At 49.2% G+C, this 115,343-nt stretch carries 104 protein-coding genes, 2 tRNA genes and 1 pseudogene (2 of these 107 cut by a window edge); 37 read left to right on the top strand and 70 right to left on the bottom strand.

Annotated features, from left to right (window positions below; all coding sequences use genetic code 11):
* The 4 genes in view from lptF to IE181_RS09970 are tightly spaced (each overlapping or abutting the next) and all read left to right on the top strand, a layout consistent with a single transcriptional unit that may run on beyond the window.
* Positions 1-512: the 3' end of an LPS export ABC transporter permease LptF gene (gene lptF, locus IE181_RS09985; RefSeq protein ID WP_191252522.1), read on the top strand. It extends 679 nt beyond the left edge of the window; 512 of the gene's 1,191 nt are visible here — the last part of the coding sequence; its start codon lies beyond the left edge, outside the window; its stop codon occupies positions 510-512.
* Entirely contained in the window at positions 509-1,669 is a 1,161-nt protein-coding gene (gene lptG / locus IE181_RS09980) for an LPS export ABC transporter permease LptG (protein WP_191252519.1), read from the top strand. The genes lptF and lptG overlap by 4 nt, the downstream gene beginning before the upstream one ends.
* Positions 1,662-3,179, top strand: a complete 1,518-nt coding sequence (locus IE181_RS09975) for a lipopolysaccharide biosynthesis protein (RefSeq protein WP_191252517.1) — start codon at positions 1,662-1,664, stop codon at positions 3,177-3,179. Before lptG ends, IE181_RS09975 begins: the two co-directional genes overlap by 8 nt.
* A complete protein-coding gene (locus IE181_RS09970) occupies positions 3,176-4,315 on the top strand; it encodes a GNAT family N-acetyltransferase (RefSeq protein ID WP_191252515.1) in 1,140 nt (379 codons plus the stop codon). Before IE181_RS09975 ends, IE181_RS09970 begins: the two co-directional genes overlap by 4 nt.
* 79 nt (positions 4,316-4,394) lie before the next feature.
* On the opposite strand, the gene IE181_RS09965 is transcribed toward IE181_RS09970, so the two are convergent.
* Together IE181_RS09965 and recG are read right to left on the bottom strand one after the other, a co-directional pair.
* Entirely contained in the window at positions 4,395-5,927 is a 1,533-nt protein-coding gene (locus tag IE181_RS09965; RefSeq protein WP_191252513.1) for an acyl-CoA carboxylase subunit beta, read from the bottom strand.
* 6 nt (positions 5,928-5,933) lie between these two features.
* Entirely contained in the window at positions 5,934-8,033 is a 2,100-nt protein-coding gene (gene recG, locus IE181_RS09960; protein WP_191252511.1) for an ATP-dependent DNA helicase RecG, read from the bottom strand.
* Positions 8,034-8,136: 103 nt separating this feature from the next.
* Here recG and IE181_RS09955 point away from each other — a divergent pair, with 103 nt between their 5' ends.
* Positions 8,137-8,439, top strand: a complete 303-nt coding sequence (locus tag IE181_RS09955; protein ID WP_191252509.1) for a succinate dehydrogenase assembly factor 2 — start codon at positions 8,137-8,139, stop codon at positions 8,437-8,439.
* Positions 8,440-8,454: 15 nt separating this feature from the next.
* Positions 8,455-11,964, top strand: a complete 3,510-nt coding sequence (gene mfd / locus IE181_RS09950; RefSeq protein WP_191252507.1) for a transcription-repair coupling factor — start codon at positions 8,455-8,457, stop codon at positions 11,962-11,964.
* A 24-nt stretch (positions 11,965-11,988) separates the two neighbouring features.
* On the opposite strand, the gene IE181_RS09945 is transcribed toward mfd, so the two are convergent.
* Positions 11,989-13,137 carry an acyltransferase family protein gene (locus IE181_RS09945; RefSeq protein WP_191252504.1) on the bottom strand — a complete coding sequence of 383 codons (1,149 nt, stop codon included), beginning with the start codon at positions 13,135-13,137 and terminating at the stop codon, positions 11,989-11,991.
* A gap of 251 nt (positions 13,138-13,388) precedes the next feature.
* Between IE181_RS09945 and IE181_RS09940 the strand changes: the two genes are divergently transcribed.
* Positions 13,389-13,946, top strand: a complete 558-nt coding sequence (locus IE181_RS09940; RefSeq protein WP_191252502.1) for an outer membrane protein — start codon at positions 13,389-13,391, stop codon at positions 13,944-13,946.
* Positions 13,947-14,065: 119 nt separating this feature from the next.
* Here the strand turns inward: IE181_RS09940 and IE181_RS09935 are convergent, their stop codons facing one another.
* Entirely contained in the window at positions 14,066-14,698 is a 633-nt protein-coding gene (locus tag IE181_RS09935) for a DsbA family oxidoreductase (RefSeq protein ID WP_191252500.1), read from the bottom strand.
* 217 nt (positions 14,699-14,915) lie between these two features.
* Between IE181_RS09935 and IE181_RS09930 the strand changes: the two genes are divergently transcribed.
* The 4 genes from IE181_RS09930 to IE181_RS09915 all read left to right on the top strand — a co-directional run bounded on the left by IE181_RS09930 (position 14,916) and on the right by IE181_RS09915 (position 18,671).
* Positions 14,916-15,188 carry a hypothetical protein gene (locus tag IE181_RS09930; protein ID WP_191252498.1) on the top strand — a complete coding sequence of 91 codons (273 nt, stop codon included), beginning with the start codon at positions 14,916-14,918 and terminating at the stop codon, positions 15,186-15,188.
* An 80-nt stretch (positions 15,189-15,268) separates the two neighbouring features.
* On the top strand, positions 15,269-16,297 hold the full coding sequence (moaA, locus tag IE181_RS09925; RefSeq protein WP_191252496.1) for a GTP 3',8-cyclase MoaA: 1,029 nt from the start codon (positions 15,269-15,271) through the stop codon (positions 16,295-16,297).
* 78 nt (positions 16,298-16,375) lie between these two features.
* Complete coding sequence (locus tag IE181_RS09920; protein WP_191252494.1) at positions 16,376-17,134, top strand: NAD kinase; 759 nt, start codon at positions 16,376-16,378, stop codon at positions 17,132-17,134.
* A gap of 28 nt (positions 17,135-17,162) precedes the next feature.
* Positions 17,163-18,671, top strand: coding sequence for a S10 family peptidase (locus IE181_RS09915; RefSeq protein WP_191252492.1), 1,509 nt, complete (start codon positions 17,163-17,165; stop codon positions 18,669-18,671).
* 247 nt (positions 18,672-18,918) lie between these two features.
* Here IE181_RS09915 and IE181_RS09910 read toward each other — a convergent pair whose 3' ends face one another.
* The 7 genes from IE181_RS09910 to flgK form a co-directional block, all read right to left on the bottom strand.
* A complete protein-coding gene (locus IE181_RS09910; RefSeq protein WP_191252489.1) occupies positions 18,919-20,631 on the bottom strand; it encodes a sensor histidine kinase in 1,713 nt (570 codons plus the stop codon).
* 42 nt (positions 20,632-20,673) lie between these two features.
* Complete coding sequence (locus tag IE181_RS09905) at positions 20,674-21,792, bottom strand: DUF2336 domain-containing protein (protein ID WP_191252480.1); 1,119 nt, start codon at positions 21,790-21,792, stop codon at positions 20,674-20,676.
* Positions 21,793-22,159: 367 nt separating this feature from the next.
* Positions 22,160-22,657, bottom strand: a complete 498-nt coding sequence (locus IE181_RS09900; RefSeq protein WP_191252478.1) for a flavin reductase family protein — start codon at positions 22,655-22,657, stop codon at positions 22,160-22,162.
* A 141-nt stretch (positions 22,658-22,798) separates the two neighbouring features.
* Entirely contained in the window at positions 22,799-23,929 is a 1,131-nt protein-coding gene (locus IE181_RS09895) for an alkaline phosphatase D family protein (RefSeq protein ID WP_191252476.1), read from the bottom strand.
* Positions 23,930-23,997: 68 nt separating this feature from the next.
* Positions 23,998-26,340, bottom strand: a complete 2,343-nt coding sequence (locus tag IE181_RS09890; RefSeq protein WP_191252474.1) for a TonB-dependent receptor domain-containing protein — start codon at positions 26,338-26,340, stop codon at positions 23,998-24,000.
* A 264-nt stretch (positions 26,341-26,604) separates the two neighbouring features.
* Complete coding sequence (locus IE181_RS09885; protein ID WP_191252472.1) at positions 26,605-27,528, bottom strand: flagellin N-terminal helical domain-containing protein; 924 nt, start codon at positions 27,526-27,528, stop codon at positions 26,605-26,607.
* A gap of 11 nt (positions 27,529-27,539) precedes the next feature.
* Positions 27,540-29,657 carry a flagellar hook-associated protein FlgK gene (flgK, locus tag IE181_RS09880; protein WP_191252470.1) on the bottom strand — a complete coding sequence of 706 codons (2,118 nt, stop codon included), beginning with the start codon at positions 29,655-29,657 and terminating at the stop codon, positions 27,540-27,542.
* 372 nt (positions 29,658-30,029) lie between these two features.
* Between flgK and IE181_RS09875 the strand changes: the two genes are divergently transcribed.
* Together IE181_RS09875 and IE181_RS09870 are read left to right on the top strand one after the other, a co-directional pair.
* Positions 30,030-30,506 carry a S24 family peptidase gene (locus IE181_RS09875; RefSeq protein WP_191252468.1) on the top strand — a complete coding sequence of 159 codons (477 nt, stop codon included), beginning with the start codon at positions 30,030-30,032 and terminating at the stop codon, positions 30,504-30,506.
* 61 nt (positions 30,507-30,567) lie between these two features.
* Complete coding sequence (locus IE181_RS09870; RefSeq protein WP_191252466.1) at positions 30,568-31,605, top strand: hypothetical protein; 1,038 nt, start codon at positions 30,568-30,570, stop codon at positions 31,603-31,605.
* 1 nt (position 31,606) lies between these two features.
* On the opposite strand, the gene IE181_RS09865 is transcribed toward IE181_RS09870, so the two are convergent.
* Both IE181_RS09865 and IE181_RS09860 read right to left on the bottom strand, forming a co-directional pair.
* Positions 31,607-32,386, bottom strand: a complete 780-nt coding sequence (locus IE181_RS09865; RefSeq protein WP_191252464.1) for a substrate-binding periplasmic protein — start codon at positions 32,384-32,386, stop codon at positions 31,607-31,609.
* Positions 32,387-32,441: 55 nt separating this feature from the next.
* Complete coding sequence (locus tag IE181_RS09860) at positions 32,442-32,783, bottom strand: helix-turn-helix domain-containing protein (RefSeq protein ID WP_191252462.1); 342 nt, start codon at positions 32,781-32,783, stop codon at positions 32,442-32,444.
* Between the two features lie 281 nt (positions 32,784-33,064).
* On the opposite strand from IE181_RS09860, the gene IE181_RS09855 reads away from it, so the two are divergent.
* Positions 33,065-34,168: a c-type cytochrome gene (locus tag IE181_RS09855; protein ID WP_191252461.1), complete on the top strand. Its 1,104-nt coding sequence runs from the start codon at positions 33,065-33,067 to the stop codon at positions 34,166-34,168.
* A 97-nt stretch (positions 34,169-34,265) separates the two neighbouring features.
* Here IE181_RS09855 and IE181_RS09850 read toward each other — a convergent pair whose 3' ends face one another.
* Positions 34,266-35,969 carry a monovalent cation:proton antiporter-2 (CPA2) family protein gene (locus IE181_RS09850; protein WP_191252458.1) on the bottom strand — a complete coding sequence of 568 codons (1,704 nt, stop codon included), beginning with the start codon at positions 35,967-35,969 and terminating at the stop codon, positions 34,266-34,268.
* A 291-nt stretch (positions 35,970-36,260) separates the two neighbouring features.
* Between IE181_RS09850 and IE181_RS09845 the strand changes: the two genes are divergently transcribed.
* A complete protein-coding gene (locus IE181_RS09845; protein ID WP_191252456.1) occupies positions 36,261-36,869 on the top strand; it encodes a lipocalin family protein in 609 nt (202 codons plus the stop codon).
* A 20-nt stretch (positions 36,870-36,889) separates the two neighbouring features.
* On the opposite strand, the gene IE181_RS09840 is transcribed toward IE181_RS09845, so the two are convergent.
* The 4 genes from IE181_RS09840 to IE181_RS09825 form a co-directional block, all read right to left on the bottom strand.
* Positions 36,890-37,438, bottom strand: a complete 549-nt coding sequence (locus IE181_RS09840; protein ID WP_191252454.1) for a hypothetical protein — start codon at positions 37,436-37,438, stop codon at positions 36,890-36,892.
* Between the two features lie 112 nt (positions 37,439-37,550).
* On the bottom strand, positions 37,551-38,846 hold the full coding sequence (locus IE181_RS09835; protein ID WP_191252452.1) for a M1 family aminopeptidase: 1,296 nt from the start codon (positions 38,844-38,846) through the stop codon (positions 37,551-37,553).
* 28 nt (positions 38,847-38,874) lie between these two features.
* Positions 38,875-40,299, bottom strand: coding sequence for a winged helix-turn-helix domain-containing protein (locus tag IE181_RS09830; protein ID WP_191252450.1), 1,425 nt, complete (start codon positions 40,297-40,299; stop codon positions 38,875-38,877).
* Positions 40,300-40,578: 279 nt separating this feature from the next.
* Positions 40,579-41,928 carry an alpha/beta fold hydrolase gene (locus IE181_RS09825; RefSeq protein ID WP_191252448.1) on the bottom strand — a complete coding sequence of 450 codons (1,350 nt, stop codon included), beginning with the start codon at positions 41,926-41,928 and terminating at the stop codon, positions 40,579-40,581.
* A gap of 125 nt (positions 41,929-42,053) precedes the next feature.
* Between IE181_RS09825 and IE181_RS09820 the strand changes: the two genes are divergently transcribed.
* On the top strand, positions 42,054-42,866 hold the full coding sequence (locus tag IE181_RS09820) for a LytR/AlgR family response regulator transcription factor (protein WP_191252446.1): 813 nt from the start codon (positions 42,054-42,056) through the stop codon (positions 42,864-42,866).
* A 165-nt stretch (positions 42,867-43,031) separates the two neighbouring features.
* Complete coding sequence (locus IE181_RS14795) at positions 43,032-43,529, top strand: PEPxxWA-CTERM sorting domain-containing protein (RefSeq protein ID WP_191252444.1); 498 nt, start codon at positions 43,032-43,034, stop codon at positions 43,527-43,529.
* A gap of 69 nt (positions 43,530-43,598) precedes the next feature.
* Here the strand turns inward: IE181_RS14795 and IE181_RS09810 are convergent, their stop codons facing one another.
* Entirely contained in the window at positions 43,599-44,612 is a 1,014-nt protein-coding gene (locus tag IE181_RS09810) for an AraC family transcriptional regulator (RefSeq protein ID WP_191252441.1), read from the bottom strand.
* Positions 44,613-44,881: 269 nt separating this feature from the next.
* Between IE181_RS09810 and IE181_RS09805 the strand changes: the two genes are divergently transcribed.
* Together IE181_RS09805 and IE181_RS09800 are read left to right on the top strand one after the other, a co-directional pair.
* Entirely contained in the window at positions 44,882-47,200 is a 2,319-nt protein-coding gene (locus IE181_RS09805; RefSeq protein ID WP_191252439.1) for a TonB-dependent receptor, read from the top strand.
* A 254-nt stretch (positions 47,201-47,454) separates the two neighbouring features.
* Positions 47,455-48,210 carry an ankyrin repeat domain-containing protein gene (locus IE181_RS09800; protein WP_191252437.1) on the top strand — a complete coding sequence of 252 codons (756 nt, stop codon included), beginning with the start codon at positions 47,455-47,457 and terminating at the stop codon, positions 48,208-48,210.
* A 123-nt stretch (positions 48,211-48,333) separates the two neighbouring features.
* Here IE181_RS09800 and IE181_RS09795 read toward each other — a convergent pair whose 3' ends face one another.
* The 8 genes from IE181_RS09795 to IE181_RS09765 all read right to left on the bottom strand — a co-directional run bounded on the left by IE181_RS09795 (position 48,334) and on the right by IE181_RS09765 (position 54,779).
* Positions 48,334-48,576, bottom strand: a complete 243-nt coding sequence (locus IE181_RS09795; protein WP_191252435.1) for a hypothetical protein — start codon at positions 48,574-48,576, stop codon at positions 48,334-48,336.
* Entirely contained in the window at positions 48,576-49,823 is a 1,248-nt protein-coding gene (locus IE181_RS09790) for a Y-family DNA polymerase (RefSeq protein ID WP_191252433.1), read from the bottom strand. The genes IE181_RS09795 and IE181_RS09790 overlap by 1 nt, the downstream gene beginning before the upstream one ends.
* 202 nt (positions 49,824-50,025) lie before the next feature.
* On the bottom strand, positions 50,026-50,538 hold the full coding sequence (locus IE181_RS09785; protein ID WP_191252431.1) for a YybH family protein: 513 nt from the start codon (positions 50,536-50,538) through the stop codon (positions 50,026-50,028).
* A 398-nt stretch (positions 50,539-50,936) separates the two neighbouring features.
* On the bottom strand, positions 50,937-51,062 hold the full coding sequence (locus IE181_RS14690; protein WP_268245738.1) for a hypothetical protein: 126 nt from the start codon (positions 51,060-51,062) through the stop codon (positions 50,937-50,939).
* A gap of 141 nt (positions 51,063-51,203) precedes the next feature.
* Complete coding sequence (locus tag IE181_RS09780) at positions 51,204-51,890, bottom strand: RT0821/Lpp0805 family surface protein (RefSeq protein ID WP_229819512.1); 687 nt, start codon at positions 51,888-51,890, stop codon at positions 51,204-51,206.
* A gap of 85 nt (positions 51,891-51,975) precedes the next feature.
* Positions 51,976-53,322 carry an anti-phage deoxyguanosine triphosphatase gene (locus IE181_RS09775; RefSeq protein WP_191252427.1) on the bottom strand — a complete coding sequence of 449 codons (1,347 nt, stop codon included), beginning with the start codon at positions 53,320-53,322 and terminating at the stop codon, positions 51,976-51,978.
* 559 nt (positions 53,323-53,881) lie between these two features.
* A tRNA-Leu gene (locus tag IE181_RS09770) sits at positions 53,882-53,969 on the bottom strand.
* Between the two features lie 69 nt (positions 53,970-54,038).
* Positions 54,039-54,779: a competence/damage-inducible protein A gene (locus IE181_RS09765; RefSeq protein ID WP_191252425.1), complete on the bottom strand. Its 741-nt coding sequence runs from the start codon at positions 54,777-54,779 to the stop codon at positions 54,039-54,041.
* Between the two features lie 81 nt (positions 54,780-54,860).
* On the opposite strand from IE181_RS09765, the gene IE181_RS09760 reads away from it, so the two are divergent.
* Genes IE181_RS09760 through IE181_RS09750 form a run of 3 tightly spaced genes read left to right on the top strand, consistent with a single transcriptional unit; the run spans position 54,861 to position 57,786 of the window.
* Positions 54,861-55,964 (top strand): S-(hydroxymethyl)glutathione dehydrogenase/class III alcohol dehydrogenase, encoded by a 1,104-nt coding sequence (locus tag IE181_RS09760; RefSeq protein ID WP_191252423.1) that lies wholly within the window; start codon positions 54,861-54,863, stop codon positions 55,962-55,964.
* A gap of 2 nt (positions 55,965-55,966) precedes the next feature.
* Positions 55,967-56,812: an S-formylglutathione hydrolase gene (fghA, locus tag IE181_RS09755; protein ID WP_191252421.1), complete on the top strand. Its 846-nt coding sequence runs from the start codon at positions 55,967-55,969 to the stop codon at positions 56,810-56,812.
* A complete protein-coding gene (locus IE181_RS09750) occupies positions 56,809-57,786 on the top strand; it encodes a proline iminopeptidase-family hydrolase (protein ID WP_191252419.1) in 978 nt (325 codons plus the stop codon). Before fghA ends, IE181_RS09750 begins: the two co-directional genes overlap by 4 nt.
* A 7-nt stretch (positions 57,787-57,793) precedes the next feature.
* Here IE181_RS09750 and IE181_RS09745 read toward each other — a convergent pair whose 3' ends face one another.
* A complete protein-coding gene (locus IE181_RS09745) occupies positions 57,794-58,330 on the bottom strand; it encodes a PAS domain-containing protein (RefSeq protein WP_191252417.1) in 537 nt (178 codons plus the stop codon).
* 4 nt (positions 58,331-58,334) lie between these two features.
* Complete coding sequence (gene purB / locus IE181_RS09740) at positions 58,335-59,636, bottom strand: adenylosuccinate lyase (RefSeq protein ID WP_191252415.1); 1,302 nt, start codon at positions 59,634-59,636, stop codon at positions 58,335-58,337.
* 132 nt (positions 59,637-59,768) lie between these two features.
* Between purB and IE181_RS09735 the strand changes: the two genes are divergently transcribed.
* Positions 59,769-61,058, top strand: coding sequence for an amidohydrolase family protein (locus IE181_RS09735; protein ID WP_191252413.1), 1,290 nt, complete (start codon positions 59,769-59,771; stop codon positions 61,056-61,058).
* Positions 61,059-61,167: 109 nt separating this feature from the next.
* Here the strand turns inward: IE181_RS09735 and IE181_RS09730 are convergent, their stop codons facing one another.
* The 4 genes from IE181_RS09730 to IE181_RS09715 all read right to left on the bottom strand — a co-directional run bounded on the left by IE181_RS09730 (position 61,168) and on the right by IE181_RS09715 (position 66,957).
* On the bottom strand, positions 61,168-64,641 hold the full coding sequence (locus IE181_RS09730) for a chromosome segregation SMC family protein (protein ID WP_191252406.1): 3,474 nt from the start codon (positions 64,639-64,641) through the stop codon (positions 61,168-61,170).
* Between the two features lie 65 nt (positions 64,642-64,706).
* Positions 64,707-65,369 carry a thioredoxin domain-containing protein gene (locus IE181_RS09725; protein WP_229819508.1) on the bottom strand — a complete coding sequence of 221 codons (663 nt, stop codon included), beginning with the start codon at positions 65,367-65,369 and terminating at the stop codon, positions 64,707-64,709.
* Between the two features lie 300 nt (positions 65,370-65,669).
* Positions 65,670-66,344 (bottom strand): thioredoxin domain-containing protein, encoded by a 675-nt coding sequence (locus IE181_RS09720; RefSeq protein WP_229819505.1) that lies wholly within the window; start codon positions 66,342-66,344, stop codon positions 65,670-65,672.
* 109 nt (positions 66,345-66,453) lie between these two features.
* Positions 66,454-66,957 carry a DUF721 domain-containing protein gene (locus IE181_RS09715; RefSeq protein ID WP_191252403.1) on the bottom strand — a complete coding sequence of 168 codons (504 nt, stop codon included), beginning with the start codon at positions 66,955-66,957 and terminating at the stop codon, positions 66,454-66,456.
* A gap of 79 nt (positions 66,958-67,036) precedes the next feature.
* Between IE181_RS09715 and mutY the strand changes: the two genes are divergently transcribed.
* Positions 67,037-68,071: an A/G-specific adenine glycosylase gene (gene mutY, locus IE181_RS09710; protein ID WP_191252402.1), complete on the top strand. Its 1,035-nt coding sequence runs from the start codon at positions 67,037-67,039 to the stop codon at positions 68,069-68,071.
* Between the two features lie 27 nt (positions 68,072-68,098).
* Here mutY and IE181_RS09705 read toward each other — a convergent pair whose 3' ends face one another.
* Together IE181_RS09705 and IE181_RS09700 are read right to left on the bottom strand one after the other, a co-directional pair.
* Complete coding sequence (locus IE181_RS09705) at positions 68,099-69,409, bottom strand: M20/M25/M40 family metallo-hydrolase (RefSeq protein ID WP_191252401.1); 1,311 nt, start codon at positions 69,407-69,409, stop codon at positions 68,099-68,101.
* Positions 69,410-69,526: 117 nt separating this feature from the next.
* Positions 69,527-69,712 (bottom strand): hypothetical protein, encoded by a 186-nt coding sequence (locus IE181_RS09700; protein ID WP_191252400.1) that lies wholly within the window; start codon positions 69,710-69,712, stop codon positions 69,527-69,529.
* A 287-nt stretch (positions 69,713-69,999) separates the two neighbouring features.
* Between IE181_RS09700 and IE181_RS09695 the strand changes: the two genes are divergently transcribed.
* Positions 70,000-71,193, top strand: a complete 1,194-nt coding sequence (locus IE181_RS09695) for an MFS transporter (protein ID WP_229819308.1) — start codon at positions 70,000-70,002, stop codon at positions 71,191-71,193.
* Positions 71,194-71,588: 395 nt separating this feature from the next.
* A complete protein-coding gene (locus IE181_RS09690; RefSeq protein ID WP_191252397.1) occupies positions 71,589-72,302 on the top strand; it encodes a methyltransferase family protein in 714 nt (237 codons plus the stop codon).
* A 274-nt stretch (positions 72,303-72,576) separates the two neighbouring features.
* Here IE181_RS09690 and IE181_RS09685 read toward each other — a convergent pair whose 3' ends face one another.
* Positions 72,577-73,707 (bottom strand): site-specific DNA-methyltransferase, encoded by a 1,131-nt coding sequence (locus IE181_RS09685; RefSeq protein WP_191252395.1) that lies wholly within the window; start codon positions 73,705-73,707, stop codon positions 72,577-72,579.
* Positions 73,708-73,819: 112 nt separating this feature from the next.
* Positions 73,820-74,461 carry a ribonuclease HII gene (gene rnhB / locus IE181_RS09680; RefSeq protein WP_373308374.1) on the bottom strand — a complete coding sequence of 214 codons (642 nt, stop codon included), beginning with the start codon at positions 74,459-74,461 and terminating at the stop codon, positions 73,820-73,822.
* 825 nt (positions 74,462-75,286) lie between these two features.
* On the opposite strand from rnhB, the gene IE181_RS09675 reads away from it, so the two are divergent.
* The 4 genes from IE181_RS09675 (at position 75,287) to IE181_RS09660 (ending at position 81,292) form a co-directional block, all read left to right on the top strand.
* Entirely contained in the window at positions 75,287-78,517 is a 3,231-nt protein-coding gene (locus IE181_RS09675; RefSeq protein WP_191252393.1) for an amidohydrolase family protein, read from the top strand.
* Positions 78,518-78,703: 186 nt separating this feature from the next.
* Positions 78,704-79,486 carry a helix-turn-helix transcriptional regulator gene (locus IE181_RS09670; RefSeq protein ID WP_191252391.1) on the top strand — a complete coding sequence of 261 codons (783 nt, stop codon included), beginning with the start codon at positions 78,704-78,706 and terminating at the stop codon, positions 79,484-79,486.
* Between the two features lie 82 nt (positions 79,487-79,568).
* Positions 79,569-80,195, top strand: a complete 627-nt coding sequence (locus IE181_RS09665) for an acyl-homoserine-lactone synthase (RefSeq protein ID WP_191252389.1) — start codon at positions 79,569-79,571, stop codon at positions 80,193-80,195.
* A gap of 56 nt (positions 80,196-80,251) precedes the next feature.
* Entirely contained in the window at positions 80,252-81,292 is a 1,041-nt protein-coding gene (locus IE181_RS09660) for a phytanoyl-CoA dioxygenase family protein (protein WP_191252387.1), read from the top strand.
* A 69-nt stretch (positions 81,293-81,361) separates the two neighbouring features.
* Here IE181_RS09660 and clpA read toward each other — a convergent pair whose 3' ends face one another.
* From clpA to IE181_RS09635, 5 genes are all read right to left on the bottom strand, one after another.
* Positions 81,362-83,776, bottom strand: coding sequence for an ATP-dependent Clp protease ATP-binding subunit ClpA (clpA, locus tag IE181_RS09655; protein WP_191252385.1), 2,415 nt, complete (start codon positions 83,774-83,776; stop codon positions 81,362-81,364).
* A gap of 67 nt (positions 83,777-83,843) precedes the next feature.
* On the bottom strand, positions 83,844-84,185 hold the full coding sequence (gene clpS, locus IE181_RS09650; protein ID WP_191252383.1) for an ATP-dependent Clp protease adapter ClpS: 342 nt from the start codon (positions 84,183-84,185) through the stop codon (positions 83,844-83,846).
* A 94-nt stretch (positions 84,186-84,279) separates the two neighbouring features.
* On the bottom strand, positions 84,280-85,659 hold the full coding sequence (pgmG, locus tag IE181_RS09645; protein ID WP_191252380.1) for a phosphoglucomutase/phosphomannomutase PgmG: 1,380 nt from the start codon (positions 85,657-85,659) through the stop codon (positions 84,280-84,282).
* Positions 85,660-85,819: 160 nt separating this feature from the next.
* Positions 85,820-86,278, bottom strand: a complete 459-nt coding sequence (locus tag IE181_RS09640) for a J domain-containing protein (RefSeq protein WP_191252378.1) — start codon at positions 86,276-86,278, stop codon at positions 85,820-85,822.
* Between the two features lie 4 nt (positions 86,279-86,282).
* Positions 86,283-87,158 (bottom strand): division plane positioning ATPase MipZ, encoded by an 876-nt coding sequence (locus IE181_RS09635; protein ID WP_229819304.1) that lies wholly within the window; start codon positions 87,156-87,158, stop codon positions 86,283-86,285.
* 168 nt (positions 87,159-87,326) lie between these two features.
* On the opposite strand from IE181_RS09635, the gene IE181_RS09630 reads away from it, so the two are divergent.
* A complete protein-coding gene (locus IE181_RS09630; protein WP_191252376.1) occupies positions 87,327-88,259 on the top strand; it encodes a glucosaminidase domain-containing protein in 933 nt (310 codons plus the stop codon).
* A gap of 12 nt (positions 88,260-88,271) precedes the next feature.
* The gene (gene panC / locus IE181_RS09625; protein ID WP_191252374.1) at positions 88,272-89,120 is read left to right on the top strand and encodes a pantoate--beta-alanine ligase; all 849 of its coding nucleotides are present in this window, start codon (positions 88,272-88,274) and stop codon (positions 89,118-89,120) included.
* Positions 89,121-89,131: 11 nt separating this feature from the next.
* Here the strand turns inward: panC and IE181_RS09620 are convergent, their stop codons facing one another.
* The 4 genes from IE181_RS09620 to IE181_RS09605 form a co-directional block, all read right to left on the bottom strand.
* Complete coding sequence (locus IE181_RS09620) at positions 89,132-89,941, bottom strand: response regulator (RefSeq protein ID WP_191252373.1); 810 nt, start codon at positions 89,939-89,941, stop codon at positions 89,132-89,134.
* Between the two features lie 10 nt (positions 89,942-89,951).
* Positions 89,952-91,376, bottom strand: coding sequence for a magnesium transporter (mgtE, locus tag IE181_RS09615; protein WP_191252371.1), 1,425 nt, complete (start codon positions 91,374-91,376; stop codon positions 89,952-89,954).
* 220 nt (positions 91,377-91,596) lie between these two features.
* Positions 91,597-91,685, bottom strand: a tRNA-Leu gene (locus IE181_RS09610).
* Positions 91,686-91,771: 86 nt separating this feature from the next.
* Positions 91,772-92,014 carry a FliM/FliN family flagellar motor switch protein gene (locus tag IE181_RS09605; RefSeq protein WP_191252369.1) on the bottom strand — a complete coding sequence of 81 codons (243 nt, stop codon included), beginning with the start codon at positions 92,012-92,014 and terminating at the stop codon, positions 91,772-91,774.
* Positions 92,015-92,172: 158 nt separating this feature from the next.
* Here IE181_RS09605 and lipB point away from each other — a divergent pair.
* Both lipB and IE181_RS09595 read left to right on the top strand, forming a co-directional pair.
* Positions 92,173-92,799: pseudogene (gene lipB, locus IE181_RS09600) on the top strand (lipoyl(octanoyl) transferase LipB); the annotation flags it as partial.
* A gap of 179 nt (positions 92,800-92,978) precedes the next feature.
* A complete protein-coding gene (locus IE181_RS09595) occupies positions 92,979-93,431 on the top strand; it encodes a hypothetical protein (protein WP_191252362.1) in 453 nt (150 codons plus the stop codon).
* A gap of 15 nt (positions 93,432-93,446) precedes the next feature.
* Here IE181_RS09595 and IE181_RS09590 read toward each other — a convergent pair whose 3' ends face one another.
* The 13 genes from IE181_RS09590 to IE181_RS09530 form a co-directional block, all read right to left on the bottom strand.
* Positions 93,447-93,728 carry an acylphosphatase gene (locus IE181_RS09590; protein ID WP_229819303.1) on the bottom strand — a complete coding sequence of 94 codons (282 nt, stop codon included), beginning with the start codon at positions 93,726-93,728 and terminating at the stop codon, positions 93,447-93,449.
* Positions 93,729-93,816: 88 nt separating this feature from the next.
* On the bottom strand, positions 93,817-95,802 hold the full coding sequence (locus IE181_RS09585; protein ID WP_191252360.1) for an acetyl-CoA carboxylase biotin carboxylase subunit: 1,986 nt from the start codon (positions 95,800-95,802) through the stop codon (positions 93,817-93,819).
* Between the two features lie 26 nt (positions 95,803-95,828).
* A complete protein-coding gene (locus IE181_RS09580) occupies positions 95,829-96,050 on the bottom strand; it encodes a hypothetical protein (RefSeq protein WP_191252359.1) in 222 nt (73 codons plus the stop codon).
* A gap of 12 nt (positions 96,051-96,062) precedes the next feature.
* Positions 96,063-97,595, bottom strand: a complete 1,533-nt coding sequence (locus IE181_RS09575; protein WP_191252357.1) for an acyl-CoA carboxylase subunit beta — start codon at positions 97,593-97,595, stop codon at positions 96,063-96,065.
* Between the two features lie 55 nt (positions 97,596-97,650).
* Complete coding sequence (locus IE181_RS09570; RefSeq protein ID WP_191252356.1) at positions 97,651-98,349, bottom strand: ATP12 family chaperone protein; 699 nt, start codon at positions 98,347-98,349, stop codon at positions 97,651-97,653.
* Complete coding sequence (locus tag IE181_RS09565; RefSeq protein WP_191252355.1) at positions 98,346-98,834, bottom strand: hypothetical protein; 489 nt, start codon at positions 98,832-98,834, stop codon at positions 98,346-98,348. The genes IE181_RS09570 and IE181_RS09565 overlap by 4 nt, the downstream gene beginning before the upstream one ends.
* 9 nt (positions 98,835-98,843) lie before the next feature.
* On the bottom strand, positions 98,844-99,524 hold the full coding sequence (locus IE181_RS09560) for an HAD-IA family hydrolase (protein ID WP_191252354.1): 681 nt from the start codon (positions 99,522-99,524) through the stop codon (positions 98,844-98,846).
* Positions 99,525-99,526: 2 nt separating this feature from the next.
* Positions 99,527-100,513 carry an RluA family pseudouridine synthase gene (locus IE181_RS09555; RefSeq protein ID WP_191252353.1) on the bottom strand — a complete coding sequence of 329 codons (987 nt, stop codon included), beginning with the start codon at positions 100,511-100,513 and terminating at the stop codon, positions 99,527-99,529.
* The gene (crcB, locus tag IE181_RS09550) at positions 100,510-100,887 is read right to left on the bottom strand and encodes a fluoride efflux transporter CrcB (protein WP_191252352.1); all 378 of its coding nucleotides are present in this window, start codon (positions 100,885-100,887) and stop codon (positions 100,510-100,512) included. Before crcB ends, IE181_RS09555 begins: the two co-directional genes overlap by 4 nt.
* A gap of 9 nt (positions 100,888-100,896) precedes the next feature.
* The gene (locus IE181_RS09545) at positions 100,897-101,766 is read right to left on the bottom strand and encodes a hypothetical protein (protein WP_191252351.1); all 870 of its coding nucleotides are present in this window, start codon (positions 101,764-101,766) and stop codon (positions 100,897-100,899) included.
* 15 nt (positions 101,767-101,781) lie between these two features.
* Positions 101,782-103,098, bottom strand: coding sequence for a replication-associated recombination protein A (locus IE181_RS09540; protein ID WP_191252350.1), 1,317 nt, complete (start codon positions 103,096-103,098; stop codon positions 101,782-101,784).
* A gap of 9 nt (positions 103,099-103,107) precedes the next feature.
* Complete coding sequence (locus IE181_RS09535; protein ID WP_191252348.1) at positions 103,108-104,553, bottom strand: Do family serine endopeptidase; 1,446 nt, start codon at positions 104,551-104,553, stop codon at positions 103,108-103,110.
* Positions 104,554-104,729: 176 nt separating this feature from the next.
* A complete protein-coding gene (locus tag IE181_RS09530; RefSeq protein ID WP_191252346.1) occupies positions 104,730-105,920 on the bottom strand; it encodes a sensor histidine kinase in 1,191 nt (396 codons plus the stop codon).
* Positions 105,921-106,198: 278 nt separating this feature from the next.
* On the opposite strand from IE181_RS09530, the gene IE181_RS09525 reads away from it, so the two are divergent.
* The 3 genes from IE181_RS09525 (at position 106,199) to IE181_RS09515 (ending at position 108,958) form a co-directional block, all read left to right on the top strand.
* Positions 106,199-106,918, top strand: a complete 720-nt coding sequence (locus IE181_RS09525; protein ID WP_191252344.1) for an ABC transporter ATP-binding protein — start codon at positions 106,199-106,201, stop codon at positions 106,916-106,918.
* The gene (locus tag IE181_RS09520) at positions 106,915-108,063 is read left to right on the top strand and encodes an ABC transporter permease (RefSeq protein ID WP_191252341.1); all 1,149 of its coding nucleotides are present in this window, start codon (positions 106,915-106,917) and stop codon (positions 108,061-108,063) included. The genes IE181_RS09525 and IE181_RS09520 overlap by 4 nt, the downstream gene beginning before the upstream one ends.
* A gap of 91 nt (positions 108,064-108,154) precedes the next feature.
* A complete protein-coding gene (locus IE181_RS09515; RefSeq protein ID WP_191252340.1) occupies positions 108,155-108,958 on the top strand; it encodes a MipA/OmpV family protein in 804 nt (267 codons plus the stop codon).
* Between the two features lie 72 nt (positions 108,959-109,030).
* On the opposite strand, the gene rplQ is transcribed toward IE181_RS09515, so the two are convergent.
* The 11 genes from rplQ to rplF form a co-directional block, all read right to left on the bottom strand.
* A complete protein-coding gene (gene rplQ / locus IE181_RS09510) occupies positions 109,031-109,453 on the bottom strand; it encodes a 50S ribosomal protein L17 (protein ID WP_191252338.1) in 423 nt (140 codons plus the stop codon).
* A gap of 90 nt (positions 109,454-109,543) precedes the next feature.
* Positions 109,544-110,560 (bottom strand): DNA-directed RNA polymerase subunit alpha, encoded by a 1,017-nt coding sequence (locus IE181_RS09505; protein ID WP_191252336.1) that lies wholly within the window; start codon positions 110,558-110,560, stop codon positions 109,544-109,546.
* A gap of 78 nt (positions 110,561-110,638) precedes the next feature.
* Positions 110,639-111,028, bottom strand: a complete 390-nt coding sequence (gene rpsK / locus IE181_RS09500) for a 30S ribosomal protein S11 (RefSeq protein WP_191252334.1) — start codon at positions 111,026-111,028, stop codon at positions 110,639-110,641.
* Positions 111,029-111,099: 71 nt separating this feature from the next.
* The gene (rpsM, locus tag IE181_RS09495; RefSeq protein WP_191252326.1) at positions 111,100-111,468 is read right to left on the bottom strand and encodes a 30S ribosomal protein S13; all 369 of its coding nucleotides are present in this window, start codon (positions 111,466-111,468) and stop codon (positions 111,100-111,102) included.
* Positions 111,469-111,606: 138 nt separating this feature from the next.
* Positions 111,607-112,254, bottom strand: coding sequence for an adenylate kinase (locus IE181_RS09490; RefSeq protein ID WP_191252323.1), 648 nt, complete (start codon positions 112,252-112,254; stop codon positions 111,607-111,609).
* Entirely contained in the window at positions 112,251-113,588 is a 1,338-nt protein-coding gene (secY, locus tag IE181_RS09485) for a preprotein translocase subunit SecY (protein WP_191252321.1), read from the bottom strand. The genes IE181_RS09490 and secY overlap by 4 nt, the downstream gene beginning before the upstream one ends.
* 104 nt (positions 113,589-113,692) lie before the next feature.
* The gene (rplO, locus tag IE181_RS09480) at positions 113,693-114,151 is read right to left on the bottom strand and encodes a 50S ribosomal protein L15 (protein WP_191252320.1); all 459 of its coding nucleotides are present in this window, start codon (positions 114,149-114,151) and stop codon (positions 113,693-113,695) included.
* A gap of 20 nt (positions 114,152-114,171) precedes the next feature.
* Positions 114,172-114,360 carry a 50S ribosomal protein L30 gene (gene rpmD / locus IE181_RS09475; protein WP_191252318.1) on the bottom strand — a complete coding sequence of 63 codons (189 nt, stop codon included), beginning with the start codon at positions 114,358-114,360 and terminating at the stop codon, positions 114,172-114,174.
* A gap of 5 nt (positions 114,361-114,365) precedes the next feature.
* Complete coding sequence (rpsE, locus tag IE181_RS09470) at positions 114,366-114,947, bottom strand: 30S ribosomal protein S5 (protein WP_191252316.1); 582 nt, start codon at positions 114,945-114,947, stop codon at positions 114,366-114,368.
* Positions 114,948-114,966: 19 nt separating this feature from the next.
* Complete coding sequence (rplR, locus tag IE181_RS09465; protein WP_191252314.1) at positions 114,967-115,320, bottom strand: 50S ribosomal protein L18; 354 nt, start codon at positions 115,318-115,320, stop codon at positions 114,967-114,969.
* Positions 115,321-115,332: 12 nt separating this feature from the next.
* Positions 115,333-115,343, bottom strand: partial view of a 50S ribosomal protein L6 gene (gene rplF / locus IE181_RS09460; RefSeq protein WP_191252312.1) — the end only. 523 nt of this gene lie beyond the right edge of the window; only the last 11 of its 534 coding nucleotides appear in the window; the start codon falls outside the window, past its right edge; the stop codon is at positions 115,333-115,335.

Raw genomic sequence — 115,343 nt, 5'->3', positions numbered from 1 at the left:
CATTTGATGAACAGGTCCTGTCCATCAAGCTGCCCGAAGTTGCTGTATTCCGGGAACGTGGCGGAGAAAAACTTGAAATGACGCTCCCCGAGCTATGGGAAAGTCTGGACGACCCAGAGAGAACTCTTGAAGAAAGACAGGATTTCCGAGGCAACTTCCACTGGCGTATAATGCACAGTGCAACTTTCCTGATCCTGCCGTTCCTTGCTATCCCGCTTGGAATTGCCAACAAACGTACTGGACGCGGAGCCGGCATCCCGATCGGCGTTACCTTGGTCATCGTTTACAACGAATTGATGGAAGGTATGGAAACAGCTATCACGAACGGCATATCACCGTATCTGTCTACATGGCTGCTTTTCACCTTGTTTGGGTTATTCAATATTTGGCTATTCCGCAGTGTGGCCTTCAAGGCGGGTGGAGACCCTCTTTCATGGTTTGATAAAACCTTTGGCAAAGTCGGCGATTATCTGGGCGGCTGGTCCAAAAAATTAATGGGGATTAAATCATGAATATCCTCACAAAGTTGACGCGTGCTTATTTACCGTCCCGGACACTTGCCAGCTATCTGGTCAAAATGCATCTGACCAGATTTCTCGGTGTTCTGCTGGGTATGACTGCTGTGTTGCAGCTTCTTGACCTCTTGGCTGTCGCTGATGACATCATGGCCGCTGACGGGGCGACACTGGGATCCATTTTTTCTTACCTGAGCATGCGTATTCCGCAACTGATCGCCCAGTTCATTCCTTTCATTGCCCTGATCGCGACCTTGCTGACGCTTGCCACCCTTAATCAGCATTCAGAAATTATTGTCATGAAATCTGTCGGGTTGTCGGCACACCGTATCCTCTTACCTATTGGCCTGGCGTCGTTTTTGATTGCAGTCGGTCATTTTACTTTCAATGAAACCGTTGTTGTGAACGCAACCAAGGACTTGAAGTATTGGGAAGATAATAACTATGCCATTGACCTCCCACCAAGCCCTTCACAGACAGGCCGCGTTTGGCTGACCGAAGGTTCGACCCTAATCCTTGTAGAAGCTGTCAGCCAGGTCCGTAACCGGGTTATTCTGGACAAAGTATCCCTTTTCGAGCGTGACCAGGACGGCAAACTTCAGGCGATGGTGCGGGCTGATTTCGCGTGGCACCAAGACGGTGCCTGGACCCTGCATGACGTGTATAGATTTGATGCAATGTCCCATGCGTTGACCGTAACACCACAACAAGACTGGGATTTGCCGACAAGACCGCAGCGTTTTCTGGCACTGACAGTGCGCCCTGAACATGTATCCTTCTTTGATTTGGGTAACTCCATCGATCAACTGGAACATGAAGGCCTACCTACCGACAGAGTGATGACAAGCTATTTGCACAAAATCATATGGCCTGCTTCCACTCTCCTGATGCCACTACTTGGGGCGCTTGCCGCATTTGGTGTCCACCGTGCGGGCAACCTATTTTTACGTCTGGTCAGTGGTATGGCCCTTGGGTTCGGTTTCTTCGTGGCTGACAACTTTATGCTGGCAATGGGACAGTTTGGTGTTGCGCCGCCATTCCTGGCGTCTGCCGCACCTTTCCTCTTGTTCCTACTGGTTGGCTATTCAGTCATATTCAATACCGAGGAAGGTCGCATGCCGCTGAAACGTAAAGAAGTCCAGCCTCATGGCTAACACCCACAAGGGGCGTGTCGCAGGTGGCGCAGGCATGGCTTTTCTTGGCCGGCTTGGTGCACTCATAGAAGCCGTCAGCGTCATTGCCTTTGTCTGGGCATACGGTAGCACAACATTTGGCCTGTTTGCGGTATTGTGGAGTTACGTAAAAGTCACTACCGCCGTTGCGGAAATGGCCATGACCACTGCCTTGCAGCGGTATGTTCCGCAAAACAGTGAAGAAAATGCAAATGCCGCCGTTGGTATTGCTCTGAAACTCAGCACCGGACTGGCTTTGTTGCTTGCGGCCTGCACGACCGCCTTCGCAGAGGTTCTTGCAGGGTTTATCAACGCAGCCGATAATGACGCGGAAAAACTGACCACGGTGATCCGGCTCTATGCATGGGTGCTACCCTTCTGGACGTTTGTAGAAGTCGGTACCGCGGCGATCCGTGCACGCAGAACCTTCGGCCCCGAAATTCGCGTACGCATATTCTATGAACAGGGACTGCGCCTTATTGCAGCTATGGCATTTGCTGCACTTGGCTGGATGACATACGGTCTTTTTCTTGCTCATTTAATCAGCGTGATACTAGCGGCCCTGCTTGCTCTCAGGCTTATCACTAAAAGCTACAGTATTTCTGCAGTTCTATCCGCCTCGGTAATGTCTGATCATGCAAAAGAAATACGCCAGTTTGGCCTGTCTGTCATGCCGGCCAATATCACCAAGAAGCTGTTTAGCGAATTGCCCGTGATGTATTTGAACTTTCTACTACCCGGAGCAGCAGGTGCGGCCGCAGGTGGCTACTATGCGGTTGCCCGAAAAATTGCCAGTGCCCTGCAAATTGTGCGGCTGACATTCGACTATGTGATGGCGCCGCTTGTTGCCGAGAAAAATGGCACGGGCGATCATGCAGCCCTGATAGATATGGTGACATTTGCAACCCGGATGTCTGTGGTTATTGCCTTACCATTCTTTGCTGCGCTTGTGATCGCACGCCATGATGTTCTGGCAGCCCTGCGCCCGGAATTTGCAGCTGCCAGCACTGCTATTGTCATACTTTGTTTTGGCAGGCTGCTTGAAGCCTGTGCAGGCCCTTCCTCAGCTATTATCGATGTTCTGGGTCACCGCCTTTTGCCTGCGCTAAACCATTTGATAGGACTGGTGGGTTTGCTCCTTCTGGGGTTTTATCTGATACCTGATTACGGGGTTACCGGGGCCGCGATTGCAGCGGCATTCGGTCTAAACCTGACCGCCTGGATTGCCCTGGTTCAAGCAAAGGTACTATATCAACTACAATTTTACAGTGGTGAGGTCATATACCCGGCTGCATTATCCGTAGCATGCTCCTGCTTTATCCTTGGATTTGAATGGCTTGCATCTTCTTCTTCACCCCCCTTTCCACTGATTTTCAGCATTATTAGCCTATTGTTCGCCCTTGCGATTATCATACGATATGGTCTATCAAATGAGGATGCTGCTGCCTTGGGGCCGCTGCCAGCAAAACTCAGAAAAGGGCGATCACAATGAAGCAAATTCGTGTTGAACAGGTTCAGGATAAAAAAGGCCTGCTAGACTTCATTAATGTTACACGAACAGTTTACAAAGATGACCCTAACTTTGTTCAGCCCCTTACCCTTGAACGCTTAGACTCGCTCAGCGCGGCTAAAAACCCATACTTTGAACATACAGAAGTAGCCTTCTTCGTTGCATATCAAAACGACATCCCTGTCGGCAGTATTTCCGCACAAATCGATAGCCTGGCGCAGGAAAAATGGGGGCCAAACCTTGGCCATTTTGGTTTGTTTGAAGCCGTATCACAGGAAGTCGCCACCGCTTTATTCGACCAAGCAGAAACATGGCTAAAAGAACGCGGCATGAAACGAATGCAAGGGCCATGGTCATTATCTGCCAATGAACAATGTGGTATGTTGATAGACGGTTTTGACACACCAAACATGATTATGATGCCCCACGGTCTGCCCGCCTATCAGGACTGGACGGCTGCATACGGCTTCGAAAAGGCAAAAGACTTGTATGCGCTGCAGATTGGCGTTGATAAGGAGCCACCTGCCCGTATTAAACGCATTTGGGAAAACGCCAAAAAGAACGAACATATCAATCTGCGTAAGATTAATATGAAAGATTTCGACAATGAACTTGCCATTATTTTCGATATCTTTAATGACGCCTGGCAAAACAATTGGGGGTATGTGCCTTTCACAGCGGCTGAACTGGAACATACGGCCAAAACCCTAAAGCCACTGATTAAGGACTACCGAACCTTCATCGTTGAATATGATGGGGAGCCAGCCGGCTTTATGGTATCTATCCCGGACGTTAATTACAAAATACGCGATCTGGACGGAAACCTGTTTCCCTTTGGAATATTCAAGTTAATCTGGCGTATGTTCCTATCGAAACGGGAGGACCGTTTCAGGGTTCCTTTGATGGGCATTCGCCAAAAGTTCCAGAAAAAGCCTGTGGGCGCTATGTTGCCCTTCATGATGACAGAAGAAACCCGTATCGAAATGCACAAAAGAGGTGGATACTTCTGCGAAATGGGATGGATTCTGGAAGATAATGGAGGCATGATTTCCATCATCGAAAAAACTGGTGGTTCCATCTACAAAACCATGCGTATCTGGGAAAAAGAAATAGCCTGATCAGACTGGCTTTACTCTCCCTCGCGCATAGTGGTAGCGCCTGTCGAAACAGGCCCTACCCATCTTTATTCAGTTTACTCTATGCCAATTTACTCTGTGCCAATTTACTCTGTGCCAGTGAGGCAAATTCGCAAAGTAGCGGGCGCGTATCGCGTGGGTCGATAATATCTTCGACCATAAATGCCTCCGCCGTTCGGTACGGACTGCGCACTTTATCAAGTCGTGCTTTGATCGCTTCCAGATGTGCAGCTGCATCGTCAGCAGCTTCAAGTTCTGCCTTATAGGCAACCTCAATCCCCCCTTCGAGAGGCAAACTACCCCAGTCACCGGATGGCCATGCAAAGCGATATTGAAATTTAGTGTGATCGCTCATCGCGGCACCTGCAACACCGTATGCCTTGCGGATGATGACCGTCGCCCAGGGAACCGTTGCTTTATAGATGGCGGTCAGCGCATCAACACCGTACCGAATAGTGGCATCTTTTTCTGCCTGCAGACCAATCATAAAACCGGGATTATCGACCAAATTCACAACCGGAAGCCTGAACTGTTCCGCAAGCGCAATAAAACGTTGCATCTTGCGTGCTGCGTCTGCCCCGACAGAGCCGCCCATAAAACTGGGATCATTTGCAAGAACAGCAACAGGATAGCCATCTAATCGTGCAAAGGCTGTGATCAACGACTGCCCCCAGCGGCGCCCCATCTCAAACACAGATTTATGATCAAAAACAGCCTCCAATATACGGCGCATACTGTATGCGGCACGCCTGTCTTCGGGAACTGCTGTGACCAGACTTTCCTCCCGCCGCAACACCCGATCAGTTGGGTCAGAACGTTCGGCCATCTGTCCAGCAAATGACGGCAGATAGCTCAAAAACCTGCGCGCGCGGTCAAATGCCTCTTCTTCTGTATCCACGACATCATCGACCGTACCGTTGCGGCCATGAATATCTGCCCCGCCCAGCGCATCTTTGTCATGATTTTCTCCGATTGCGGCAACAACGGCTGGCCCGGCCGTAAACATATGAGACATACCGCGCACCATAACACTGTAATGACTGGCGACAACACGCGCCGCACCAAGCCCGGCGACGGAACCAAGGGCAAGCGATACAACAGGCACCGTGTCCAGATTTTTCACAACATGCTCCCATCCGGGCAGATACGGCACATATGTAAGTCCCATATCTTCCAGCATTTTAACGGAACCGCCACCGCCTGTGCCGTCTATCAACCGGATCAGAGGTATGCCGTATTCATGCGCCATCTGTTCGCACATAACCGCTTTGCGCCAGATGGCTGCGTCTGCTGCACCACCCCGCACTGTAAAATCATCCCCACCTAAGACGGCAGGACGACGGTTAATCTCTGCCTTGCCAAAGAGAAAGTTCGCGGGTATCGCATCCACCAGCTCGCCCTGATCATCATAGATCCCCTTACCGGCAAGTTTACCTATTTCCCGGAATGAACCGGGATCTGCCATTCTGATTAGTCGCTGTCTGACATCCAGTTTGCCCCGAGCATACTGACGCGCAAGCTTGTCCTCACCGCCCATCTTTTCAGCAAGTAATTCCCGTTTTTGTTTTTCGTCCAGTGATTTTTCCCAACTCATCGCACTTTACCCTGACTTCATCATGCGGACACCCTCGTCCCGTTCAAACAAATACAGCAAATGTCGCAAAGCCTCGCGTCTGCGTTCATCCCGTTCCCCTTCCTTGCCGAACCAGACAGTTGACGTCGCATGTCTTGCATCATCACGGGCAATTTCGATCAGATCACTATGGGCAACAAAATCAACAAGCCTGAACTCTGGCAGTCCGCTTTGCCGCGTGCCCAAAATCTCGCCAGACCCTCTAAGACGCAAATCCTCCTCGGCAATTAAAAATCCATCTTCGGTTTCACGCATGATCTGCAATCTGGAACGTGCCACCTCTGAAACAGTATTGGACCGAAGCAGGATGCAAGTGGATTTGTCTCCGCCCCGCCCTACACGGCCACGCAGCTGGTGCAACTGTGCCAGTCCAAACCGCTCTGCATGTTCAATGACCATGACTGTTGCCTCAGGCACGTCCACGCCCACTTCGATGACTGTCGTCGCAACAAGAACATCCAGATCACCAGTAGCAAACGCCTGCATGACGCTATCCTTATCCGGGCCTTTCATTCTACCGTGGACCAAGCCAACCCGTTCTGGAAACAGGGTTTTCAGGCTTTCAAAACGTTCCTCAGCCGCGGCCAGGTCTGTAACCTGGCTTTCCTCGACTAGTGGGCAAACCCAGTACACCCGTGCGCCACTGGTCACGGCCCTTTTTGCGCCTGCTGCCACATCTGCAATCCGTTCAAGGGAAACAACACGCGTATCAATTGGTTTCCTGCCCGGTGGTTTTTCAACAATTCGCGACACATCCATATCGCCGTATGCCGTAAGGGTCAGCGTTCTGGGAATTGGTGTTGCGGTCATACCAACAACATCTACCCCCACCTTACCCTTATCTGACAAAGCCATACGCTGCTGCACCCCAAAACGGTGTTGTTCGTCGATGACAGCCAACCCCAGATCGGCAAACTCAATATCTGCCTGGATGATTGCGTGTGTTCCGACAAGAATATCAATGGTTCCCTCTTTTAGGCCCTGGAGTATCTCGGCTCGTTCCCTGCCTTTAATACGGCCCGTCAAAAGCCGGACGGAAATCCCCGCTTGTTCCGCTACAGACGCAATTGAGGCAAGGTGCTGCCGCGCCAATATTTCCGTTGGTGCCAGCATTGCAGCCTGTACCCCCGCATCTTTTGCGTATGCCATCGCCAACAGGGCCACCACCGTCTTGCCGCTGCCGACGTCCCCCTGTACCAACCTGAACATGGACCGGGCAGACTGCATATCAGCGACTATCTCGGAGAACGCTTTTTCCTGATCCCCTGTTAACTGGTAAGGAAGTAACGCACGAACAGCATCAACATAGTGACCCTGTCCCGTTAAAGAGCGCCCCTTCTTACGCCGCGATTCTTCACGGACGATTGCCAGCGCAAGCTGTGTTGCCACCAGTTCATCATAGGCAAGTCGCCGCCGTGCGGCATGTTCAGGCGCTACATCTGCTGCACTTTCAGGCTGGTGAACCGACTTGAGTGCGTCAAGGAATGTTGGCCAGTTTTCTTTCTCGATTAAATCAGGTCGGTTCCATTCTGGCAGTGACGGCACCTCGGACAGTGCTTGCAACAACGCTTTTCTCAGGACTTTAAGCGATACTCCTGCACTAAGAGGATACAGTGTCTCAAGAAGCGGAAGATCATCCGGGGTTGCAGGATCTACCATATAGTCAGGATGGGTAATCTGGACTTTACCCTGATATTTTTCAATCTTTCCGCTGACTAGACGGCGACTACCCTCTGGCAACTGACGCAGCAACCAGTCCTTCCGCGCATGGAAGAACACAAGCGTTAGGTCTCCACTGTCATCACGGCAAACCACCTTATATGGTGCGCGTTTGTTCGGGGCTGGATAATGCTGGACCACATCCACTTCCAGTGTGGCGATACTGTTTTCTGCAGCCTCCATAACAGTTGGCCGGTAACGACGATCAATAACACCTGACGGCAAATGAAATAACAAATCGACATACCGTCCGCCCGCAGCACGTTCAAAGCCTGCACGCGTACGTTTGCCTATTCCAGGCAAAGCCTCGATATCTGCAAAATATGGATATAATAATTCTGGTCGCATAAGCGCCCTGTCCCCCGGAACATTTCTTTCCTAACCTACTAACTTTTCCTTTATCTGCAAGAGGGCATATTCTATGGTGCGCGCGAACCCGGAGAGTAGCCCCATGACTGACCTTACCTATAATCCACATCGTGAACTTGACCTAGAGAACCGGAAGCGCAGACTGTTGTTCAGAGCCTGGCATCGCGGCATCAAGGAACTAGATTTGATTTTTGGCAACTTCATAGAAGCCAATGTCAAAGATTTCGATCATGCTGAGTGTGAATGGTTTGAAGCGCTGTTTGAAGAACAGGACCAGGAAATCCTAGGCTGGGTAACATCAGGAGAAGGTGTGCCTGAAAAGTTTCAGGGTGACATGATGCAGCGTTTGCAAAAGCTCGACTTCATGACCCTAAAAGCCAAATAAACGGTTCGCCTGACCATGCAGGACAGCTTAGTAACCAAAATTCTAGACAGTGAACTGCCACTGAATATTGGCGGTGTAACAGCTGGGTTTGACAGCATGCTACTGGGCACGCTGGCTTCAAGGGCCTTTGCTACCCGTAAAAAACCGCTTCTGCATATTGCCCGCGATGATGCAAGACTGGCCGAGTTGAAGGCCGCTATTCGCTTTTTCTCTCCTGATCTGGAGATCATCGAATTCCCGGCGTGGGACTGCTTGCCCTATGACAGGGTTAGCCCACACGCTGATATCATTGCACACCGGATGCATACTCTTTCAAGGCTCTGTACCTCAGCCTTCAAAGCACCTGCAATCATACTAACAACCGTCAATGCCGCTTTGCAGCGCGTTCCGCCGAAAACCAGTGTGAAACGCGCTACTTTTAGTGCAAAACCCGGTGATCTGGTCGACATGACGTCCCTGACCGAGTTTTTGGCCCAGAATGGCTATAACAGGTCCAGTCAGGTTATGGACGCCGGTGAATTTGCCGTCCGTGGCGGTCTGGTTGATCTGTTTCCGCCAGGTGCAGAGGAACCACTGCGACTGGACTTCTTTGGCGACGAACTTGATAGTATCCGCGCGTTTGATCCATTGACACAGCTGACAACGCAGCGTGTGAACAGCATTCACCTGAAACCTGCTTCTGAATATTCCCTTACACCTGAAACGGTTACTTTGTTTCGGCAGCGATATGTTGCAGCTTTTGGCCCTACCAAAGGGGAAGATGCCCTTTACGCCGCCATCAGCGAAGCACGCAAACATCAGGGGGCAGAACACTGGCTCCCCTACTTCCATGAAAGTCTGTCGACACTTTTTGAGTATGTTGATGATCCTATGGTCACACTGGACCCGCAGTGTGAGGAAGCGGTTGCAGAACGGGAAAAAGCGATCGCTGATTACTTCAGCGCCCGGGATGAAGCACTTCAACTATCCAAAGCATCGAAAGATGCACGAATGCCGGTATATAAACCAGTACCCGTTGCAAGTCTCTTTATGCCGGCACAGGAATGGCATCATCAGATTGAAGAGCTGAATGCCCATCATTTCAGTCCGTTTCAACTGCCTGATAGCCTGAACAGTCTCTCTTTTGACTCACGTGTCGGCCGGGATTTTGCGCCGGAAAGAAATTCCAGAGACATTAATATCTACGACAGTGTCAAAGACCATGTGGATGCGCTGCAGGACCTGAAAAAACGTGTCGTTTTCGCCTCTTATTCGGAAGGGGCGGCGGAGCGCCTCAAAGGTGTTTTGGAAGATCACGACGTCTCCCCCGTGGGGATTGCACCTGATTGGTCCAGCATCCGACGGGAAACCGGCAAAGGGGTGGTCGTTACCGTCCTTCCGCTGGAGAAGGGTTTCGAGACCGCCGATCTTGCTGTCATTTCTGAGCAAGATATTCTGGGCGACCGATTGGTCAGAAAATCCAGACGCAGCAAGAAGGCAGACAATTTCCTGACTGAAGCCAGCGCGCTGACACCCGGTGATCTGGTTGTGCACGCCAGTCACGGTATCGGACGTTTTGAAGGGCTGGAAACCATTCAAGTCTCAGGGGCAGCGCATGATTGCCTGCTTCTCATCTATCATGGGGGCGATAAGCTCTATGTCCCGGTTGAGAACATCGAAATTCTAAGCCGGTACGGCTCGGAAGATGCCGGCGCACAGCTAGATAAGCTAGGCGGTGTTGCATGGCAGGCCCGTAAGGCAAAAATGAAAGAACGCATTCGCGTTATGGCTGGCCAGTTAATGAAGCTGGCTGCTGAACGTGAACTCCGCGAAGGCCACCGTATCATAACACCAGAAGGCATGTATGACGAATTCTGTGCCCGCTTCCCCTACACAGAGACGGATGATCAACTACGGTCAATCGGCGACGTTATGCAGGATTTATCTAGCGGAAAACCCATGGACCGTCTTGTCTGTGGTGATGTAGGTTTTGGGAAAACAGAAGTGGCACTAAGGGCAGCTTTCCTAGCCGTTATGGCAGGGTTTCAGGTGGTTCTGGTTGCTCCGACAACCCTTCTTGCCCGTCAGCACTATTTGACTTTTTCTGAACGCTTCAGAGGCCTCCCCGTCAGAGTTGCACAGCTATCACGCCTTGTCAGCAGCGGAGACGTTAAAGCCACAAAAGAAGAGATGCGCAAAGGCACCGTGGATATTGTGGTGGGAACACACGCGCTTCTGGGCAAGGGAATTGAGTTCAAACATCTGGGTTTGTTGATCGTCGACGAAGAACAACATTTCGGTGTGGCTCACAAAGAAAAGCTGAAAGAGCTGAAAAGCAACGTCCATGTATTGACACTTACCGCTACCCCTATACCGCGCACCTTGCAAATGGCCATGAGCGGTATTCGCGATTTGTCAATTATTGCTACACCGCCGGTTGACCGTCTGGCTGTCAGAACCTTTGTCCTGCCGTTTGATCCCATTGTTGTGCGGGAAGCCCTTCTGCGGGAACATTATAGAGGGGGGCAAAGCTTTTATGTTTGTCCGCGCATTGCCGATCTAGATGACGCAGCTGAGTTCCTGAAAGAACAGGTTCCGGAAGTGAAATTCATCGTCGCGCACGGACAGATGACCCCGACACAGATTGAAGACGTCATGACGGCATTTTATGAAGGCCAGTATGATGTTCTGTTGTCGACCACTATTGTCGAAAGTGGCATCGACATCCCGACAGCCAACACCATGGTTATTCACCGCGCTGACATGTTTGGCCTGGCACAGTTATATCAGTTGCGCGGCCGTGTCGGACGGTCCAAAACCCGTGCCTATGCATACCTGACAACACCGCACGGCAAAATGTTAACGGACAATGCCGACAAACGGCTTCAGGTCTTGCAGTCACTGGATACGTTGGGAGCAGGATTTACCATCGCCAGTCATGATATGGACATTCGGGGTGCTGGTAACCTCCTTGGGGATGAACAATCAGGCCACGTAAAAGAAGTTGGTGTGGAACTGTACCAAAAAATGCTTGAGGAAGCTGTTGCAGAGGCCAAAAGCGGTGCATCCGACTTTGACGACTATGACACAGACTGGTCGCCTACCATCAATATTGGCGCCACGGTCATGATCCCGGAACGGTATGTGCCTGACCTGACCCAGCGAATGGCACTGTATCGCCGTTTAGCAGATCTGGACACCCGTGAAGATGTGGACGCTTACTGTGCTGAACTGATTGACCGCTTTGGTGCCCTGCCGCCAGAAGTCAAACAGCTGGCTGCTATTATGATCATAAAAGGCCACTGTAAACGTGCTGGCATTGAGAAAATTGAAGCGGGCCCCAAGGGCATCATAATCAGCTTTAAAGATGACAAATATTCTAATCCGGCCGGCCTGGTAGAGTTTATATCGTCCACTGGAAAGTCTGCAAAATTACGCCCTGACCACAAGCTGGTTTATTTCGCCCGGATGGAAAAAGTCAGCGCCAAAATTAAAACCGTGGCAGCGATAGCCAGAAATCTGGCAAATCTCGCCACCACTCTTTAAGGCTCAAACTATATCGCGTCTGCTTTAGCTAGTGGCGGATGCGGCAGCTTTTCTGCCTTGATCTATGAAACTTCTGGACCTTTGCCCCATTACAAATGCCCAAAGATTAGGGCAGATATTTTCTGCAATCTTTGCCGTGGTTATACACACAGCAACAGCCAAAGGCACATTCAGAAGCAAATACACCATATAGGAAGAAGGTGACCCATCGGAGAATAAGCTATACAGCTTCCAAAATACGAGCAAAATGGGCAAATGCATGCAAAAGATTGGAAAACTGAACGGGCGTACTTTTTCAAATATCCGCCCTGCTAATCCCGAAGCAAAGTATCTTGAAAGCCACCATATAGCCACCACGGAGAAATATCTGTCTGCACCATCAAGATAAGGAAGTATTCCTCTTGTGGACGCATCGGACACGAAAACAGTGACGTAACATAAAGTTCCGCCAAGTATTAACCAGATAGCCAGCGCATATGGTCCATATTTTTCTGCCCCAAACAACAAGGCCGGCCTGGTCGCAAGATACGCACCCAGAATAAGGCCGGAAGGTATGTTCCAGCTATCATAAAAAAGAGGAAGCGGAGCGCCAGAAGCATCCAGGATAAACACCAGCCCCACAATCCATATACCCATTTTACGCACAAGCTGCCCGATAACCGGATAAAATAACAACAAGATGAACATATTTCGCATGAAGTAGATTGGTTGATTCAGTGGCAGTCCTTCAATGCCCAACACTGCGTCAGCAAAATTATACAGGCTAAACTCATAAAACCGCATATTTGCATTGTGTGGTGTCCCAAGTTCAAGAACTATAAAGAAACCTGCAGCAGCTATTAGCCCCCAGGTTAAATACGGCAGCAATAGAGAACGAGACCAGGTTTTAACATTATCAAAATAAGAGCGGCTGATTGGTCGGGAAAATATCAATATTCCGGTAATCGTTGGCAGAATGACCATACTGCTTGAGGCAAATACTTCCTTGAAAACTATCTTGAGAAAATACACAAGTTTGCTCTCAAACATTGGGTATGGCTCTACATATGCACCGTCAACCATTGGCGCTATATGAAAACCAACAATAGTAAGAATTGCGAATACTCTTAAATAGTCAATGCGCTGTGAAAGTTCAGGATTCCCTCGAACGTCAACAAATTCTTGGCCAGACACAACTACCCCCAGTCTCTCTAAACCCAAGTTATGCCCCTACTACATAAAAACGAATAAAACAACCAAAGAGAGGAAATAAATGATCGGTTCATATAGGGTTCATCGCAGGACCGCAATTCGCCTTAAAGATTCTTGAAAAGGACGTAATGCCCACACTTTCCCGCCCCTATTAGCCTCCATCTTCTGATCATCGACGGTGGAAATCATCCCTATCGATCAACAATCTGATTTTCAGCATTTGGAGTTAAAAAATGAAAACAGTATCTACTCTTGCGATAGCGATTTTTGCAACTGCGGGCCTTGCATCAGGTGCGATGGCAGCAGAAGAAAAGAATTTTGACGGTGCGTATGCGGGTCTGGAGCTTGGCTTCGATAAGATGAAAGTAACAGGTGCCGGCGACGCGAACATAAACGACAAAAGCCTCTACTATGGCGGCATTCTTGGATACCGGACACAGATGGACAACGGTCTTGTTGTCGGCGTTGAAGGTACACTGGGCGATAATAGTGCAAATCTATTTGAAAATGCTCGTACCAAGCATGAGTGGAGCACCAGCCTGACACTTGGCACAACAATTACAGACAGCACCCTTCTCTACGGCAAGGTCGGCTATGCAGAAGTAAAAAACAAATTCACTCCTGCTGATGAAGATAGCTTCTCTGTAACAGACGGTGGCTGGCGTGCTGGCGTCGGAGCGGAGTTTGCTCTGGCTAACAATATTAGCCTGCGTACCGGAGTTGATTACACAAGGTACGATTCAAACTTGAAGCAGTGGCAGGGTAAAGCCGCGGTCGTCTTCAACTTCTAAATTTTGATATTCCCTTTGGGGCAGGCACGGGCATTTTCCTCGTTTTCGCCCACTATGGCATGGTCTGCCCCATTCCCTCCTATACCTTTCCCGGGTGGTCAGTTTGATCACCCTTTTTTTTATACTTGTCCGGCGGCAACGCGGTCCATCGCCTGGGCCAGAACAGGCGTATCCTGTGCCCCACTAATTGCTGCCCTTCCGTCAAAAAGATAGAATGGCACCCCCTGCACCCCCATCTGGCGCGCGTTGTCAGCCTCCATGGTAATCAATTCTTTGTCCTGATCGGATGCTAATAAATCCCGCACCAGTGCACCGTCCATGCCGGCACGCTGTGCCACATCCACCAACAGATCGTGGTCTCCAATAAATTCGCAGTGTTCGAAATAACGGCTCATAATATTGTCGGCGACCTGTGCCTGTACGCCGTCCGAGACGGCCCAGCGGATCACTCTGTGCGCATCAAGTGAATTTGCTATCCGGCACGGGCTTTCAAAATCAAACGCAATACCCAGCGCCTGACCACGTTCTCTGAGAGCCTGACGCATAGTATGAGTTTCAGGCCCATCCCCAAACTTTTTACGGTAGTACTCTTCCCGGTCCACACCTTCAGCGGGCGTTGCAGAAGACAACTGGTAAGGCCTGAACATAATCTCGGGCTTCTCTGCCGTCATTAACCCAAGTGCCTCATCCAAAGCGCGTTTACCGACGAAACACCAAGGGCAAACAACATCAATTATAAAGTCCAGTTTCATTACTAAGTCCCGTTTTATATCATGCAAGAATGTGCACCTTGAATTGAAATAAGGACTGTGTAAAGGCCCAGTCTTGTAAACCATGTGGCAAGGCAGACCCTGCAAACACTGATAAAACTGTATATATCCATTAAGATGTTTTTTAGTGAATCTATGCTAAAAGGGGATATGAATGACACTACTGCCATGCAAATGCAGGTAGACAGGAGACAGCACTATGATCAATGCACTGAATACGTCGGCACAGGGAATGCTGCAGGCTGAACAACGTGCAAACAAGGCTGCCCAAAACATTCTTGATGCCACGACCAAGTCGTCTACCACCAGCAAAACTGACAATTCACAGGCAGACGTATCAACTGCTGATTTTGGCGGGCTCGTAGAAAGCATTGTTGACCTGAAGCAGTCTGAGCTAAGTTTCAAAGCAAATGCCAAGACATTCTCCCGCATTGACGATACTCTTGGAACCTTGCTTGATGAGCTGGCCTAGCGGTTAACTTTAGTAGTAAATCACAGTAGTTTTATCCATTTTATCTTGACGGCAGCCTGCGCACAGACAAACTAAGCGCTATGCCAGACGAAATACGAAAAACGCATCTCAAAAAACAGCTTACGGACCCCTTCGGTAGGCACATCAGCTATTTGCGCCTGTCGGTAACTGACAGGTGTGACCTTCGCTGTACATACTGTATGGCGGAGAATATGACATTTCTGCCGAAAAAAGATATCCTCAGTCTCGAAGAGATGGTCACACTATGTGATGCTTTTATTCAACGCGGCGTTAAACGTATCCGACTTACTGGTGGCGAACCTTTGGTGCGCAAAGGTATAGACTGGCTCCTTCCCCAGCTGGGAGACAGGCTACAAGCAGGATTACTCGAAGAATTAACCTTAACGACCAATGGCACACAGTTAACAAAGTTTGCCCCGCTTCTTTACCAGTCAGGTGTGCGCCGAATTAATGTTTCACTGGATAGTCTCAATCCTGATCTGTTTGCACGCATTACCCGCCGCAACCAACTGGAAGATGTCCTGAAAGGTATTCAGGCGGCAAAAGATGCGGGACTGCAGGTTAAAATCAATACCGTCGCCCAAAAAGGTGTCAATGATCAGGAGCTTTCTGACATTTTCAACTGGTGCATGCGCGAAGGACTTGATCTGACCCTGATCGAAACAATGCCGATGGGCGATGTTAGCGGCAGCAGGGAAGACACATATTTCCCGTTATCTGATGTGGTCGATACATTAAAAACGAACTTTACCATAGAACCAACAACATACAGAACAGGTGGCCCTGCCCGGTATTATTCTGTGGCCGGCACAGAACAAAAGCTTGGGTTGATTACCCCACTATCTCGTAACTTTTGTGATGGTTGTAACCGGGTTCGCATAACCTGCACGGGACGCATCTATATGTGCCTTGGTCAGGATGACCATGTCGATCTGATGCAGGCGATGCGCAGCGATTCATCGGGGGAAAGCCTGGACAACTTGCTGGATACTGCGATGGGATTAAAGCCCAAAGGCCACGATTTTTCTATGAAAAATGGAAAAATGACCGGCAAAGTCTCCCGACACATGAGCCATACCGGCGGATAATACCCACCAGTCAAATTTCTCTAGTGGTTTTACATATTTTCCTTATACTGCCTGTTCATTTGAACACGTGGGCTTTTTATGAAGATTGCAATTATTTCCAGTGAATTCGGCAATGCAGCCAAAGCTGCAACGAAACTGCGCAACAGATATAGAACTGTTGGCGCGACCGAAGCTGACGTCATCGTCGCACTGGGAGGTGATGGCTTCATGTTGCAAACGTTGCATGCCTATATTGACCGGGACGTTCCCATATACGGCATGAACAGAGGCACCATCGGTTTTCTAATGAACGACTATCGGGAAGATGACCTGATTGAACGGATCAAAGCGGCTGAACACGTCAGAGTGAAGCCCCTGCGGATGCTGGCAACTACCTGTGACGGCGAAACAATTGAACACCTGGCAATTAATGAAGTTTCCTTACTGCGTGAAACCAGACAGGCAGCTAAACTGCGTGTATCCGTGGACGGTAAAGTCAGACTGGCCGAATTATCGGGTGACGGCTTACTGGTCTCAACACCTGCAGGCAGCACCGCCTATAATCTCTCAGCTGGCGGCCCCATCATCCCAATGAATGCAGGTCTTCTGGCGCTGACACCACTCGCAGCCTTCAGACCCCGTAATTGGCACGGCGCGCTGTTACCGCATAGCGTCACCGTAGAATTGACTATTCAGGAACCGCAAAAACGGCCTGTTTCAGCAGTTGCGGACATGCATGAAGTGCGGGATGTGCGAAAAGTAATCATCGAAGAAGCCAAAGACAGATCACTAACCATTCTGTTTGATCCTGAACATAATCTGGACGAACGAATTTTTACCGAGCAATTCGCTCACTAACATAACCAAACAAACTAAGGGGGACGACATGAAGTTTTTCAGTTCACTCGCGGCTGCGTCAATTGCAGTTCTTATCGCTGTTGCACCGCTTTCTGCCAAGGATGGTCAGGCACAAGCCTCTGGGCCAGTACCTGACGCCAAAGTCTTTGAAACCGAACATACAGGCACCTACGGCGGTGTTAAAGTTCGCTACAAGGCAATTGCCGGGGAAACATACCTGAAGGATGAGAAAGACCAGCCAGTCGCCTCAATCTTCTCAACAAGCTACATTCGCACAGACATTAAAGATAACAACAAACGTCCTGTCTTCTTTATCTTTAACGGCGGACCAGGTTCCGCAAGTTTGTGGCTACACATGGGTGTATATGGACCCAAGCGCATCGCCGTTCCGTCTGATGCTCGTGATGACGGGGCAGCTCCATTTGACCTTGTCGAAAACCCACTATCCATTCTGGACGTTGCCGACATGGTTTTCATTGACCCTGTGGGAACAGGCTATAGCCGCGTAGTTGGCAAAGGTGACGGCAAAGACTATTGGGGCGTAGACAAAGACGCCAAATCAATCGCAGAATTTATCCGTGTCTGGTTGGTGAAAAACAAGCGCTGGAACAGCCCTAAGTACCTGTCTGGTGAAAGCTACGGTACAACACGTTCCGCTGCACTCCTGCACGAACTTTCCGGTGGCTGGACCGATATTGCTATAAACGGCGTTGTATTCATTTCCAGCATTCTGGATTTCCAAACCGTTGCAACTGATCCCGGCAATGATACACACTACCTCAGTTACCTGCCGACCATGGCAGCGACAGGATGGTACCACGGCAAAGTCGAGAAAGCAGGTCGCACGCTCGAACAGTTCCTGGATGAAGTACGTGACTTTACGCTTGGGGAATATGCCTCTGCCCTCTTGCAAGGTAACCGCCTAAGTGCCGACGACTTTGATGCAGTAGCCAGCAAAGTTGCCGCCTATACTGGCCTAAAAAAACAGTATGTTGTGAATTCAAATCTGCGCATTACCAACATGCGCTTTATGAAAGAACTGCGCCGCGACGAAGGTCTCAGCGTTGGTCGCCTTGATAGCCGGTATGTCGGTAAAGAGTATGATGGTGCTGCAGAATACATGGAAGCTGACCCATCTGCGTACGGTATTGATGCTTCTTACACTGCTGCGATGATGCATCACTATCAGACAAACCTGGGAGTTGATCTGGAACGCCGCTATGACGTTATCTCCAGCGTTGGCCGTCACTGGACAAGTACACCGCGCCGCTTCAACAGCTTCATGGGCGGATATGAAAATGTTGCACCGTATGTGGGTACTGCACAGCGTCAGAACAGTGACCTGAAATTGATGGTTGCCAATGGTTACTATGATTTCGCAACACCTTTCTTTGCGTCTGAAAATTCATTCAACCACAATGGTATCGACACAAGCCGCGTGACTTTCACATATTATGAAAGCGGTCACATGATGTATGTGCATGAACCATCTTTGGAAAAGCTGGTAAAAGACATTCGGGATTTTATCGCAGAATAACCCGCAAAACCCTTTGGGGCAGGTCACTTCCCTGCCCTGATCTTCAAAAAAATAGGTCGGCCTGATGGCCGGCCTTTTCTTCTCAGTCTCGTAAAATTATCAAATAAACGTGCTAAGATATCCATCCCGCAACAGGTAAAAAACGAAAAGCCCTGACATATAATGCCAGAGCTTTCCTTCCCGTCCCTATCTGTATTCAGATTAGGGGTATTTGTACGACCATTTTGATAGAGAAACGCAAATTATCCTAGATGAAATCCATATCATCTTCATCAAGAGAAGCCTTGTCTGCGAGTGGCATCGTTAACGTGAAACGGCTGCCTTCGCCCTCAATACTTTCAAGAGTAATATCGCCACCCATTTTACGTGCCAATTGCTGTGAAATATGCATCCCAAGACCAGTGCCTTCCTGCTTGCGGGAATAGACATGGTCAGTAACCTGCTGGAATTTTTCGAATACTTTATGCTGGTTCTCTTCTGCGATACCAACACCTGTATCCCAAACGGTGATTGAAGCCAGCCCCTTCGTCGTATTCTTGGTAATCTCTATACCAATAGCGCCGCCCTCCTGCGTAAACTTAATCGCATTGGATAGGAGGTTAACAAAAATCTGAGTTGTCCGCCGATCATCCGCATTGATCATGATATCAGTATCAGTTTCCAACCGACTGGTATCAAGGCCCTTATTTCTGGCGGCATCGATATTCATATGCACCGCTTTCTCCAGTACAGAAGACAAATACAGATTGTCTAACTGCAATGTCAGCCCGCCGCTTTCTACAACGGCAACATCAAGAATGTCATTGATAAGAGCCAGCAAATGCTGCCCGGAATTTCGAATATCCTTGGCATAATTCATATAGACAGTGTCCAGTGGCCCAAACGCCTGCCCTTCAAAGGATTCTGCAAATCCAATAATCGCATTAAGCGGTGTTCGCAATTCATGGCTCATCGCGGCCAGGAACTCATTCTTCGCTTTCAAGGCAGTTGTAGCCTGTTCAGTCGCGTCATCAAGCGCCATATTTTTAAGCGTAAGCTCTTTCAAAAGCGTCTCAAGATTTTCACGAATTTTCTCGGCCTCTGCCGCCTGAACATATCTGTCGGTTACGTCCATGCCTACACCGCGATAACCGGTAAAATCACCAGTTTTGCGGTCAAATACCGGCACACCAGACAAATGAAACTTCAGTTTTTTACCGTCTGGACCACTGATAATAAACAACTGATCCCTAAACGGCTTCCGGTTGCCGATGGAAGTACTGCCCTCATTTTTACCGGACAGATTTTTCTCAAACTTTCCAAACTGTTCAAACTTCGAACCGATAAACAAAGATGATGGTTGCCCTACAATCGCAGTAAATCTGTCTGACAGAGTTCTGATTTTCAGGTCATCACCACATTCGAAGAACCAGTCAGAACTAGCCCGGGCAAAATCCTGAAACATTGCCTGGGTACGCTGTGCTTCTTCAACGCCGCGCACCTGACGGGTTACATCTTCATATGTTCCCGCAACTGCGACAATCGAACCCTGCTCGTTCCGGATCGGAATATGACGCCCTAAGAAAACACGCTCTGCGCTACCGACATTGACGACTTCTTCTGCACGAACCGTGCTGTCGTTCGCTAGCACATCTTCGATCACAGGCTGCAGGGACGGAATTCTTTTCCCGGTTGCTTCATTAGCAGGCCCCGCAACGAGGTTGACATTCCCAAGAAGTGAATCCAGCGTGAAATAGTGATCGTTCATATGAATGACCGTACCGTCCAGCGCTGCTACATATAGCGGCAGACTGTCATCAACAACAAGCTTGTCCAGTATGCCCAGCGCCTGTTCGTTGGCGGGTAATGCACGCTCAGTCCCCCGACTGATACTGGCACCAAAAGCCGCATCTGCGTTGCCTGAACGTCTTTTCGACAGATCAACAACCTTATTTTCACCATGTACTGTTTTCACGCTCATGTGCGATCCCTACTGCGAGGATAGTTCCTCGCCTCCCTGCCTTTAACCGGTTTTTTCCAGTTCTTCTATAGCTGCCTGATACGCCATATCCCGTTGCCAGACCTGCAACGCCCCCTTGGCATTATCCTCTGTGATACTATCGAACAACGCCAGAATATCCTTCAGGAACCCTGGCGACTTTACTGTACCGCCCTCTCTTGCCTGCGAAACAAGCAGGAAGATGCTGGTAAATTGGCTTCTGTCAATTCCCACAGCCTTGGCCAAAATCGCAAAACTTTCACCACCGCGGTCTGCAAACACGCGCCACGCTGTTTGAAATTCAACGTTTGCAAGCTCTGCCAGCCCTGCCACAAACACGGCAATTCGCTGTTGCCGCAGCGCATTAATCAGGAACTGAATACTTAGTTCTCCATTTTCATGCATACGGCGTACGAGCTTCTGAGCCTTTACATAAGCACTGTCTTCGGATGTTTTATCAACCATCACAGCCTTGGCTGCACGCTTCACGGCCTGTTCCAGCACGACCGGGTCAATATCAAATTCTGATATAATCTGTTTTCTAAGCGCCGCGGAAACCCACCAATACATGCGGTATGCCAAATCACCTGGCAAATCAGAACGGCGGATCAAAGGCTCCTGAAAACGGTCAACACGCCGGGATTCAGACACCAGATATTCCATCGCACGGCTTGAAATAGCTGCATCATGATTATTCAGCAGCGATTCAATAACGTCATCCCCACCGTATTCGATAAGGGCATTGGTAACGCTTTCTGATAATTCTTCCCGCATCGTGATGGACATACGGTGTTCATCTGTACGCATGCGAATGACCTCAATCAGATCAGGATCAGTCAACAGCTTGCTGCGCTCCAGAAGCGGGCGTGCGATTTCAATCTCGTCATTAGACAGCATCTTGGCAACATCGGGAAAGTCCACGCCGGACTTGACTAAGGCTTCGGCTAACTCGCGCCGTATATCGGCTTCTACCTGCCCTATCAGCTTGCTCAGGATATCGGACATCAGCGCACGTTCGTGTTCGCTTAACCGTCCCTGATCGCTCAGGAACAAATCCGTGATATTCTCAACAAGCCTTGAACGGGACTCAGAGGATTTACTCTGCGCCAATATCAAAAGCTCTTTTAGCTGCGATCCGTTCACCGTTTTCTCCTGCCCTGCCTTCTGCGGAAATGCTCAAAACGATTCTCTTCGGGTAATCAAAAAAACATTTCTATTAACAGAATACGGATTTTTATCGACGATTCAACATTTTACCGACAAACCCTTAAAAGAAAGGTAAAGAAATAGTTACAAAACACTAGATATCGAATCTAAATGATTCGCAGAGTCTATATTTAGTGATTCTGCCTTAACACTTTTTTTGTATTTTTTTGCTAATTTCTTCGACCAAATTCATTCCAAGTACCCTTTCAAAAGAAAACATCAGAAGAATTCAGACAATATCTTCAGTTGATTTCAGGAAAGTACATGTATGAATACTTGCTATTTATCGCCTTATTGTAAGGTTTTACACTTGGGTCATTGTCGCCCAGGCACCATCCAGATAACACAAAGGGTCATTAATCTCCTCGCCCGAGGTATCCAGCCCCTCGATACTACCAATAACAATACCATGACTGCCAGAATCGAGAATACTCTCCACCGTGCATTCAAAACTCGCCATCGCACCCACTAAGCGCGGTGCACCGGTTGACCCAGCGGCCCACGTACCCTTGGTAAAACGCTCGGTTTCAGATTCACCCGACATCCCGGCAAAAATCATCGCCAGATCCTTATGTTCTGTACTTAGAACATTCACACACAGATTTCTGGATTTAGAGATAGCGCCATATGTAGCCCCCTGCCGGTTAACACAGCAAAGCAACCGCGGCGGCTCAGCGGTAAGGGACGTCACTGCCGTTGCAGTCAAACCGTACCAGACACCATCGCATGATGTTGTGACAATATTAACAGCACCACCGAGGCGGCGCATACCCTGTTTAAAATCCTCTGCCGAAATTGGCATTCAGTTTCTCCCTGAATATTTGTGGCAGAATGTACAGAATTTCCCTTCAAGGTCAACAACAGCTGCCTGTCATTCAAGGCATATCAATGCAGCCTTCCACCTGAACCAGCATTCCTTTCAAGGTTGCCCAACCAGGCGATCTTATCTTTGAGCTGCCAACTGGCTCAGGAGAATTGACTTTTCAAATATCGGCCTGCCGTTTACATCTCGCGCCTGAAGAACAATGTGCGGATCAGGAACAGTCCAGTCGATCTCTATTACTCCAAAATTCGCTTCAGTATATAAACAGCCCGGCAGGCGATATACATTTGGGCTCATATTATGCCAAGTCTCGGTCAAACCGCTCGATGTAAAATCATACAAGGGATAAGGGCATTTCTCTGTCTGACAGGATATTTCCGCCCAGTGTGTATCCCCACTGATAAAGACAACACCGTCAGCCTGCGTCTGATCAATTAAAGAGATTAAGCGTTGCCTTTCCCGCGGAAACAGGCTCCAAGCTTCCCATCCTGGAAATGTCGAGATGAACTGAAGGCTTGATCCAATCACTCTGAGGCGTGCTGGCTTTTGCAGTTCTGCTTCAAGCCACTGCCACTGCTTTTCCCCAAGAATGGTTGACGAAGGATCAAGTAAAGGCACATAGGGCCCAAACCCCATTTGATCTCGCCGTTTGGCTTCCTTGGCTGATACATGAGAAATGGGTGTTCGGTTCCACCGCAGATCAAGGAGAATAACCTGGACCGCGGTATCCCCTTCCCCATACATATAGGAGGTATAGATACCGTCATCTTTTCTACGCCTTGGACTATCTTCAGGCTCCTCAAAGAAATCCAGAAACAATTCTTTAGACTGTTCTTTCATAGGATAGTCATAGCCAGCATCATTTTCGCCGTAATCATGATCATCCCACGTAGCAATCAACGGTGTGCGGCCGCGTAGCTCCTTAAAACCGGGTTTATCAGCCAGCTTTTGGTACTTTGACGATAAAAGTTTCATATCCCGGGTATCCCCATAGATATTATCGCCCAGCATAATGAACAAATCTGGCTCCAGCGCATTGATTGGGCCCCAGATTGGTTGCTCTTTGTCCTGATGCGCGCAAGAACCAAATAGTATGCGGGAGACAGTATTCCCAGAGGCACTGGCTTGTAGCTTCGCACTGCTATCGCCCGCGACTGCAGGCGAAGCAGCGTCACTTGCCAAGCCAGAAGCAGCGGCACTTGCAAGCCCTGTCACACCCAGCAATTTTAATGTTTCACGTCTATTCAGCATTCCAACTCTCCAACATACAAAAAGAAAGGCGAACAGCCGCAGCCATTCGCCCGATCTTTAAAACGACCCTAAAACTTCATCGTCAGGTTTGCAGTCGCCTGACGCTCCGCTCCCAGGAAGTAGGAACCCGGTGTTCCACCACCAAGATACCTTTTGTCCGTCAGGTTTGTGATGTTCAGACTGATATCTATGGAAGAAATGCCAGGAATTGCATCTTCTGCAAGGGTATAACCAATCCACGCATCAAGCAGAGTGTATGCACCAAGCTCCTGCTCATTAGCAAAGTCACCATAACGGCTACCAACGTGTTTTGCTGAGACACCCGCACGGACACCGTCCTTGAAATAACTAAGCGTGCCAACAAGCTGAAACTCAGGTGCCAGAGCCACTTTATTGCCTTCGACAACATTACCGATTGTCTCGGTATATTCCGACGAATTAAGCGTCAAAGAGCTGTAGAAGTTAAAGTAGTCAGCAAAATCAGCAGAAAGACTGGCCTCCAGACCCTTGGATTCAATGCCGCCCACGTTCAGGTACGCACCTTCGCCCTCTTCCAGATAATCAACACCGCTAACACCGTCGCCTGAGGACACGAAGGTAATGCGGTTATCAAACTTGATATAATAAGCCGTTACCGTTGCCCGCAGCCACTCGTTAGAGAAGCGAATGCCTAAGTCGTAGTTATCTGCTGTTTCACCTTCCAGGTCAGGTACTTGTGGGTTAACCACATTTGCTCCACCCTCGATGATACCATCCTTGATTGCTGCAAAGTTCTGAGAGAAGCCTGCAAAAAATTCAAGATTTTCATTCACTTCATAGAGCGCGCCCGCTGTGAAAAGAAGATCAGAATCTGAGCTCAGCTCAAGTTCATTACTTGTATCGAAATTATCGACACGCGTCAGGTCGACCAGAAACTTTTTGATCCCGCCACGCAGAGTGAAGTCACCAACTTTCATCGTGTCCTCTGCATACAGCATCAAAGTATCTGTTTCAAAATCACGGTCGTACTGACGCCAGTAGGCGATATTATCAAATGTGATCCCGATGCGAGAGTCAGTTACCTTGTGCCAATCACGGTATTCATTACGGTCTGTCTGCTCCCACCATGCACCTACACGCAGGGTATTATTCTCTGACAAACGGTATGCAGCATCCGCAGTGACCCCTAACCGCTGTTTGCCGTAGTGTGTGTGACGGTAAGAACCAACCGGTGTGGCGCCAGTCACATAACAGGCAGGGTTATTCACCGGCGCCCCGCCACCATATGGGAATGTCAGCGTGGACGTGCAGCCGTCAATCATATCAAGTGGTGCACCACTGCTGTCCGTAAAGAAAGTCTGGCCAATAAAAGAACCACCATAAATAGTTCCATTTGACTGAACATCACCACCCGCAACCTGTACAAGGTACGGCGGGGTCCAGTCACCGCGACCTTTATTGTCGTGATAATAGGGCGCAATTGTGAAATCGAGTTTCTCACCAGAATATTCCGCTTTCACATATGCGAACCAGTTTTCACGCAGCGTGCCCCAGCCCGGCCGGTAAGCCTGGTCTATATACGGGATACCTGTGATCTCATCCGTTAGACGGTCCCAGTCCGGGTCTTCTTCAAACTGGTCGAGGGAAATCCGCTGATAGTTATTTTCCCACGTATCATCCCATGACAAACGGCCTGTGAATAACCAGTCATCTTGTTCTGATACGATCTTCGCAGTGAAGTGATCCCGGTCTGCGCCGCCCGCATCACCGATCCACGCATCTGTATGCTGATTTGAATAACTTAGATAGGCACGCGTACCTTCTGCAAACTCACCGGTGTCATACCGTACAAAATAGCGTTCGGCATTATTTTCCCCCATGGTTAAACCAGCCCAGAAACGCTGATCTTCATGCGGATTGTTGGTCACGAAATTGATCGTGCCACCCAGTGCTTCGTGCGAGGGAGATGCAATATCGGCCGTACCCTGCGAAACCTCAGCACGGGCAAGGTTTTCAGTATCAATATAACGGTTCGCCTTCGCACCACCACCATAGTTTGAATTGCCGTTTGGTAATCCATCAATGGTCATGCCAACCTGTTGTTCCGACAAACTGACAGTAAAACCACGAACCGACAGTGTAGTTGACCAGTCATCCCCGCCAAATGTCGCCCCTTCTGCTACGAACAGACCTGGCAGATTATTCACCACTGCCAGTACACTTGCTGCATCAGGCTGCTGATCTTTCATAACCGTGTCTGTGCCGTTATTAGCAAAAGTTGTAGCCCGTGCAGACACCACAATCTCTTCCACATCAGCCATGGATTCATAACTTTCCATTTCCGCTGTTGGTTCCTCTGCCAAAACTGCGTTTGACATGGCAAGCACACTACAGGCGCTCATCATCATTATTTTAAGTGTGTTCGAAGACATTTCCGTTTCCCATAAATAAATAATTTCAAAACCCACACTGCTTATTCATGGTTGCAGTGCTTGGTCGCGCGCATGCTGTTGAAATTACATTTCAGCGGGATAACAAAATTGTTAGCGTTCAGTTACATAGCCATTACCGAATTAAGTCGTGCTAAAAATGCCACGGAGGAAAGTCACAAGGAAAGGTACGTAGATTAGGCATAGAAACGGCGCCAAAGCACTGCTTTGACGCCGGTACAATGAACTTTATATTGCCTATCGTTTCTATAAAAAGCGCAGAAGCGTCAACTGAGACAAAGAGCCCACCGCTTGATAAGACGCTTCCAGTGCCACCTGATCATTATTCAGGCGTGTAACCACTTCGGCCATATCAACATCTTCAATCTCTGCAATGAATGTTTCCAGAAATACATTTGTATCGGCGTGTTGTTCATTCACCACGTCAATTCTTTCGTAAATCAGACCATTATTCATCTGTATCTGACGCATGCCGTCGATAGCATTGGTTAAATTCCCCAGCTCTGTCTGCAAAAAAGAAAACTGGGTGCTGTCCATTTCGCCCTGCAGGGGACCAGAAGGGCCTTGATCAAAGTCATACAGGTCCTTGATGATCGTAAAAAGTTCAGTTGCTACGTCAGATGCCAAAATTCCAAATTCCAGATCAACGCCGTCCGCAACCCGCGCCTCAAACGCCAGAGTACCGTTGTCAAACCCGTCTGAAATTGCAGGCAACGCTGACAGATCAGCCAGTTCCGAGACATTAACCGGGCGTGTTCCGGTTTTAACGCCACCAAATAGATACCCACTGTCAAAATTTGTATTAAGTGAATTCACAACAAACTTAAACGTCTGGTTTAGAACCTCGGAAAAACCTTCCGCCTGATTAGACGATAAAGCCGACAGGATATTATCCTTTAGCGACTCTACTGAATCAATCATACCGCCCAACTGAACATCATTCGCATCCAGCTTCCCGCGTACTTTTGTAATTGTTGACTGATAGGCTTCGATACGACTTTTAAAGGCCCGCGATCCAAGGACAGTACCTGTGTCACTGCCCAGACCTGCATACTCATCCGTTTTTTTGCCGGTCGCAATTTTGCGCTGCCCGTCAAAAACACGCTCCTGATTATTCATCAGGCTCTGGACCATGGTTTGCTGTTGGCCAAAGCTGGATATACGTCCCATCTTACTTCTCCCTATACAGCCTGCAGCAGAGCATCATAGAGCTCCTGCACACTTGAAAGCATTCTGGCAGCGGCATTGTAAGCATTCTGATACACGATCAGATTTGCCAGTTCTTCATCCATATTCACGCCGGACACATCTGCGTTTTTCTGACTTAATTCAGTTCGAAGCGCACCATTATCTGCCTGCTGGTTTGCTGCTCTGGTCGCCATCTGCCCTGCGTTACCAAGGAACCGGGCCACATACTGACTTAATGTCGCATTGGTGTTTTTCAGCTCTCCTGCTGACGCGAAATCAACAAACTTTGTTTCAATATCCTGGAAAGCAAGAGCGCCTCGCTGATCTCCTGGCGTCAGAACCTGGGATCCAACAGCTGCTGTATGGTCAAATTTACCAATAGACATCAAACCGGGGTTCTCAAAGACATCACGCCGGATTGTCAAATTCTGAGCCGCGCGTGCATGTGCGGATGGGTCCATCCCAAATATTTGTGTGAAGCCCATGCCTGTGGACCCGGCATTGGTAGAGTCAGACCGGACATCAAGGCGCAGCCCGTCATAGTTCGCAGTTTCGTTCCACTGCAGCGCACCCTTTGAATCCAAACTAAAACTGAAATATGCGCCAAGACCCGCGACATTATTCAGTTCCGCGATCATGTCATTGTAGGTCGTGCCGGTCACATTAACGGTGATGTTCGTAAGCTCGCGACCAGTGTTGTCATAAACGCTGAAGTTCATTGTCTCCCCAGCGGTCATATTATGAGCCTCAGTCCCTGTCAGGCCCGTTTCATAAATCCCCTCGCTATCTGATAAAATCAGATCGTTCATGCCAAAGAAATGACTGAAACCACGCCCCCCACGGTCCGTAGGCGCGGTATCACTATCGGCAATGACGGCCCCATGTGATGGGTCAGTTGCGGTAAAAGACAAGACCCCATTTGTAAACGACACTGTCCCTGCCCCGCCAAGGCCCGCATTAATCTGCGTGACCAGTGCGTTCATATCGGCAGGAGGGGCTGTATCAAAGTCTACTATAGTTTTGGCAACCAGATCACCATTCGCATCAGCAACCGCAAATGTTGCAATGCCGGTAAACCCAGGTGCATCTGTCCCGTTCAGGAATGTCTGCTTACCGGTTAAAGTATTAAGCGGCGGCGTAGATGAGAATTGGTTATGGACTGCATTAAACTGATCTTTAACGCGGGCCGCCATCTCCCCCAATGAAAGAGACAAGTCAACAAGTTGGTCGTCGCGCAGGTCCATCAGTCCACGAATACGACCGGACCGTATATGCGTTGTCATATCAATTTCGTTAGAGAGCGGCTCAAGAGTGTTTTTATCCACCTTAAAAGACGTAATTGACGGAAATGATGTCTCGGAACTGACGATACCGGGGGACGAATACTTTAATTGCGACAACCCTGTATCCACCAGCGTAATACCCGAGGCACTACTTACCCAGACGGTACCGTTAGACTGGCGATTGATCGTAATGTCCATATAATTCGATAGTTCAGACAGCGCCTGATCCATCAGGCCTTCAAGGCCGCCTGTCTCGTCACCGGTCGCATAAGCACGCGCCAGAAGCGGGTTCAACTCGCTGATACGCACCAGCGCATCATTGGCAAAATCAACACTTTCCGAGATTTTATCACTAGCCTCCGCGCGGAGATCCTGTATCTGTCCAGCAAGCTGGTCCATATGCTGCAAGAAGCTGGTCATCTCCGACATCATTTGCTGCCGGCGCAGTGCGTCAGACGGGTTAAGTGTGAGTTCCGCAATCGCAGCATAGACTTGCTCTAACTGTGCAGAAAAAGAACTCTCTGATTCCGGCTTCCCTAAAATGCCTTGAATACGGTCATGGAACTCTGCCTGAATCTCAAATTCACCCGTGGCAGAATTTGCATTCCTGAGGGCTGTCATCAGAAATTCATCTACGATACGGGTGATCTCTGTTACCTGAACACCAACAGATTCTCCCTGTAGAACGGTCGCAGCCTGACTAACTTTCAGGCGGGCATAATCAGGCGTATTAACATTCGCAATGTTATTCGATGTGACACGCAGTGATTCCTGGCTGGTGAAAAGACCCGTTAGTGACGTATTCAGAATGGCGTTCAGAGATGACATGGTTGCCCCCCGATAATTTCAAACTGTACTCTTGCTCCGTCGTTTCCAGAGCCAAAACCACGTAGGCAACGCGCGGCAAAAACTACCGGCAAACAGAAAAGCCCTGCAATAGATGCCCGGCAGGTTCGTATGAAGACATACACGCCAGCCCGCTCAAGAATTTCTTTTTTATCTATATTAATCAGCATGTTGCCTTCACTATTTACCGTAAACAGCACCCACAAACGACGTGAGCGCCTACTAATTCCCTTCCATACACTGCAAGCCACATGCCACTTCGCGCCAAACCATCTGCAAGACCCAAAAATATAAACATTGAATCCAGCGTCACGCACGTTAAAATAGAACATAACATGAACATTGGAGAAAACAGTGCAGCAGCAATCCCACATGAACAGCAGCCTATTAAAGAATTCAGGGCATGATTATAGTGTCCTATCACGGGAAAGCTTTTCCCTTGGCTTTTCAAAAGATAAATCCCTGCCCATACTGGGCCGCGCAGCTGGCGGTATCGGCAATGCCATCGTGGAAGAAACACCAATTGACTGGACATACCGCCCACCCAGTCTCGCAACCGCCAGGGATGCTTTTGCGGTTTATGTCACTGGCTCATCAATGGAACCCAAATACCGCCCTGGTGACCTTGTCTATATTGACCCAAGGAAGAAGCTGATCCCAGGGCGCTACGTACTGGTGGAAACCAGTGACCATGCTGGCCTTATCAAGGAATATGTCGGCTGGCATAATAACATGCTGATACTGAAACAGCTTAATCCAGCGTCGGAACTAAGCTTCCCTAGGCAAAATGTCCGTAACATAATGCTGATCATTGGCAGTATGGATAGTTGATCTATGCCATAACGCCTGATATGCACAACGATAGATACGCATAATATACTGGCACATTGGCATGAAGACATTTTTCCTACATATCGGCCCCTACAAAACCGGCACGACTGCTTTGCAGGTGTTTTTTGCACAAAACATGCACGCTCTGCAGGCCCGTGGTATCACTTACCTGCCGCTAGGATTAATTGATCAGGCGAGGCAAGGTAAAATCACGGCTGGCAATGGCGCTTTCGTTGCTCGTTCCTTGCTGCCGTCCGGCCATGAAATGTCCCTTGCGAACAAACGAAAAGCAATCTTCAGTGACCTGCAGCACAAGCTTCAATCACTTGATACAAAGGCGGCTTTGCTATCCAGTGAGTTTTTCTGTGATGTAAACCGCACAGACATGACCCGTTTCAAAGACTTTTTATCAAAGGCAGGGTTTCAACTTCACATCCTTATGTGCGTACGGGAACAGGCGTCGTATCTGGAATCCTATTATATTCAGCGCGTTAAACGCCACCACCAAACCCAGAAGCCTGTCCAGTATTTTGCCGATGCCCCTTATAAAACCATTGAGCATCTGCACTATGGATCTTATGCCGAAAATCTGGGAAAAATCGTTGGACAGTCGAACATTTCAGTCTGCCGGTATCCACAAGAGAATATTTTCGACACTTTTTGCAACATGATGGGTACATCACTTGACGGCCTCTCTATTCCGGACAGACAGGTCAATGTAAGTCTCTCCCCTGAAAATCTCGCCATTATGATTGAACTAAACAAGTTCAAGCCAAGACAGTCTATTTCGGATCAGATTGTTGCTAGTGAAGTTGTTGCGCAAGGCGGCAAAAAATCCGAGAAACGCACCATCTTGTCCCCTGAAATCAGAGACCAAATCCGAACCTACTTTCAGGCAGAAAACGATAAACTGTCCGACCTTGCTTTTGGTGGCGCCCCATGCTTCACAGATAAAGACAAAGAATATGCCGATCTGGACATGATCCGGGATGCACTTGATATTCAATCAATCATTGACCTGTTTGGGGGGCTGGTTATTGCGCAGGAAGACAGGCTGTCCCGACTGGAAAATACGGTCAGAAAATTGATAAAGCCCTAAACTAGTTGGGTTGGTCTGAAACTTTTACAGCGTCAACATACTCTTTCAGAACGGCTGCGCGGTAAGCAGTGAGCGGTGTATTCGCAGTGTTCAGGGCGTCAATTAAAGCCTTGTCAGTTGTCAGCGAACACCCCAAACTTAATTGTGAAACTTTCCAGTGATAGGCCAGCTCCATCTGCGGGTACCCATGCTCTTTCAATCGTACGGGAATATCGACCACTCCGCCTAATATCAAATCTGCACGCCCCGCAGCGATTAATTTCAGCGCGTCCGCGTTGGTCGGACGATCCAGTACATCGATCCCTTCATTCTGAAGGGCAACAATCGGTGCTGTGAACTGAAGCCCCGTAATGACATATTTTTTCAGATCTTCAAAAGAAGCAACCTGTACATCAGATCCTGGTCTTTTATAAAAAGCCCATCCGCCTGAGACCAGAGGACCAACCCACTGATAACGGTCTTCTCTGCTTTTAGTTCTGTTCAAGACAAAAAAGCAGGTGTTGTCCGAGGTTTCTATTTTGCGTAATAGCCTCTTGAAAGGCAAATCGCTGATAGCAACCGAATAGGTGATACCCGTTTCCTTAAGAAGACGCATCAACACATCATGCCCTGCCCCTGTAAAAGAACCTGTCTGTTCATCAATATAAGAAAAGGGAGAGTTTTCGACGGTATATAAAGTTAATTGAGGGCTTGCCTTATCTTCTGCTTGAGCGGCAAAACCGCTCAACAGAAGACCTAAAAGAATTCTAGCTATAGTAGGCACTCGAAGACGCTTCTTCATAAACCAGTCAACCTCGAATAATCGGCACACACCTCTGGGTATGTAAACGAGGCGATTATTCGTTAGCAAGGGCTTTTACAAAGCGCGTCATCTCTTTCTGCATTTTCGGACTAAGCATCATATAGTAGTTAGCCAACTCTTTCGCTTCCTGGCGGCTAATTTCTTTTTCTTCCTCTGGTGTATTCACAGTCGCAAAAAATACTTCAACACGCACACCAAACAGATTTGCTAAACGCATCAACTTACCTGCCGAAATGCGATTGACGCCTTTTTCATATTTTTGAATTTGCTGGAAAGTGAGACCAAGAAAGTCTCCAATCTGCGCTTGTGTGTAACCACTGCGTTTGCGATGTTTGGCTACTTCTCTGCCTACGGCGGCATCTATTGGGTCTGGCATTACTTGAACCTCTGTAATAGACCCCCAAGGCCCTATTTGTATCCCTAGAGCGACAGAATATAAAGGGGAAAAGTGCAATTATTGCCTTAAAAGTTAGTTTTTATCGGACAAATTGGACAATAACGCATTGTTTTTCTACTTTTAAGATCAGTGTTTACCTTGTTTCTACTTGAAAACTCTTTAGGTACACAACTAAAGTTTGCATTGGCAAAACCAAGCCACTAGTGTTATATTGTATCAATACTAACAGGCATAATTTATGATTTTTAGAGGAATGTACCGTGCAAGTCCGACTCGTACTCTGTTCATTACTTGGCTTATCCTTGTTCACATCTGGTCCCGCAATTAGTCTGCAGGCGGAAATCGAACACCTGCCGCCACCACGCAAACTTACAGCAGAACAAGCGCAAAAGGCTGAAGAAAATTATCAGAAATATTGTTCTCTGTGTCACGGTGCTGACAGGCAGGGGCACGCGAATGACCATGCGCCGTCGTTGCGTAGTAAAAGTTTGCTCGAATCTGGCACGCCCCACGCCGTACTGCGTCCAATGCAATATGGCCGTCAGGGAACTCCTATGGCGGGATATCTGGACGAAGTGGGTGGCCCTATGACGCTTGATGAAACATGGGATTTGACCTACTGGCTATTTTGGCAAGCCGGTGTAGACCGTATCAAAATATCAACAGATCCCGTCACAGGCAATATACCAAACGGTGAGCAACTCTATCAGGAAAATTGTGCCGTTTGCCACGGTTCAGAAGGAGAAGGCATAACCGCCCCTGCTCTAGCCAATCAATCGGCACTGGCGCATAACAGCGACGAATTCATCCGGCATGCCATTATCCACGGCCGAGAAGATACGCCCATGACGCCTTGGAAAGATATCCTGTCAGACACGGAAATTAATGACATTACCGCATTTATCAGAAGTCGAGCGAGCGGATGGAAACAGGAAAAGCCCGTTTTGCAGGCAATCCCCACCCCGGATGAGTATGTTATTAACCCAGACGGTGAAGATCCTGACTTCACACTGACCGACGGCATTTATGTGTCCTCACCAGACCTTCTGGAAGCCCTGAACAGCAAAAAAAGAATGATCATCTTTGACACACGGGCAACCTCTGTCTGGCAGATCGCCCACATCGAAGGGTCTTTTCCTCTGCCTTACTATTCTGACTTCAACAAATATAAAGAAGAGTTCCCACTAGACGTGCAGATTGTCGCCTACTGTTCATGTCCAAGAGCAGCCGCTGAATATGTCGTCAACAAACTACGAGGCATTGGATACCAAAAAACAGCTGTACTCTATGAAGGGCTTTTTGGCTGGCAATATTTGGGCTATCCGGTTACACGGCGCGACATTGCTGCAGGCGGTGATGAATAGCTCCCATACTGAAAAAGCGGAGGGAAAATTCCTCCGCTTTTTACAAAACACCTATTCAATTCATTTCACCGTTTAGATGGTGCTTCTGCCAGCTTTCTTAACTATCTGGGTAATCATCGAGATTTAGATACAGATTTTCCCGGTGATCATTCACAATTTTCACGGCGACCGTATCTTCAATACCAAAATCCTTCAAAACGATCGTCCCCAGTTGCAAACTACCTTCAATGGCTTCTGGAACTGCCTTGACCGAGATATTTTTCTCAAGCCACCTGACATGGGCAACATCTTTTGCCCGCACGAAAACTTTCATGTCAGGAACAATCTGATGAATAGCCTGGATAATCTTGTTTGCCCCGTGGGGCTCATCAATCGTGATTACCACACATCGAGCATTTTTAATCCCCATGGACATCAAGACTGATATCTGATTGGCATCCCCATAAAAAATCTGATTATCGTCCACCTGTAGGCTCTGGACACGTTTTACGTCTCGGTCTATGGCAACAATCGGTAGCCCCATTTCATGCATAAGGGTTGCAACTGTTTGACCGACCCGCCCATATCCAACGATAATTGCATGTCCCGAAGAGCCTTCCTGAATGTCATCACCAAACCCACCAGTACCTAGTTTGCGATTACAAAGAACAGATTCGACTTTCTTACCAAGCGTTGCAAGGAACGGCGTTGTTCCCATCGACAAAGCAATACAGGTCAGAAGTAATTGAACATGCTCTTCCGGAATGACCCCGAGCGACCCGGCAGAAATAAACAAGACAAACCCAAACTCTCCGCCTTGTGACAAAAGCATCCCAACCCGCAGCGCCGTACCACCTTCGAGGCCGAACATACGACCGAGAAGCGCGATCAATAGTGTTTTTCCAACGAGTAAGGCAACAACAATCCCCACGATCAGACCAATGTTATCTACAAGCAGTTTCAGATCAATCGCCATACCCACTGTCATGAAAAACAGACCTAGCAGTATGCCTTTAAACGGCTTGATATCTGCCTCGATTTGATGCCTGAATTCTGTCTCCGCAAGAAGTAGTCCTGCCAGAAAACCACCCAGCGCCATAGACACGCCAAAAAGTGATAAAAACAGGCCAATGCCAATGATCAACAGCAGCGTTGCACCAACGAACAAATCTGTCTCGCCTGTCAGTGCAATTGACCGGTAAATCGGGCGCAGCATCACACGGCCCAGAACATAGACTATCCCAAGCGACAAGGCTGCTTCCCCAACGGCGATGCCCAGTGATGCCAGAAAAGAAGTTTGCGTATCTGCGGCCAGTACCGACAACAGGATCAGTAGCGGAACAATCGCCAAATCCTGAAATAGCAAAATAGCCAGCGCAATTTTACCATGCGGCGTATCGCGTTCACCCCGTTCAGACAATAACTGCAGAACAAAGGCAGTCGATGACAAAGCAAGGCCACCGCCAATAATAACGGCTGGGCTTGATCCAATAGCGAAAGCCATGGCGACGGCACATATAATGGCGGCCGTCAACACCACCTGCAGGCCACCAAGACCAACCACATATTTTAGAAGGGATTTCAAACGGCTGACCGAGAATTCCAGGCCAATCATAAACAGTAGGAAGACCACGCCAAACTCTGCCAGAATATGCAGACTGTCAGATTCTTTTACCAAAGCAAGGCCAGCAGGGCCCACGATCACCCCAGCAGCCAAATACCCCAAAATCGCGCTGGTTTTAACGCGTTTAAAAACCATAACTACCGCGATTGATGCTGCCAAAAACACCAATACATCTATTAACATCTCTGAGAAATGCAAAATCGTCTCCTACACAAACGACCGGGGTTGATCGAAACAGTACCCCCCAGCTTTAATCAGTAGCCGGGGATATTCATGCCTGTTATTTTCATGTATGTATAGGCGTGTCGCCAGTTTATGGCAACTGGACAATGGACGAATGCACACCTGAAAACGTCCCGGCTCATTAGCACGCCCATAAAATGGCACTGGATTTATGGAGTAATACTAAAAGCACCATGCAACAATATTGCACCAGGGTCATCCAGCATCAACCATTATACGTACTCAGTATAAACACAGGAGCATGCGATGAAACACCCTTTATCTACCATGTCAGTTGTAGCCATGATGGCTGCCATGACCCTTACCGTTTCACATACCACTGCGGCACAGGCAGAAGACAAGACACCTCCTTTACCAGTTGTCTCATCAGTTGACCTGACAAAATATGCTGGCAAATGGTATGAGATAGCCCGCATTGATCACCGCTTTCAAAAAGACTGCGTAAACAGCACAGCTGAATATGAACTGCGTGATGATGGTGATATCAAAGTCACAAACAGGTGTGATGTCATTGGGAAAGAGAAAACCAAGGAAGCTGTTGGTCGTGCATGGGTCGTTGATAAAGATACAAACAGCAAACTAAAAGTTCAGTTCATTCTAACCTTCCTGAAGCTTCCTTTTCTATCAGGCAATTACTGGGTGATTGACTTGGACGAGGACTATAAAGTGGCTGTTGTCGGTGACCCTAGTCGCAAATATTTATGGATATTGTCGCGCACCCCCACGCTACCGCAGGAACAGATAGATGCTCTGACCACCAAGGCTGTGCAACTGGGCTATGACCTTACTGACATCATCTACAATCGGGATTTACGGGAAAGACAGCATGCTAGTCTAGAAACAAACAGGGACTAGCATCCCGCTATTTTCTGTAGTTATGGCGTACAGGTTCTAGGATCAAAATATTCATATTCAAGCATCCGTGTCTGCCCCTGCATAAGTTGGGGAAGAAGATTTTCTTCCCTGATATGGTCTGATCGAACATAGGGGTCGTCATCAACATTGACGAACATGCTGACACCGTCTTCACTACTGACAGGCAGAGATACAAAAGATCGCCTTATGAGAGCACTACCCATCGCGGGCAAGCGCTCTACCGTTCCCGCAATCCCCCACCCATGGGAGCGGGCAGCAGTATAGAGTGCGTGAACCTTTTCCTGTTCCGTTTCCGGGAATAGATCAAGATACTGAGCAGACAGACCAAGTGATTTATCCTTTTCGCGCCGAATAAGGTCCTGCCCTAAGATAGAAGATAAAATAACGTCCCCTTCAAACCTAATAAAGAAAAGAACTTCATACATCTCAGCATACCTACCATCCAGTGCATCAGCAAAGGATAGCATGGACAAGTCGCCGCCATGCGCCTGCCAAAGCTTTAGCAAGGTAATAGCATTTCCACCCATTTTCGGTGTTATACTTGCCATGCCTTATCCGCCTTTTGATACAGTCGACATACTTTCACCCCCATAAGGTAGAACGCACACTATCAGTAGTTACTTTCATGCACAAGATTTCAGTAACCTTTTGTATCTGTTTCTATTTTCCTAACTCTACTTCAAACCAGTCCCGGGCGTTTTTCCCGCCTATTTTCTCCAGAATCGCTAGTAATTCCGGTGTCGTTCTTACCTTTCCCGTCATATAGTTCGAAATAAATGATAAAAAAGCGTCTTGCCCCAGATACTGTTCAAGCCTAGCCAGTGCCAGCGGTCCTTTTCGGTAATTGACAAGATAAGGACGTCTGGACTGGTCATTGGCTGTCCACACAGACGGCAAGCTCTTGCCTTCTATCTGCTCCTTATACCGCCTTAGTGTTGCCTTGTATGTTTCAACACCAAATACATGACGAACTGCCATCAATTCGGCATACACGGCAAAACTCTCATTCAACCAGTTTTCAACTGTATCAAACTTACCGTATGAACTCCAATAATGTGCAAGCTCATGGCATACAAATCCCGTTAGACTCTCTGGCCGACTTTTTTCAACAGAAGACAAGGCGATATATTTTTTACGCGCATAGCCACTTTCTGGTCTGTCATGCAAAATAAAGCGCGCCCCGGTAAGTTTGGAATGAACTCCAAATCTTTCATTCAGAAAGCCATAACAGTCCTCCACAGCCCTTGAAAGAACGTCAAGAGACCCGCCATTTTTCCGTAAGTCATAAAAGCTGTAGCCATCACCCTCTATGACAGTGAAGCTCGGTGCCATCGTCACTGCTATGTCAAGAAACGGGTCTTCGTTATCAACAAGCAACCTATTTCCTGACTTCGTAACAGTGCCGGTGCTTATTGCATCCCAACCGTCCCCCGCTGATACAAAAAAACGCGCTTTAAGAAGCTTGTTAAATCGGGCATCAATCGGAAACCAGAAACTATCCACATTTAATTCAATATAGTCTGTTCCAATATGGTTGATCCCGTTTTCCATTGGCGTTGGCAACAAGACGCCAGCATATTCAATTTCGATAAAACTACCAGAACCACCGTCTTGAACAGACAGGTCCACATCAATTCTTTGCAGGCGATTTTCATCATTTAAGGGCGTTGTTACGAACCCTTTAACCCCAGCCCCTTGGACAGAGGTCACCTGAAGTGTTTCACGCAGCATAAACGATACGGTGCCGTTCTCAGCGTGCTCCATACCAATGCGCCAAGTAGCTTTCAAATGCCCTGTCTGGGGCATGATTTTAACGTCTCCAACATAATAATAGTCGACATTTTCCCTAAGGTCTTGTTCTACAGAAAGCCAATCGCTCTCCATCGCCCATAAGGCAGGTAGTGGCAGAGACCAAAGCAGCCCAATGGCAACACTAAGTGTTTTCAGTACCTGCATCCCACCACTCCTTTATCAATAACTGTTGCTAGTTAGTGCTGTACAGACCCGTTTCCCGCCAAACATCCGGGGGGCCAAAACGGTCCCATGCCTTGGTCAGCCCTATACGCTCTGCAAAGCCCCTGAAATCCGGGTGACACCTGATATTGCGCAACGGTTCTGTTGGTTCCCACATAAAAAACAAACATAGATTTGGCCCCGGCACATTCAGGTTGCCAAATGCTTTGAAAAATTCTTCAGCAGCACCAATTCTTAGGAAAACATAGGATGTGATCCCCTCATGCTTCCAACCAAGACTGTCACATAACTTACACCAGCGTTTCATAAGCTGTTTACGCTTGTCCGGGCAACCACTGTACATACCTTGTGCCATATCCTGCCAATAGGCTTTGACATCAAATAACGGCGCGTACATAGACTGATACAGCTCAGTATTCTTTGTGTAACGTTCGGTAGCAGTATCAAACTTCCCTTGCGCGAACGCAGTAACAGCATGTATTTCGGCTGCAGCGAAATATTGACGACGCAGGCTTTCTTCTGCGAATGCCTCAGCACCTTCGAAGTCACCCATATTTGTGCGTGCGATTGCCACATGCATCTGGTTCCTGCCCTGAAGCGGATCCAGCACAACAGCACGCTCCAGATACCCAAGCGCCTTTTCAGTATGGCCAATCAGTCCGAAATAAAACCCAAGTCGATAGGTCGCTTCTGTATTATCAGGATCATCCCGTAACACCTCGGCAACCATGTCGATCGCGCCGCAAACATCACCATAGGTTATTTTTTCCTGCGCCAGCACCAGCCTCGGTAAAGAAAGGGTCTTATTCCCCTCAAGCGCCTTACGGGCAGCCCCTACGGCATCCTTCAACAGTGCCAACCTGTCAGAAGACGGCCAATAAATCATTGCCCGCATAATTGCCTCGGCAAGAAGGCCCCATGCACTATAGAAATCCGGTCTTTTTTCAACGGCTTCGGTCAGGACTTTGATCGAATTTGATAGATCTTTTCCCAAATAGTGCACGACACCGCTTGCAGCAATTAGAACTGCAGCATCAAGGTCCTCTTCCAATTCTGGCAATCCATCTGACCCTAAGGGACTGATGGGCTTTACTTTACGGGAAAACCGATATCCCTTGCGGGGTATTGTCTCAATCGGGTTTTCAATATGGAATTTCTTGAAGGCAGTCCGGATCAGGGACACAGAACGTGACAGGCTTTCATCAGAAGCCTCTCCCTCCCCCCAAATACGGGTTAGAATCTGGTCTCGGTCAACAACCTCTCCACTGACTAAAACCAGCAGCTCCAAAACCTCCATAGCCTTGGGTTCCAGACGCACCGACTGGCTATCATCCGTCAACGTACGGCGTTTAAAGTCAACCTGAACACTGTCAATCATGCACTTATGCTGGTTGGCATTTACAGCCATACTACCAGCTTCAAGCTTTCCCGTCACACTTATCCCCCGTGCAATGAAAACTTATTCCGCCATCCATGTATCAACTTGAAGACTTAGCCCCTAGAATACCAAGGCACCGAATTTCCTTATCCTGACAGATCAACGCCCCCTAAAATTCGGCAATACTTTCAAGTGCTACCACAAGAAGATACGTGTAAAATACTAATCAAAAATACACACTTGGTCAACGAAATGACAAAGGTGTCACCTACGTGCGTTCATAAGCCAAAACAGGGGCTGATGAAACACCCCCTGCTGATCTAAGGCCATATAACTTTATCGTGCTTCTGCCAGTTTCTTGATCCACTCGACTATTATCTGTGCCGTGGACGGCGACCAGGTTCCCCGCTTACCTGTAAAGCTATCTTTCACATCTTCATGGAGTGTGTGCCAATGATCCAGACTCGGTGTTTTCTCAACTACGACATCTTTGTTCCCTGCGCTCAGCAGTGTGTTTTCAATCATGTCAATGTCATATTCGCTCATAATCCAGTCTAGCTGCCCCCAGCGCAATCTGGCGGGCACCTTCAGCTTTTGCCAATTACCTGCAAAATCGAAGTCCTGTACCTGATGATAATATTCCACAGGTCTCCCGTACATATGACGCGGACCATGATAATTATAATCTGCCAACAGACTATTTTGCCGGATAACATCGTCGTAAGACTTTTTCTCAACCAGCATACCGTAATAGAGAGGAATATACGCCTTGGTTATCATGTCTGTAATCTGTGTTTCAGACTTGCCTTCCATTTGTTTGATGCGGCGTTCGATCTCCAGCATATGCTCAAACCAGCTGCGGTAAAATGACCCGTCTGATACAATTCCGCTCGCCCCGTATTTGTTTGCCAGATACGGTGCAAGCGCGCTGCCCATCGAAGACCCATAAATCACAACCCTGTCCTGGTCTACTTCAGGCAACTCACGCAGCATCTGATACGCTAGTTCATACCCGTTCAGCTCAGTCGCGAAATCAGTGGCACCACAGTCCCCTTCACTGTCACCCACACCCGGCTTTTCCACCCGCAGAACAGTCATCTCAGTGTCAGTCACAAGCGCCCGCAGCATTTTCGCCCAGTTATGATCGCGGCCCGGCGTTAATTCAACACTGCTGCAGCTCAGTCCCGGCACAATGAAAAGTCCGGCTGTTTTGTGCCCTGCTGGCAGGTTCGTCGGGCGCGTGATGATAACACGTTGGCGTACCCCATAGTCACTGATCAGGCTTGTATATTCTGTTTTCAGGTGATCATAGGATTCCCGTTCAATTCCCGGAAACGTGACCTGCATCCTGTATTCTTTAAACCCGCGCCGCACCACTAGGTCATAGTCTGTGTCCGCAACAAGCGCTGTAGTAATTCTCTCCCACACGGAAGCATCTGTAACATGCTCGCCATTCACCCGAACGATTTTGTCCCCAGTCCTGATGCCCATTTCTGCGAGCGGGGAGCCATCCTCAACCGTTGATACGGTGGCACCTCCCTGATTAGGGGCGACACTGAACCGTGCCTGCCATTTTGCCTGACGCGCCAATTCTTCTGCACTGGCAGCACCACCACCCCCTACAAAACACCAACAAGCTGCCAGTAGCATCCCATACTTGATGGACGCCAATCTTTTCATAGTCATTCTCGCTCTCCTCTTTGCTGTATCGCAAACTGTCCGTTTGCTCCGCGAAAATGAAAGATTGACGAAAGCGCGCAAGCCCACATTATATGAATAGCACTAGAATTTATGCGAATGAGGGGTTTTCCATGACGGGCAAAGAAGAGAAAAATCAGACCCTGGATAGTGACAGTGTCCGCAGCCCCTATTATCTGTTCGGATCGCGCCCATTAAGCCACATTATCTTCTGGCTTGTATATTATATCAGCTTTTCCTTAATCTGGGCGCGACCGGACCAAGGCTATTTCGCATCCTTTTATCTGGAGTTTATTTTGCTCCCAGTACGTATGGCCGCTGCTTACGGTATGATTTATATCCTGATGCCGCGCTATTTACTGCAACGGCAATATGGGATGTTCCTGATCTCATACGGCGGGATGTTAGTGGTCGCAGGTGTGCTGCAAAGTCTGTTTGATTATTACTTCTACGAAACACTTCTGATTGGCGCGGAAAACCCCTTTTGGCATGTCTCTGAACTTTTCAGAAGCAGTCTGCTGGTGAATACAACTGTGTTGGTCGTCGCCTCTATCAAAATGTTCCATTATTATCTGCGGGCAATGGACCAGGCCCAAAACGCTCTGTTCGAAAAACCGATCGAGATCAAGTCAGACAGGCGCACGCATATCCTCCGCCCTGATGATATTTCACATATCGAAAGCATGGGGAACTATATCACCTATTATCTGACAGATGGTTCCAAACTGGTTGCCTATAGCTCTATGAAAATGGCTTCTGAAAGCCTGCCTGATAGTTTCATCCGCATCCACAGGTCCTATATTATCAACCGAAACCATATACGTTCGTTTGGTGCAGACACTATAACCATCGCTAACTTTGACCTGCCGCGCAGCAAAGATATTCCTGATGCTCTGCTGGCAGGAAACCAACATCAACACCCCTAATGCAGTATTGTAGAAGGCATGAACAGATATCTTTAAATAAGATTGACTCACCCCCCAATATTAGTTAATAAAAAGTTAATGAAAAGTTTTGTTAATTAGTACCTAACGATAAAAATCCAACAAACCATTGTAGTTAAAGTATTTTAACTTAATAGGGGGGAAATAATGAAGTTACTTATGACGATTGCTGCAGCTATACTTTTCAGCATTTCTGCTAATGCCGCTGTTGTATTCAATTCTGACTCAGCAAAATCTTTTGACTTTTACTGGGAGAACCTACCGCTTGGTGGTGTTATTGAAACCTATGAAACATCAGTGGGCGCTGATTCATTCATTGATGTATATCTGGACGACTGCTGTGTCGGTGGCGACGAATTCTCTCTCCGTGTGAATGGTGCTGTTATTGCGCCGACATCATCTGGTCTTGACGCAGGTGACAACAACACATGGTGGGGCAGTTTCGACAATATTTTCCTGACCGCAGGTACAAACACGTTTGAAGTATTGCTATCTGCTGATTGTTGCGGCGAAGGTAGAGGCAACGTTCAGTTTAGCGCAGCAACAACTGCAGCGATACCTGAGCCAGCGACATGGCTCATGATGATACTTGGGTTTGGCCTAGTGGGTGTTGCAACGCGCCGCCGGCAAACACTTTTCGCATAAGACCAAACTGGACTAAAACAATTTCAAGGCGGGCCTTCAATAGGCCCGCTTTTTCTATATAATCCACAGTTAACCGGCTTTATGCAGCTTGTTTTCTGTATGGGTGCCTACTGACTGGACCCACAGTTTTGGCGACATACCGTGAATGTTCTTAAACGCACGTGAAAATGCCTCCGCGCTTGAATATCCAAGCAGTTGGGATAACTGCAGGACCGATATGCTCGATGAATTTAGATAGTGTATGGCTATTTCCATCCGAACCTCTGTCAACAGCTGTTTGAATGAAATGCCCTGCGCATGAAGACGTCGCTGCAATGCCTTTGGATGCATATGCATTCTCTCTGCAACTTGTTCTTTCTGCACCTTCCCGTGCGCCAGATTTTCCTGCACAACAAGACGTACCTGCGTCATCAGGTCAAAGTTTGGTTCAATCTGTGCCTTCAGCGTACTTGCATGGGCCTTCACGGTTTCCAACAATTCTGGATTTGCCATCTGCAATGGTCGGTACAGATCCTCTTCCATAATGGTAATGCCGTCAAAATCCTGATCAAATCCTAGCGGGACCTTAAAATGCTGTTCCATCGCCCGCCAGGATTTTGGGCGTGCATGGCTTAAAGAGACAGATAGCGGACGCCAATCGCCCCCGATAAGGGTCCGCAACAAATTAAAAACATGTGTGATGGTTGATGACCGAAACTGCCCTGACTTTGGAGGATGCGGCACACGGTCATGACGGATGATAGAGACAATTCCCCCGGATTTCTGCATCCGCCACTGAACAATAGGACTAAGAAGGGCTATAAACTCTTCAACAAGGCGCATTGCCTCCTGCAGATTAGACGATAAGCTCAGAAGCTGGCCATACACGCCCATTTTTAAAACCGGGCGATATTTACCGGCTAAAAAGCCGATATGATCTGCACCGTGCGTCTCTGCAATCTGTTCCAGGAACTCGATTAACTTGCAGTAATCAATTCTGATATCAACAGTCAGCGTCCGTGACGGTAACCCAACTTTCCGCAGGATAGGATACACATCAATTCCAAGTTCACGTGCTGCAACAGGGACGCCGTGAAGGAACATGCTGTTTACGTTTCGATTATTTCCACTCAAGCCTGCATTTAAGGGGCGCATTTCTACTCATAACTCCGGATAGTGTACTGAAATATCATGAATAATGTCCCAAAAGATCATGCCAAGGCAAGCAAATATGACTATATATGTGCCAGTTTCAGCATAGGGGAAGTGCTGAATCATTTTATTGTTCAAATCAATACAGTTGTATCGGCATTGTTAGCAAGCACCCCCCGCTTGAGAGCTTCGAGAACTAAGCCGATTGGGAGTGAGAAAATATGAAATTCAGGCATGAGTATAAAGTAAAGTTTCTAACCTATGCGAGTTGCGCAGCGATTGCAGCAACTGCCGCACCAATTGCGGTTACTGCACAGGATACTACCATCGGACTAGAGGAAATCACAGTAACGGCACAGAAACGTTCTGAAAGCCTGACTGATGTTCCGATTTCCATTGCAGCCATGTCTGGGGAAGCAATGGATAAAACCGGCGTACGTCAAATGCGCGAAATTGCCGAATTTGTTCCGAACCTGACCATTTCTTCTGGAAATGACAATAATACAGCTGTTCGAATTCGCGGTGTTGGTGCCTTAACGCGGAACATCGGCTTCGACACGCGTGTCGGCATGTATGTTGACGGTGTATATCTGGGTCAATCCCCTTCGCAAAACCTGGACATTCTTGATCTTGAGCGCGTTGAAGTTGCGCGCGGACCGCAAGGTACTCTGTTTGGTAAAAACACTGTTGCAGGGGCGATTAACCTGATTACCCGTAAACCAGATGATGAGTTCGCTTTGGAAGTTCGCGGTGAGTACGGTAATTATGATTCATACCGTGTTGGTGCCATCTTGAATGTACCACTGCAGGACAACCTCTTTGCGCGCTTCTCGATTTCTGACAATCACCGGGACGGTATTATCAAAAATATCACAACGGGGAATTATCAGAACGAACGTGATGGCACATCAATGCGTGGTCAGATCCAATACGAAGGCGAAGGCTTTGATGTGAACATCGCTGGTGATGCACTTTACTCACGCCGCAGTGCTTTTGGTGGTGAAGCAGTTACCGACTGGTCTGGTACAGTTTATCCAGACCCCCATGCGCCAAACAGCCGCGAAATCGCAGACAATGTTGATAACTTTGAAAAAAGAAATATCTGGGGTCTGTCTGGCACTGTTAATGCTGAACTTGGTGGCGACTACGCTTTGAAATCAATCACAGCATACCGTGATGCATTTGTTTTGCGTCAGCAGGATACAGACCATTCCCCATTAGACATCATGTCTGTGAATTACCCTGACAGCTACGAGCAATTCAGCCAGGAACTGCAGCTTATCTCCCCGGACGACAAGCCGTTCAAATATGTTGCTGGCCTTTATTACTATGACCAGACAGGGGAAACCAGCAGATTACCGACCATCGGTTCTGATCTTTCTGTACTCCTGAATGTTCTAGCGCCGCCCCTCGCACCAGCTGGACCACTGTTCGAAGGCAAGGGTGTGGGCACCTACGCAATCGTTGATACCAAAAGCTGGGCTGCGTTCGTTAACGGCACATACGACATAACCGACCGTTTGACCCTTGGCTTCGGCGTACGCTACACTTGGGAAAAGAAAGAAGTCGATTTTGATCTGATCGGCGACACCGTAAACATCGGCATTGATTTCCCTGCTGCACAGTTGTTTGGTGTTGCGGTTGGTCCAGTCATTGACGGCAAAACCGTTGCATCGCTTGAAGACAGCACGACGTACACTGATCTATCCCCAACAGTCAGCCTGACATACGCCCTTAATGACGATATGAATGTTTATGCAAAATATTCTTCTGCCTTCAAAAGCGGCGGCTTCAACGTAGACTTCGTCAGCCAGACGGCATTCGATAGCGGTCTTGAGTTTGATACAGAAACTGTGGACGCTTTCGAATTTGGCCTTAAAGGCACAACATCCGACCGCCGTGTTCGCTTTAACCTGGCTGCCTTCTGGATGGACTTCAAGGATTACCAGTTCAACCAGTTTGTTGATCTCGGTAATAACCTGTCTACCATCACGATCCGGAATGCAGCAAAAGTTCGCTCAAAGGGTATCGAGGCAGAGCTGACATGGCTGGCGACTGAAGGCCTGATGCTGCAAGGTTCTGTCGGCATAATGGATGCGAAATTCCGTGACTTCCCAGGTGGTGGCAGCGCGCGTAATCCAAACGGTATCGGCGCGGACCTGTCGGGCAATGAACTACCTGTCGCACCAAGCGTCTCTGCCTCCCTTGCGGCACAGTATAATCATCCGATTGATGGCACTGACCTTGAGGCTGTGTTCCGTGCTGATGTAACACACTCTGGCAGCTATTATACGTCTGCTGATAATATTAAAGTTGCACGTCCAGGCACAAACATTCCGTACGGCTTCAACGATAGCTATACCCTGTTGAACGGTCGTATTGGTCTGGAATCTGGTGAAAACTGGTCTATCTATCTTTGGGCCCGTAACCTCCTGAACAAAGATTATGCCTTCACGGATGGCACGGACTTCCTGGGCACAATCACAACAACACCAGGCGAACTAAGAACATACGGCTTGGAGCTTAGCTACAAGTTCTAATATACCTGTAGGGCAGCCTTATCCTGGGCTGCCCTGTCCTCCCTGTCATATAAATCACACCTTCTCTATACCCTTCTATTCCTTCTAGGCTTGCCACTTATAGTGAAGCTTATGCATCCTTACGAAGTCACACTGACTTTTCTGTAAAAACAATATTGTCTTTCCCTCAACGTGTTCAGAAAAAATTAAGATAATACCGTCACTAACTATCTGTATTGATTTCATTTTTACAGATGAGTTTGAGAGGGAAGTTTGTGAAAAAAACATTATGGGGCGCAGTTGGCGTCATTATTCTAATTCAAGCATCAGCATGGTTTCAGGGGGACTCGTTTCAAAGTGTCTATGTAGAACCGATTGAAAATGGCGATGTCGCTTTCGCGCGCGAAGCCTTGTCACAGGATGTTCGCAACCATACGGACTGGTCACTCCTTCAATATGCGGTCCTGATGGATAATTTGCCAATGCTCGAAACCCTTATCCAGGCAGGTGCAGACCCAAGCAAGCCTTTTGGCCCTTATGAAAATGCCATTGATGCTTCTGTGCGGCACGAAAGTGCGAACACTACAAAATATTTTCAAGACCGCGGATTTGACATCACCCTCTATATCAAGCGTGTAGAATTTGAAAAACAACAAAAGGCAATGCAGGAACGCACAAAGGAATTTGCCAAGTCTGGCGACGGGTATGCCCGCTCTTTACTTATTAACACACTGAACAGCCCGGATAGCTATGATGAAAAGTCCGAAGAACTTGTGTGGGCCGGACAGGACGAGAAAGGACGCCCCGCCGGGATTTACAAGTTTGAATTTTCCGCACAAAACGGCTTCGGCGCTTCACTGCGCGGGTGTCGCTATGTTTCTTTCTGGTTAAATCCGGGGGATAAAGTTGGGTATTATAACAACACCTATGTCCAGTCCTGTGACAGTTGGGGCGACGGTGACGACCAAGCCGCAGTGGATACTCTTGTCAGGCTCAATTTCCAGCGTGAAACCCAGTTAAACCAACAATAATCTACAGATTAACACTATTATTTTCAGGGGGCACACTATTGCCCCCTGTCCTATGTCAAGCTATCTGCCCTCCCCCTAAGCCACTACAGTCCGTAGCACACACTCGAACAGCCCCACAGCCCCCTAAGGCAAGCCACCGACGAACCCGTGTGTAACCCTGCGGATCATGGGGGTGATTTGAACGTGCCGGGTTTTACAGTTACGGCAAACCAGTCGCTTTTCCACTTCTTCCAGATACATACGGTCGTGCATGTCCGTATGCTGCAGCAACGTTGCAGGATGATCACACCAAATGTATCCACACCGGCCACATTTGAAGCGGAACTCATATCCTTCGCTATAATCATAAAGCTGTAGATCAGTCATCACCAAAAATCCGCTGCCTCAGGAATACGTGTAAAAGAAATCTTGCCGCCGGCGTAGCCCCCCGGTGGCGGCGTCCAAAAACCGAGTGTGACCAAAGATTTCGCATATCGATTATTCAACTGGTCCATGGCATGACTTAGGGAATGCCATTTGCCGCGGTTTTTATCCTGTGACAAAAACAGATCTTCCTGCTGATGCCCTTCCGGCGACAAATGATACAAGGCAACATGCACCTGAATAAACCGGCTGTTTTTCGGGAGCTCCTGCCGCGCAGCCTGCCATAACCGGGTCAAGGCATAAACGGCGCTATGGTCATCATTCACATCCCCGATATAGCTTTCCCCCGACCAGCCATCATCCCGCATTTTCAGCCATAACCCGAACTTTCGCGCACAGAGCCGGGCCCGCCGCAACCGGCGCGCAGCCTTGATCGTCAACAGGCGGGCGCAGTCATACGCATGATCAAAGTCCCGCCATTCCGGGGGCAGCACCCGACCATGCCCAAACATGGACCGCTGAGTTGGGTCTGCCTTCACATCATATCCGTGCAGTGCATACCACATGCGTTCGCCCGTAACATTGCCCCAAATCCCGCGCAAACGCTTGGGTTCAGAGCGCCATAAATCCTCAACAGTTGCGATTCCTGCCATATTCAGCCGCGTGCGCATGCGTTTACCAACGCCCGGGATATCGTCCAGCATCAGATCAAACAATCTTCCCGGCAAATCAGCAGGATGAAAGATCGTCAGACCGTCTGGTTTGTCCATATCGCTGGCAATTTTGGCAAGCTGCCGATTAGGAGCCATGCCAATAGAACAGGTCAGATACGGCCCTACCTCAGTCCGAATGCGAGCTTTGATCCGTGCGGCAAGAGCCTCGGGCGCCGCAATGTCTGCGGGGTCCAACCGGCAGGAAAGCTCATCAATCGAACAAATCGCTTCGACCGGAATTTCCTTTTCAATTGTCAGCAAGAGCTTCTGGTGCGCCCGTTCGTACAAATCCGGCGATTGCGGTACCAGTTGAATATCAGGGCAAACCCGCCTTGCCTCTGTGACAGGCATAATCGACTTCACCCCCATGCGTTTCGCCTTGATATTCGCCGCGATCACGCAGGTAGCACTGGTGTGCTCGAACGGAATAATGCCAATCGGCTTGCCGCGAAGCGCAGGCCGCGCCTGTTCCTCAACGCCCGCGAAAAAGCCGTCAAAATCGATAAAGGCTGTGGTAATGGTTTCGGGTTTTCTCATGTTCGCCAACTAATTTACATCGCTCGCAAATTAGAACAAAAAGAGAACATTTTGTAAAGATGAAATCGGCACAACCGTGCGTTTCACGCTTTACCCCTTCGGGGCTCTAGCACGCTCTGGCGCACGCTGGCACCCGGCCACAAGCATATTCCCTGCACGGACCGGGCGGCAATTCTTTGAAAAGTCAGACAAAATCAGATTACTAATAATCTTCCAGGGAAATTTCTGCCCCTTCGATCGGCCCACGATACCGGGTCTGGAAGGATGTCCGGTAGAAAGTCCACTTGCCCTCATGCTTTTTCATCAGGCTGACAAAATGGCCAACAAATTTGGTCGGATCCTGATCCGGATGATGAAAATGTTCCTCTGCCAGATTACGGATATAGGCAACATCGCCAATAATATCGACACTGACTGGCACGATCTTGCTATAGGTCGCATAGTTACCGGCATCCAGCCACGACTTCACAGCGTCCAGATACGCGTCCCGTGTTCTGATAGACCGCTGGTCCCCTTCCATATACCAGTTGGTATAATCCGGATGAAACAAGGCCGCGTAGGCCTCATACCCTGCTTCTTTCGGCGCCATTGCTACCCAGCGATTAAGCTCGATAATCTCTTGCTGCTCTTTGCTCCAGACATTTTTTGCCTCGTCTGCCACTGATACAGTACTTGAAATTAATAGTGCCAGAACGAATGAAACTATTCTCATCATACCCCTTTATCCCTTTCATCAAATCAACGAACACCACTCCGGGACTGTAAAACAGGATCCCGCATATATCTGACGCGTCTTCACTGTGCCCAAACCATGGCCCTGATCAGGGAATAAAACAGCAATCCCCAAAACAACAGTTTTGCGACAAAGGGTTAGCAATGAAAGATGAATTGAGCACACCTGTGATCAAGCGCACCGGACCATGACCACTAAGGTCAAAGTTTGCAGAATGACTGCATAAGAGGACAATGGGGGTACAGATATACCTGTAGGCATACTGTATAAGAGGCGGATAATGTACTATTAGAATACCGTACTATAGCGACAATATCAGGGGCCGATGATGGCATTCCTTGTCTTGCGGGACAGAAGCTCTATCCCGCAGGCATCTTGATTTAGCCTTTTTTAGGCTCTGCTACTTTCGGAGTGTCTGTAGGTTTTACTTCAACCGCCGAAGGCTTTTGATTCTTTTCAGAATGGTCCTGTTTGTCAGCAGATTTGGAAAGGTCTTTATAGGACATGAAATGTCCTTTCATATGAGCAGCGTTGTACAACTGCGATAAAACACCAACGATTGGTGTATAAAGAGTATATGGTGATTGTACCGACCGTTTACAATAGACCTGCCCCGTCTTCCTCTCAAACACCCTAAGCTTTGGACCTTAGTTCGCGCGCGTATTCCACTTGCCGCGCTTATTCCGACACGCAACAGCAAGGCCCTTTTGGCTCTCGTGTCCTGTAACGACAGCCTGTTCGTATTTCCGGCAAACATCGCCCTCGTTAGTGTGATACGCTTCATACGGTGTGAAACTGCCGCGGTGGCCATTGTCAGGGTTGCGCCATTCCACAGGATGGCCCGAGCGACCGTTTTCAAGCGAATCCTGATACGCCCTTTCCATCAACAAACGGTCACGTTCATCCAGTTTTTCCCCGATGCGATTCCCCGCAAGACCACCAAGAGCAGCGCCGATAACCAGCCCTGCATCGCCACCGATTTCATTGCCGACAACAGCCCCCGTTGCCGCCCCGATCACCGTTCCCACTTCTTCGTTGGTGCACGCAGCCACGGAAAGACCACAGGCGAGAATAACAAACGCTTTGCTGGTGGAGGTTACTTTTGACATGAAAAATCCTTCTGAATAACTGAAAACAAATCCGGCATTAATACTGGAGATACTGATACTGTAGAATGCATCCTGATCTGTACTTGTGTCAATTTTCTGGCAACGATGAAAGACAAATTTGCGTGCGCTGAACCGGACCAGCCAGACGAACACGCCGTCCCTGAAAGTCACCGAAACATCAAGCGGAAGAAAATGCAGCGTTATGCCCGTGCCCCGCCAGATCATCGTCACATCCCCCTGCTTGCGGGTGTCCGCCAGCTTGCGAAGCCAAGTCCGACGGGAAGGTGATTAATTGGCGAAACCATTATGACTAGAGTTTGTCAAATACCGAACCCATACGGGGACTGAGTAGGCGTTCATATAAATGCAGAAGATAATTGTCCGTCATGCCAGAAATATGGTCACAGAGTACCCGGAGACCATCATCGCCTGCCTCTTTAAATGTATCGTACGTTTTCGGCTCGAGAAAACGTTTTGGCTCATGAGCTATTATATCAAAGACATCAACAACCATCTGTTGTCCTTTGAATTCCATATGCTGGACATTCGGACTGGCTATTACGGCTTGATAAACGAAATCCTTTAGCTTCAGTGCAAAGGCCATAATATGAGTAGGAAGAGTGGCATTATAGCGAAGAAGTGGTTCCTTAAATATTAGCCCTTTATCTAGAACTTTTACGTTAGAGATGAAATAATTGATCAATCTACTGATCTGGCGTTTGCGAATACTTCCTCCATCGTGGAATAATTTATGAATAAAGGTTTCATAGACTGAGTTGGAGCCAAATTCTTTTGGATATCTAGAAACAAGCCAGTCCAGATAGGCTCGGCAGCCATCGAGCCTGACCAACCTTCTAAAGTCCTGATCGGTGATTAGACCCATGGAGATCGCATCTTCCAAATCATGGACACCATTGGAGATATCATCAGCAATATCCATAATCGAACAATCAAGCGCCTTGTGACGCGTCGCACTGTGTTTGTCCTTTTTCTTGTCAAATCTGATTAGCTCATTCTGGTCAGCTTCATCAAACTCGTTGATAATCCACTTCACAACGTCCTTTTCATTGTTTAGGTAACATTTTGGCGGCTTGCACGTTTTGCGATCTAATAGATTTACTCCAGTCACACTGTTTTGTTTGGATGGAGTGATGTCCGGGTTTGCAACTTCTGAATATGCGGCTGGATATTTCAGGCACCCTAACAAGGTACGTCTAGTGAGGTTCGAGCCTGCCCGGCCAGAGAATTTTTCCAACCTGCTCAAAATTCGTAGTGTTTGTCCATTGCCTTCGAAGCCGCCATGACTACGCATGCAATAGTTCAATGCCACTTCACCACCATGGCCAAAAGGCGGATGTCCAAGATCGTGGATTAGGCCAATCGTTTGCATCAGGCTCTGGGAAGGGAGATAATTCTGGACTTCTTCAAATTGCTGAAGTTGTCGAACCAGCCCATAGCTGATCTGAGCTACCTCCATTGAGTGAGTTAGTCGAGTGCGATAAAAATCACTGTCGCCCAAATTTAGAATCTGAGTTTTACCCTGCAAGCGTCGAAAGGACGCAGAATGGATAACTCGCCCATAATCGATTTCATATGCTGAGCGAACATCCCCTTGCTCTGGCTTCCAGCCTTCGAGGCGAGCGTTCCAATTTACCATGTTTATCTCCCCCTAAAATCTATCTATCACTACAAAACCAGTTGCGACCGCCAATCCAAAGTGTTTCCTTCTTGAGGGCGTAAAATCTACTATTACTAGATTTTTGTCTATTGTGCCAGTTAAGCTTCTGAATATTCGCAGGTAAATCATTTTCCCAAAATCGGTACGGGCCTGTTTGTCCTCCGGCTTCGCCTCCGTTCTGCTACGCGATGTCCTTCGCGCGCTTCGTTCAGCTTCGCAATCTGCACTCCACTTAGTCCACTTTCGCACTGTTCTGCACCATTGCAGGGCTTGGTGAGCCATGGCCCAGAGGATGAGGAGGAGTGAAGCCCACAGAAAAGAGGCGATAGCTGATTTTTCTCTGATTGCAGAGCGCCCGCAATCCAGCGGGTCATTTTTTGGGAAGTATTAGGCAGCCATACCCAACAAGCGGAAGCCCCCTCCGGAAGGATTATCAATATAGGTGACATGCTGAAACCCGCCTCCCGCGGGGATGAACCACGCAGCGTAAAACAAAAGCGCGCCTTTGCGCTTTTTGTTTAACTATTGCGGGGGTTCATGGTGCGCCCGGCCGGACTCGAACCGGCACGTTCATAAAGAACGAGAGATTTTAAGTCTCTTGCGTCTACCAATTTCGCCACGGGCGCCTACCCAGTCATTCGACGATTGGTGTGCGACTATAGACCATAGCTTATAAGTTTTGAAAAGACCTAAATTCAATTTTTTTCATAGTCAAACTGTTCCCCGTCCGCATAGGCCACCACGGACGCAATCGCCTTGTCGATATCCGCCTGCGTACGTGCACGGACAACAATCTGGCAGCCGAACCGCTGGGCTTCCATAAACGGGTAACTGCCGATGGCAGTATTCGGGTTTGCGGCCTGAATATCACCGATGGCACCTGCCATCTTGCTTTCAGGTGCCATGATCGTCACCGCGTTTGACAGCATGGTCTGGCCGCCCTGCAACCGGTCGCGAATATGTTCCAGCATCGCCTGCATGATTTTTGGCACCCCAGCCATGACAAAAACATTCCCGACCTGAAAACCGGGTGCGATAGACACGGGATTATCAATCAGGATACCGCCTTCGGGAACCCGTGCCATACGCTGCCGTGCCGGGGTGAAGTCTGCGGCCCCGTAATGTGCTTCAAGTCGCCTGTAGGCTTCCTTGTCGACCCCCAGCGGCACACCAAAGACGGCGGCGACAGCCTCTGCAGTGATATCATCATGGGTTGGGCCAATCCCGCCGGTTGTAAAAACATAGGTATAGCGCGCCCGCAGGGCATTCAGCGCCGCCACAATGTCTGCTTCCACATCTGTGACGACCCGTGCCTCCATCAGGTCAATACCGATCTCATTAAGCCACCGGGCAATATAATTAGTGTTGGTATCCTGTGTACGCCCCGATAGGATTTCATCGCCGATAACAAGAATTGCCGCCGTTACTATAGTCATTACATGATCCTGTATGATGGGTTGTCATTGCACGGTCAGAAACATAGCGTATAGTATGGAAAAAAACCAAGAGGGAATTCCATGAAAACAAAAGCAGCAGTCGCCTTTAAGGCAGGCGCACCACTTTCCATCGAAACGGTTGACCTTGAAGGGCCAAAAGCAGGGGAAGTATTGGTCGAAATTATTGCAACAGGCGTGTGCCATACGGATGCATTCACCCTGTCCGGTGATGATCCGGAAGGTGCTTTCCCCGCAATTTTGGGCCACGAGGGTGCAGGCATTGTCCGCGATGTTGGCGCAGGTGTCACCAGCGTGAAACCGGGCGATCATGTTATTCCGCTTTATACGCCCGAATGTCGCGAATGTGATTACTGTCTGCATCCAAAAACAAATCTGTGTCAGGCGATCCGCGAAACGCAGGGTCAGGGCCTGATGCCGGACGGCAGCAGCCGATTCAGCATCGATGGCACCCCTATTCTGCACTATATGGGCTGTTCGACTTTCTCTAACTTTACAGTCCTGCCAGAAATTGCGCTGGCTAAAGTGCGCGAAGATGCCCCGTTTGACAAAATCTGTTACATCGGGTGCGGTGTTACCACAGGCGTCGGCGCTGTTGCCTTTGACGCGAAGGTGGAGCCAGGCTCCAACGTTGTTGTCTTTGGCCTTGGTGGTATTGGGCTTAATGTTATTCAGGGCGCCCGGATGGTAGGTGCCAACAAAATCATTGGTATTGACCTGAATAATGACCGTGCGGAAATCGGGCGCCAGTTTGGTATGACAGATTTTCTGAACCCAAATGAATGCGACATTATGGAAGGCATTATGGACCTGACAAATGGGGGCGCGGATTATAGTTTTGAATGTATCGGCAATGTTAACACCATGCGGCAGGCGCTTGAATGCTGCCACAAAGGCTGGGGCGAAAGCATCATTATCGGTGTGGCCGGTGCCGGACAGGAAATCTCTACCCGTCCGTTCCAGTTGGTAACAGGCCGCGTCTGGCGCGGGTCTGCATTTGGCGGTGCGCGTGGCCGAACAGATGTGCCGAAAATTGTTGATTGGTATATGGACGGCAAGATCAATATTGATGATCTGATCACCCATAAAATGCCCCTTGAAGATATCAACAAAGCATTTGATCTGATGCATCACGGCGAAAGCATCCGCAGCGTTGTGGAGTTCTAGGCGTGACGTTTGAGATCATTTCAGAAGCAGGCAGTTTTGGTGGCATACAGGGCTACTATAAGCACCGGTCTGCCGTCTTGGGCTGTGACATGCGTTTCAGTGTGTACCAGCCCCCTGCCGCGCAACATCATGACGTACCTATCCTTTGGTATCTGTCGGGTTTGACCTGTACCGAGGACAATGCAACCGTCAAGGCAGGCTTTCAAAGAATGGCGAGCGAACTTGGGCTGATGGTTGTTTGCCCGGATACCAGTCCGCGCGGAGACGATGTTCCCAACGATGATGCCTACGACATGGGGCAAGGGGCAGGATTTTATCTGGATGCGACCTCTATTCCCTGGAAGAAAAACTTCCGGATGTACAGCTACATCCGGGATGAGCTGCCTGCCCTTGTAAGTAGCATGTTCGCAGCCGATGAAACCCGCCAGTCAATAACTGGTCACTCTATGGGTGGGCATGGTGCCCTGACGCTTTTTCTGAAAAACAGGAATAAATTTAAAAGTGTCTCAGCGTTTGCTCCGATCGTGTCCCCAACCAGTTGCCCATGGGGTCAGAAAGCCCTGTCCAAATATCTGGGTGCGGGCAACAAAGATGAATGGGTGGATTATGACGCCTGTGCCCTTTTGGAACGTGACGGTGCTGCGAACGTCAACATTCTGATTGATCAGGGACTGGCCGACCCGTTCCTGCAAGATCAGCTGATGCCCGAACTGTTCGAAGATGTCTGCGCCAAGGTAGGCCAGGACGTTACCCTGCGACGACAGGAAGGGTACGATCACAGCTATTTCTTCATCGCATCCTTCATCGAAGACCATCTGCGCCACCACCATAAGGCCCTGACCACATGATAAAACTCTCCTTCCATCTGATAGCAGCCATGATGCTGGCCCTGCCGGCCCTGACTGCACCTAGTGCCCACCAGGACCCTGAAGTCGCTGGCTACATTCAGGTGGACGGTGGCCGGATTTGGTACCGCATGAACGGCACAGAACATCTGGGCAAAAAGCCCGCCATCATAATGATGCATGGTGGCCCCGGCGGCACACACCGCGGTAACATGCCGTATGTTCAGCTTGCCGATACCTACCCTGTTATCCTGTATGATCAGTTGGGTACTGGTAATTCTGATCGGCCCGGTGATCAGAAAAACTGGAATGTGGAACGTTTCGTTGCCGAAATTGATCATATTCGGTCTGCCTTGAAGCTCGATGAAATAATCATTGCCGGTCATAGCTGGGGCGGTACCTTGTCTGCAGAGTATGCGGTCCGCTCCCCGAAAGGGCTAAAGGCTGCTATTCTCTCTAGCCCGCTTATCAATACTGAACAGTGGATCGCTGACAATCAGGCATGGATTGATGCCCTTCCCCAAGATGTGCGGGACACAATCAAAATGCACGAAGCCGCTGGCACAACTGACCACCCTGACTACCGCGCAGCAGAAGCTGAGTTTTACAAAAGACATATGTGCAGACAGGACCCATGCCCGGGTAGACAGTACCGTCAAGACGGCCCAAAGGGAAACGGTGTCATGTACGAAACCATGTGGGGCCCTACCGAGTTTTTTGCCCCCGGCACCCTGAAAAATTATGATGTCAGTGCGCGCTTGGAAAACATTGCCGTTCCCACACTCATGGTCTGTGGTGAGTATGATGAAGCGGCCCCAAAAAGCTGCTACAAATATGCTGGCATGATCAAAGATAGCAGAACTGTCATTATTCCAGACGCGGGACACGCAACTATGGCTGAAAACGAGTCCTTATACATTCAGACTATACGAGCTTTCCTGAAAGAGCTTGATGGCACTTCAGTTGCAAAGAAATAAGGAGGTCTTAGTAGTCACCGGTCTCATAATCATCAACGCGACCGGGCACCTGGGAGAAAGAGTTGAGGATATATTTGATTTCACCGTTCGCATCAGTCAGGGGAACGAGTAAATTTTCCATGACCTTGTGAACGCTATCCTTGTCCCCGACATAGGTCAGGCAGAACATATAGCTCGCCTTTTCGATAACCTTACGGAACATCTGGCAACGCCACTCTACATCAAGGCTATCAACCTCGCTGAATAATTTTCCGGTATGATTTTCACCAAGAATATCCACCCCCCAATTGCCCATCAACCGCAGGCAAAAATCACGTCCGCCATCGATCGCTTCAACGAGATACAGGCTGGGTAGATATTTCGGGATTTTCATTGGATTAAAAGCCGCCTTTGCTACAAGGCGGCTCTCAGTTTCAAGGGACTTTATATAAGCCAAAATGTCTTTATTCTGCTGGGTTTTAGGCGCGTCAATCCAGCGAATATGAGCACCGCCCATCGTTGGAACCTTAGCCGCACTATCCTTTAAAGGACTGCCCTCAGACATTTAGTTACTCTCCGAACACCCGCTTGAAAATTGTATCAACATGTTTGGTATGATAGTCCATATTAAACAGCTGTTCCAGTTGTTCTGTCGATACCTTACTGGTTACGATTTCATCTTCCTTAAGGAGATCAAGAAGCTGCAGCGCACCGCGGCTTTCCCAAACCTTCATCGCATTAGCTTGCACCAGACGGTACGCATCTTCGCGGGACACGCCCGCCTGTGTCAATTCCAGCAGAACACGCTGGCTGTTTGGCAGACCGCCCATTTTATTCATATTATCCAGCATGTTTTCCGGATAAACGAGCAACTGATCCATCACATTCGTCAGGCGCGCAAGCGAGAAGTCAAGCGCGACTGTAGCGTCTGGGCCGATATTACGCTCAACCGCAGAGTGCGAGATGTCCCGCTCATGCCACAGTGCAACATTTTCCATCGCAGGAATGCACATAGACCGGATCAAACGTGCCTGCCCTGTCAGGTTTTCTGTCAGAATAGGGTTCTTTTTGTGCGGCATAGCGCTTGAACCTTTTTGACCTTTGGAGAAATACTCCTGTGCTTCCAGTACTTCCGTACGCTGCAGGTGTCTAATTTCTGTTGCCAGACGCTCAACACAGCTAGCGATTACGGCCAGAACACCGAAATACATTGCATGACGGTCACGCGGGATAACCTGCGTGGAAACCGGCTCTACCTGCAGTCCCATTGCTTTCGCAACATGCTCTTCCACATAAGGATCAATGTTGGCAAACGTTCCAACTGCGCCTGAAATTGCACAGGTCGCAACCTCTTCTCTGGCTGCAATCATGCGGCTGCGGCAACGGTCAAATTCTGCATAGGCTTGTGCCATTTTTAGGCCGAACGTGATTGGCTCCGCATGAATACCGTGGCTACGACCAATACAAACCGTATATTTATGCTCTTCGGCGCGACGTCTCAGCACCACAAGCAACTTGTCCAGATCATCGATCAGAATATCTGCAGCCTTCACAAGCTGGACATTAAAGCATGTATCCAGCACGTCAGAACTGGTCATGCCCTGGTGAACAAAGCGCGCCTCGTCCCCGACATGTTCAGCAAGGTTTGTCAGAAATGCAATTACGTCGTGCTTAACTTCGCGCTCGATCTCATCAATACGGTCCACTTCCCATTTGCCGCGCTCCCATACTGCTTTTGCTGCTGCTTCTGGAATGCGACCAAGTTTCGCATTGGCATCACAGGCGTGCGCTTCAATTTCAAACCATATCTGAAAACGACTTTCTGGTTCCCAGATAGCAGCCATTTGAGGACGAGTATAACGAGGGATCATGTGGACGGACCTTCCGTATTCAAGCGGGTAAAAGAACTATTCAGCGCTCTGCTATCAAAAACGGGGGAAATGCGCAAGAATTTGTCGTATATTACCACCATATCACTCACGACACTCTAAGGGGGAAATTTCATGCGGGGAATATATATTCTATTTTTAAGCCTGTTCATAACAACACAGGCATATGCAAGCACAGCAATAACCGGGGTCACTGCTATCACAATGGATGATGGTAAAGTTATACCTGACGCAACTGTCGTAATTGACGGAGACCGCATTGTTGCTGTCGGCCCAACTGCGGCAATATCATTACCAAAAGACACACAGTTCATCGACGGAACAGGCAAGTATCTGATCCCTGGCATGACAGAAATGCATGGTCATCTCCCCAGCGCAACCTGGAGCCAGCAAGCGACTGAGGACACATTGTTTCTATATCTTGCAGGAGGTGTCACTACTGTACGCGGGATGCTTGGGCACGCTGTTCAGTTCACTATGCGTGATCAGATTACTAAGGGCGAAATTGCAGGCCCTACTCTGTATCTCGCAGCACCCAGCCTGAACGGTAATACTGTCACTTCCCCTGAACAGGGTCGGGAACTTGTCCAGCAGTATGCACAAGACGGGTGGGATTTGCTGAAAATTCATCCCGGGATCAAACTTGCTGCTTATATGGCAATCGCAGACGAGGCAAACAAGCTTAGCATACCGTTTGGCGGGCATGTCCCGCAGGATGTCGGAATTATTAATGCGCTGGAGGCTGGCCAGATATCCCTTGATCACATGGACGGCTACATGGCGTGGCTTCGCGGAGACGAAGGGCCGCTGACAGATGAACAGATTGACAAGGCGGTGAAACTCGCGCTGTCACACGGTGCATGGATTGTTCCCACGCACCCGCTTTTCAATCTCCTCAGAAGCGGTGGTGATTTAGATACCCTAAAGGCGAGAGAAGAGAATAAATATATCCCTTCTGAAACCTTGAAAAATTGGGAAAATGCCGTCGAGCGGATTAATCTGGCAGCCAACAGTAACATTGCGCCCAATAGAGACCGGCTTTTAAAAGCGCTGGCAGATGCTGATGCCAAAATTGCGCTAGGTTCTGACGCGCCGCAAATATTCTCCGTACCAGGTTTCTCCATATGGCGGGAGATTGAAAGCATGTCTGAGATTGGCCTGACGCCGGCACAAATACTCAAAATCTCAACCATTGCCCCTGGCACCTATTTCCGTGACAAGGACACATTCGGACAGATCAAACCCGGGGCGCGGGCGGACTTGCTTCTTCTGGACGGTGATCCACGTGCCAACGTCATGATGGTCACCAAACAGTCAGGTGTCATGGCTGCTGGTCGCTGGTATAGTCGCGCTGATATTGATGCGCGCCTTGCAGACATTGCTGATAGAAACTCTAAGGAATGATCGCCACAGCATACAGGCCGGGGGCAGTCCTCCCGACCTGTTTTGCAATATAATGATGTTTTCTTAAATTTATCGGGCGCGACGTTACGTAACATGACCTGCGGTCACATCAACCGGCTTCCACTAAAGTTTCTGCGCGCTCAAGGTCAACAGAAACCAGCGTAGAGACACCGCGTTCAGCCATCGTAACCCCGAACAAACGGTTCATGCGTGACATTGAAACCGCATTATGCGTCACAATAAGAAAACGCGTATTTGTACGTTCAATCATATTATCCAGAAGATTACAGAAACGTTCGACATTGGCGTCATCAAGGGGTGCATCGACCTCATCAAGGACACAGATTGGGGCCGGGTTTGTGATAAAAACGGCAAAAATCAACGACAAGGCCGTCAATGCCTGCTCCCCACCTGACAGAAGGGATAATGCCTGTAGCTTCTTACCCGGTGGGCTGGCAAAAATCTCCAGACCGGCATCCAGTGGATCATCTGATTCTGTTAGTTCCAGATGTGCTTCGCCACCGCCAAAAAGGGTGCTAAACAATTCGCCAAAGTGACTATTCACCACCTCGAAGGCAGCTAGCAGACGTTCACGCCCTTCTCTGTTCAGGCTGTTAATCGCTTTCCTCAACCGGGCGATAGCTTCTTCAAGATCAGTACGTTCCTTGACGAGATGCGTCAGCTGTTCGTCAATCTCAACCAGCTCCTCATCCGCGCGCAGGTTCACGGCCCCTAGCCGGTCACGCTCACGCTTGAATTTTTCGAGTTTACCTTCAAGAACACTAACATCAGGCAGGCTTTCACTTGTTTCAAGCCCAACCTTCTCGAGAACCTTGGTAGGTGCGCATTCAAAACGTTCCCCGATCTGAGCCGCGATATCCTTACGCCGGTTAAGCGCAGTTTCAACGCTTGCTTCGACCCGAATTTGCTGCTCACGCACATTCGCCATTGCCTCTTGCGCGTCCTTCAGGAACTGATCCTTGGCGGCAAGTGCGGCCTCTGCCTCCACGAGCTTATCAGCGGCAGCCTGTCGGTGCTTTTCAGCGTCGTTCAGGCTTGTAAGTAATGCTTCCCTTTTTTCTGCTATGTCGGCGGGGCCTGCGATAACAGCTTCCAGCTGCTTCTTCGCATCCTCTTCACGCTCCTTTAGTGCATCAAGCTGTTTTGTTGCGCTATTGACCCGCGTTTCCCATGCTGTTGCCTCCGACGAGATCGCCATCAAACGGTCCGAGCGTGCTTCTGCCTCCCGGCGCAAACTTTCAAATGCTGCGCGCGCCGTGCTTAATTCAGACCGCAGGGTTTCAACATTTGCACGAGCTTGCTGGAGCTCTGCCTCCAAACCAGAAACATCAGGTAGTTCTTTCAATTGGGCATCCAGCGCATCCAGTCGCTTTGATGTCTCTGCTTTATCCGCGGCAACCCTCGTCTGCGCCTCTTTCAAACTGTTAAGACGCGACGCACGGCGGGATGCTTCCTGCTCGGCAGCCACAAGGTCACGGCGAATGTCAACAAGCGCACGCTCTGCATCCTTACGCAGCTGACGCTGGGCTTGCTCGGCCTCTCTGGCTGTCTCATGCACTGCCCGTGCTGCCTCTACAGCTTCCTCGGCGTGTGTGGCTTGTTCCTGTGCCTTTGTCAGTTGTTGACGTATATCCTCCAGCCTGTTGCGGTGTTCCAGTCGCATTGCCGCGCTGGATGGCGCGCCTGCACGAACAGTAAACCCATCCCAGCGCCAGACCGCACCACTTCGGGATACCAGCATTTGACCAGGTTCAAGCGATGCAATCAGTGCATTACCGATTTTTTCAGCGTCCTCGTCACTGGCATCGATCAACCCGGTTAGGGTAATCCTGCGTTTGAGCACATCTGGAACATCAACATACTCACTCATTGGCGTTGTGCCCGCTCCCCAGGAACACACTCCGCCTGACGGCACATCCTGCCAAAAACGGCTTGCCTCTGCGCTGATACCTGCTTCTGCTTCCTCACCAAGGGCCGCGCCAATCGCAATCTCATAGCCGGGCTTGGCCTTAATTAAATCTGCGACCGGCTGTGCACCGTCCTGATCATTTCTTTCAAGCAGACGGGTGAGCGACCGTTCTTCCCCTTCAAGCGCCTTTACAGAAGCAAGCTTTTCCGAACGCACGGCATCCGCATCGTTTCTGGCAATTCGTGCATCTGACGTCGCTGCTTCAGCTGCAGTAACAGCCACAGTCGCTTTCTCTAACTGCTCTTCCAATTCAGTGGCTGCTTTTTCCGCATCTTTAACAGCCGCGAAAGCTTCATTACTTGCGGCCAACTGCTCGCTTTCCCGAATTAGGCGCGCCTCTTCGGCTTCTATCTGCTCCATGCGCCTGTTAACAGCCAGTCGGTCACTTTCCAGGCTGGATTTGCGCGCACGCGCCTGTGCGCCCTGCTCTGACAGTGTGTCATAAGCCTGCTCCGCCTCATTAGCTTTGCGGGAGGCCGCTTCCAGTGCGATCTGTGCTTTGTTCTTCGCCTCTGTTTCCGCACCCTGGGCACCTTGCAGACGCGTTTTCTCAGTTGCCAGACGGTCCAATGCCGCTTTGGCATCTTTTGCGATTTCCTCTTCCCGTTCCCGGTCTGCGCCAATCTGGTCAATCGTCGTTCGCAGCGTAATCGCCGTTTCTTCACGGCGTTTTTCCTCTGCATCCAGATTTTCGCGTTCATGGTTTAGCCGCTGCAAACGTGCTGCCATTTCCGCATCTGTGTCCCGCAGCGCAGGCAAAAGGGCCGCCATTTCTTCCCGCTCGCGGCTTAAGATAGAAACAGCCTTTGTAGCCGTCCCGACTTCGCTTTCTGCAGACCGCAATAAGCGTTCAAGTTCAATCACCTCGTCGGCTGACATTTTCCAGCGCTGGTATAGCAGCCCGGCTTCAGCTTGCCGGATATCTGTGGAGATTGTTTTGTACCTGACGGCCTGTTTGGCTTGGCGTTTCAGACTGGCAATCTGCGTCTCCATGCCCTGGATTACATCCTGCAAGCGGACAAGATTACCCTCTGCCCCCCGAAGTCTGCTTTCCGCTTCCTTACGCCGTGAATGCAGCCCAGATATGCCTGCGGCTTCTTCCAGGATTGCGCGGCGATCTGCGGGTTTTGCGTTAATAAGGGCACCGATGCGACCCTGTGATACCAACGCAGGAGAATGCGCGCCGGTCGCAGCATCCGCAAACAGAAGCTGAACGTCCTTTTGGCGGACATCAAGACCATTAATACGATATGCGGAACCGCTTTCGCGTTCAATCCGGCGGGTAACCTCGATCATATCTTCGGCATTATATCCGGATGGTGCGTTACGTTCGAAATTATCAAGGACAAGGGTTACTTCCGCCAGGTTTCTGGGCGGGCGTTTATCGGTTCCGGCAAAAATCACATCGTCCATGCCACTACCGCGCAGTGACTTGGCACGGTTTTCCCCCATTACCCAGCGAATAGCTTCAAGAAGGTTGGACTTGCCGCAACCATTCGGGCCCACAACGCCGGTCAGACCGGGCTCAATCAAGAGCTCGGTCGGATCAACGAAGGATTTAAATCCCGACAATCTTAGTCGCGAAAAATGCATAGCCCCCAATTTCCCCCGAATGCGGCACCCCTGCCGCAGGCCAGCTTACTGACCTGCAGTATAACTTAAAGCGTGTCGTCGATCAGCTTGGATAGTGGCTCCAGTCTGTAATCGTCAACTTTGGCACCATTTACAATCAGTGTTGGTGTTGCGGTAACATTATAGACCTCAGTGCCGTGACGGGACTGTTCAACAATCTCTTTGTGCATTTCAGTGTTAGACAGGCACCGGTCAAACTTGGTTCTGCTAATACCAAAACGAAGTAACACAGACGCCATACCGTCCAGCGGGTTTTGGGACTGCAACCACTGGGCCTGCTTCGCGAACAAAGCTTTTAGCAGCACTTTGGTTTCTTCATCGTTTCCGCACCGTGCAACTGTTGCAGCGGCAAGGCCAATACGGTTGCCTTCCATATGGCGGTAGATAAAGCGTACCTTGCCTGTATCAATGTATTTTTCCTTGATAGTCGGGAAAATTGTATTGGCAAAAGTACCGCAGTGGCCGCAAGTCAGTGACGCATACTCAATGATTTCAATCGGAGCATCTGGGCTACCATATACAATATCCCCGTACGTCATATCCGACTGTGCAGCGGAAGGAGCTGTTGCATCCTGAGTAGCAGAGGCAGCTACAGCCTGCGCTTCTGTATTTTCTGCTGGTGCATCTTCTGCTTCCGAGCATGCTGTTACAAAAAGTGCAATTCCGGCCAACATTGCCATTTTTTTCATCACTGAATTTCCCTTGTGTCTCATTAATTGTAACTTACGAACTGTAATTTTTAGCCAAGAATGATTTTCAATACGAGTCTTTTCTAATCACAACGGTCGAGAGTTTCCCGCCAGTCTTTTTTCCGCATGGAAACCTGCTCCCCCAAGTTCCATGAGAGCCGTCTGCAGATCGCGGGATACGGTTAGAGATCAGGTATTAGTAACTGACTTTATTGGCGACAAATTACTGAGCACTTGCTGCTTAGTCCTGCATCGTAGACTTCATTCTCCCAGCTACTGGCCAACATGCAAGCATCCAGATTAAAGTGCATCCTCTATCATCTTGGAAAGTGGCTCCAGTCTGTAATCGTCAGCTTTGGCGCCATTTACAATCAACGTTGGTATTGCCGTAACATTGTAAGCATCGGTACCGTGACGAGACTGCTCAACAATCTCTTTGTGCATCTCAGTATTAGACAAACACCGGTCAAATTTTGTTCTGCTAACACCGTAACGCAGCAATACAGACGCCATTCCATCTAGCGGGTTTTGGGACTGTAACCACTGGGACTGCTTGGCGAACAAGGCCTTCACTAGTGCCTTGGTTTCCTCGTCGTTACCGCAGCGAGCCACTGTGGAAGCGGCAAGGCCAACACGGTTTCCTTCCATATGGCGGTAGATAAAGCGCACCTTGCCCGTATCAATATATTTTTCCTTGATAGTCGGGAAAATAGTATTGGCAAAAGTTCCGCAGTGGACACATGTTAGCGACGCATATTCAATGATCTCAACTGGCGCATCGGGGCTGCCATAAACAATATCCCCATACGTCATATCCGACTGTTGTGCAGCGGAAGCCGGTGCATCCGGCGCAGCAGAAGTAGCCATAGCCTTTACTTCAGGCTGCACTTCTGAATTTTCTACTGATGCTTCTTCTGCTTCCGAGCATGCCGTTACAAAAAGCGCAATTCCTGCCAACACTGCTATTTTCTTCATCACTGAAACTTTCTTTGTGTGCCAATACTCCCTACAGACAGAATAAATTTATTAGCGAAAACTATTTATCAATACTAGTTTTTTCTAATCAGCTCCGAAGTCTCCCCCCCTAATCTTTTTTGCGGGTATAGACTTGCTCGCCCAATTTCATTAGCGCTGACTTCAAGTCACTGTCATGCCCAGCAGAGAGAAGCTCGTTCAATTGCCGTCTGTCTTCGTCGGTTACAGGCCGCTGGGCATGCGCCTGCGTCCTTCGCTGATGAGGAAGTGGTCCCTGTACAACCCGTAACTTAGAGACTGCCCCATAGCCAAAATACTGATTTACCAGATCAATAATATGGCCATGTCGGTGCTGCAGAAGCGGTGCAAACGCAGACTCGCAACGCACCTCCAACGTGCCATCCGTGCGGGTACCTCGTGCAAACCTTAAAGAGACAGGCAACGTCACCATAGACAACTCATGCCCGACAATATCCCGCCACCGTGTGACGACTTCGGTCTGAACAAACCCTTTGGAACGAATGGCACGGTCCATCAATGGCCGCATGACATCAACTGCCTTCACCGCCTTCCATCGCCGCTTGGATGTCTTTTTCTTTTGGTCCTTGACCATTTCACTTGTTCCTTACTTCACTCCTTGCTACCCCAAGGGAACAACCCTGACAAGTCAGCAAATAGGAATTTGAAAGCACGTGAACAGCTATGGTGAAAATCTGCTTGCATGGTATGACCAACATCAGCGCACGCTGCCATGGCGCTCCCCGCCCGGCGCAGCTCCTGATCCGTATCACGTTTGGCTTTCAGAGATCATGTTACAGCAGACAACTGTTGCAACTGTTAAAGGCTATTTTGATAAATTCCTTAGAATGTGGCCAACTGTTGATGCGATGGCGGCATCCAGACAGGAAGATATTTTAGACGCATGGGCTGGGCTGGGCTATTACGCACGTGCCAGAAATCTGCATAAATGCGCGCAGGAAGTGGTCCAAAACCATCAGGGCCAATTCCCAAGAACCGCTGCAGACCTAAAAACACTTCCAGGCATTGGCGATTATACGTCTGCTGCTATTGCAGCAATTGCATTCGGGGAGCCCGTCGGCGTGGTCGACAGCAATGTCGAGCGTATCGTCAGCCGCCTTTTCAGGATTTCCACACCACTACCCAAGGCAAAAAAACTGATACAGGAAAAGACAGATCAGATTACACCGTTTGACAGGCCGGGCGATTTTGCGCAAGCGATGATGGATCTGGGGTCCAGTCTGTGCAGCCCCAAAAACCCTGATTGCAATATCTGCCCTTTCTGTAGCTTGTGCCAGGCACAAACCCGCGGGGACATGGAAACTTTTCCTGTTAAACCACCAAAGAAAACCAAACCCACCAGACTGATAATTGCCTTTGCTCCGATGCATGAGGGATCAATCCTCCTGGAAAGGCGGCCTGACAGTGGCCTCTTAGGAGGCATGCCCGGCCTGTTTTCCACGCCTTGGGTCGAACAGGATACACACCCTAAGGACTATCCTGCGTACGCACCCTGCCCCGGCGACTGGACCGAACTGAACGGCGAAAGCAAACACACGTTCACCCATTTTCACCTGATCACCAGGCTGGTCTCTGCAGAGGTCCCAAAACGAAGCAATGTGGAAAATGGATTCTGGATAAAAAAAGCCGAGCTACAGACGCTCGGCTTTCCAACTGTTTTCAAAAAGATGCTGGAGCTGCTTCCCTGAAAATATTGGGAAGTATGATGCATCTCCTTATTCCGCAATACCTGCGATAGACACCAGGGTCAGAAGACCTGCTTCAATCGCCTGATGGCCGTCGACATTCTGCCACCATTCGTCCGGTGAATGAGCACGCCCACCAATACCGCCACGGCTGATAGTGATAGCAGGGATACCCTTGGAAATAGGAATATTACTGTCGGTTGAAGAGCTGCTTATTTTCGCAGTGTGCCCCATGGTGCGCAAAGCAGCCTGCATCGCGTGCAACAGATCAGAATCAATATCCCCTTTACCGGCTGGACGTTTGCCGACTTTTTCCATTTTTAGTGTTAGCTCAGGACCAGCAAGGCGTGCAGCGTTCTCTTCAGCCAGTGCTTTTTGAACAGCAGTCTGTAGAACAGCATCAATGTCATCCAGCTTGCTCTGATTGCCGGACCGCATATCGACTTCTGCCCAGGACGTAAACGGGATCGAATTAATAGAAGTACCACCGCCCATACGGCCAATATTATAGCTGGTTTTATCACCAGTTGACGTTACAGACGGCGCGTTGGCAACAAACTCCGCAATCGCACGACCCATTGCGTGGTGCGGATTAGCCATACCAAACGCTCCCCAGCTATGACCGCCGGGACCTTCGAAAATAATACGGTATCTATGGGAGCCGATTGCACCGTACACAACGCGTTCGATATCACCACCATCAATGGCGATGAAGGCGTCAATTTTACGTGCACCATCACGGAACAAATGCTTCACGCCGCGCAGATCACCCAGCCCCTCTTCACCAACAGAACCAACAAAAAGCAAATTTGCCTTTGTGCGGATATCCGCATGATTGATAGCCTTCAAAATCATATTCAGAACGACAAGACCACGGGTATCATCGCCAATACCTGGCGCATACATTTTATCACCCTCAAAACGTACAGTAACGTCAGTACCTTCCGGGAAGACTGTATCAAGGTGGGCATCAATCAGGATTGTCCGTGCACCCACTGTGCCCTTGCGCTCTGCGATAACATTGCCAACTTCATCGATCATGACACTGTCTGCACCGGCTGCTTTTAGCATTTCAGCAAACCGTTTGCCGCGCTTTTCTTCTTTGAAAGGCGGTGCTGGAATTTCCGTCAGTTCAATCAGGTCCGCCTGGGTCTGCGGCTCTTCTGCCATGATAAAATCAAAAGCTTTTTGAACTTTCGGATTTGCTTTGAGCGCTGCAATTGCAGCATCAGCGGCAGCAGCCTTCTCTGTGCTTTGTGGCTCAGACGCTGATACAGCACCCGAAAAAGCAGTTGCAGCGAGGGCCATGCTTGCCCCTAAATACAGTGATTTAATCAACATTTTCGTCCTCTATAATAATTATCGGACGCAAGTGTACTGGTCAGGTTGAGCCGGTCAAACCTTTTAAGCGTGTAATATTTCTGGATTATGGTTGTTTATGCAGGGGCTATAGTAAGATCATACCTGCTTGTGTGAGCGGAAAACGGATTGAACGATCCGCAACATCAAAACTACATTGTTATCAAGGTCAATCAGTTCAGAATGATTTTCCACCAATCCTGCCACCGCTGCAATGGCTGTGGCATTTCCGCGCTCTGCCAACCCAACAATCTGGTCTATAGAAAGTCCATGATAACTCATCACTAGCAACTCCGGTTACGGACACACGCCCCCAAGTCAATCACTCACCGGATTCTGCCAAAAGATTGTTAAGGAATTTGAAAAAACTAGATTGAAAATTATTCAAAATGTGCGGCTATCTTTAAGTCCGAGTGCTAACTCTTTGACCTTTTTATATTTTCTCATGCCCCACCAAAAGATATTTATTTGTATTTTTTTACACTCCTTGTAGTATTCGCCCGCAACCAAGCTACACTATCTGGTACCCGAAGCCTCCCTTTAGCTTTTTGGCGTTATTTGAGTATTACACCGTGAATGATACAAGCCCATTAAAATCCCCCGCAGCATGTCTGATCCTGATGGCAGCCGCCGCACCATTTTGTTTTGCAATCTGGAATGCCCTGTTGAACAATTTTGCCATTGAAGCTGCTGCATTTGGCGGACGCGAAATTGGCATCCTTCATTCCGTTCGTGAAATACCCGGCTTTTTGGCCTTTACGGCAATTTTTCTTTTATTGATGATACGTGAACAGGCATTTGCACTGCTTGCTTTGTTGATACTGGGAACGGGCGTGGCTGTGACGGGTTTCTTTCCTTCCGAGTACGACCTGTACATCACCACCCTGATGATGAGCATTGGCTTCCACTATTTTGAAACCATTCAAATGTCTTTATCCCTGCAGTGGCTGCCGAAAGGTGAAGCCCCAAAACAGCTTGGCAGACAGCTATCTGCCAAGTCCTTCGCCTCTATTCTGGCATTCGGCCTGTTGTGGTTACTTCTGGAAACTCTTCAGATTGACTATAAATGGCTCTTTCTACTGGGTGGCGGTGTGACCGTTGCCCTTACCCTGTTCATATGGGCATGGTTTCCCAGAATTGACGGCCATACGCCCCAGCGTAAATCACTAATCCTCAGAAAAAGATATTGGTTATTTTACGCCCTTACGTTCATGGGCGGCGCAAGACGACAGATTTTTGTCGTCTTTGCGGGATTTCTGCTGGTGCAAAAATTCGGCTTTTCTGCCGCTGAAGTCGCTGGCCTCTATCTGGCAAATCATATTGTCACCACATGGGCTGCACCAAAATTAGGCGCCTTAATCATTCGTTTCGGGGAACGGGCAACCCTGATTACAGAGTATATTGGATTAATTGTGGTTTTCACTGCCTATGCAGTTGTTCAGGACCCGGTGGTCGCGGCTATTCTCTATGTCGTAGATCATCTGTTTTTCTCCTTCGCCATCGCCCAGAAAAGCTATTTGCAAAAAATTGCCGACCCGGAAGATATCGCAGCAACATCAAGTGTCAGTTTCTCGATCAACCATATAGCTGCCGTCGTAATCCCTGCAACGTTTGGGACATACCTCTGGTCTCAGGACCCTGCCTATGTCTTTTATGCTGGCGCTATCATGGCCGCAGTATCCCTATTGTTATCCTTCAATGTCCCGCGCAAACCATCCGAAGGGAATGAAGTTGTATACGGAAGGGTTGTGCCAATACAGGCATAAGCTCGACGCTTGTTACTGGTCGTAGCCCATGGTAAACTTCGCCCGCTGTTTGCTGTGTCAACATAAGGGCAGACAGTGTTATCTGGTTTCGCCTGCTTTCAGTGTTTGGCGCGGGCAGCAGACAGCTTTTAGACATTCTTACTGTACGTCCATAGCGGTTTGCAGAACCACTTTTGCTGTTCCTGTTGCGTATTCTGCCGTGTGACCAGCTACACACCTCTATATGTTCCCAGTCCCAGTTGTCTTGTGTTTGGTGGCCACAGCCATATCTGCATGCCTGTCAGACAAAGCAGGTTCTGCATACTCAGTGAACAGCCAACAAACGGGAGAGAATGATGCCTATTGTAAGCCTGTTATTCAGCTTGGTTACGTACGTCATATTTCTAGGAGTGTTTGTGTATCTGGTTTTATTCATCGGCGGTAGCTTTTTAGCCGAATGGATACCGCTCCTATCACAGCTTAAAACCATCGATAGCGGGGGGCATTCTCTGGCATTCAGTAGCCTGAATCCCGCGATCAGTAATATTCTTTTGCTCGTCACCTTTGGACTTCAACATAGTATTATGGCCAGACCCGGCTTTAAGGAAAAACTAACCAAGTTTATACCTGCATCCTCAGAACGGAGCATCTTCGTGCTGATCACATGCCTCCTCCTGATATGGTTGTATGTTGCATGGCAGCCTATGCCGCACGTTATCTGGGATGCTGAAAACCTGGCGCTGAAACTTGGCCTTACGGCCTTGTTCCTCATGGGGGCTGGAATTGTTCTTTGGTCTACCTTCATGATAAACCACTGGGAACTTTTTGGATTATCTCAAGCTATTCGCGCTTATCGCGGCCTCCCCGCTGCCCCTGCAAAGCTGGTGGAACCTGCCTTGTATAAAGTTTCACGGCATCCACTTTATTTAGGGATACTACTTGTGATGTGGGCCACACCCTTTATGACAACGGGACACTTAATCCTAAGCGCAGTCTGGACCGCCTATTTATTCATCGGAATTGGGTATGAGGAACGGGATCTTCTTGCCCACTTTGGCGACGCATACCGGGATTATATGAAGCGGGTGCCACAATTGTTACCATTTGGCATCCGGCGCGATGGTCACTAATGGCAGCATATGCCAAGCATGACGCTAATCGCTAAACCTGTACGCTTTACTGTCTGAGGATATCAAACCCTAGACACATAAACGAAAACGGGTGTTCCCAAGGGCAATCGGGAACACCCAACGGAGGAGGTATAACGGGCATGCTACACCTCAACAGTCTTATAATTCTGGATATAACGAGGCCCCCGGCCCCGTTACATCAACCACACGATAAGATACCAGCCATAGTGTCCTAACGTGCCTGCGTTCAAGCCCGTCTGTGGGCTTTCATAGATCAGTGCATTTCTGCTCTGATTTCCTGACGAAACACATCAATTGGAAGCAGTTCGCCTTTCTTCTCTACATGCCAGAATGTCCAGCCGTTGCACGCTGGCTGACCCTGTACACGTGCACCCACCTGATGGATTGACCCTTTCACCTCTTCGGCAATTAGGGTGCCATCAGTACGCACGCGTGCTGCATAACGCTTGTTGCTGTCATACAAAGTCTCACCTGGCGTAATCATACCGCGCTCTACAAGATTACCGAACGGCACACGAGGTTGTGCTTTTTTACTAAGCGTATAACCCAGTGCTTCATCATCCAGCTTCTTGACCGCTGTAATCCGTTCCTGTGCTACCTTGATGTAATCTGTTTCGCGCTCAATGCCGACAAAGTTACGGCCAAGCTTCTTGGCAACAGCGCCCGTGGTGCCCGTACCAAAGAAAGGATCAAGAATAACATCGCCAGGCTTAGTTGATGCCATAAGCACCCGGTACAGAAGGGCTTCAGGCTTTTGCGTAGCATGTGCCTTCTTGTCACCGACTTTCAAACGCTCTTTGCCTGCACATATTGGCAGAACCCAATCTGACCGCATTTGCGTGTCATCATTCATCGCCTTCATGGCATCATAGTTGAACGTATAACCACTTTTATCCGCAGATTTACCGGCCCAGATCAGTGTTTCATGGGCATTGGTGAAACGAGTTCCCCGAAAGTTAGGCATCGGATTGGATTTACGCCAGATGATGTCATTCAAAATCCAGTAATCCAGATTTTGCAGGGCATTCCCTACGCGGAAAATATTGTGATAGCTACCGATAACCCAAATCGAGCCAGTGTCTTTCAGCACCCGGCGCGCAGCGGTCAACCATTCGTATGTGAAATGATCATACGCACCAAAGCTGGAGAATTGATCCCATGCATCATGCACACCGTCCACTTTGGAATTATCAGGACGTGTCAAAGTATCTTTCAACTGCATGTTATAGGGCGGATCCGCGAAAATTACGTCTACTGACTTTTCCGGCAGACTGTTCATCACCTCAATGCAATCACCCTGCACAATTTTATTCAAAGGCAGTTTGATCGTGCCCGCCTTTGCGGTCTTTGGTGCCGCCTTTTTAACCTTATCAGAATTAGCCATCTTATATCTCCATCCCGAAGCCGCCGCACTTGTTTTGGATGCGGTCATTCCTTCATCTTGGAGTCAAGATGATTCGAATCAATGATTCTGTCAAGCGATTCTTTTATATGAATCAATACTTTGCAGGGTTTTCTTTAGAAATTAAATCTCGAATCGGGGCAAAAGATTTGCGGTGAAAATGGGTGATTCCTACAAGCTTTAGTGCTGCCATATGCTTGGGCACACCATATCCTGCGTTTGCCTCGAAACCATATTCCGGATACTTTTCGCCAATTTTTTTCATCAAAGAATCTCGAAAAACTTTTGCGACAATAGAGGCCGCTGCAACCGATAAGGAGCGACTATCCCCCTTAACGAGAGTTTCTGCATAGATATCAAGACCGGGATTTTGATTGCCGTCAACAAGCGCGGCAGACGGCTTAATAGCTAATCCATCTACTGCACGGCGCATCGCCAATAAGGACGCTTGCAGGATATTCAGGCTATCTATTTCCTCAACAGATGCCTCTGCGACACTTACAGCCAGGGCTGTTTGATGAATTTGATCATAAAGCTGCTCGCGCCGCTTAGCCGTTAACTTCTTACTATCATTCAGCCCAGCAGGAATATTTTCATGATCAAGAATAACTGCAGCCGCGACCACCGGACCAGCCAACGGCCCACGCCCTACTTCGTCTACGCCGCATACAAAACCGCCCATGTCTGCCTGTAATCTTGCCTCGGCACTGAAGTCAGGGCCATTTTTTAATTCTATTGATGCATTTGAAAACAAGTCCGCAGTCACTTCTACTCTACTCCCCTTAGACGCTGATGTATGCCGGCTTGATACAATGCCCTCATGCCATTTTGGTCTTAATACAGTTCTGGGCTTTCTTATCGTTCTGGGCTTTCATACCATTCTGGGGAGACTAGCACATTCTTTGCCCCATAAAAAAGGCACTCGAAAAATCGAGTGCCGAGTGCTTGGTTTGGAAAGAAACGCAGAGCTCTCTCAAACTCTGTTTACTCAGTACAAAAACTAGTAAGTATTAAATAAATAAGGGTGGCCGGGCTATTGGATCGCTCAAAAGGGGGCTAGGGTAAGAGATTACAGATCCACCAGCACCGGCCAAAGACTGTCGTGTGCGCTATTCAGGGTATTCGGGGGTATTAATCGTACACGACAATTCAAAAACTGATCAGGCCGCTATACGGAACCGCTGAAAGCGTTCTTTTCGGCGCCCCAAGCGCCTGCTACGGCTTGACTTACTGCCTAGATCGGCAGACTTCGTAGACTTAACTTCGTGCAGAAATGACGTAAACATTGTTGTATCCTCGCTAAATGTCGATGGCTGGCTTTGCCAGTCCTTTTAAATTGCTGTCATCGTAACCAGTGCAAATCCTCTGACGTGATTGCTTCCTTGCTACACCCTTAACTTATGCATTTCGGGCAATCATTTCAATAGCACCCACCTTGTCTGCAGAACGCTTTATCGCAAATTGACCGCTGATCCCTTTGTATTTTGCTGATTTGCTGCTTGAGCACTGCCTAAAGTGTCCCTACACTCGCCGCAAAATGTTCAAAATAGAGGGATAGTACATGAGGAACACCACCAGAAAACACGTCAAACAGGTATTACATTTATTAGCCACAACCAGCATTGGTGCAGCCGCTATGTTCGCTGCAAATCACACTGCCGTTGCTGCTGATTCAAGCTGGGATGTGTCTAATCCGCCAGTCTCAGTTGAAGGCACTGAGGTTGCCATCAATACCAGTACCGGCACTTGGATGAGCCTAGATGTAAGCCCTGACGGCAAATGGATTGCGTTTGATATGCTTGGCGACATCTATAAATTGCCTATGAATGGCGGCAAAGCCGAGAACATCACACAAGGTGTGTCGTGGGATATGCAGCCACGCTTCAGCCCTGACGGCAAAACTCTCGCTTTCACCTCTGATCGCGCCGGCGGCAATAATATCTGGACCCTGGACCTTGAGACAGGCACCTATAAACAAGTAACGAAGGAAACATTCCGCCTGTTGAATAACCCGACCTGGTCGCCAGACGGTAACTTCATTGCCGCACGCAAGCATTTTACCACAACACGGTCCAACGGCACCGGCGAGATCTGGATGTACCATAAAGACGGCGGCAAGGGCTTACAGGTTATCAAACGCCCTAACGAGCAGTATCAGAAAGAACTGGGCGAACCTATGTTCACGCCAGACGGCAACAGTCTGTATTTTGTTCAAAACGTCACTCCGGGTAATACCTTTATCTATGCAGAGGATTCAAACACTGAACTGTATCAGATCAAATCCGTTGATCTGGCAGATGGTTCAGTTAGCGTTGTCGCTGGCGGCCCTGGTGGTGCAGTTCGTCCAACACCTTCTCCGGACGGCAAGTATCTTGCCTACGTAAAACGTGTTCGCGCGAAATCCCGTCTGTTCCTGAAAGATCTGGAAACCGGTAGTGAAAATATGATCCATGATGATATGGACCGCGACTTCCAGGAAGGTTGGGCAGTTCAAGGGGTATACCCAAACATGGACTGGACACCGGACAGTGAAAATATCGTATTCTGGTCACGGGGTAAAATCTGGAAAATAAGCGCCAAATCGCGCCAGGTAACCAATATCCCCTTCTCTGTTGAAGATACCCGAACAGTTTATGCGCCACCTCGCCCAAAGGTTGACGTTGCACCTGATACATTTGATACAAAAATTCCGCGTTTCGCCACACCGTCCCCAAGCGGTGACGCTATTGTGTATGAAACATTAGGCAAGCTGTATGTAAAACGAGGCGATGACACACCGGTGCGCCTGACCCGTGACAGTGGCGATCATTTCGAACTGTTCCCGACATGGTCACCAGACGGCAAATATGTCTATTTCACCACGTGGGATGATGTTGAGCTTGGTACTATTCGCCGTGTAAGTGCCAAGGGCGGTAAATCAAAGCAGCTAAACAAGGACAAGGGACACTATGCTGACTTGTCCTTGTCCAGTGACGGCGACACCCTTTTGTACAGAAAACGCAAGGGCGGTGGTTTCTTAAACCCTGATCACGGCCTGAACCCGGGCATCTACACTATGCCAGCATCGGGTGGCACCCCTGTTTTCATAACGGCAGACGGTACAAACCCAGCCTTTATGAAAAATGGCCGTATATCCATTTTCCAGGGTGGCTACAGCGGTAGCAAGCTTTACAGTGTATCCCCAGAAGGCCATGACAAACGGGAAATTGCCTCCACAGGCCTCGGCACTGATATCAAGCTCTCACCAGACGGCAAACACATTGCCTGGGTAGAGAATTACCAGGTTTATGTATCACCCTATGCCGCGACAGGTAAAAGTCAGGCACTGACACCATCCGGTTCTGCCCTGCCCCTTCGCAGACTAAGCAAAAATGGTGGCCTGTATATGGGCTGGAACAAGGACGGCACCGCCGTTCACTGGTCTATTGGCCCTGATTTCAAATCAGTAGCCATAAAGGAGGCCTTTGCAGACGGCTTCACTGCCCCTGATAGCGGTATCAATCTTTCAGTGAAAGCGAAACACGACAAACCATCAGGTATCACAGCACTGACCGGTGTTCGTATTGTAACCATGAATGGTGCGCTTGATGTGATTGAAGATGGTGTGATCATCATCGATGGCAACCGGATCAAGGCTGTTGGCCCAACCAGTCAGACAGCAATTCCAAACGGTGCCAAAATCGTTCGCCTTGAAGGCAAAACCATCATTCCTGGGTTGATTGATATCCACGCCCATGGCGGTTATGGTACCGGTGAAATCGTGCCGCAGCAAAACTGGAACCAGCAGGCACATCTGGCACTGGGTGTTACAACAACACATAACCCGTCCAGCCGTGCCAAACTGGTATTCCCCGCGGCAGAATATGCCAAGTCAGGGCTGACCCTGACACCGCGTATTTTCTCGACAGCAGAGATTATATACGGTGCACGGTCTGCGCTCTATGCACCGGTGAATGATATTGATGAAGCCTTAACCCATGTGCGCCGTCTGAAAGCACAAGGCGCCATCAGTGTGAAAAACTACAACCAGCCACGCCGGAATCAGCGCCAACAGATTGTTGAGGCAGCACGCCGGGAGAATATGATTGTCGTTGCAGAAGGCAGTGCCCTCTACCACCTTGGCATGTCCCATGTGATCGACGGCAATACCGGTGTGGAGCACACACTGCCCAACACGCACATCTATGATGACATTCTGCAGTTATGGCCACAGACACAGGTCGGCTTCACGCCTACTCTTGCGGTCGCATTTGGCGGACTACCCGCAGAAAACTATTGGTACCAACATACTGATGTCTGGAAGCACCCAATCCTGTCACAGTTTGTGCCACCAACCGTTCTGCAGTCGCGCTCTGTACGTCGCCCAATGGCACCGGAAGAAGATTATGTAGATAATCTGAACGCCGCTTTTGCCAAAGACCTGATGCGCAAAGGTGTAATGGTGAATATTGGTGCCCACGGCCAGCGTGAAGGCTTGGCCGCACATTGGGAGATGTGGAGTTTTGCCCGCGGCGGCATGACACCAATGGAAGCCCTGAAAACAGCGACCATCAATCCCGCACTGTATTTTGGTATGGAAGCGGATCTGGGATCTGTAGAAGCCGGCAAGCTGGCAGATCTGGTTATCCTGAACGTCAATCCACTGGATGACATTTACCAAACAGATAAAGTCTCCCATGTGATGCTGAATGGACGCCTGTATGATCCGAAAACACTGAATGAAGTGGAAACAGGGTCCTACAAAAACAAGCCCTACTATTGGCACGGCAAGCCTGAAAGCGAAATCCGCTAAGACAAAATCATCGCATAATAAAACCACTGGAAGCCCCGCCTATACGGCGGGGTTTTCATTTATTCGCCCCACACCATTCAACCCATTTGAGAAATATAAATCCATATCCGTGATAAATACTTGAACAAGAACAGTCTGCGAACTAGGTTAATTAATGGGGGTCCACTGAGTGAAAGACATGGATATATGAACAGGTTACAAGCTGGTCAGCCCCATATGATGATGACATCGAAGAAACTAGAATATTTCGAGAATGCTTCCAGCTTTATCGCTGAATGTAAGACAATTTCAAGTTCAGCCGAATTAGTCGCGACCTTTCACAAACATATTTCCGAACTGGGCTTCTGTCATTTCACCTGCACGTCTTTTTGTTCTGATAGCGATACGCCGCATAATGCAGTCCGTCTTGCCGAATACCCAAGTGAATGGATTGAACATTATATTCAGCAGTCCTACAAAAAGCATGACCGCATTCTGAGTGTTGCCAGAAACAGGATTATACCATTTTCCTGGGATGACCCGGTTGTCATGCACGGCATGACCGACCTGCAGGAGCAAATTTTTCAGGAAGCCCGGGAAACCGGCATTATCCACGGTGTAACTGTGCCCGTGTATGCGGACGGGTTTATCCCGGCCACCATCAATATCGTCGGGCCGAACAGAGACGTGGACCCAGATGTACAGCACGCCCTGCATTTAATGAGCATCTATCTCTATGACACAGCTGTCAAACTACGGAAACAGGAACCAGAAACCCTAACAGACCGGGTCATAGAATTGACAGACCGCGAACGGGAATGCCTGCAATGGGTGGCAGAAGGTAAATCAGAATCGGTTATCGCGGAATTGATGAATATCTCCCAAAGCACCGTCCATTTTCACGTAGAAAATACAAAACGCAAATACGGCGTAGCCACCAGGGTACAAGCCGTTGTTCGTGCCTTTCTCGATAATCAGCTACTTTTATAAATACGTCTACCTATCTAACTAGCTAGGTAGGCAATATCCCACATTTCAGCTTTAGTTAGGGCCTTCAACAACGGAGGCACCCATGATTGTTATCATCAATAGATTAAATCGCGACGATTACACCGACCTGCTAGATCAAATGTATCGCCAACGTTACGATATTTTTATCAAGCGGTTCGGGTGGGACCTGCCGAATGATGGCGTATTGGAAATCGATGAATATGATACCGATGATGCCGTTTATATTCTCTCCGTCGATGACGAGATGAATATCAAAGCATCCATGCGCCTGTGCCCGACAATGAAACCACACCTGATGGCCGACAAGTTTGCACACTTGTGCTTCAAAGGCGTACCAACAGGTCCATCCATTATGGAGGTAACGCGGTTTTATTCGCTAGACCACTATAAGCGGGATGACCTGCCACAGCATTTCACTGGCGAGCTGCGCGCAGCTATGCTGGAGTATGCTCTGTCCGAAGGCTTAACCCAGCTAACGTGCATCGCAAACCTGACCATTATACCGAACATGCTGAAAACCGGCTATGACCTAACACCCTTAGGGTTACCCATTTTGAAAAAGAATGAGTGCATCATGGCTTATGCCATAAATGTCACCCATGCGTCTTATATCGAAGTTTGTGAAAACAACGATATAGACGGCCCACTGCTGCCTGTGTCCAAACCTGGGGAACGGACCGCAGCATAACCACCACTGAGCCACCGAAAAAGTGGCCATTTCGTATCATTACCGGAGAAAGAGTTATGTACACACAGTCCCTTTCCCCTGTCGCCGCACCCCTGCTCGGGTCGAAGACGGCTGATACAAACCTACCGGGCACATGCCCGCATAAAACTGCGCAACCAGCGCAACTGGAAAGACCACCCCCTAATGGGGGGTGGTCCGAGGGACAGAAAGATACCGGATATCCAACCCCGGAAATCAGGGCGATTACCGAACAATTAAACACACATGGCTACACTGTTATAAATGAAGCCATCGCAGCGGATATGGTATCCCTGCTCCAGGCTGAGCTTCGCCCCTACTATTCGGCTTATCCGACTGGGAAAGGTGCATTTTACGGCAATAAAACCGTCCGTTTTGGTGGGCTATTCTCAAAATCAAAAACAAGCAGGGATCTTGCTTGTCATCCAGTGATTGTGGATTTGATGAAAGCTGTTCTGTCACCACTATGCGATACCATTCAAATCAACTTAACACAGGCAATCGCTGTGCTCCCGGGTGAACGGGCACAAATCCCACACAGGGATGACGACATGTTTCCTTTTTCCCATGAAGGGCAGCAAGTTATGGTCAATTGCATGTGGCCGCTAACACAGTTCACCGAAGAAAATGGCGGCACACGCATATGGCCACAGACACATTCACAGAATACCCCCCTTGGTGACAAGGACATTTCTTCCTACATCACCCCAACGCTTGCGCCGGGTGATTTGTTAATATGGCTAGGGTCTACAATGCACGCAGGTGGTGCAAACCTTACTAACACCCCGCGTGAAGGCATCGTCATCAGCTACAGCCTGGGCTGGCTGCGACAAGCGGAAAATCAGTATCTGGCAAACCCGCCGCATATAGCGGCCACCTATCCAGAAATGCTGCAACAACTGATTGGATATCACATGCACCGACCAAACCTTGGCTGGGTTGACGGACAAGATCCAGCCGAGTTGTTGAATGCAGGGCGTAAAAACTCTTATTCACCGTCACAGGATTATCTTCTGCCCGCATCCGAACAACGCATTGATGCCTTTTATGCCAAACATCACACGTATAGCGGCCATTAACTGGTGGTAGGCACGCTGCCTGCACCCCGCGTAGAAAACATAGTGCATTCCCGTCGGAGTACGACCCCGCTATTTCACCGGCACGGGCTCTGTCGTCTTACGCTTGGCAACACTCTTGCCTTTTTTAGTGCCAGCTTTTTTACCTTTTCCGCCGCTCGTTTTCTTACCGCCAGGTTTGTCAGTTGCACCTGGACCAGCAGACGGGACGATTTCAAAGGACAGTGCGCCATCATCAAGATGGACGACAACCTCACCACCTTTTTGCAGACGCCCAAACAGCAGTTCATCAGCAAGTGGCGTCTTGATACTATCTTGTATGACACGGGCCAGCGGACGTGCACCGTAAAGCTTATCATAGCCCTTTTCTGCCAGCCATGCCTTCGCGGCAGGATCAAGAGAGATTTCCACATTGCGGTCCGCCAATTGAAGTTCCAGTGACAGAACAAATTTTTCAACAACCTTGGAAACCACCTCAGGCGGCAAATAATCAAACGGTACGACCTTATCAAGGCGATTTCTAAACTCTGGGCTGAAAGTATTCTTGATTGCCTCATCACCAGCACCAGAATCGGTTTCCCGTCCAAATCCAATTGCGGATTTCGCTAGATCACTTGCTCCGGCATTGGTTGTCATGATCAGAATGACATTACGGAAATCTATCTTCTTACCATTATGGTCAGTCAAAGACCCATTATCCATAACCTGTAACAGGATATTAAACAGATCAGGGTGTGCCTTCTCAATTTCGTCCAGCAACAAAACAGCATGCGGATGCTGGTCCACTGCATCGGTAAGCAGCCCGCCTTGATCAAAACCTACATAGCCAGGAGGTGCACCAATCAACCGCGATACTGAATGCCGTTCCATATATTCAGACATATCAAACCGGTGCAATTCAACGCCTAGCAGACCGGCCAACTGACGGGCAACTTCGGTTTTACCGACACCCGTTGGCCCACTAAACAGATAGGAACCAATCGGCTTGTTCGGCTCCCGTAGGCCTGCACGTGATAATTTTATAGATGCGGACAATGCCTCTATCGCCTGATCCTGACCAAAGACAACCCGCTTCAAATCCTCTTCCAGCGTTTGCATAACCCGGCTTTCATCAAGGGTAACAGTTTTCGGTGGGATGCGGGCAATCTTTGCAACGACTGCTTCAACATCCTTAACGCTGATAGTCTTTTTCCGTTTGCTGGGCGGCAACAACATCTGTGCTGCACCCGTTTCATCAATCACATCAATTGCCTTGTCCGGCAGTTTACGGTCAGAAATATAACGATCAGACAGTTCAACCGCCGTTTTAATGGCATCCGCCGTGTAGCGCACGTTATGATGGTCTTCGAAATATGGCTTCAAGCCCTGCAAAATTTTGATGGTATCAGGCACAGAAGGCTCAGTTACATCAATTTTCTGGAATCTGCGTAGCAGCGCCCGGTCTTTCTCAAAATGACTGCGGAATTCTTTGTAAGTCGTTGACCCCATGCAGCGAATTGACCCATTCGCCAAGGATGGCTTCAGAAGGTTTGATGCATCCATCGAGCCGCCGGATGTGGCCCCTGCACCGATTACCGTATGAATTTCGTCAATAAACAGAACCGCACCTTCAATCTGCTCCAATTCCTTGACCACAGATTTCAATCGTTCTTCAAAGTCACCACGGTAGCGGGTCCCTGCAAGCAAAGCCCCCATATCCAGCGCATATATAGTCGCATCCAGCAAAACGTCTGGAACCGCTTTCTCAGTAATTCTGCGTGCCAAACCCTCAGCAATCGCAGTTTTACCCACACCAGGGTCTCCGACCAGAAGCGGGTTATTTTTAGAACGGCGACATAAGATCTGGATTGCGCGCTCAAGCTCGCTCTCCCGTCCAATAAGGGGATCAATTTTACCGTCCAGCGCGCGCTGATTTAAATTGATGCAGTAAGCAGCAAGCGCACCACCGTCTTTACCGGGAGTTGCTTCAGCTGCATCATGTTCGTCATCATCCGCATCTTCATCATCAACGCCGCGGACCGGACGGTTGTCTGACATATTAGGTGCCTTCGCAATCCCGTGCGATATATAGCTAACGGCATCAAGGCGGGTCATATCCTGACTTTGTAGGAAATATACTGCGTGGCTTTCACGCTCAGAAAACAGAGCAACCAACAGATTTGCACCCGTCATCTCTTCCCGACCGGAAGACTGCACATGAAGCAAGGCACGCTGAACAACCCGCTGGAATCCAGCCGTTGGGGTGGCCTCCATGCCGTCACCTTCTTCAAGCTTCAGCGTGTTTAATTCTTCGTCAAGATAGGATTCCAACTGCTGCCGCAGTTCATCAATATCGACATCACAAGCCACCAATACGGCACCAGCTTCCGGATCATCCAAGAGTGACAACAAAAGATGTTCGAGCGTTGCATACTCATGATGACGGACATTGGCTTCATGCAATGCGCGGTGCAGCGTTGCTTCCAGATGTGATGAGAAACTTGGCACTCTTGGTATTCCTTATTATTTCTACTTTTTGATAAGACGCTTCAGGGGCAGTATCCCCTTCGACTATCTATTCTTTTTCCATCGTACACTGTAATGGATGTTCGTGTTGCTTGGCGAAAGCCATTACCTGTGCGACTTTGGTTTCTGCGACTTCAAAAGTGTATATACCGCATACACCCACACCGCGTTGATGAACATGAAGCATGACCTCGGTCGCCTGCTCCATCGTCATCCGAAAATATCGCTGCAATATATGCACAACGAATTCCATCGGCGTATAATCGTCATTTAGTAACAAGACTTTATACATCGAAGGTTTTTTGGTTTTGGCTTCGGGGCGGGTCAGAACGCCTGTCCCTGCACCGCCACCTGTTCCATTATCCTTTTTGTCCTTGTCTTTATCGGACATGACACCTCCGCAAAAACATCATACATTTTATAATGTAACGCATAAATTTATGACTAAAAGGGTAACAGACCATTTTTTCTGAATATTTTTTCAGTTAAAGGCCCTCTGGCGGTGTAATACCTGACGCTTTCAGCGCCCCGACCAAAGCCTGTTTCAAGCGGCTCAGCCCAGCATCACTGGATGCTTCACAGCGTGCCACTAGTACTGCTTGCGTGTTGGATGCACGCAGTAACCACCAGCCATCATCGGTTTTCACACGCACACCGTCAACCGTTGACATATCAGCGCCTGCGGCCTCCAAGCGCGCTTTCACCTCATCAATGACGACAAACTTACGCTCTTCCTCACAATCAAAACGCAGTTCAGGTGTATTGATCGCAGCTGGCAAATCATCCTTCAGTGCTGCTAAATCTCCGCCCTGCCTGGCGATTGCATTGATAAAACGAACGCTGGCATACATGGCGTCATCATGGCCGTAAAATTTGTGCTTGAAGAAAATATGGCCCGACATTTCCCCGGCCAAAGGGGCTTCCATCTCTACCATCTTGGCTTTAATCAGAGAATGTCCAGTTTTCCACATCACACCCTTGCCGCCCAGCGCATCAATACGGTCAAACAGAACCTGACTTGCCTTCACATCCGCGATAATCGCTGCGCCTGGCACTTCCTGTAACAGGTCAGCCCCAAGGATGGCAAGCATTTGATCACCCCACACAACTCTGCCCTGCCCGTCAACTGCGCCGACACGGTCACCGTCTCCATCAAATGCCAGACCAAAATCACAGCCTTCCGCACGGACTATGTCTTTCAGTTGCTCCAGATTTTCTTCAACTGTCGGGTCCGCATGATGGTTCGGGAATGTACCGTCGACTTCTTCATTGATAACAATATGTTCGCCGGGCAACCGTTTCACCAGCGCAGAAACCGCTGGTCCTGCTGATCCGTTAGCGGGATCCCAAGCAATCTTGAAACTTCCAACTTCAAAATCACGAGCCAGACGGTCGATATAGCGGTCAAAGATATCCTCTTCTGACCGGGTGCCTTCCCCTGTTTCAAAGTCGCCTTTCGCAGCGGTTGCACCCAGCGCCTGAATGGCAGCACCGAAACACGGCTTCTTACCAATCATCATTTTAAAGCCGTTATAGTTTGGCGGATTATGCGACCCTGTCACCATTACGCCACCATCTGTATCCAGTTCAAATACTGCGTAGTAGAGCATAGGCGTTGCCCCCATACCAACACAGACCACATCTACGCCTGTGCTCGTAATCCCGGCCATCAACGCATCAGACATTGCCGGGGACGACACGCGGCCATCATACCCGACTGCAACCCGACTGCCGCCAGCGCGCTTGATATGGGTCCCGTACGCACGTCCCAGTGCCGCCGCATCCTCCACAGACAAGGTTTCGTCAACAATACCGCGTACATCATACTCACGGAGAACACTGGAGTGAAAATTGTGGGCAGTCATAAAAATCCCTCAAAAATTATGGTAAACAATTCTATGTACCCTGTCAGGATGACAAGGTAGGGTCAACGCTAAATAGCTAAAAAATCAGACATGTCTTGATAGAAAGACCAAAGACACTTTACGGAACGTCCCACAACAGGACACGGGTGCTCAGGTAGGACTATTTATCCAGGAGAATTCGCCGGGCTTCATTCAATTTGCCCGCCATCCAGTCTGATCCACCCTTGTCTGGATGGTTAAGCGAGATCAGGCGCTTGTATGCTTTTTCTATTTCTTCTTGTGAGGCACCGGGTTTCAAGCCAAGAATTTCAAACGCTTCATTATAGGTCATGCTACTATTGGTGGGGCCACTGCTGGTCTGGCCAGACCCATGCTGGCCGCGCTTCCCGCCACTCTCTTTGCGCTGACTTAGCATTCGCCATAGCGCAAATCCCGCTGGCACAACGGCAATTATTCCCTTGCCTGCTGCCAGAAACACAGCCGCCAGCAACCCACAAATCAGCAAAATTGCCCAGAAAAAGGCCCGTTTGGCGCTCTCAAGCTCGGCATTGGCCCACCACTGCAGAAACAGCAGCAACAGCCCAGCCAAAATCAACCCAAACAGCAAGTATCCGATCATCGGTCTATACTTCCTGCTCGCTCAGGAAAGGCAGATTAAGACCATCCATCAAGGCCCGCAATTCCTGACGGGCCGCTACGTGTGACATGGTCATACCGCGCCCATCAAGACCACCAGAGTCCTTCAGGTCCATCAAGGTAAGTCCCTTCAGGAACAATTCCCTATATATAACACGTTCGCCCAAGCCGGGAATATGACGAATGCCAATGCGTTTGGACAGCTCGTTCAGAACCTTCTCAACCCTGCCCTTGTTCTTCGCATGCAAACTACCCACACGGTTCCGCAGGATCACCCAGTCAATATGGCCACCATCCGCAACCGACCGGCGTTGCCGTGCCTTCCATACCATTTCCGCATAAAGGCTGGGGCCGATCATTTTGTGGGTATCCGCGTCGACGCGAGCCAGTAGGTCCAGATCAACAAAACTGTCATTGACCGGTGTCACCAAAGTGTCCGCCGCCGTATGCGCCAGGCGGGACAGATAAGTATCACTACCGGGGCAGTCAACAACCATCACATCAACATGGTCCATCAGATCAACATAAGTAGCCTCAAAGCGCGCTTTTTCATCAGCCTCAGCGTCATCAGCGCTGCGAAGCTCTGATTTCGGCACAACTTTTTCTAGCGGCATGGGTAGATCAATACCTTTTGACGTAGCAAAAGCACGGCGGTTTTCAATGTAGCGCGTCAATGACTTCTGTCTGGCGTCAAGGTCAATTGTGCCTACACGGTATCCAGACCGAAGAAGAGACACAACAATATGCATGGCTGTTGTGGATTTTCCGCAACCACCCTTTTCGTTTCCAAGAACGATCAAATAGGGACGATCAAGCTTCACTGATTTTGTGTCCTGATTTGTTTCCTGCGCCTCATCTGGCACTCTTTTTCTCCAAACTTTTGCCACAAATAAAGATAGGATGTCGACTATCTATGCATGGTCCCTTATAGGGACTGCGCCAAGACAATTGTCAATAGACGGATTGTGAATTTTCGGTACACTTTCTTTGTCTGATGTATTTGTGCTGTGACCTTATATGAGGAAACGTCTTTGAAAGAAGTCTTAATTAACTCGCTCAAAGCGCTGATTCTAATAGCGATATTTGCAGTTATGCCCTTTGTGGGAGCGCGTTACCAACTTACGCAGTCGCGCACCGCTGTGCTCGAATCAAACGCACCAAATTATCTCTCTCATGCTGATCCAAAAGACCTGGACCGGCTTTCGATGCAGCGTTTATCACGTGTTCTCGACACAAAGTTTCATAGTGTGGATTCTGTACCACGCATTTTTGTATCCGACATACCTTCAGAGCTGACTGAAATCGACCATATCCCTGAAAAGAAAAGACTTTTCACTAGTGTCGTGCTGCCCTTAATTTTGCGGGCGAATGAGATAATTCTCGCTGAACGTGATATTCTTGAAAATTTTCAGACACGTATCCAAAATGGCGGCCATCTAACGAAGAGTGAGCTGAAGTGGGTCTACACACGCGCAGCCCGGTACCGAGTAAACATCAACAAGGCACCAACAGTGAAGGATATAGACCGCCTCCTGTATCATATTGATGTTATCCCACCGTCACTTGCGCTTTCGCAGGCAGCGATGGAAAGCGGCTGGGGAACAGCACGTTTCACACAAGAAGGCAACGCCCTGTTTGGGCAGTGGACATGGGACGGCACAGGTATGGTGCCTGAACGGCGGGAAGACGGCAAAGTACATACCATCAAAATTTATGATTATCCGCTCGATAGCGTAATCAGTTACATGACCAACCTAAACCGTCATAAAAATTATGAAACTTTGCGCCAACGCCGCCAGGAAATTCGGCAAAGAGGGCAAATTCTCCGCGGCGAAGCACTTGCCCCCGGATTGGCCGCCTATTCGGAACTAGGCGTGGATTATGTACATGAACTTGTGTCCCTGATTAATTATAATGGCTTTGCTGTGCTGGACAGAGCACAGCTTGTGCAAGCTGACACCTAGAAAGAATCAAGTATGACAGCAGTAATCCCGGTGGTGCGAACCATTGATGACCTTCGCCGTATTGTCAGTGACTGGCGGCAGAATGGTTTCCGTGTAGGACTGGTACCTACGATGGGGGCACTGCATGACGGGCACCTGTCTCTTGTACATGAAATTAGTAAAAAGGTAGACAAGGTTATCGTCTCGATCTTTGTGAACCCCAAGCAGTTTGGCGAGGGCGAAGATTTTGACACTTATCCCAGAACGGAAGGCAGCGACCGCCAAAAACTGGCCATGACCAGTGCCGACCTGGTTTTTGCTCCCCCGGCATCGGAAATGTACGGACATGGATTTTCCACGAATGTAACTGTGTCTGGGTTAAGCACTGTTCTTGAAGGCGCAAATCGTCCTGGTCACTTCGACGGCGTTGCGCTTATCGTCACCAAACTTCTGTTGGCGGCCCTGCCTGATGTCGCCATTTTTGGGGAAAAAGACTATCAGCAGCTTTGTGTCATCAAACGTTTTGTTGCCGATCTGAACATCCCGACAGAAGTTATTGGCGCTCCCCTCTTTCGTGAAGAAGACGGTCTGGCCGCCTCATCCCGCAATGCCTACCTAGAGCCAGAAGAACGCAGAATTGCCAATAGTTTATATAAAGCCTTGAAGCAATTATGCGCGAATGCCAGAAAAGGCGGCGATCTTCGCGCAGAAGAAAATCGTGCAACCGAAGCAGTGCTCAAGGCTGGCTTCCAGAAGGTAGACTATATCAGCATTGTAGACCCGGAGACCCTCGAAGTATTGGAAAAACTGGACCGTCCGGCGCGTGTGATCGCTGTTGCGCGGCTTGGCAAGGTCAGACTATTGGATAATATGGCAATCTAGAAAAAGGCGGTCTAGCCTTCATCCCCTTGGAACCATTCATATTCTTCGCAAAGTGACAGCTGTTTGACACCAGCTTCCAGAAAACGTTTGTCCGCAGCAAGCGCATCAAAGTATCGCAGTAGCGGCGCCAGGTCATTCGACCAAGGATACCCCAGCTCAACAATACTGCGATAAACATAGTCAGGAAACCTGACAAAATCGCCAGCTTCTGTGCACTGTTCAATCACCAGTTTGCTCGCACGGCCTAAAATACAGATCCGTTCGATCATACGCTTCCCATATGTGGGCGGCAGGCTCTTTATCTCGGCCTTCAGCAAGGCCCCAACACTTACACCAATGGAATCGTTTGTAACGATCAGATGCTCAACGCTGGTACCTGTATCGCCGCGCAGGGCATTCGCTGCAGCCAGGGCACGGCGGCGCAAATCAGGTGGCAGTTCTCTGAACCCACTGGCCATCCAAAATGCAATGCGTCGGCGGACATGGTCAATTGATTTCCCCTTAATGATAAAATCGTCACCACCGTACCGCAGGCCGTTTCTGACAATTTCCAGATCATCATAACCGGTCAGAAAGACAAAAGGCATATACTTTAACCCTTCGTCAGTGACTATGTGCGCCAGATCAAAGCCCCCCTTACCCGGCATTTGCACGTCAGAGACAATCAGATCAACCTCACAGGATTTCAACGTGCTCAGTGCTTCATCGACATTTTCGGCTATCAGGGCTTCAAACCCAAATTGACGCACACCAGCAGCCTGCATCCGCAATACCACAGGTTCATCATCAACCAATAAAACCGTACCGGATCGTCTTGTCATTCACTTAGCCTTAAAGGAGAACTGCGGCGGCAACGCCCAAAAATACAAAAAAGCCTACAACGTCTGTCACAGTGGTTACAAAAACAGACGATGCTATCGCAGGATCAATGCCAAACCTGTTTAAAGTAAGCGGTGTCAGCAGTCCACAAGCACCTGCAACTATCATGTTGAAAACAAGGGCAAAAGCGAAAACAAGCCCCAAGGTTATATTGTCATACCATAGCCAGGATATGGTCCCTGCAATAACAGCCAGCGCCGCTCCGTTGACGGTCGCAATGATTACTTCGCGGTTCAGAACCCGCATGGCATTCAGGGACGTTAATTCCTTTGTGGCAATCGCGCGAACCGCAACAGTCATGGTCTGCGTTGCAGCGTTGCCGCCCATGCTGGCAATAATCGGCATCAACACAGCCAGCGCTACCATCTGTTCGATCGTACCTTCAAATAGGCCAATGACGATAGACGCCATCACCGCCGTTCCCAAATTCACAAACAGCCATAAAAACCTGTTTTTAATAATATCAGTCAGGCCTTCATTCACACCTAGGTCACTACTTACACCTGCCAGTGCGAGCAGGTCTTCTTCTGCCTCATCCTCGATCACTTCGATCACATCATCAACGGTGATCACACCAACAACGCGCCCGGCCGCATCAATAACAGCCGCTGAAATCAGATGATATTTGGTAAAGCGGTAGGCCACTTCCTCTTTGTCCATGGCCACATCAACCAGATGCAAATCGTCATCTTTGATCTCGCCAAGAGAGATGTTACGTGCAGACCGCATAATGCGTGACAATGGCACCGACCCAACAGGCTTATGTCCCGGATCGACAACAAAAATATCATAAAAATCGCTTGGAATTGATTCGTCTTCACTGCGCAGGAAGTCAATCGCCTGTCCAACGGTCCAAAACTCCGGCAGTGCGACCAGATCGCGCTGCATCATCCGGCCAGCAGATTCGTCAGGGTAGCTCAGGTTTTCTTCAATAGCCGCCCGGTCATCCACAGTCAGCGCACGCAGTACTTCTGCCCTGTCTTCAGCATCCAGTTCTTCGATGACATACACGGCGTCATCGGTATCAAGTTCCGTTACAGCATCGGCAATCTGTTCGTTGGAGACGGCTTCATACAGATCAAATTGCGCTTCACCCTCTACCTCGATGAAAAGCTCGGGTGGGAGTTTGTCCCCAAGAAGCGAGACAAGCGTCCGCCTGTTTTTCGACGGCAAAAACTCCAGAAGGTCTGCGATATCCGCAGCGTGCATATCTTCAAAAAGCTCAAGAACCCGACTTTCATCCTGTTCTTCAAGCGCTTCTGAGAGCGTGTCCATAAATTCACGGGAATGATGCACATCGCTGGTTGGCAGAATATTTTCCGCCTCTTCCACAGTGCCTTCTTCGATTTCGTCAATTTCCGGGTTTTTTTCTGTCATTTTTCCCGTTCCCTGCGTTAAGGCACATTGCGTGTTCGCGACCGTGTTCTCTTGATAAAGGAAGGGGCCCTTTTTTGTCTAGGGATTTGTCAATCAAACGGCATGATTTCCAAATATCGGACAGGACAGTTGGGATTCTTTGAACACAGACGTGCTCCAAAGGCAAAACAGGAGCCAGATAAGCCAAAAGCCCCGTAGTTTCCCACGGGGCTTTTGATAATGGTGCGGCCGAGAAGACTCGAACTTCCACGGACAATTAAGTCCACAGCGACCTCAACGCTGCGCGTCTACCAATTCCGCCACGGCCGCAAGGTCGGGGGTGTAGCTATCAAATAAGTATGCCCCCCGCAAGCGAAAAATAAGCGGAAAACAAAATAAGTCTAAACGGCGGGGTTTTATACCTGTAGCTGGCTCATCATACGGGTAATGGAAACACCAATTTTATCACCAACAATCATGATTTCACCGCGAGCTACCAGCTCACCGTTTGCATAAATCCAGCATTCATCTTCATGTTCGGCATCCAGATCAATAACAGCACCCCGCCCCATCTTCAAAAGTTGACGGATCGGCATCTGAGTCGATCCCAGGATCACAGTAATATCGACGGCTACTCTGTTAACTGCTGGGTTCATCATTCATCCTTTATCGGGGTCGTTTCGCCCTTTGCCGAGTATTTAGCCAGCTTCAGGTTAATATTTTCTTAGAATGCCCATAGTCTTACCGTCAACCTCTTTTGTTGGGTGGTAATTAATGATAAGAGCAGTCACAACGCAGTGTAACAGCAGGAAACCCAATGACCAAGGCTGAATGGCGCATATCCGACGACCTGATTAATTATGACGATGCTCTGTCATTTATGGAAGAGCGTGCCCGTGCGATCAGTAACGATACCGCATGTGAACAGGTCTGGCTTCTGGAACACCCGCCCCTTTATACGGCGGGGACAAGTGCTGATCCGGCGGACCTCGTTGACCCTGAACGTTTCCCCGTTTATGACGCTGGTCGCGGTGGGCAATATACCTATCACGGCCCCGGCCAGCGCGTCGGCTATTTCATGCTGGACCTGCGTAAACGCGGTAAAGACGTTCGGCAATTTGTCTATAATCTGGAAGAGGTTATCATCCGGACTCTGGCCTCGTTCAACATTGTCGGCGAACGACGGGACGGGCGTGTTGGCATCTGGGTTGTACGCGACGATGGCCGCGAAGACAAAATTGCTGCGATTGGTGTTCGCGTCAGACGCTGGGTTACCTTCCACGGTATTGCCATAAATGTTGATCCTGATCTGGAACATTTTAAAGGCATTGTCCCCTGCGGGATTGCTGAGCACGGCGTCACCAGTTTTGCCGACCTTGGCCTTCCTGTGACGATGGATGATGTTGATGTCGCCCTTAAGGGTGCATTCGATGAAGTCTTTGGCCTTGAACCCCGCCCAATGACCGTTAAATGGCAACCCGCGCCCATGGGCCGGAAGCAGATAGCCACTAACGGTCAAGACCCGCGCATTGAAGACACCCATCCGGTGTTTAAGCTGTAGACTTGAACAATCCCCCCTGTCCCCTGTATAGTTCTATATCGTCTTGTCTGGGGAGAGAGGAAATGATGCACAGTCTCTATAAACGCCTTCATAAAGTGTTTTTAATCTCAGCGATTTTAACACTCGCTGGATGCGGGTTCTCTGAAAGCCTGACAGAGGCAGAAGACCTGATCGACACTTTCCGTGCACATGTCGCAGAGAATGACATCGACACCATCTATATGGACATTTATCACCCTGATGTCAGAAAACAGCTTTCCCGTCAGGATCTTACAGGGTTTATGCGAAACTACAGACCCTCTATCATTAAAACATCGTCCCGCTCCAGAATATCCTGGAACAGCAACGTCGGGACAAGCGGTACCACCGTTACCCTTGTTTATTCAGGCAAGCTAAATGGCAGCAGTGTCACGGAAAAATTCGTCCTGAAATCTGATGGTGATATTCTGAAATTGTGGCACTATGCGTTTAACGTTTCAGACGCTGATGCACTTGAAAAGAATATTAGCATCTAACGCAGGGCATAGTTTTCAAACCGTTGGCTTAACTTCGAACCGTTTGGGTGCAATGCCCTGCGCTTCTACTGTTTCAATACGATCAACCTTGGCGTGTTCCGGCCCTTGGTGACAAGCGGCAATCATGCCATCCACAGCGGCAGAGCTACCTACAAACAAAGCTTCCACCGTGCCATCAAGTCTGTTGCGAACCCAGCCGTACACGCCTGCAGCATTCGCTTGTTGCTCCGTCCAGGCGCGGTACCAAACACCCTGTACCTTGCCGTAAATACGGACTTTCACTGCGGTGGTAGTCATGTGCATCACTCCACTTTATCGTCATCTGACAGAGCATAAATCTACTAGGCAGCCCCGTAAGGCTACCAATAAGGCTAGTGGTGATGATTTAAGCAAATTCTATAATAACATCATCAACTGCAAGGCTGTCGCCTGCTGCCGCATTAATGGACTGGACAACACCGTCACGCTCTGCACGCAGGATATTTTCCATTTTCATTGCCTCCACTACCGCAAGCGGCTGACCTGCCTTTACTTCCGCGCCTTCTTCCACCGCAATGGAAACAACCAGTCCTGGCATCGGACACAAAAGCAGCTTGCTTGTGTCAGGTGCAATTTTCTCAGGCATGAGTTTGTAGAGTTCTGCCGCACGCGGTGTTTGAACCCTGACAGGCAGCGACACACCGTCTGTGGTCAGCGTGTAGCCAATCGCATCATAATCAATTTCGATTGCATGATATGTGCCGTCGATAGTGCCCTTAAACACCGGATCACCCGGCATCCAGTCACTTTCCACCTCTACCGACTTGGAACCGATCACTACCTCTGCATGATCGCCTACAGGGATGATGGACGTATCGAACGCTTCATTGTCAATTGTTACAACCCAGCGCATGAGCTGTGGTGCCTCAGGCTCAGAAATCTGCCCTTCGATCTGACTAGCCCGGGAGACCTCGATCGCATTGATCATTGTCGCGGTCACGACCATCGCTTCTTTCGTTGTATCGGTTAAGCTGCCGCCTTCAAATCCATCAGGATATTCCTCGGCGATAAAGTTGGTCGTCATGTCACCAGCCTGAAAGCGTGGGTGAGCCATCAGCGCACTGAGGAACGGAATGTTATGCGCAATACCCCGAATGTAATATTCGTCCAGTGCCCGGCGCTGGGCAGCGATTGCCTCATCCCGGGTTGCCCCGTATGTCACCAGTTTGGCGATCATAGGATCATAGAACATGGAGATTTCCGCACCTTCATATACGCCGGTATCAACGCGCACAGTCTCTGATTCTGCGGGTGGTATATAACGGCTCAGTCGACCGATAGACGGCAGGAAACCGCGCAGTGGATCTTCGGCATAGACACGGTTCTCCACTGCCCATCCGGTCAAGGTTACGTCATCCTGTGACATTGTCAGTTTTTCACCGTCCGCAATGCGCAGCATCTGCTCAACAAGATCAACGCCCGTGACAAGTTCAGTCACAGGATGTTCCACCTGCAGTCGGGTATTCATTTCAAGAAAATAGAAATTCCGGTTCTTGTCGACGATAAATTCAACCGTACCAGCACTGCAGTAATCCACAGCCTTGGCAAGGGCTACCGCCTCTTCGCCCATTGCTTTACGTGTTGCTTCATCCAGAAACGGACTTGGCGCTTCTTCCACAACCTTTTGGTGGCGACGCTGGATCGAACATTCCCGTTCGCCCAGATAAATCACATTGCCGTGCTTGTCACCCAGCACCTGAATTTCAATGTGACGGGGTTCTTCGATAAATTTCTCAATGAAAACACGGTCATCGGCGAAGCTGGATCTCGCCTCGTTTTGTGCGGACAAGTATCCTTCGCGCGCTTCTTCATCGTTCCACGCAATCCGCATGCCCTTGCCGCCACCGCCTGCAGAGGCTTTCAACATAACCGGATACCCGATCTGTGCGGAAATCTTTACCGCTTCATCGGCATCCTTGATAATGTCCATATGTCCCGGCACTGTTGTTACACCGGCTTTTGCCGCCAATTCTTTCGAGGTAATTTTATCACCCATCGCCGTGATCGCATATGGGTCAGGCCCAATGAAGGTGAGTCCTGCCGCCTGCACTGCTTCTACAAAGCTGGCCCGTTCAGACAGGAAGCCATAACCGGGATGAATGGCTTCCGCACCTGTTGCCTTTGCCGCCTCAAGTATCTTATCAGCGATAAGATAACTTTCAGCCGCAGCAGGAGGGCCAATATGTACTGCTTCGTCTGCCATTTCCACATGTAGAGCATCTGCGTCTGCATCCGAATACACGGCAACTGTTTTAATACCCATTTTCCGGGCAGTTTTAATAACACGGCAGGCAATTTCACCGCGGTTAGCAATCAGGATCTTATTGAACATATGATTGGACCCTCTTCTTTATCTAATCAGCCCCGTCTGCGGGACGAAAAATACCAATAAGCAGCCAACAGGACTGCAACCCCAGCAAAAAACCAGTCACCCGACACGTCGCTGATTAGCGCACCAGCGATACATCCCCCAACAAGCATCCCGACGATAAAGGCAAAGATTGCAACCGACCGCACTTCTGCCTTGGTCGCAGTATCTGCAATCTCCTTTTGTAAATCGTCAGGTAGGGGGCGGGCCATGGTGTGATGTCCTTAAAGGGGAATATTATCGTGTTTCTTCCATGGGTTCTGAAGATCCTTGTTCGCAAGTTTCTTCAGTCCTTTCACGATACGATTACGCGTATTATGCGGCATGATCACATCATCAAGGAACCCGCGCTGTGCTGCCACAAACGGATTGGCAAACAAGTCTTCGTAATCCTTGGTATGCGCTGCAATCTTTTCCGCGTCATCCCGATCCTTACGGTACAGGATTTCAACGGCCCCTTTTGCCCCCATCACGGCGATTTCTGCAGTTGGCCAAGCGTAATTCAAGTCACCTCGCAGGTGCTTTGACGCCATAACGTCATAGGCACCGCCATACGCCTTGCGGGTAATCACGGTGATTTTGGGCACAGTTGCCTCACCATAAGCAAACAGAAGCTTGGCGCCGTGTTTGATGATCCCGCCATATTCCTGTGATGTCCCCGGCAGGAAGCCCGGCACATCCACGAGGGTAATGATTGGAATATTAAAGCAGTCACAAAACCGCACAAATCGAGCAGCTTTCTTACTGCTGTCAATATCAAGGCACCCCGCCAACACCATCGGCTGGTTGGCAACAATACCAACTGTTTCGCCGTCTATCCGGGCCAATCCTATGATAATATTGCCTGCGTGTTTTGGCTGCAGCTCGAAAAAGTCACCTTCATCGACAATTTTCTGAATAACCTCATGCATATCATACGGTTTATTCGGATTTGATGGGATGATTGTATCAAGCGACTTTTCAACCCTGTCAGGCCGGTCAAAAGTTGCTCTGACTGGCGGCTTTTCGCGGTTATTAAGCGGCAAAAAGTCGTAAAAGCGACGGAGCTGTGCCAGCGCTTCAACATCATTGTCAAAGGCTTTATCTGCCACGCCTGATTTAGTGGTATGCGTTGATGCTCCACCCAGTTCTTCCTGGGTTACCACTTCGTTAGTTACAGTTTTCACCACATCAGGCCCGGTGACGAACATATAACTCGTATCCTGAACCATGAAGATAAAGTCTGTCATCGCCGGGCTATAGACTGCACCGCCAGCACATGGCCCCATAATCATAGAGATTTGAGGGATTACCCCAGACGCCAGAACATTCTGCTGGAACACATCAGCATATCCGCCCAGCGCCGCTACACCTTCCTGGATACGGGCACCGCCACTGTCATTAAGGCCAATCACCGGTGCCCCAACACGCATCGCCATTTCCATGACCTTAAGGATTTTATTGGCGTGTGTTTGACTAAGCGAACCACCAAATACTGTGAAATCCTGGCTATAAACATAGACAAGACGGCCATTGATAGTCCCGGAACCTGTCACAACACCGTCACCAGCAAACTTTTGGCTTTCCATACCAAAGTCGCTACAGCGATGCTCGACAAACATGTCGTATTCTTCAAAGCTATCAGCGTCCAGAAGCAGCTCAATACGCTCACGGGCTGTGAGTTTACCGCGCGCATGCTGTGCATCAATTCTGGCCTGCCCGCCGCCCTGGCGCGCTTCCTCTCGCTTAGCTTCTAACCGTTCCAGAATTTCCTTCATCTATCATCCTTCCAGGCCTTGCCCACGCTCTTTTATCCGCGGGTGCTTGTTCCTTTTAAAGAGTTTTGAGTAGTTTTAAATATTTGTCTGCAACTTTCAGTTCTGAGTAGAGTGCATTCCGAACTGCATCGGCTTCTGCGTCTGCTCCCCACTTGTCGCGTTGGAAATCTTCATCAACACGTGACGCTGTCCAGCAGGCTTCAAAGTCACGTCCTTCGCGCAAACAGGCAAGCGCAAGTGCAACAGACCCGAAACCGGTTGTCAAAGCATGCAAGCCCGATACCTCATAAGCGTCCAGCGCATCAATTGCTGTCTTTATTCGCTGCACATCCTGATCAGACTGCGCAACATGCAAAACACCTGTTGTTGTTTTCAGATCAACCCCGAAAGTATCCCGAACCCAATCCAAAACCGGGTCCCATTCTTTCGCCTGCCTGGCAACAAGTTCCTTTGGGTGGTCTGCGCGGTAGCAAATTAAATCAGACTGTGCATAACCAACCAGTTCATCCACAACCGCGTCTTTTTGCGTTGCCACCCGGTCAATTGCGGTATTTGCCAATCTGTTAAGGTGCATATCCTCCGGCTTGATTGTGTCTTCCTGCGCGGCCCATTCATCTGCCATCGCGGTCGCAAGCCGCTCTGACGGCACCACAACTGTGGACCGTTTCGGTGTCCGAATATCCCGACCGTCCAACTGAATTTTATGACCACCGTCAGCAGGCACAACAATCACTGTTTTATAAAAACGTTTCACTCTTTACCCTCGTCAGGTGTTTTTGTCTGGTCCACTGCGTCATTATCCACGGCAGCAGATTTATCATTTTGCATATCGCGGGTTGCCTTGGCATATTGTCGCCGCGTATGACGGGAATGTTTCCGTCTGGTGTTTAGTCTTTTTGCATCAATGCCAGTATCTGATTTAAAGCCAGCAGACAGTTGATGACCTGCGGACTTTTCCTTGGTCATGTCTTGCATGATCGCATCATAGCCTAACAACCGATTTCCCAAGCGCGGATTACGGTACAATAAAACAGTCCCCAAAGCCAAAAGAACAAGTGCAATCAACAAGATGGCAAAAGGCAGCACATCCCCCCCCGAATATTCTACAATTTCGGCTTCATAAGCATAGGCGAAGATTGCACCAATACTGAAAAGACCTGCAATCAGTAGAAAGATCGGACGCGGACGCAGTGCTTCGGCGCGTAAATCTTCTTCCTGTTTTCCCTTATCATCCACCATGACCATTCCTTACGCCATCAAATCAGAAACCATCGCTGGAATTTCTCTAAATGAATGCGCTACCTTTGTTGCCCCAGCATTCACTAATTCCGGCACTTCATGATACCCCCATGACACCCCCAGTGCGTGTGCGCCTGCGCTTTTTGCCATCTGCATATCATAACTGGTATCACCAATTACAATAGCCTGATCCGGATGTGACCCAGCATCCAGTATCGCCGTTTGCACCATGGATGGATGCGGTTTGCTGGGATGATGATCAGAGGTCTGCAGTGATACAAACATGTCCAGAATATCGTGCTGGGACAGGACCCTGCGCAGCCCACGAAGCGACTTGCCCGTCGCGACAGCAAGACAATAGCCTTTTCCGTCCAGTTCTTTCAGCACTTCTATCGTATCAGGATACAGAGGTTCCGCAGTAAAATCTTCACTACTTCGTAAATCAAAAAAGGCTTTTTTATACCCTTCTGTCAAAGCGGCATGATCATCCGTAGATAACTCAGGTTTCAATACCTGAAAAGCTTCCATCAGGGATAGTCCAATAATGCGGCGCACATCTGCGTGGTCCAGGCGTTCCATACCAAAACGGTCCAGACATAGGTTCATGGAATCTGTGATCATATGCTGACCATCGGCAAGCGTGCCGTCGCAGTCAAAGATAATTACTTTGTTAAACTCGGAACCAGACATGATTAAAATTCTTCCTCAAACGGGTCTTCATAAGCAGACAGATCAAGCCCCAGCATATCAAAACTGGCTGCCATATGGGGCGGTAGCGGTGCGGATACATCGCATATCCCACCGGCAGGATGCGGAAACTGCACCCGGTAACTATGCAAATGAAGCTTCTTGGAAATAGCACCCGATAGATATGCTTCAGCGCCGCCATATTTTCCATCGCCAACAATCGGTGTCCCCATTTCTGCACAGTGAAGACGCAGTTGGTGGGTTCGTCCTGTCAGCGGCTGCAGCGCCAACCAGGCGGCTTCATGCCCCATTCTTTCGACAACACTAAAGTCCGTTACTGACTTTTTGCCAGTATCACTGGCGATCATACGCTCGTTCCCTTTGATCGGCGCTTTTTCCATCAGCATGCTAATGCGTCCATCCTGCTGCTGCGGCACGCCTTTAACAATCGCCCAATAAGTTTTCTGTGTGTCTTTGGATGCAAAGCCCTTGGCAAGCTTTGCTGCTGCCTGACTGTTTCGCGCCAACAAGAGAGCCCCGGACGTATCTTTATCTAGCCTGTGAACCAGTTTGGGGCGCTGGGGTGCATCATACCGAAGTGCGTCCAGCAACCCGTCCAGATGCCGTGACTGTCCGGTACCACCCTGTGTAGGCAAACCCGCGGGCTTATTCAGGACAATCACATCATCATCAATATGAAGAACCCAATTTCTGACTTCTTGCACCTCGGCATCACTGAGCCTTTTTCGTACCGGTTTTTCTGCCTTCGGAGCAGCTCCTGCGATACTGTCGAGCGGCGGAATACGTATTGTCTGCCCGGTGGCGACATGCTCCTTGCCTTTCACGCGCTTACCGTCCAGGCGTACTTCGCCTTTGCGCATGGCTTTTTGCAAACGACCAAAACTTACATCCGGGAAATGCCGCTTAAACCAGCGATCAAGCCGTGTACCGTCGTCATCGGGCTGTACAGTTAAATTTTGAACACCACTCATAAAACTAATCTTCCGATCCATGTTCCGGCCATAAGCCCAAGAACACCAAGAATTACCGACCCTCCGGTATAGAGGGTAACACCGCCCCAATCGCCGCGCTCTATCAACAAGACTGTTTCCATTGAATATGTCGAAAAAGTCGTAAAAGCACCTAGAAACCCAACAGTTATCAAACCGCGAAGTTCGGGTGTACTTTCAAATTTCAGGGCAAAAGCCGTTATCGCGACCCCCATCAGGAAACTACCCAGAATGTTGACAAAGAAAATCCCCGCGGGAAACCCTGGCCCCAGAAGCTTCAAGACCTGTGCCGCAATATAATGCCGTGACACCGCGCCAAGCGCACCCCCTAAAGCAATTGCAGCAATCATCTTCATGCAGGTTTCCTATTCTATACCGAATATCCATCCTTCGGTTTCGCGCACCCTATCGGAAAGCCCATCCGGATGCCAGTATTTTTGCGTCGCAGCAATTGCCCGCAATCCAGCCGCGGTTAACATTGCATCGCTGACGTGGTCTGCTATACCGCCAGTAATACCTGTCTTATGGCTACCAAGGGCCGCAAGTAAAGTATCAAGCGTTTCTCCGTCACGAACTTTACCCCTATGGCCCGCCAGTCCGGCAAACCTCGCAGCGTATATTTCAACCAGCACGCACCGCTCATCTTCCGGCTCAACAAAAGGCCAGACAGCAATGTCATCCTGAAAATGCAGAAACGCCAACATCCGCATCGTTGACAGTGCCGACAAACCAACCTGGCTAGGGCCGATAAGATGATAAACGCTCTCGCACGGGCCATCTTTTCGGGTGATCGAAATTTGCTCCGTTACACGCAAACGTCTTTCATAATGTACACCTTTGCCACCACCGGACAGGTGAAAATGCTCACGATATGCATCGACGAAACCGCCACCATACAGATCATCATCTGTGCCGCAATGATCATCAATATAATCCCACATAAAAATAGCGTCCGGGTCATTTGCAAAGTCTGGGAAATACAAGCCCTTATCCGCATGGGGTAAAGCAAAGGCGCTATCAATACCGACAAGCGCCCTATCAGAATCTGTGAGCCCCATACCATCTGCGATCCAGTGCTGTACCTCGGTTCGTGACCAATTCTTCATACCGGACGGCGGCATAACCAAGCGCGGCGCACCTGCCCCCGCCGCACATACAGCAATACGGATACCGGGGTGCCGGCGACCACGGGCACCTGACCAGTCAATACCGATAAAATGGGTAAAATCATTCATAGCCCTTTATATAGGCTACTGGTCTTTTTTGTCACTTTGATAGTCGCGGCGGATCTTTTCAAAATACTCAAGCCGCTTTTTTATGTCGCGTTCAAACCCACGTTCCACAGGCTGGTAAAAGGCTTCCCGGGGCATTTCGTCAGGAAAATAATTCTGCCCTGATACACCTGTAGCTGTGTCATGGTCGTACGCATACCCTTTGCCATATCCAATATCTTTCATCAGCTTGGTCGGGGCATTCAGAATATGCGCAGGCGGCATCAAACTACCAGTTTTCTTGGCTGACCGTTTGGCAGCTTTTTCTGCCATGTATGCGGCGTTGGATTTTGGTGCAGTCGCCAGATAGACAACGGCCTGTGCAATTTGCAGTTCGCCCTCAGGGCTGCCAAGGAATTCATACACATCTTTGGCTGCCAGCGCCTGCGTTATGGCATGTGGGTCCGCCATGCCAATATCCTCCGATGCAAACCGAACCAGGCGCCTGATGATGTACATAGGATCTTCACCGCCCGTCAACATACGTGCAGTCCAGTATAAGGCAGCATCTGCATCCGAACCGCGCAGCGATTTATGCAGTGCCGAGATCAGATTATAATGCCCCTCACGGTCTTTGTCATACGCGGGGGCTCGCTTTTGAAGTAAGTTTGCCAGCCCTGCAGAATCAATATCATCCTTACCGGCAAGGTCAAATATCTGCTCAACGCAGTTCAGTAAATACCTGCCGTCTCCGTCAGCCATGGCTTTCAGACTTATTCTGGCATCTTCTGTGAGCGGTAGTGGCCTGTCGTAGTCTGCTTCAGCTGCCTTCAAGAGCTCTTCGAGAGACGCATCATCATGACGGTTCAGGACCAGCACCTGCATCCGCGACAATAATGCACCGTTGATTTCAAATGAGGGATTTTCCGTCGTTGCCCCCACCAGCGTGATGGTGCCGTCTTCGACATACGGCAGAAAGCTATCCTGCTGGGACCGGTTAAACCTGTGTATCTCGTCAACGAATAATAAGGTTGCCCGCCCAGACATACGGCGCTGTTTGGCTGTGGCAAATACCTTTTTCAAATCCCCAACGCCCGAGAATATCGCAGATATCTGCTCGAACGCCAGATCGCCATGCCCCGCCAACAACCTTGCGATCGTTGTCTTGCCAGTACCAGGTGGTCCCCACAAAATCAGGCTGGAAATCTTGCCCGCAGCAATCATGCGGCCAATGGGACCATCAGTGCCCAGCAGATGAGACTGCCCCACCACCTCGTCCAGTGACTTGGGGCGTAGTCTGTCTGCCAGAGGCCTCGGCCCCAATTCCTGTGCAGTTGCTTCAAACAGGTCTGACACGTGCCGCCCTTAGTTCAGAACACCACAGCGGAACGACCGATTTGCAACGATCGCACACTCCTGCATACGGCCACGACGTTCAATTTGGTACACATACTGATCCGTCGTATCTTCAAGTGCCGTTTCCACATCCGCAACCTTATCAATGGTTACACCGTTCACGCCGTGAAGAATATCTCCAGGCATCAGGAACTGATACCGACCTGCAGGCGTCTTACGGTCAACTTTCAGAACGATCACACCGCTTTTAAGAAGGTCGATCTGCAGCTCGTCATTGAAACGTGGAGAAAGGTTGGCAACCGTCACACCCTGGAAGGGGTGACGCCCATCCAGCAATGTTACATTCCTCTCCGGTGTTTCTGGCGGCAAAGAAAATGTCACATCAACCTCGGAAATCATACCGTCGGACAGGACCGCAACCGGTATTGTTGCACCGTCTTCGATCGTAGCCACCCGGAAATTCAAACCGGGCTCGTCAATCACTTCCTTGCCGTCAACCGCCATAATCACATCACCTGGCTTAATGCCAGCAAAGCTTGCAGGACCTCCGGCAAAGACACTATCCACCAATACACCGCCTGGCCGGTCCAGACCCAAGCCAATGGCAATCTGGTTATTGACCGTTTGCCCCTGAATACCAAGCCACGGCCGCGCCAGCTGACCTTCATTCAGTGCCGCACGCAGAATCGACTTCACCATATTGGACGGGACGGCAAAACCAATACCGTTTGACGCCCCGGTACGGCTGTAAATTGCTGTGTTAATACCAAGGAGCTCGCCGGTCACACCAACCAGTGCACCGCCTGAATTACCCGGATTAACCGCCGCATCCGTTTGAATAAAAAAGCCAAAATCCGAGATACCCTGCTGTGTCCGTGCATTTGCAGATACAATGCCGGAGGTAACTGTCTGGCCTATGCCAAATGGATTACCGATTGCCAACACAATATCTCCGACTTCAATCGTATCGCTATCAGCAAGATTTAGAATTTTCAGGGATTCATCGCCTGTGTTAATTTGCAGGATCGCAATATCCGTGCGCGGGTCAGCAAGGACCACCTTGGCATCAAATTCCCGGCGATCACTAAGAACGACGGTGATTTCATCGGCACCTTCGATCACATGATTATTGGTAACAATCACGCCGTTAGGGCGCACGATAACACCAGACCCCAGGGAGCCACGTACCCGCTCTTCCGGCATACCAAAACTGAAGCTATCACCAAAGAACCTTTTGAAAAGTGGATCATCAAACAATGCAGACCGACGCGAGCGAACAACCTGTTTCGTATAGATATTTACCACTGCTGGCGCTGCTTCTTTCACCACGGGAGAGTAGGAAAGCTGAACCTCTGACCTTGACGAAGGTACAATTCTGTCCTGTGCAAAGGACACGGATGCCGTTACCAGTGCCAGTAGTACAGAAAACAGTATCTTAATCTGCTTAGGTATCATTGCCTGCAGTCTCCTTGATTTTTTAATCTGCGGAGGAATGGTACAGCGACACATCCCCGATCTAGCTTGATCATGCCACAGTATATGGCGAGGGAATGTGGCAATGACAAGTCAAAGAAACAGAATCTTCAAGGACATAGCCATCAATCAAGCCACAGAAGGGGATACTACCGGCCCTAGATCATCCCGCCACAGCTGTGAAGCGTTGGCGCAGCTGCTGAAATGGTCCGCTCTGAGGGAAGTGTTACAATAGCATCTGTCCCCTGCCCTTGTTTGCTTATCAGTTCAAACATGCCGCTGTGTGCTTCTACAAATGCGACTACCAGAGACAGCCCAAGCCCCGTACCTTCGTGCTGGCGGGCAAAGACCCCATCAACCTGCGTAAAGGGCTTCAGAACTTCCTGCAGGCTTTCTTCCGGGATACCACACCCTTTATCTGAAACGGTGAATACCAGTTGTCCAGTAGCGGTTTCCTCAATTTTCAAAACAACCTGACTATGATGTGGAGAAAACTTAACGGCGTTGGATAATAAATTTAACAGAATCTGACGCAGGACCTGCAAGTCAGCATATACATCCATCCCTTTGACAGTGCACTCAATTGTAACAGCGATGCTTTTCTTCGCCGCGACCGATGACATCATGCGTACGACCTGTTCAGCCAATACACACGGGTCCTCATAGTCCTCTCGGAGTTCAAAATTCCCGGATTCAATTTTAGACATATCTAAAATACCATTGATCACCTGCAGCAAATGCTGGCCACTGTTCCGGATATCCTCAACATAATTCAGAACCTGATTGCTTTGAAAGACTTGAAGCTTATCCCCAATGATCAAGTCAGAAAAACCAATGATGGAATTCAGGGGCGTCCGTAGTTCATGGCTCATCGTGGCCAGAAACTGTGACTTTGTTCGCGCTGCTGCTTCGGCTACCAGTTTGGCTTTCTGCAGCTCTTTCATACGCTCTTCAGTTGACCGAATATTCGCCTGCAAGAGTGTTACAGCCGTGCCCACGCCAAAATACTTTTCCTTGTCAACTATGATAAAGCCTTCATGTACCGCAGCCTGATTGCTGGTGGCAAGCTGCCGATACAAGTCTTGCACATCCGCTGTTAGGTCCACCAGCAAAGGCGCTGCATCCATCAACACAGTTACAGGACGTTTTTCATACAGTGGCCGCCCGAACCGATCAGCCAGCTTGACCAAAAACTCAGTGCGCTTCAAAAGACCAATCGGCTTGTCGCTGGCGACTACAGGGACGGCAATCAAATCTGGTTCCGCCATAAAGCGATCATATATCTCGGCACAGGTGTTATCTTCCTGTGCGGGCGTGATAAATGTGGCCAAATACTTAACAGAAGGCATATGACTTCCCTTGGGCCCTCAAAAACTTCTTAGCCCCTGCACGACCCGATACTTACGCATAAGAAACCTGACATACAGGGGTCTGTGCCCTAAACAACCATCCTAGATATCGCCTTTGGACGTTTCGGTTTTGTGACAAACACATGATATAACTGGTAAAATCATCAGGTAGCACACAGCCTCCATACCCAGAAAAGAGGAAGCACACATATGGCCTATAGTCTTGTCGTATGCACAAGACACCGCTACAGTCCATAGCATCACTGCATGGAGGGCATATGATTTCGGTTCATGGTTTGAAAAAGTCTTTTGGCGATCTGATTGCAATTTCAGATGTTTCTTTTGGCTTTGACAAAGGGGAGATTGTCGCCCTCCTTGGCGGGAATGGAAGCGGCAAAAGCACTTCCATCAACATTATGACTGGCCTGATGATCCCTGACGAAGGTCATGTAAGCGTTCAGGGGTTGGACCCCTTCAAGAATCCGATCGATGCCAAGAAAAAGCTAGGTGTTTTCCCGGACAAAGCTGGCCTGTATCCCAATCTGACTGTACGGGAACACCTTCAGTTCTTTGGCCACCTTCAGGGTATGACGGGTAAAACGTTAAAAACTGCGATTGATCGCACCGTACGTATGCTTGAAATGGAAGACATCATTGATCGGCGGACCAAAGGGTTCAGTCATGGTCAGACTGTTAAAACGGCCCTGGGACGCGCCATGGTACACGGACCGGATTATCTTATACTTGACGAACCTACACGCGGCCTGGATGTCTACGCTGTTAGGCAACTGCGCCACCTTCTTATGCGGCTTCGTGATAACGGCACCGGGATTTTATTTTCCAGTCATGTCATGCAGGAAGTCTCCCTTCTCGCCAACCGTGTTGCTGTTATCGCGGATGGTAAAGTCTGTGCCGAGGAAACACCTGATGCCCTGATTGCTGAAACAGGCGCTGACACTCTCGAAGATGCATTCATGATAAAGGTAGGTTTAAAATGATGGGTCCTAAAGCAACCGCGCTAGCCACCTGGACAATCTTTGTTAAGGAAATGCGTGAAACATTTCGCGATAAGCGCGCCATGATCACCATCACACTTGTCAGCATGTTATTGCCTGTGGCGATGATGATAAGTGTCTTTTATCAAGCCGATAGTCTGCGTCAGGAAAGCGCCCCACGTCCCATTAACATTATTGGTGGCGATTATGCGCCGCTGTTACTGCAGAAACTTGAGAACGTAGGCTATACATACCGCGAAGATTCCAACGTTCACTTAATCATACCAGAAAATTATCAGGAACTGATTGAAACTGACACTGCGCCGGGACTGTTAATCAAGGCAGATTTATCCAAAGACCGATTGGCCGTTATGACGCTGGAAGCCATTCTAAAGGATCACCGAAATACCGTTTCGCAGCAGCGCATCAAGTCCGCTGGCCTGCCTGCTTCGCTGCATACCCCTTTTGAAATCAGAGTAGAGGACCAAAATAGTGTGACGATGGAGCAGAATTTACTCCGTGAGATCGCGCCACTGCTGGTTATGCTCTTGCTGATGACACCAATTTATGGACTGATGCCGGCGTCAATTGACTGCACCGCTGGTGAAAAAGAGCGCAATGGCTTGTTCCCTATTCTGCTGCAACCAATCCCGCCGCTTGCTATCGCAACTGGAAAATGGATGATGCTGGTTGCCGTCGGCATGACAGGTCTGACGATAAGTGTCAGCACAGCCTATCTTTGCTACTTACGCCTTATCACACTTTTGGACACCACGGCCTTTTCCATCCCTTTCAGCGTTTGCATAATGTTTCTGGTGTGCGCCGCGCCAACGGTTATGTTGTTGTCCGCTTTGATGATGGGGTTCGCCAGCTATGCAAAAAGCTTTAAAGAAGGCCAAACCTATGTTGGGCTGTTCAGTATATTACCGCTGACCTTCATTATGGGGGGATATGTTGTAGAGGAACGCTGGCGGACCTTCATGCCCTTCTGGACAGAAATTCAGGTCATAGCAGCCTTAATCGCAGGGGAAACCCCGCCCTATGCTCCATGGCATTTCATGATTGGGGTATATGCTGTGATCATTCTCCTCACTCTATACTGGATGAGCAGAACCATGAATCGCAATGCCCTGAAGGGCGCGATGTAATAGATGTCATAAAAGATCTATGCTTTCGTTAATCTACCAGAGGTTACCAAACGTACAACGTGGTAACTTTCATGGTTACCAAGGATGACATATGTATTCGGTACAACCTTTTACTGCGGTCTCTGCCGCATTATGCTTATGCCTAGTATCTGCACCTACAGTGTTTGCAGAGGATGATAAGCCGCCCGTGTGGGAAGATAATGCCCAACAGCCTCGTTCCGGGCCACCGGAGGGACTTTATTGGGGTGCCGCAACTTTCATTAGCTCGGAACCTTACAAAGGCTATTCAAGCCGGATAATCCCTGTGCCCGTCCTTGCATACAGAAAAAATAATCTTGAAATCTTTGGTCCCTTTGTCCGGTATAAACTTTACAATGATCAGGCTACTACAGTTGCCATAACAGCTTCGCCCCGTTTCGCCGGATATAAAGAATCAGACAGCCCCATCTTCAAAGGCATGGACACGCGCAGTACGTCAATAGACATAGGTGCCAGTCTTGATACAAAATTTCAGAACATCACTGTTCGCAGCGCATTTCTTGCAGACATACTGGGTAAATCAAATGGATATGAGCTTAGAGCTGGCATCTCCTACCCGGTCCGAAAGGGCCCATTCTCTCTGGAACCTTTTATTGATCTACAATATCTCGATAAGAAGTATGTTGACTATTACTATGGTGTTCAGATGAAGGAAGCAACCAGTGAGCGTGCGTATTATAAAGGTAGCAGCACCCTGAACACCGAAGCGGGGTTTATGGTCAACCTACCAGCCTTTGGGGGCATGGTACGCACTAGGCTAACACATACATGGCTCGGAGCAGAGATTAAGAATAGTCCTCTGGTGGACAGTAACTCGGTAATTAGCGCGAATGTTATTTTCACGCGTGCATTTTAGCTACAAGTACCAAAGAAAAAGGCGGTACACTCTGGTGCACCGCCTTTAATTTCGTCGAAGAAGTGTGCTTAATTAAGCTGCATCGTCTTCAAGATCTACTTCAGCAGTTGGTCCGCTGTCCTGACCTTTTGCATCTTCGTTGCGATCTACAAGCTCGATAACAGCCATTGGTGCATTATCACCATGACGGTAACCAGCTTTCAGAACACGCGTGTAACCACCAGCACGCTCTTTGTAACGATCAGCAAGTTCACCGAACATTTTCGTTACAAGAGTTTCGTCCTGAAGGCGAGCAATCGCCAGACGACGGTTTGCCAGACCACCTTTTTTCGCGAGAGTGATAAGCTTCTCAACGATAGGTGCCAGATCTTTTGCTTTAGGCAGTGTTGTAACGATTTGCTCGTGCTTCAACAGTGCTTGTGCAAGGTTCTGGAACATAGCCTTACGGTGGCTTTGAGTTCTATTCAGTTTACGGCCAGCTTTTCTATGGCGCATAGTTTTTACTCCAATTGCCCTATCCGGCCTTGTACTGAGTATTCAGCATAGTACCGGTAGGTGTCCCCTCGTCCAGCGAGGGGAGGGTTTTTAAAAGTCCTGCTCTAGCTTCTTCGCCATTTCTTCAATGTTTTCTGGCGGCCATGCAGGGAGTTCCATACCAAGACGAAGTCCCATAGATGCGAGAACTTCCTTGATTTCGTTAAGTGACTTACGACCAAAGTTTGGTGTACGCAGCATTTCTGCTTCTGTCTTCTGAACAAGGTCACCGATGTAAACGATGTTGTCATTCTTCAGGCAGTTAGCGGAGCGTACGCTCAACTCAAGTTCATCAACCTTACGCAGAAGCTGGCGGTTGATAGTCGGCTCTTCGTCTTCGTCAGCAGCAACAGCCACTTCTGGCTCGTCGAAGTTAACAAAGACATTCAGCTGATCCTGAAGGATACGGGCCGCGAATGCGAGCGCATCTTCAGGTGTAACAGTACCGTCTGTTTCGATTTCCATAATCAGCTTGTCATAATCAAGAACCTGACCTTCACGGGTGTTCTCAACCTTGTAGCTAACCTTTTTCACAGGGCTGTAGAGCGCATCAACAGGAATAAGGCCGATTGGCGCATCTTCCGGACGGTTACGGTCTGCAGGGACGTAGCCCTTGCCCGAGGAAACGAACAGTTCCATATTCAGTGTAGCACCTTCATCAAGGTGACACAGAACAAGGTCTTTATCGAGGATTTCAACATCCGCAACTTCGCTGATCTGTGACGCCTTCACTTCACCAGGACCTGATGCAGTAAGGTGCAGACGCTTCGTACCGTCACAAGTGACGCGTACAGGCATCTGTTTGATGTTCAGGATGATATCTGTCACGTCTTCACGTACGCCAGGTACGCTGGAGAATTCGTGCAGTACACCCTCAATCTGAACGCCAGTAGTGGCGCCGCCTTGCAGTGAAGACAGCAGCACACGACGCAGGGCGTTACCAAGTGTCATCCCGTAACCACGCTCTAGTGGTTCAACAACAAGTTTTGCCTTACGAAGGGGATCAGCGCCCGGCTCGATAGTCGGTGCATTTGGTTTAATAAGTTCTTGCCAGTTTTTCTGGATCACGTTGGTAAACCCCTTTTTGCATTAATGCTACACGCATTAAGATATTTGCCAATACTCTTACGTATAACCAATACTTCTTTATACGCGACGACGCTTCGGAGGACGGCAACCATTGTGAGGTACCGGTGAAACATCACGGATGCTTGTAATAACAAAACCAATCGCCTGCAGTGCACGCAGAGCGCTTTCGCGGCCAGCACCAGGACCTTTGACTTCGACTTCGAGAGTCTTCATGCCGTGTTCCTGTGCTTTTTTACCAGCGTCTTCAGCAGCAACCTGTGCAGCGTAAGGCGTAGATTTACGAGAACCCTTGAACCCCATCATGCCCGCAGAGGACCAGGAGATAGCATTCCCCTGCACGTCAGTGATGGTGACCATGGTATTGTTAAATGATGCGTTAACGTGCGCAACACCGTTAGAGATGTTCTTGCGTTCACGACGCTTAATTGACTTAGCTTCTTTTGCCATTTCAGTCAGACCCTATCTTTCTTTGTGGGAGTCCTAAACAGCGCCTTAAAAGACTAGCTCTTAAAGACGAATTATTTCTTCTTACCGGCAATCGCAACCGCTTTACCCTTACGAGTACGCGCATTGGTGCTGGTACGCTGGCCACGAACTGGCAGCTTGTTACGGTGACGAAGACCACGATAAGACTTGAGGTCCATCAACCGTTTGATGTTCAGAGCAACTTCACGACGAAGATCACCTTCAACCGTTAGGTCACTATCAATCATTTCACGAATCTGAATTACTTCAGCATCTGAAAGTTCATTTACCCGACGTTCACGAGGGATATCCAGCTTTGCACAGATATCAGTGGCAGTTGTGTGGCCAATTCCGTGAATGTAAGTGAGAGCAATCTCTACACGTTTGTTGGTCGGGATGTTAACGCCTGCAATACGCGCCACGACCTTATCTCCTGTTTTAAATTTGGACTTTGTCCATACCTAATCGACGCAGTCCATACACTAATGCCATAGACACGTCGAAGTTCGGGGATTATATGCATAAACCCTCAAACGTCAACCCGTCTGGTGACACATTTTTTATGCGGCAAAAACCGCGTTCATTTGTGCAGCAACTTCTTCGATTGAGGCCATGCCATCAACGGAATGAAGTACACCAGATTTCTCGTAGTAAGGAAGCACCGGAGCTGTATCAGCATAGTATGCAGCCAAGCGCTTACTTACTGTTTCCCGGTTATCGTCCTTGCGGCGAGTAAATTCAGTACCACCACACACATCACACACACCGTCAACCTTTGTTGGTTTTTCGGTGTCATGATATCCTTCGTTACACTTGGCGCAAGAGAAGCGGCCAACTACACGATCAGCCAGCACCTCGTCATTGACCTTCATCTCGATTACAAAATCAAGTTTACGGCCAAGATCGACAAGCATTTCATCCAGGGCTTCTGCCTGCGCTACTGTGCGCGGGAAGCCATCAAGAATAAATCCGTTTTTGCAATCCTGCTCCTGAATGCGGTCACGGATGATACCAATAACAATATCGTCTGATACCAGTTGCCCTGCATCCATTTTTTCTTTTGCTTTCAGGCCCATTTCTGTACCCGCTGCAACAGCGGCACGGAGCATGTCACCCGTTGAAAGCTGGACAAGATTACGTTCTTTTTCAATTCGCTGCGCCTGAGTGCCTTTACCTGCACCTGGAGGTCCGAATAAAATTACAATCACCGACGCGCTCCTTTTCCTTTGATACGTGCCTTCTTCAGAAGACCTTCATACTGCTGTGCCATCAGATGACTGTGGATTTGTGACACTGTGTCCATTGTCACATTCACTACGATCAGAAGACTTGTACCTCCCAAGTAGAATGGGACTGCAGCCTGGGAAATCAGAATTTCCGGAATAACACATACAATGGACAGATACGCAGATCCAATGACTGTCAGGCGTGTCAGTACATAGTCCAGATATTCCGCTGTACGTGCGCCTGGGCGAATGCCTGGCACAAAGCCACCATGTTTTTTCAGGTTATCGGCAGTATCTTCCGGATTGAAAACAACAGCCGTGTAGAAGAAAGCAAAGAATACGATCAGCAGGATATAAAGCGCCACATATACTGGACGACCTGGCCCAAGCACTGATGTGACTGTTGTCAACCACTCTGGACCACCCGCAGAATAGAAGCCGGCAATAGATAGAGGCATCAACAGGATTGAACTTGCGAAAATCGGCGGAATAACACCAGATACGTTCAGCTTCATTGGCAGGTGTGATGTATCACCCTGCATCATGCGGTTACCTTGCTGACGCTTTGGATACTGAATGACAATACGGCGTTGCGCGCGCTCACACAGAACGATAAACCAGATCAAAGCGGCTGCACCAATAATCATGGCAAGCAAGATAGTCAGTGACATGGAACCAGCACGGTTCAGTTCAAACGCCTGGGCGATAGTCCCTGGCAGTTCTGCTACAATACCAGCAAAAATGATCAGTGAAATACCATTACCGATACCGCGCTGGGTGATCTGTTCGCCAAGCCACATCAGGAACATGGTACCGCCAACAAGTGTCACAACCGTTGTAAATCGGAAGAAGAAACCCGGATCAACGACGACACCAGCCTGAGTTTCCAGACTAGTCGCCATGGCGTACCCCTGAACGATCGTCAGAACAACTGTACCGTAGCGGGTATATTGGTTGATTTTCTTACGTCCCTGCTCGCCTTCTTTCTTCAACTGAGCAAAATGGCTGCTCATCGTTGTCAGAAGCTGCATGATGATGGACGCAGAGATATATGGCATGATACCGAGCGTGATGATCGACATCCGCTGCAAGGCTCCGCCAGAAAAAGTGTTGACCATATCAAGGAAGCCGCCGCCCAGGCTTGCAAACATGTTCTCCAGGGCGTTCGCGTCAATTCCCGGAAGTGGAATATACGTACACAAACGATAAACAATCAGGGCACCCAGTGCAAACCAGATACGTTTTTTAAGCTCTTCTGCCTTGCCAATAGAAGCAAAACTAAAATTCTGCGCTAATTGTTCCGCAGCTGATGCCATAGGATAATACTCCAGCCCAATGTTTCGTTGTTAGATAGAGGCATATGCCCCAAGCGTTTAAACCCCGGACCTAAGCCCGGGGTTCTTTTTCTACGTGCGGATATTTATTCCGCAACTGAAACTTTACCGCCTGCTTTCTCAACAGCTTCTACAGCTGCTTTTGAGGCGCCAGTAACAGTAATGTCGATCTTTGCAGTAAGCTCACCCTTGGCAAGAAGACGAACACCGTCTTTAACTTTGCCAACGATACCCGCTTCGACCAGAGTTTCGATCGTGATCGGCTTCTTGATATCCAGCTTCTTCGCATCAACCGCTTTTTGAATACGGCCAATGTTAACAACCTCGAATGACTTCGGATTGATAGAGTTGAAGCCACGCTTTGGAAGGCGGCGATAGATAGGCATCTGACCACCCTCGAAACCGTGAATAGCAACACCGGAACGAGCTTTCTGACCTTTGTGACCTGAACCAGCAGTTTTACCTTTGCCGGAACCGATACCGCGACCAACACGAGTGCGGCTTTTGCGAGCACCCTGATTGTCACTTAGTTGATTGAGTTTCATGCGTTATCTCCTACGTGAGCTTAATCTTCAACGCGCACCAGGTGGTGCACCTTGTTGATCATGCCGCGAACGGAAGGAGTATCCTCCAGCTCACGAGTTTTATGCATTTTGTTAAGACCAAGCCCAACGAGCGTAGCGCGCTGATCAGCCTGGCGACGAATTGGGCTCGCGATTTGCGTTACCTTTAGCGTCTTTTTCTTAGCAGCCATTGGTCTTACTCCTCAGCAGCTTCTGCTGCCTCACCAGCTTCATCAGCTGATGTAGCAACTTTTACATCACCGCGACGTGCGACAATGTCAGCCACTTTCTTACCGCGTTTTGCTGCGATCTGACGTGGAGAATTCTGAAGTGTCAGCGCATTAAACGTTGCACGAACCATGTTGTAAGGGTTTGGAGAACCCTGGGACTTGGTTACAACGTCCTGTACACCTAGTGCTTCGAACACTGCACGCATTGGACCACCTGCAATGATACCAGTACCAGCAGCCGCAGAACGGATAAGTACTTTACCCGCGCCGTGACGGCCACGAATATCATGGTGCAAGGTCCGGCCTTCACGCAGAGGAACACGGATCATGTTTTTCTTTGCAGCTTCAGTAGCTTTACGGATTGCTTCAGGAACTTCCCGAGCTTTACCATTACCGAAACCTACACGGCCACGCTGATCACCAACAACGACAAGCGCTGCGAAACCAAAACGACGACCACCTTTTACCACTTTGGCCACACGGTTAATGTGGACAAGCTTTTCTACAAGTTCACTTTCTTGTTGTGCATTTTTTTCTGGGCGTGCCATTGGACATCCTTTTCCTTATTTAGAAGTCCAGGCCGCCAGAGCGTGCTGCTTCAGCAAGCGCCTTGACGCGACCGTGGTACAGGAAACCACCCCGGTCAAATACTACTGTCTCTACGCCCGCTTTCTTCGCGCGCTCAGCGATCAGTGTACCTACCTTGGTAGCTGCTTCAATGTTAGACGTGCCAGCCGTTTTCAGATCCGCTTCAAGCGTAGAGGCTGCAGCAAGTGTAGCACCCTTGGCATCATCGATGATCTGGGCATACATATGCTGGTTTGTCCGGTGGATAGATAGACGAGGACGCCCGTTACCAACCTTTTTAAGTTGATTACGGTTACGCTGACGACGTCTATCAAAGAGAGATGTGTTTGCCATGTCTGCCACCTACTACTTCTTCT

The sequence above is a fragment of the Kordiimonas sediminis genome, from assembly GCF_014656395.1.
Lineage (GTDB): Bacteria > Pseudomonadota > Alphaproteobacteria > Sphingomonadales > Kordiimonadaceae > Kordiimonas_A > Kordiimonas_A sediminis.
This window is presented reverse-complemented; position numbering and strand designations above follow the sequence as displayed.

Excerpts from the sequence above, each read along its gene's own strand:
- lptG (WP_191252519.1), top strand. The coding sequence starts at position 509 with ATGAATATCCTCACAAAGTTGACGCGTGCTTATTTACCGTCCCGGACA.
- IE181_RS09975 (WP_191252517.1), top strand. The coding sequence starts at position 1,662 with ATGGCTAACACCCACAAGGGGCGTGTCGCAGGTGGCGCAGGCATGGCT.
- IE181_RS09970 (WP_191252515.1), top strand. The coding sequence starts at position 3,176 with ATGAAGCAAATTCGTGTTGAACAGGTTCAGGATAAAAAAGGCCTGCTA.
- IE181_RS09965 (WP_191252513.1), bottom strand. The coding sequence starts at position 5,927 with ATGAGTTGGGAAAAATCACTGGACGAAAAACAAAAACGGGAATTACTT.
- recG (WP_191252511.1), bottom strand. The coding sequence starts at position 8,033 with ATGCGACCAGAATTATTATATCCATATTTTGCAGATATCGAGGCTTTG.
- IE181_RS09955 (WP_191252509.1), top strand. The coding sequence starts at position 8,137 with ATGACTGACCTTACCTATAATCCACATCGTGAACTTGACCTAGAGAAC.
- mfd (WP_191252507.1), top strand. The coding sequence starts at position 8,455 with ATGCAGGACAGCTTAGTAACCAAAATTCTAGACAGTGAACTGCCACTG.
- IE181_RS09940 (WP_191252502.1), top strand. The coding sequence starts at position 13,389 with ATGAAAACAGTATCTACTCTTGCGATAGCGATTTTTGCAACTGCGGGC.
- IE181_RS09935 (WP_191252500.1), bottom strand. The coding sequence starts at position 14,698 with ATGAAACTGGACTTTATAATTGATGTTGTTTGCCCTTGGTGTTTCGTC.
- IE181_RS09930 (WP_191252498.1), top strand. The coding sequence starts at position 14,916 with ATGATCAATGCACTGAATACGTCGGCACAGGGAATGCTGCAGGCTGAA.
- moaA (WP_191252496.1), top strand. The coding sequence starts at position 15,269 with ATGCCAGACGAAATACGAAAAACGCATCTCAAAAAACAGCTTACGGAC.
- IE181_RS09920 (WP_191252494.1), top strand. The coding sequence starts at position 16,376 with ATGAAGATTGCAATTATTTCCAGTGAATTCGGCAATGCAGCCAAAGCT.
- IE181_RS09915 (WP_191252492.1), top strand. The coding sequence starts at position 17,163 with ATGAAGTTTTTCAGTTCACTCGCGGCTGCGTCAATTGCAGTTCTTATC.
- IE181_RS09910 (WP_191252489.1), bottom strand. The coding sequence starts at position 20,631 with ATGAGCGTGAAAACAGTACATGGTGAAAATAAGGTTGTTGATCTGTCG.
- IE181_RS09900 (WP_191252478.1), bottom strand. The coding sequence starts at position 22,657 with ATGCCAATTTCGGCAGAGGATTTTAAACAGGGTATGCGCCGCCTCGGT.
- IE181_RS09895 (WP_191252476.1), bottom strand. The coding sequence starts at position 23,929 with ATGCTGAATAGACGTGAAACATTAAAATTGCTGGGTGTGACAGGGCTT.
- IE181_RS09890 (WP_191252474.1), bottom strand. The coding sequence starts at position 26,340 with ATGTCTTCGAACACACTTAAAATAATGATGATGAGCGCCTGTAGTGTG.
- IE181_RS09885 (WP_191252472.1), bottom strand. The coding sequence starts at position 27,528 with ATGGGACGTATATCCAGCTTTGGCCAACAGCAAACCATGGTCCAGAGC.
- flgK (WP_191252470.1), bottom strand. The coding sequence starts at position 29,657 with ATGTCATCTCTGAACGCCATTCTGAATACGTCACTAACGGGTCTTTTC.
- IE181_RS09870 (WP_191252466.1), top strand. The coding sequence starts at position 30,568 with ATGAAGACATTTTTCCTACATATCGGCCCCTACAAAACCGGCACGACT.
- IE181_RS09865 (WP_191252464.1), bottom strand. The coding sequence starts at position 32,386 with ATGAAGAAGCGTCTTCGAGTGCCTACTATAGCTAGAATTCTTTTAGGT.
- IE181_RS09860 (WP_191252462.1), bottom strand. The coding sequence starts at position 32,783 with ATGCCAGACCCAATAGATGCCGCCGTAGGCAGAGAAGTAGCCAAACAT.
- IE181_RS09845 (WP_191252456.1), top strand. The coding sequence starts at position 36,261 with ATGAAACACCCTTTATCTACCATGTCAGTTGTAGCCATGATGGCTGCC.
- IE181_RS09840 (WP_191252454.1), bottom strand. The coding sequence starts at position 37,438 with ATGGCAAGTATAACACCGAAAATGGGTGGAAATGCTATTACCTTGCTA.
- IE181_RS09835 (WP_191252452.1), bottom strand. The coding sequence starts at position 38,846 with ATGCAGGTACTGAAAACACTTAGTGTTGCCATTGGGCTGCTTTGGTCT.
- IE181_RS09825 (WP_191252448.1), bottom strand. The coding sequence starts at position 41,928 with ATGACTATGAAAAGATTGGCGTCCATCAAGTATGGGATGCTACTGGCA.
- IE181_RS09820 (WP_191252446.1), top strand. The coding sequence starts at position 42,054 with ATGACGGGCAAAGAAGAGAAAAATCAGACCCTGGATAGTGACAGTGTC.
- IE181_RS14795 (WP_191252444.1), top strand. The coding sequence starts at position 43,032 with ATGAAGTTACTTATGACGATTGCTGCAGCTATACTTTTCAGCATTTCT.
- IE181_RS09810 (WP_191252441.1), bottom strand. The coding sequence starts at position 44,612 with ATGTTCCTTCACGGCGTCCCTGTTGCAGCACGTGAACTTGGAATTGAT.
- IE181_RS09805 (WP_191252439.1), top strand. The coding sequence starts at position 44,882 with ATGAAATTCAGGCATGAGTATAAAGTAAAGTTTCTAACCTATGCGAGT.
- IE181_RS09795 (WP_191252435.1), bottom strand. The coding sequence starts at position 48,576 with ATGACTGATCTACAGCTTTATGATTATAGCGAAGGATATGAGTTCCGC.
- IE181_RS09790 (WP_191252433.1), bottom strand. The coding sequence starts at position 49,823 with ATGAGAAAACCCGAAACCATTACCACAGCCTTTATCGATTTTGACGGC.
- IE181_RS09785 (WP_191252431.1), bottom strand. The coding sequence starts at position 50,538 with ATGATGAGAATAGTTTCATTCGTTCTGGCACTATTAATTTCAAGTACT.
- IE181_RS14690 (WP_268245738.1), bottom strand. The coding sequence starts at position 51,062 with ATGTCCTATAAAGACCTTTCCAAATCTGCTGACAAACAGGACCATTCT.
- IE181_RS09780 (WP_229819512.1), bottom strand. The coding sequence starts at position 51,890 with ATGATCTGGCGGGGCACGGGCATAACGCTGCATTTTCTTCCGCTTGAT.
- IE181_RS09775 (WP_191252427.1), bottom strand. The coding sequence starts at position 53,322 with ATGGTAAATTGGAACGCTCGCCTCGAAGGCTGGAAGCCAGAGCAAGGG.
- IE181_RS09765 (WP_191252425.1), bottom strand. The coding sequence starts at position 54,779 with ATGACTATAGTAACGGCGGCAATTCTTGTTATCGGCGATGAAATCCTA.
- IE181_RS09760 (WP_191252423.1), top strand. The coding sequence starts at position 54,861 with ATGAAAACAAAAGCAGCAGTCGCCTTTAAGGCAGGCGCACCACTTTCC.
- IE181_RS09750 (WP_191252419.1), top strand. The coding sequence starts at position 56,809 with ATGATAAAACTCTCCTTCCATCTGATAGCAGCCATGATGCTGGCCCTG.
- IE181_RS09745 (WP_191252417.1), bottom strand. The coding sequence starts at position 58,330 with ATGTCTGAGGGCAGTCCTTTAAAGGATAGTGCGGCTAAGGTTCCAACG.
- purB (WP_191252415.1), bottom strand. The coding sequence starts at position 59,636 with ATGATCCCTCGTTATACTCGTCCTCAAATGGCTGCTATCTGGGAACCA.
- IE181_RS09735 (WP_191252413.1), top strand. The coding sequence starts at position 59,769 with ATGCGGGGAATATATATTCTATTTTTAAGCCTGTTCATAACAACACAG.
- IE181_RS09730 (WP_191252406.1), bottom strand. The coding sequence starts at position 64,641 with ATGCATTTTTCGCGACTAAGATTGTCGGGATTTAAATCCTTCGTTGAT.
- IE181_RS09725 (WP_229819508.1), bottom strand. The coding sequence starts at position 65,369 with ATGAAAAAAATGGCAATGTTGGCCGGAATTGCACTTTTTGTAACAGCA.
- IE181_RS09720 (WP_229819505.1), bottom strand. The coding sequence starts at position 66,344 with ATGAAGAAAATAGCAGTGTTGGCAGGAATTGCGCTTTTTGTAACGGCA.
- IE181_RS09715 (WP_191252403.1), bottom strand. The coding sequence starts at position 66,957 with ATGGTCAAGGACCAAAAGAAAAAGACATCCAAGCGGCGATGGAAGGCG.
- IE181_RS09705 (WP_191252401.1), bottom strand. The coding sequence starts at position 69,409 with ATGTTGATTAAATCACTGTATTTAGGGGCAAGCATGGCCCTCGCTGCA.
- IE181_RS09685 (WP_191252395.1), bottom strand. The coding sequence starts at position 73,707 with ATGGCTAATTCTGATAAGGTTAAAAAGGCGGCACCAAAGACCGCAAAG.
- IE181_RS09675 (WP_191252393.1), top strand. The coding sequence starts at position 75,287 with ATGAGGAACACCACCAGAAAACACGTCAAACAGGTATTACATTTATTA.
- IE181_RS09670 (WP_191252391.1), top strand. The coding sequence starts at position 78,704 with ATGAACAGGTTACAAGCTGGTCAGCCCCATATGATGATGACATCGAAG.
- IE181_RS09665 (WP_191252389.1), top strand. The coding sequence starts at position 79,569 with ATGATTGTTATCATCAATAGATTAAATCGCGACGATTACACCGACCTG.
- IE181_RS09660 (WP_191252387.1), top strand. The coding sequence starts at position 80,252 with ATGTACACACAGTCCCTTTCCCCTGTCGCCGCACCCCTGCTCGGGTCG.
- clpS (WP_191252383.1), bottom strand. The coding sequence starts at position 84,185 with ATGTCCGATAAAGACAAGGACAAAAAGGATAATGGAACAGGTGGCGGT.
- pgmG (WP_191252380.1), bottom strand. The coding sequence starts at position 85,659 with ATGACTGCCCACAATTTTCACTCCAGTGTTCTCCGTGAGTATGATGTA.
- IE181_RS09640 (WP_191252378.1), bottom strand. The coding sequence starts at position 86,278 with ATGATCGGATACTTGCTGTTTGGGTTGATTTTGGCTGGGCTGTTGCTG.
- panC (WP_191252374.1), top strand. The coding sequence starts at position 88,272 with ATGACAGCAGTAATCCCGGTGGTGCGAACCATTGATGACCTTCGCCGT.
- IE181_RS09620 (WP_191252373.1), bottom strand. The coding sequence starts at position 89,941 with ATGACAAGACGATCCGGTACGGTTTTATTGGTTGATGATGAACCTGTG.
- mgtE (WP_191252371.1), bottom strand. The coding sequence starts at position 91,376 with ATGACAGAAAAAAACCCGGAAATTGACGAAATCGAAGAAGGCACTGTG.
- IE181_RS09605 (WP_191252369.1), bottom strand. The coding sequence starts at position 92,014 with ATGATGAACCCAGCAGTTAACAGAGTAGCCGTCGATATTACTGTGATC.
- IE181_RS09595 (WP_191252362.1), top strand. The coding sequence starts at position 92,979 with ATGATGCACAGTCTCTATAAACGCCTTCATAAAGTGTTTTTAATCTCA.
- IE181_RS09590 (WP_229819303.1), bottom strand. The coding sequence starts at position 93,728 with ATGACTACCACCGCAGTGAAAGTCCGTATTTACGGCAAGGTACAGGGT.
- IE181_RS09585 (WP_191252360.1), bottom strand. The coding sequence starts at position 95,802 with ATGTTCAATAAGATCCTGATTGCTAACCGCGGTGAAATTGCCTGCCGT.
- IE181_RS09580 (WP_191252359.1), bottom strand. The coding sequence starts at position 96,050 with ATGGCCCGCCCCCTACCTGACGATTTACAAAAGGAGATTGCAGATACT.
- IE181_RS09575 (WP_191252357.1), bottom strand. The coding sequence starts at position 97,595 with ATGAAGGAAATTCTGGAACGGTTAGAAGCTAAGCGAGAGGAAGCGCGC.
- IE181_RS09565 (WP_191252355.1), bottom strand. The coding sequence starts at position 98,834 with ATGGTGGATGATAAGGGAAAACAGGAAGAAGATTTACGCGCCGAAGCA.
- IE181_RS09560 (WP_191252354.1), bottom strand. The coding sequence starts at position 99,524 with ATGTCTGGTTCCGAGTTTAACAAAGTAATTATCTTTGACTGCGACGGC.
- IE181_RS09555 (WP_191252353.1), bottom strand. The coding sequence starts at position 100,513 with ATGAGTGGTGTTCAAAATTTAACTGTACAGCCCGATGACGACGGTACA.
- crcB (WP_191252352.1), bottom strand. The coding sequence starts at position 100,887 with ATGAAGATGATTGCTGCAATTGCTTTAGGGGGTGCGCTTGGCGCGGTG.
- IE181_RS09545 (WP_191252351.1), bottom strand. The coding sequence starts at position 101,766 with ATGAATGATTTTACCCATTTTATCGGTATTGACTGGTCAGGTGCCCGT.
- IE181_RS09535 (WP_191252348.1), bottom strand. The coding sequence starts at position 104,553 with ATGATACCTAAGCAGATTAAGATACTGTTTTCTGTACTACTGGCACTG.
- IE181_RS09530 (WP_191252346.1), bottom strand. The coding sequence starts at position 105,920 with ATGCCTTCTGTTAAGTATTTGGCCACATTTATCACGCCCGCACAGGAA.
- IE181_RS09525 (WP_191252344.1), top strand. The coding sequence starts at position 106,199 with ATGATTTCGGTTCATGGTTTGAAAAAGTCTTTTGGCGATCTGATTGCA.
- IE181_RS09520 (WP_191252341.1), top strand. The coding sequence starts at position 106,915 with ATGATGGGTCCTAAAGCAACCGCGCTAGCCACCTGGACAATCTTTGTT.
- IE181_RS09515 (WP_191252340.1), top strand. The coding sequence starts at position 108,155 with ATGTATTCGGTACAACCTTTTACTGCGGTCTCTGCCGCATTATGCTTA.
- rplQ (WP_191252338.1), bottom strand. The coding sequence starts at position 109,453 with ATGCGCCATAGAAAAGCTGGCCGTAAACTGAATAGAACTCAAAGCCAC.
- rpsK (WP_191252334.1), bottom strand. The coding sequence starts at position 111,028 with ATGGCAAAAGAAGCTAAGTCAATTAAGCGTCGTGAACGCAAGAACATC.
- secY (WP_191252321.1), bottom strand. The coding sequence starts at position 113,588 with ATGGCATCAGCTGCGGAACAATTAGCGCAGAATTTTAGTTTTGCTTCT.
- rplO (WP_191252320.1), bottom strand. The coding sequence starts at position 114,151 with ATGAAACTCAATCAACTAAGTGACAATCAGGGTGCTCGCAAAAGCCGC.
- rpmD (WP_191252318.1), bottom strand. The coding sequence starts at position 114,360 with ATGGCTGCTAAGAAAAAGACGCTAAAGGTAACGCAAATCGCGAGCCCA.
- rpsE (WP_191252316.1), bottom strand. The coding sequence starts at position 114,947 with ATGGCACGCCCAGAAAAAAATGCACAACAAGAAAGTGAACTTGTAGAA.
- rplR (WP_191252314.1), bottom strand. The coding sequence starts at position 115,320 with ATGGCAAACACATCTCTCTTTGATAGACGTCGTCAGCGTAACCGTAAT.